88 protein-coding genes and 3 pseudogenes (2 of these 91 cut by a window edge) are annotated in these 115,343 nt (G+C 49.3%); 31 read left to right on the top strand and 60 right to left on the bottom strand.

Features of this window, described 5'->3' with window-relative positions; translation table 11 throughout:
• Positions 1-609, top strand: the 3' portion of a protein-coding gene (locus ACX1DY_RS15235) for an MFS transporter (protein WP_458965033.1). 597 nt of this gene lie to the left of the window's left edge; the window shows 609 of its 1,206 coding nt (coding positions 598-1,206); its start codon lies beyond the left edge, outside the window; it ends in the stop codon at positions 607-609.
• Positions 610-755: 146 nt separating this feature from the next.
• Here ACX1DY_RS15235 and ACX1DY_RS15230 read toward each other — a convergent pair whose 3' ends face one another.
• From ACX1DY_RS15230 to ACX1DY_RS15215, 4 genes are all read right to left on the bottom strand, one after another.
• Positions 756-1,145: a tetratricopeptide repeat protein gene (locus tag ACX1DY_RS15230; protein WP_458965032.1), complete on the bottom strand. Its 390-nt coding sequence runs from the start codon at positions 1,143-1,145 to the stop codon at positions 756-758.
• 204 nt (positions 1,146-1,349) lie between these two features.
• Positions 1,350-1,634, bottom strand: coding sequence for a DUF4183 domain-containing protein (locus tag ACX1DY_RS15225; protein ID WP_458965031.1), 285 nt, complete (start codon positions 1,632-1,634; stop codon positions 1,350-1,352).
• A gap of 67 nt (positions 1,635-1,701) precedes the next feature.
• Positions 1,702-2,652, bottom strand: a complete 951-nt coding sequence (locus tag ACX1DY_RS15220) for a DUF4183 domain-containing protein (RefSeq protein ID WP_458965030.1) — start codon at positions 2,650-2,652, stop codon at positions 1,702-1,704.
• Positions 2,653-2,998: 346 nt separating this feature from the next.
• Positions 2,999-4,237 (bottom strand): ATP-binding protein, encoded by a 1,239-nt coding sequence (locus tag ACX1DY_RS15215; RefSeq protein WP_458965029.1) that lies wholly within the window; start codon positions 4,235-4,237, stop codon positions 2,999-3,001.
• Positions 4,238-4,443: 206 nt separating this feature from the next.
• Between ACX1DY_RS15215 and ACX1DY_RS15210 the strand changes: the two genes are divergently transcribed.
• Positions 4,444-5,211 carry a DODA-type extradiol aromatic ring-opening family dioxygenase gene (locus tag ACX1DY_RS15210; protein WP_458965028.1) on the top strand — a complete coding sequence of 256 codons (768 nt, stop codon included), beginning with the start codon at positions 4,444-4,446 and terminating at the stop codon, positions 5,209-5,211.
• Positions 5,212-5,290: 79 nt separating this feature from the next.
• Here the strand turns inward: ACX1DY_RS15210 and ACX1DY_RS15205 are convergent, their stop codons facing one another.
• Both ACX1DY_RS15205 and ACX1DY_RS15200 read right to left on the bottom strand, forming a co-directional pair.
• Positions 5,291-5,776, bottom strand: a complete 486-nt coding sequence (locus tag ACX1DY_RS15205; RefSeq protein ID WP_458965027.1) for a GyrI-like domain-containing protein — start codon at positions 5,774-5,776, stop codon at positions 5,291-5,293.
• Between the two features lie 100 nt (positions 5,777-5,876).
• Positions 5,877-6,161: an alpha/beta-type small acid-soluble spore protein gene (locus ACX1DY_RS15200; RefSeq protein ID WP_458965026.1), complete on the bottom strand. Its 285-nt coding sequence runs from the start codon at positions 6,159-6,161 to the stop codon at positions 5,877-5,879.
• A gap of 328 nt (positions 6,162-6,489) precedes the next feature.
• On the opposite strand from ACX1DY_RS15200, the gene ACX1DY_RS15195 reads away from it, so the two are divergent.
• The gene (locus ACX1DY_RS15195; protein ID WP_458965025.1) at positions 6,490-7,029 is read left to right on the top strand and encodes a hypothetical protein; all 540 of its coding nucleotides are present in this window, start codon (positions 6,490-6,492) and stop codon (positions 7,027-7,029) included.
• 68 nt (positions 7,030-7,097) lie between these two features.
• Here the strand turns inward: ACX1DY_RS15195 and ACX1DY_RS15190 are convergent, their stop codons facing one another.
• Complete coding sequence (locus tag ACX1DY_RS15190) at positions 7,098-8,069, bottom strand: hypothetical protein (RefSeq protein ID WP_458965024.1); 972 nt, start codon at positions 8,067-8,069, stop codon at positions 7,098-7,100.
• Positions 8,059-8,637 (bottom strand): sigma-70 family RNA polymerase sigma factor, encoded by a 579-nt coding sequence (locus ACX1DY_RS15185; protein WP_458965023.1) that lies wholly within the window; start codon positions 8,635-8,637, stop codon positions 8,059-8,061. The genes ACX1DY_RS15190 and ACX1DY_RS15185 overlap by 11 nt, the downstream gene beginning before the upstream one ends.
• Positions 8,638-8,842: 205 nt before the next feature.
• Between ACX1DY_RS15185 and ACX1DY_RS15180 the strand changes: the two genes are divergently transcribed.
• From ACX1DY_RS15180 to ACX1DY_RS15155, 6 genes are all read left to right on the top strand, one after another.
• The gene (locus ACX1DY_RS15180; RefSeq protein ID WP_458965022.1) at positions 8,843-11,407 is read left to right on the top strand and encodes a hypothetical protein; all 2,565 of its coding nucleotides are present in this window, start codon (positions 8,843-8,845) and stop codon (positions 11,405-11,407) included.
• On the top strand, positions 11,404-12,579 hold the full coding sequence (locus ACX1DY_RS15175; protein ID WP_458965021.1) for an efflux RND transporter periplasmic adaptor subunit: 1,176 nt from the start codon (positions 11,404-11,406) through the stop codon (positions 12,577-12,579). Before ACX1DY_RS15180 ends, ACX1DY_RS15175 begins: the two co-directional genes overlap by 4 nt.
• Positions 12,576-13,271, top strand: a complete 696-nt coding sequence (locus ACX1DY_RS15170) for an ABC transporter ATP-binding protein (RefSeq protein WP_458965020.1) — start codon at positions 12,576-12,578, stop codon at positions 13,269-13,271. Before ACX1DY_RS15175 ends, ACX1DY_RS15170 begins: the two co-directional genes overlap by 4 nt.
• Positions 13,268-14,440 (top strand): ABC transporter permease, encoded by a 1,173-nt coding sequence (locus tag ACX1DY_RS15165; RefSeq protein WP_458965019.1) that lies wholly within the window; start codon positions 13,268-13,270, stop codon positions 14,438-14,440. Before ACX1DY_RS15170 ends, ACX1DY_RS15165 begins: the two co-directional genes overlap by 4 nt.
• A gap of 66 nt (positions 14,441-14,506) precedes the next feature.
• Complete coding sequence (locus ACX1DY_RS15160) at positions 14,507-15,955, top strand: sensor histidine kinase (protein ID WP_458965018.1); 1,449 nt, start codon at positions 14,507-14,509, stop codon at positions 15,953-15,955.
• On the top strand, positions 15,952-16,647 hold the full coding sequence (locus ACX1DY_RS15155; RefSeq protein WP_458965017.1) for a response regulator transcription factor: 696 nt from the start codon (positions 15,952-15,954) through the stop codon (positions 16,645-16,647). The genes ACX1DY_RS15160 and ACX1DY_RS15155 overlap by 4 nt, the downstream gene beginning before the upstream one ends.
• Positions 16,648-17,002: 355 nt before the next feature.
• On the opposite strand, the gene ACX1DY_RS15150 is transcribed toward ACX1DY_RS15155, so the two are convergent.
• The 4 genes from ACX1DY_RS15150 to ACX1DY_RS15135 form a co-directional block, all read right to left on the bottom strand.
• Positions 17,003-17,704 (bottom strand): hypothetical protein, encoded by a 702-nt coding sequence (locus tag ACX1DY_RS15150; protein ID WP_458965016.1) that lies wholly within the window; start codon positions 17,702-17,704, stop codon positions 17,003-17,005.
• A 73-nt stretch (positions 17,705-17,777) separates the two neighbouring features.
• Complete coding sequence (locus ACX1DY_RS15145) at positions 17,778-18,320, bottom strand: hypothetical protein (RefSeq protein WP_458965015.1); 543 nt, start codon at positions 18,318-18,320, stop codon at positions 17,778-17,780.
• Positions 18,321-18,573: 253 nt separating this feature from the next.
• Positions 18,574-20,334 carry a dihydroxyacetone kinase subunit DhaK gene (gene dhaK / locus ACX1DY_RS15140; protein WP_458965014.1) on the bottom strand — a complete coding sequence of 587 codons (1,761 nt, stop codon included), beginning with the start codon at positions 20,332-20,334 and terminating at the stop codon, positions 18,574-18,576.
• A 1-nt stretch (position 20,335) separates the two neighbouring features.
• Positions 20,336-21,472: a glycerol dehydrogenase gene (locus ACX1DY_RS15135; RefSeq protein ID WP_458965013.1), complete on the bottom strand. Its 1,137-nt coding sequence runs from the start codon at positions 21,470-21,472 to the stop codon at positions 20,336-20,338.
• Between the two features lie 171 nt (positions 21,473-21,643).
• Between ACX1DY_RS15135 and ACX1DY_RS15130 the strand changes: the two genes are divergently transcribed.
• Positions 21,644-22,654 (top strand): PocR ligand-binding domain-containing protein, encoded by a 1,011-nt coding sequence (locus ACX1DY_RS15130; protein WP_458965012.1) that lies wholly within the window; start codon positions 21,644-21,646, stop codon positions 22,652-22,654.
• A 177-nt stretch (positions 22,655-22,831) separates the two neighbouring features.
• Here ACX1DY_RS15130 and ACX1DY_RS15125 read toward each other — a convergent pair whose 3' ends face one another.
• Positions 22,832-24,106 (bottom strand): glycosyltransferase family 8 protein, encoded by a 1,275-nt coding sequence (locus ACX1DY_RS15125; protein WP_458965011.1) that lies wholly within the window; start codon positions 24,104-24,106, stop codon positions 22,832-22,834.
• Positions 24,107-24,230: 124 nt separating this feature from the next.
• Positions 24,231-25,268, bottom strand: coding sequence for a sugar phosphate nucleotidyltransferase (locus ACX1DY_RS15120; RefSeq protein ID WP_458965010.1), 1,038 nt, complete (start codon positions 25,266-25,268; stop codon positions 24,231-24,233).
• A 174-nt stretch (positions 25,269-25,442) separates the two neighbouring features.
• Here ACX1DY_RS15120 and ACX1DY_RS15115 point away from each other — a divergent pair, with 174 nt between their 5' ends.
• Positions 25,443-26,810: an erythromycin esterase family protein gene (locus ACX1DY_RS15115; protein ID WP_458965009.1), complete on the top strand. Its 1,368-nt coding sequence runs from the start codon at positions 25,443-25,445 to the stop codon at positions 26,808-26,810.
• 93 nt (positions 26,811-26,903) lie between these two features.
• Here ACX1DY_RS15115 and ACX1DY_RS15110 read toward each other — a convergent pair whose 3' ends face one another.
• The 6 genes from ACX1DY_RS15110 to hprK form a co-directional block, all read right to left on the bottom strand.
• Positions 26,904-36,563, bottom strand: a complete 9,660-nt coding sequence (locus ACX1DY_RS15110; RefSeq protein WP_458965008.1) for an S-layer homology domain-containing protein — start codon at positions 36,561-36,563, stop codon at positions 26,904-26,906.
• Between the two features lie 46 nt (positions 36,564-36,609).
• Positions 36,610-44,289 carry an S-layer homology domain-containing protein gene (locus tag ACX1DY_RS15105; protein WP_458965007.1) on the bottom strand — a complete coding sequence of 2,560 codons (7,680 nt, stop codon included), beginning with the start codon at positions 44,287-44,289 and terminating at the stop codon, positions 36,610-36,612.
• Positions 44,290-44,404: 115 nt separating this feature from the next.
• Positions 44,405-49,675: a hypothetical protein gene (locus ACX1DY_RS15100; RefSeq protein WP_458965006.1), complete on the bottom strand. Its 5,271-nt coding sequence runs from the start codon at positions 49,673-49,675 to the stop codon at positions 44,405-44,407.
• A gap of 105 nt (positions 49,676-49,780) precedes the next feature.
• A complete protein-coding gene (locus ACX1DY_RS15095) occupies positions 49,781-50,455 on the bottom strand; it encodes a S1 family peptidase (RefSeq protein WP_458965005.1) in 675 nt (224 codons plus the stop codon).
• A gap of 348 nt (positions 50,456-50,803) precedes the next feature.
• Entirely contained in the window at positions 50,804-54,154 is a 3,351-nt protein-coding gene (locus tag ACX1DY_RS15090) for a glycosyl hydrolase 53 family protein (protein WP_458965004.1), read from the bottom strand.
• Between the two features lie 427 nt (positions 54,155-54,581).
• Entirely contained in the window at positions 54,582-55,511 is a 930-nt protein-coding gene (gene hprK, locus ACX1DY_RS15085; protein WP_458965003.1) for an HPr(Ser) kinase/phosphatase, read from the bottom strand.
• Positions 55,512-55,767: 256 nt separating this feature from the next.
• On the opposite strand from hprK, the gene ACX1DY_RS15080 reads away from it, so the two are divergent.
• Positions 55,768-56,265: a DinB family protein gene (locus tag ACX1DY_RS15080; protein ID WP_458965002.1), complete on the top strand. Its 498-nt coding sequence runs from the start codon at positions 55,768-55,770 to the stop codon at positions 56,263-56,265.
• A 39-nt stretch (positions 56,266-56,304) separates the two neighbouring features.
• Positions 56,305-56,673 (top strand): DUF1304 domain-containing protein, encoded by a 369-nt coding sequence (locus ACX1DY_RS15075; RefSeq protein WP_458965001.1) that lies wholly within the window; start codon positions 56,305-56,307, stop codon positions 56,671-56,673.
• 188 nt (positions 56,674-56,861) lie between these two features.
• Here ACX1DY_RS15075 and ACX1DY_RS15070 read toward each other — a convergent pair whose 3' ends face one another.
• Positions 56,862-57,659 (bottom strand): SDR family NAD(P)-dependent oxidoreductase, encoded by a 798-nt coding sequence (locus ACX1DY_RS15070; RefSeq protein WP_458965000.1) that lies wholly within the window; start codon positions 57,657-57,659, stop codon positions 56,862-56,864.
• A 216-nt stretch (positions 57,660-57,875) separates the two neighbouring features.
• Between ACX1DY_RS15070 and ACX1DY_RS15065 the strand changes: the two genes are divergently transcribed.
• From ACX1DY_RS15065 to ACX1DY_RS15055, 3 genes and pseudogenes are all read left to right on the top strand, one after another.
• Positions 57,876-58,715: a helix-turn-helix transcriptional regulator gene (locus ACX1DY_RS15065; protein ID WP_458964999.1), complete on the top strand. Its 840-nt coding sequence runs from the start codon at positions 57,876-57,878 to the stop codon at positions 58,713-58,715.
• A gap of 153 nt (positions 58,716-58,868) precedes the next feature.
• Positions 58,869-59,237, top strand: a complete 369-nt coding sequence (locus ACX1DY_RS15060; protein ID WP_458964998.1) for a VOC family protein — start codon at positions 58,869-58,871, stop codon at positions 59,235-59,237.
• Between the two features lie 71 nt (positions 59,238-59,308).
• Positions 59,309-59,578, top strand: a pseudogene (locus ACX1DY_RS15055) (DUF1304 domain-containing protein); the annotation flags it as partial.
• Positions 59,579-59,757: 179 nt separating this feature from the next.
• On the opposite strand, the gene ACX1DY_RS15050 reads toward ACX1DY_RS15055, so the two are convergent.
• Genes ACX1DY_RS15050 through ACX1DY_RS15040 form a run of 3 tightly spaced genes read right to left on the bottom strand, consistent with a single transcriptional unit; the run spans position 59,758 to position 61,143 of the window.
• Complete coding sequence (locus ACX1DY_RS15050) at positions 59,758-60,195, bottom strand: SRPBCC family protein (RefSeq protein WP_458964997.1); 438 nt, start codon at positions 60,193-60,195, stop codon at positions 59,758-59,760.
• Between the two features lie 13 nt (positions 60,196-60,208).
• Positions 60,209-60,640: an SRPBCC family protein gene (locus ACX1DY_RS15045; RefSeq protein WP_458964996.1), complete on the bottom strand. Its 432-nt coding sequence runs from the start codon at positions 60,638-60,640 to the stop codon at positions 60,209-60,211.
• Positions 60,637-61,143 (bottom strand): MerR family transcriptional regulator, encoded by a 507-nt coding sequence (locus ACX1DY_RS15040; protein ID WP_458964995.1) that lies wholly within the window; start codon positions 61,141-61,143, stop codon positions 60,637-60,639. Before ACX1DY_RS15040 ends, ACX1DY_RS15045 begins: the two co-directional genes overlap by 4 nt.
• A 208-nt stretch (positions 61,144-61,351) precedes the next feature.
• Here ACX1DY_RS15040 and ACX1DY_RS15035 point away from each other — a divergent pair, with 208 nt between their 5' ends.
• Positions 61,352-62,071, top strand: a complete 720-nt coding sequence (locus ACX1DY_RS15035) for a DUF4386 domain-containing protein (RefSeq protein WP_458964994.1) — start codon at positions 61,352-61,354, stop codon at positions 62,069-62,071.
• On the opposite strand, the gene ACX1DY_RS15030 is transcribed toward ACX1DY_RS15035, so the two are convergent.
• The 5 genes from ACX1DY_RS15030 to ACX1DY_RS15010 form a co-directional block, all read right to left on the bottom strand.
• Positions 62,052-62,636, bottom strand: a complete 585-nt coding sequence (locus ACX1DY_RS15030; RefSeq protein WP_458964993.1) for a Crp/Fnr family transcriptional regulator — start codon at positions 62,634-62,636, stop codon at positions 62,052-62,054. The genes ACX1DY_RS15035 and ACX1DY_RS15030 overlap by 20 nt on opposite strands.
• A 147-nt stretch (positions 62,637-62,783) precedes the next feature.
• Positions 62,784-64,310 (bottom strand): malate dehydrogenase (quinone), encoded by a 1,527-nt coding sequence (mqo, locus tag ACX1DY_RS15025; protein WP_458964992.1) that lies wholly within the window; start codon positions 64,308-64,310, stop codon positions 62,784-62,786.
• A 217-nt stretch (positions 64,311-64,527) separates the two neighbouring features.
• A complete protein-coding gene (locus ACX1DY_RS15020) occupies positions 64,528-65,919 on the bottom strand; it encodes an aldehyde dehydrogenase (RefSeq protein WP_458964991.1) in 1,392 nt (463 codons plus the stop codon).
• 28 nt (positions 65,920-65,947) lie between these two features.
• The gene (locus ACX1DY_RS15015) at positions 65,948-66,250 is read right to left on the bottom strand and encodes an ArsR/SmtB family transcription factor (protein WP_458964990.1); all 303 of its coding nucleotides are present in this window, start codon (positions 66,248-66,250) and stop codon (positions 65,948-65,950) included.
• 233 nt (positions 66,251-66,483) lie between these two features.
• Complete coding sequence (locus tag ACX1DY_RS15010) at positions 66,484-67,089, bottom strand: TetR/AcrR family transcriptional regulator (protein ID WP_458964989.1); 606 nt, start codon at positions 67,087-67,089, stop codon at positions 66,484-66,486.
• 160 nt (positions 67,090-67,249) lie between these two features.
• Here ACX1DY_RS15010 and ACX1DY_RS15005 point away from each other — a divergent pair, with 160 nt between their 5' ends.
• On the top strand, positions 67,250-67,819 hold the full coding sequence (locus ACX1DY_RS15005) for a hypothetical protein (protein WP_458964988.1): 570 nt from the start codon (positions 67,250-67,252) through the stop codon (positions 67,817-67,819).
• Positions 67,816-68,445 (top strand): GNAT family N-acetyltransferase, encoded by a 630-nt coding sequence (locus tag ACX1DY_RS15000; protein ID WP_458964987.1) that lies wholly within the window; start codon positions 67,816-67,818, stop codon positions 68,443-68,445. The genes ACX1DY_RS15005 and ACX1DY_RS15000 overlap by 4 nt, the downstream gene beginning before the upstream one ends.
• A gap of 77 nt (positions 68,446-68,522) precedes the next feature.
• Here ACX1DY_RS15000 and ACX1DY_RS14995 read toward each other — a convergent pair whose 3' ends face one another.
• Entirely contained in the window at positions 68,523-69,281 is a 759-nt protein-coding gene (locus ACX1DY_RS14995; protein ID WP_458964986.1) for a leucine-rich repeat domain-containing protein, read from the bottom strand.
• A gap of 154 nt (positions 69,282-69,435) precedes the next feature.
• Here ACX1DY_RS14995 and ACX1DY_RS14990 point away from each other — a divergent pair, with 154 nt between their 5' ends.
• Entirely contained in the window at positions 69,436-69,675 is a 240-nt protein-coding gene (locus ACX1DY_RS14990; protein ID WP_458964985.1) for a hypothetical protein, read from the top strand.
• Positions 69,676-69,969: 294 nt separating this feature from the next.
• On the top strand, positions 69,970-71,403 hold the full coding sequence (locus tag ACX1DY_RS14985) for an MDR family MFS transporter (RefSeq protein ID WP_458964984.1): 1,434 nt from the start codon (positions 69,970-69,972) through the stop codon (positions 71,401-71,403).
• 218 nt (positions 71,404-71,621) lie between these two features.
• Here ACX1DY_RS14985 and ACX1DY_RS14980 read toward each other — a convergent pair whose 3' ends face one another.
• The 3 genes from ACX1DY_RS14980 to ACX1DY_RS14970 form a co-directional block, all read right to left on the bottom strand.
• Entirely contained in the window at positions 71,622-72,716 is a 1,095-nt protein-coding gene (locus ACX1DY_RS14980; RefSeq protein WP_458965188.1) for a phosphotransferase enzyme family protein, read from the bottom strand.
• Positions 72,717-72,799: 83 nt separating this feature from the next.
• Positions 72,800-73,294, bottom strand: coding sequence for a GNAT family N-acetyltransferase (locus ACX1DY_RS14975; protein WP_458964983.1), 495 nt, complete (start codon positions 73,292-73,294; stop codon positions 72,800-72,802).
• 22 nt (positions 73,295-73,316) lie between these two features.
• On the bottom strand, positions 73,317-74,390 hold the full coding sequence (locus ACX1DY_RS14970) for a CHAP domain-containing protein (RefSeq protein ID WP_458964982.1): 1,074 nt from the start codon (positions 74,388-74,390) through the stop codon (positions 73,317-73,319).
• Positions 74,391-74,400: 10 nt separating this feature from the next.
• Here ACX1DY_RS14970 and ACX1DY_RS14965 point away from each other — a divergent pair.
• Positions 74,401-74,726: pseudogene (locus tag ACX1DY_RS14965) on the top strand (kanamycin nucleotidyltransferase C-terminal domain-containing protein); the annotation flags it as partial.
• Positions 74,727-74,771: 45 nt separating this feature from the next.
• Here ACX1DY_RS14965 and ACX1DY_RS14960 read toward each other — a convergent pair.
• Positions 74,772-74,963 carry a hypothetical protein gene (locus tag ACX1DY_RS14960; protein WP_458965197.1) on the bottom strand — a complete coding sequence of 64 codons (192 nt, stop codon included), beginning with the start codon at positions 74,961-74,963 and terminating at the stop codon, positions 74,772-74,774.
• On the opposite strand from ACX1DY_RS14960, the pseudogene ACX1DY_RS14955 reads away from it, so the two are divergent.
• A pseudogene (locus tag ACX1DY_RS14955) lies at positions 74,916-75,243 on the top strand (IS5/IS1182 family transposase); the annotation flags it as partial. The gene ACX1DY_RS14960 and the pseudogene ACX1DY_RS14955 overlap by 48 nt on opposite strands.
• A 135-nt stretch (positions 75,244-75,378) precedes the next feature.
• Here ACX1DY_RS14955 and ACX1DY_RS14950 read toward each other — a convergent pair.
• From ACX1DY_RS14950 to ACX1DY_RS14920, 7 genes are all read right to left on the bottom strand, one after another.
• Entirely contained in the window at positions 75,379-76,254 is an 876-nt protein-coding gene (locus tag ACX1DY_RS14950; protein ID WP_458964981.1) for an SDR family oxidoreductase, read from the bottom strand.
• Between the two features lie 680 nt (positions 76,255-76,934).
• Positions 76,935-77,462: a MarR family winged helix-turn-helix transcriptional regulator gene (locus ACX1DY_RS14945; protein WP_458964980.1), complete on the bottom strand. Its 528-nt coding sequence runs from the start codon at positions 77,460-77,462 to the stop codon at positions 76,935-76,937.
• A gap of 256 nt (positions 77,463-77,718) precedes the next feature.
• A complete protein-coding gene (locus ACX1DY_RS14940) occupies positions 77,719-78,546 on the bottom strand; it encodes a hypothetical protein (RefSeq protein WP_458964979.1) in 828 nt (275 codons plus the stop codon).
• A 218-nt stretch (positions 78,547-78,764) separates the two neighbouring features.
• Positions 78,765-79,742, bottom strand: a complete 978-nt coding sequence (locus tag ACX1DY_RS14935) for a diaminopimelate dehydrogenase (RefSeq protein ID WP_458964978.1) — start codon at positions 79,740-79,742, stop codon at positions 78,765-78,767.
• Positions 79,743-79,776: 34 nt separating this feature from the next.
• Positions 79,777-81,048 carry a Glu/Leu/Phe/Val family dehydrogenase gene (locus tag ACX1DY_RS14930; RefSeq protein ID WP_458964977.1) on the bottom strand — a complete coding sequence of 424 codons (1,272 nt, stop codon included), beginning with the start codon at positions 81,046-81,048 and terminating at the stop codon, positions 79,777-79,779.
• Positions 81,049-81,388: 340 nt separating this feature from the next.
• Positions 81,389-84,520: a hybrid sensor histidine kinase/response regulator gene (locus ACX1DY_RS14925; RefSeq protein WP_458964976.1), complete on the bottom strand. Its 3,132-nt coding sequence runs from the start codon at positions 84,518-84,520 to the stop codon at positions 81,389-81,391.
• Between the two features lie 282 nt (positions 84,521-84,802).
• Positions 84,803-87,922 (bottom strand): S-layer homology domain-containing protein, encoded by a 3,120-nt coding sequence (locus tag ACX1DY_RS14920; protein ID WP_458964975.1) that lies wholly within the window; start codon positions 87,920-87,922, stop codon positions 84,803-84,805.
• Positions 87,923-88,296: 374 nt separating this feature from the next.
• Here ACX1DY_RS14920 and ACX1DY_RS14915 point away from each other — a divergent pair, with 374 nt between their 5' ends.
• Positions 88,297-89,460, top strand: coding sequence for a response regulator (locus tag ACX1DY_RS14915; protein WP_458964974.1), 1,164 nt, complete (start codon positions 88,297-88,299; stop codon positions 89,458-89,460).
• 73 nt (positions 89,461-89,533) lie between these two features.
• Here the strand turns inward: ACX1DY_RS14915 and ACX1DY_RS14910 are convergent, their stop codons facing one another.
• Together ACX1DY_RS14910 and ACX1DY_RS14905 are read right to left on the bottom strand one after the other, a co-directional pair.
• Positions 89,534-89,626, bottom strand: coding sequence for a BBE domain-containing protein (locus tag ACX1DY_RS14910; RefSeq protein ID WP_458965187.1), 93 nt, complete (start codon positions 89,624-89,626; stop codon positions 89,534-89,536).
• Positions 89,623-90,141: a DUF4303 domain-containing protein gene (locus tag ACX1DY_RS14905; RefSeq protein ID WP_458964973.1), complete on the bottom strand. Its 519-nt coding sequence runs from the start codon at positions 90,139-90,141 to the stop codon at positions 89,623-89,625. The genes ACX1DY_RS14910 and ACX1DY_RS14905 overlap by 4 nt, the downstream gene beginning before the upstream one ends.
• 570 nt (positions 90,142-90,711) lie before the next feature.
• On the opposite strand from ACX1DY_RS14905, the gene ACX1DY_RS14900 reads away from it, so the two are divergent.
• Positions 90,712-91,476: an SDR family oxidoreductase gene (locus tag ACX1DY_RS14900; RefSeq protein ID WP_458964972.1), complete on the top strand. Its 765-nt coding sequence runs from the start codon at positions 90,712-90,714 to the stop codon at positions 91,474-91,476.
• A gap of 103 nt (positions 91,477-91,579) precedes the next feature.
• Here the strand turns inward: ACX1DY_RS14900 and ACX1DY_RS14895 are convergent, their stop codons facing one another.
• A complete protein-coding gene (locus tag ACX1DY_RS14895) occupies positions 91,580-92,950 on the bottom strand; it encodes an FAD-binding oxidoreductase (protein ID WP_458964971.1) in 1,371 nt (456 codons plus the stop codon).
• 498 nt (positions 92,951-93,448) lie between these two features.
• Between ACX1DY_RS14895 and ACX1DY_RS14890 the strand changes: the two genes are divergently transcribed.
• Positions 93,449-94,114, top strand: coding sequence for a phosphatase PAP2 family protein (locus ACX1DY_RS14890; RefSeq protein ID WP_458964970.1), 666 nt, complete (start codon positions 93,449-93,451; stop codon positions 94,112-94,114).
• Positions 94,115-94,440: 326 nt separating this feature from the next.
• On the opposite strand, the gene ACX1DY_RS14885 is transcribed toward ACX1DY_RS14890, so the two are convergent.
• Entirely contained in the window at positions 94,441-95,241 is an 801-nt protein-coding gene (locus ACX1DY_RS14885) for a DNA-binding protein (protein WP_458964969.1), read from the bottom strand.
• A gap of 228 nt (positions 95,242-95,469) precedes the next feature.
• On the opposite strand from ACX1DY_RS14885, the gene ACX1DY_RS14880 reads away from it, so the two are divergent.
• A complete protein-coding gene (locus tag ACX1DY_RS14880) occupies positions 95,470-95,715 on the top strand; it encodes a helix-turn-helix domain-containing protein (RefSeq protein WP_458964968.1) in 246 nt (81 codons plus the stop codon).
• 119 nt (positions 95,716-95,834) lie between these two features.
• Here the strand turns inward: ACX1DY_RS14880 and ACX1DY_RS14875 are convergent, their stop codons facing one another.
• Positions 95,835-95,960, bottom strand: coding sequence for a hypothetical protein (locus ACX1DY_RS14875; RefSeq protein ID WP_458964967.1), 126 nt, complete (start codon positions 95,958-95,960; stop codon positions 95,835-95,837).
• 248 nt (positions 95,961-96,208) lie between these two features.
• Here ACX1DY_RS14875 and ACX1DY_RS14870 point away from each other — a divergent pair, with 248 nt between their 5' ends.
• Positions 96,209-96,367: a helix-turn-helix domain-containing protein gene (locus ACX1DY_RS14870; protein WP_458965186.1), complete on the top strand. Its 159-nt coding sequence runs from the start codon at positions 96,209-96,211 to the stop codon at positions 96,365-96,367.
• Positions 96,368-96,770: 403 nt separating this feature from the next.
• Here ACX1DY_RS14870 and ACX1DY_RS14865 read toward each other — a convergent pair whose 3' ends face one another.
• From ACX1DY_RS14865 to ACX1DY_RS14855, 3 genes are all read right to left on the bottom strand, one after another.
• Entirely contained in the window at positions 96,771-97,475 is a 705-nt protein-coding gene (locus ACX1DY_RS14865) for a hypothetical protein (RefSeq protein ID WP_458964966.1), read from the bottom strand.
• A 632-nt stretch (positions 97,476-98,107) separates the two neighbouring features.
• A complete protein-coding gene (locus tag ACX1DY_RS14860) occupies positions 98,108-98,572 on the bottom strand; it encodes a hypothetical protein (RefSeq protein WP_458964965.1) in 465 nt (154 codons plus the stop codon).
• A 149-nt stretch (positions 98,573-98,721) separates the two neighbouring features.
• On the bottom strand, positions 98,722-100,464 hold the full coding sequence (locus ACX1DY_RS14855) for an ABC-F family ATP-binding cassette domain-containing protein (protein WP_458964964.1): 1,743 nt from the start codon (positions 100,462-100,464) through the stop codon (positions 98,722-98,724).
• A 467-nt stretch (positions 100,465-100,931) separates the two neighbouring features.
• Between ACX1DY_RS14855 and ACX1DY_RS14850 the strand changes: the two genes are divergently transcribed.
• Positions 100,932-102,956 (top strand): right-handed parallel beta-helix repeat-containing protein, encoded by a 2,025-nt coding sequence (locus ACX1DY_RS14850; RefSeq protein WP_458964963.1) that lies wholly within the window; start codon positions 100,932-100,934, stop codon positions 102,954-102,956.
• Between the two features lie 160 nt (positions 102,957-103,116).
• On the opposite strand, the gene ACX1DY_RS14845 is transcribed toward ACX1DY_RS14850, so the two are convergent.
• The 5 genes from ACX1DY_RS14845 to rlmH all read right to left on the bottom strand — a co-directional run bounded on the left by ACX1DY_RS14845 (position 103,117) and on the right by rlmH (position 107,226).
• Complete coding sequence (locus ACX1DY_RS14845) at positions 103,117-103,527, bottom strand: VOC family protein (protein ID WP_458964962.1); 411 nt, start codon at positions 103,525-103,527, stop codon at positions 103,117-103,119.
• A gap of 227 nt (positions 103,528-103,754) precedes the next feature.
• Positions 103,755-103,940 (bottom strand): hypothetical protein, encoded by a 186-nt coding sequence (locus tag ACX1DY_RS14840; RefSeq protein WP_458964961.1) that lies wholly within the window; start codon positions 103,938-103,940, stop codon positions 103,755-103,757.
• 50 nt (positions 103,941-103,990) lie between these two features.
• Positions 103,991-104,401 carry a hypothetical protein gene (locus ACX1DY_RS14835; protein WP_458964960.1) on the bottom strand — a complete coding sequence of 137 codons (411 nt, stop codon included), beginning with the start codon at positions 104,399-104,401 and terminating at the stop codon, positions 103,991-103,993.
• Positions 104,402-104,461: 60 nt separating this feature from the next.
• Positions 104,462-106,705, bottom strand: coding sequence for a U32 family peptidase (locus tag ACX1DY_RS14830; RefSeq protein ID WP_458964959.1), 2,244 nt, complete (start codon positions 106,703-106,705; stop codon positions 104,462-104,464).
• Positions 106,706-106,746: 41 nt separating this feature from the next.
• Complete coding sequence (gene rlmH / locus ACX1DY_RS14825; protein WP_458965185.1) at positions 106,747-107,226, bottom strand: 23S rRNA (pseudouridine(1915)-N(3))-methyltransferase RlmH; 480 nt, start codon at positions 107,224-107,226, stop codon at positions 106,747-106,749.
• Positions 107,227-107,485: 259 nt separating this feature from the next.
• Between rlmH and infC the strand changes: the two genes are divergently transcribed.
• A complete protein-coding gene (gene infC, locus ACX1DY_RS14820) occupies positions 107,486-108,007 on the top strand; it encodes a translation initiation factor IF-3 (protein WP_458964958.1) in 522 nt (173 codons plus the stop codon).
• Positions 108,008-108,298: 291 nt separating this feature from the next.
• On the opposite strand, the gene ACX1DY_RS14815 is transcribed toward infC, so the two are convergent.
• Positions 108,299-108,631: an ArsR/SmtB family transcription factor gene (locus ACX1DY_RS14815; RefSeq protein WP_458964957.1), complete on the bottom strand. Its 333-nt coding sequence runs from the start codon at positions 108,629-108,631 to the stop codon at positions 108,299-108,301.
• Between the two features lie 136 nt (positions 108,632-108,767).
• Here ACX1DY_RS14815 and ACX1DY_RS14810 point away from each other — a divergent pair, with 136 nt between their 5' ends.
• On the top strand, positions 108,768-110,162 hold the full coding sequence (locus tag ACX1DY_RS14810) for an MFS transporter (protein WP_458964956.1): 1,395 nt from the start codon (positions 108,768-108,770) through the stop codon (positions 110,160-110,162).
• Positions 110,163-110,328: 166 nt separating this feature from the next.
• Here the strand turns inward: ACX1DY_RS14810 and ACX1DY_RS14805 are convergent, their stop codons facing one another.
• The 5 genes from ACX1DY_RS14805 to ACX1DY_RS14785 form a co-directional block, all read right to left on the bottom strand.
• On the bottom strand, positions 110,329-110,496 hold the full coding sequence (locus tag ACX1DY_RS14805) for a CxxH/CxxC protein (RefSeq protein WP_458964955.1): 168 nt from the start codon (positions 110,494-110,496) through the stop codon (positions 110,329-110,331).
• 182 nt (positions 110,497-110,678) lie between these two features.
• Positions 110,679-112,478: a thiol reductant ABC exporter subunit CydC gene (cydC, locus tag ACX1DY_RS14800; RefSeq protein WP_458964954.1), complete on the bottom strand. Its 1,800-nt coding sequence runs from the start codon at positions 112,476-112,478 to the stop codon at positions 110,679-110,681.
• A complete protein-coding gene (cydD, locus tag ACX1DY_RS14795; RefSeq protein ID WP_458964953.1) occupies positions 112,475-114,238 on the bottom strand; it encodes a thiol reductant ABC exporter subunit CydD in 1,764 nt (587 codons plus the stop codon). The genes cydC and cydD overlap by 4 nt, the downstream gene beginning before the upstream one ends.
• Positions 114,238-115,254 (bottom strand): cytochrome d ubiquinol oxidase subunit II, encoded by a 1,017-nt coding sequence (cydB, locus tag ACX1DY_RS14790; RefSeq protein WP_458964952.1) that lies wholly within the window; start codon positions 115,252-115,254, stop codon positions 114,238-114,240. Before cydB ends, cydD begins: the two co-directional genes overlap by 1 nt.
• Positions 115,241-115,343: the 3' end of a cytochrome ubiquinol oxidase subunit I gene (locus ACX1DY_RS14785; protein ID WP_458964951.1), read on the bottom strand. The gene runs 1,301 nt beyond the window's last position; only the last 103 of its 1,404 coding nucleotides appear in the window; its start codon lies off the right edge, out of view; it ends in the stop codon at positions 115,241-115,243. Before ACX1DY_RS14785 ends, cydB begins: the two co-directional genes overlap by 14 nt.

The raw sequence follows: 115,343 nt of genomic DNA, 5'->3' as shown, positions 1-115,343 counted from the left end.
CCGGACTATCCGGGAGAGGCCGCAGACAAGCGGCTCCCTCTCCACAGGATTTTCACTGCCCCAGGAGTACGGCCGATATTGTTTGTCGTGCTGGCCTGGGTCCTGGCCCACAATATCCTGTATACCTATATAGCTCCTTACCTTACTCAGGCCCGGCTTACCGGGCAGGTAGACTTGGTGCTGCTTATTTTCGGCATTACAGCGCTTCTTGGCATCTGGATGACCGGGATCTGGATCGACCGCCACCTGAGACTGCTGGTTCTGGTCAGCATCGCTGCATTTGCCTTGGCGTCTATCCTGCTTGGTATGGGCGGCAGCCAGCCTCTCGTGATCTATTTGGCGGTTGCCGTATGGGGGTTAACATTTGGGGGAGCAGCGACGCTGCTGCAGACAGCAATTGCTATAGCTGGCGGGAAAAGTGCAGATGTGGCTCAATCAATGCTCGTGACAGCATGGAATCTGGCCATTGGAGGCGGGGGTGTGGCCGGTGGTATTCTGCTCGAAACAACGGGAGTTACTTCTTTCCCATGGGCGTTGTTTGTCCTGCTGACCCTTGCACTTCTGGTTGCCTGGCGCAGCAGAGCATACGGATTTCCTTCCGGAAGGTGAACATGACAAGAAGAAGCGGCTTTGTCGCTCTCTGAAAGAGGGGGCGTCCCATTGATGGGACAGCCCCACATTTGAGTTCCGGGAGCGGCCGGACCGCCTGTCCCGCAAACCCTGGCACTCGCCCCGCCCCTATTATTCCCCTCAATCTATTCCTCTTCCTCAGCATCATCGGAGTTCGCTGCAGCGGCCGCTTCGTTTCGGCTCCATTCGAGAAACTGTATGGTATCCTCATCCTCAGGGTCCAGCTTATGCGCAATCTCAAATTCTCGGATCGCATCCTGAAGCTGATCCAAATAATAGTGGGCATAACCTACGCGGAAATGCCATAGCGGGTCCTTTTTCCCCTGTTCGGCAGTCTTCATGAACCACTTCAGCGCTTCTTTATAGCGTCCCAGATTATTCAGCGCTCTCCCCAAATGAGTGGCCAGCTCGTCATCAATCAATATCGTAGGGGTTTCTTTGATACGGTCTACGATTTCTTGATACTTGTCCTCCTCATGCCAAGCATTTAGTTGCGCGATAAGTTCATCTCTCATTGCTATGCCTCCTGGTAAGATTTCCTGATAATTTTCTGTTCAAGAAATACTTTACCATTTCCTTAGGGACTTTCCCATTGCAGTCCTTCAAACGGAGCAGCCTCCTTATAACCAAAAGGCTATCCCCCTTGGCATCTTGCGATGCTTGCGAGGGATAGCCTTAAGAAATTTAAAGATTTTTGAAGATAGCAATGCAGTTAGTGATTAGTTGATAGTGAACTCAATAAGCACGGGAGTCGCTGCATTGAGTGTATCACCATTTGGAATGGTGATTGCAGTAGTGGTAACTGTTGAAGTATCACCCGTTTGAAGCACTCCATTGAGATACAGATTGTAAAACGCTGGTGCTGTCGGGAATGCAGTCGCAGCCGCGCCGGCATCATTCGTTGTGGCAGTAGCAAGAATGTTGAACGTAGCGCCTGTACCTGTACCATCTCCGATAGTGGCAGAGAATCTACTAACTGTTAAAAATGGTTTTACGAAAGCCATGTTCTTCACCTCCTCTACTCTATCTTATGGTAGTAGAAGAGAAAAGTGAGGGCGAAGCAGCGTCCAATTACGAAACCAGCGCAAGGAACCGCAGAAATTGCAAAGTAATTGGCGTACCTGCATAGATCACGCCACTACCCGGGTTAAAATTTAAGGCAGTTGTATTCACGCTGTATGTGCCGCCTTCTTGTAATATCCCATTGACGAAAAGATCGTTATATCCATTTACACCTACAGCAGGAAAAGAAACAACCGGATTACCATTATCATCAGTAAACTGATTAGCTGGAATAACTACAGGATCAGTCAGTACTAAATCCGCGCTTGGTATAAATAGGTATCTATTTACAGAAGGTACGATAGTGACCCCGGGGAGGGGGCCAAGCGGTCCTTGGGGACCTTGAGCTCCCGCTGTCCCCTGCGGGCCTTGGGTTCCGGACGCTCCCGCTGTTCCTTGCGGGCCTTGAGCTCCGGGCGCTCCCGCTGTCCCTTGCGGGCCTTGGGTCCCGGCCGCTCCCGTTGCCCCTTGCGGGCCTTGAGCTCCGGGCGCTCCCGCTGTCCCTTGCGGGCCCTGGGTTCCGGGCGCTCCCGCTGTCCCCTGCGGGCCTTGGGTTCCGGGCGCTCCCGCTGTCCCTTGCGGACCTTGAGCTCCGGGCGCTCCCGCTGTCCCTTGCGGGCCTTGGGTTCCGGGCGCTCCCGCTGTTCCTTGCGGGCCTTGAGCTCCGGGCGCTCCCGCTGTCCCTTGCGGGCCTTGGGTTCCGGGCGCTCCCGCTGGTCCTTGCGGGCCTTGGGCTCCGTATTCTCCCGATGCTCCCCGCTCTCCCTGCGGGCCCTGAGCTCCAGGCGCTCCCGCTGGTCCTCGCTCTCCCTGCCTACCTTGAGCTCCGGGCGCTCCCGCTGCTCCTTGCTCTCCCTGCGGGCCCTGAGCCCCGGGCGCTCCCGCTGTCCCTTGCGGGCCTTGGGTTCCGGGCGCTCCCGCTAGCCCCCGTTCACCTTGATACCCCCGTGGCCCTCGCAAACGCCGGGGGACATAAACATGAATTTTCGTTCGTCCACATCTCTTCCTTCGGATTAATTTCCTTTTCGGAGTACAGTGCTTTGATTTTTTTCTGTTGATGATTAGTTTTTTTCTTTTATATTGGAGAGATTTTTTCCGTACGGTCTTATGAAGCTTGGAGCACTTCACATAGAAACACCTCCGATTTATTTGGCGTTCTACTCAAAGAATCACATTGAGGTACAAAAAACCATTCGTCTTATGCCTATACTATGTCATCGACCAGTTCCAGGAATGGACTTCTGTCCAATCAGCAGTAGGCTGAAATCCAATTCTTAGTAAATAGGCCCTGAGCGCCCGGTCATCTTTAGGTCGGGATTGTAATGAGGAAGGTCGTGCCTTTGCCTTTCTCACTCTCAACCTCAATGACCCCTTTAACTTTATCAATTGTACTGTAGACCATGAGCATGCCCAGACCCGTTCCTTCTTCCTTGGTAGAATAATATGGCTTGCCCAGACGCGATATTTCCTCCTTCGTCATCCCGATTCCGGTGTCACGGATACTGATGATAATATTGTGCTTTTTTTCGGATATATCAATGAAAAGCGTGCCGCCTTCCTTCTCTTTCATCGCTTCAATTCCATTTTTATATAAGTTGATCAAGCATTGCTGAATCTGGTTCCTGTCGTAGCTTTTAATTAACGTATTATTGAAACTGAACTGGACGTCCACTTTGTGTATGGTGGCATAGGGCATAATGATATTTTTGGTATACTCCGCCTCCGCTTTCATGTTGGAATGAATCATGTTCTCCGATTGCGGCTTGGCAAAAGAGAGGTAGTCGCTGACGATTTTTTCCGCGCGGTTCAGCTCCTGCAGAGATAGCTCCACATAACCTTGCTGCTCATGGGTCAGGTTTGTTGATTTATTTAGTAGCTGCAAAAACCCGCTCGTAACTGTAAGCGGATTCCTTATTTCATGTGAAACACTGGCCGCCAGCTCACTGACGACATTCAGTCTTTCCGACTGCAGAATCCGGTCACGGTTCTTAAGATTGGTAATGATCTGCTCCAGTAAAATCATCAGGATGCACATCACCACAACATGAGTTGCTACCGCATCAAGAGTAAGGACCCAGAATTGATGGTCTAAGGTCTCCACAAGCATACTTAATACAACCAGGTAACATCCCATTGTAAAAAAAGAAATGACGGTTGCCCAAATAATCCGGGCTTTAGAGCTTAGCTTGAGGAACTTCTCACTGAATGCAGGCACCAGAATCAGTACAACTGTTGAAAACAGAAAGGAATGAATCGTTCCCTCTCCGCCTATATAGAACCGGTAAATGTTTAATATCAGATATAACGGGAGAACATTCCTGTATCCGCCAAACAGAGCCACTATAATAAACGGAATGTACCGCAGATCAAAAATAAACCCCATTTCCAGTTGAATCGGCTTAGCAATACATAGAAGCATCGTCACTGCTGACAGCAAAACAATAATCTTTCGACTATAGGAATAGGGTCTATTTTCAAAGAAAATCAGAACAAACAATACCGGAAACAGCAAAAACAAGAAATTCAACAGCAGGGTCTCTAACAAGGGGTAACTTCCTTTCGGCTGGTGTTAACACTTATTCATTATTATAAGTAAATTTTCTGTTATTCCCAATATAATCTATGGAAAATTATTCTTCATATAAATAAATCACTTTACGAAATCAAGTAAGTATTATATATTATATTACATATAGTAAGTAAGTGAATATAACGAAAGTAACCACACTTTAATCTAAAGGAGAGTTTACAATGATATCCCCGCTCTTTGTAGGACACGGTTCACCGATGATGGCGATACAGAACACACCTTGCACGGATTTTCTTCTCTCGTACGGCCAGTCGCTGAAGCCCAAAGCTATTGTTATTTTCACTGCCCACTGGGAAACCGAGGTGCTTACCATTTCATCCACGGATGATGTGTATGAGATGATCTATGATTTTGGCGGCTTCCCGAATCAATTGTATCAGATCAAATACCCTGCCAAAGGCTCAACTGCCCTGGCCCATTCCCTTGCTGAACGCTTCAGCGCGAAAGACATCCCGGTTCAGTTCGATACCAAGCGGGGACTGGATCACGGGTCCTGGGTTCCGCTCTCCCGGATGTTCCCGGTCCCTGATTGCCCGGTGGTTCAAATATCTGTGAATCCCTACTTGCCGCCTGCTCAGCAGTACCTTATTGGCGAAGCCCTTCGCGGATTGGATGAAGAAGACATCCTGATTGTTGGCAGCGGCGCAACCGTGCATAATTTCCGCACCATGAACCCGGATGCCACGGCCCCCGACCCTCAGGCTGTCGCCTTCGATGATTGGCTGATCGAGCATATGCGCAAGCAGGATTTGGACAGCTTGTTCAACTATATGTCGTTAGCTCCAAATGCCCGACTGGCCGTGCCTAGACCTGAGCATTTCGTTCCCCTCTACATCGTGATGGGCAGCGGGAATCCGGACCGTCAGCCCCAAGAGGTTCACCGGAGCTATGAAATGGGCTCGCTGAGCTATTTCTCCGTTGCATTTTAAGTGAAGGCAGCACATAGAAAAAGCAAAAAAAAGACACTGGGATGAAATTCACCCTAGTGTCTTTTTGTATGGATCAAGCTTATTTTACCGCAATATAAATCTGCACTTCGATAGCGCCGGGGTCAAGATTCCGGGACGGATAGAGTTCAAAATCGCCTGTGTACGTTCTTAGTTCCGGCGATTTCTCGAAATATGCCCAAATCTCTCTCCACGCCTCAGGAACCACTTCATTCATCGGACCTTTTCCCGCCGTAAATACGAGATACTTGCTTGCCGGAATCACTGCATAACTGAACTTATCGTCCGGCTGAAACGCTGCTTCTTCACTAACTTCATGTCCAATAACCACTGTATAAGCACCGCTTGCGTCACTTTCATAATCCGTATATAAGGAATAGAGAGGTTCGGAGCTGCCCATCCCCGCCCGTGATGCCAGGCTGCTGGTAAAATAGGTGTCCCATAGTCCCGGTAACAGCCCATTCGGCCCTAATTCCACCTGATTTGTAGTGCGTGCGCTAACGCCAACCAGTCTGATTTCCGGCTTTTCAACTGTATAAATAGACATCGTTCATCCCCTTATCCTTGTTATATGGCCATTATAGCGCGGAGAAGTGGACAACATTATGTCATATTCTTGGTTATCGGGCTTCGATTATTAACGATTTTTATGATTTCTCCTTGTTCGCCAGCTGCTCTTGGGCGAGCCGGATCATTTCCCGAACCATGGACCCGCCGATTTTGCCGCCAATCTGGCCCGCTGATTCTGTAGTCAGACTGCCATTATTGCCTGGCTGCAGCGGTACACCCAGCTCTTTTGCCACCTCGTATTTCACATCGTCCGGCCGGCTCAGGTCAACATTGTAGCCTTCCTGCTTCATCACATTTGCTTTAAATGTCTGCATCCCCTGTGCTGCCCCCGGCACCACATATCTCCTGTTTCTTCGGGCCATGCTAACCACTCCCTTTGAGCTCTTTTTCCTTAACTTGCCCCGGAGCAGAAGTTTTCATCCCGCTTCCTCCGCGGAACTTTATAGTTCATGTAAGTTGTAAATACAAAGTAATTTTTACTTTTATAGTGCTGCCTCAGTCATCACTGAGAAATATAAGCTTAGCTAAGCCGTGGGCATGGATATCCTGCCCCCGGCTTTCTTTACCTATAAAAATGCTCGTAATAGCACTTTGTTTAGCGAATGAGCACTTCCTTTGTCACCCGTGCAGGTAGCCGCTGCCAAAGAGCGAATTACTCATACCAACACTACCTGAACTGGAGGAATCGAAATGGAAATTCTGAAAACAAAGGATGCTGCAGAGCTGCTGTCCGTTAGCCAGACAACGATCAAACGCTGGGCTGCCATGTTCCCTAATTCCTTTCCAAAGGACCGGTTTGGACATTACATTTTCTCGAAGCATGAAATCAGCCTGCTAGAGTCTATTAAAGACCGCATTACTCACGGGGAAGCCCTGGAAAGCATCCATCTAACCCCCGTGAATGACGGGCAGCAGCCCAAGCTGCTGCAAGAGAGCCGGGTCTCGTACACGCAGGATAAGCCAATGGAGGATATGCTGTCCCGGATCAATGATATCGAACGCTCACTCGACCATAAAGCCGATGAAGTCGTGTCGTTCCAACTACTCCAGCAGCGCGAAGAGCTTGAGGACCTGCGGCAAATGATCAAGCAATTGGCGGTATCCCTGGAAACGATTCAGAACGGCCAATCCCCCACTCCGTATTCAGAGCTCCACCCCGTTGCAGCCGTGAAGCTCTCGACCCCGCCAAGGAAGCGCGGCTTGCTGCGTTCCTTTTTCTCATTTCTGTAGTCCCGGATTCGTAGCAAAGAACGGTTGACCCCATTATTCATGGAATCAACCGTTCTATTTTTGCCTATTTAGAACAAGCTCTTAGCCGCTTCAATCAATTGTTCTTTGGTCATCGCCTGGGAACCGGTCTGCACATGATAGGCCACGGTTTTGCCGCCGGCTTCACTCAGCCACGTTACATCCTGATGCTTAGAACTCTCCCCGAGCAGGGATTGATCGTCCATCAGATAATGTGCGGTTAGATCTCCTATTTTGATCTCCTCGTACACTGTATTGGGAGGAACCAATTGAAGCGCCTTGGCTCCGGGAGCACCGTCTGCAATTTGCCAGGTCAGATAGAGTGACTCATTGGCCGCATTGCGGTATACAGAAGTGTAGGTCTTAATAATATCTTGGGCCGCATCAGTCTTACGCCACAGCATCCCGCTCCCCGACTTCTTGCTTTCAGCCTTCATCTCATCCAGAAGCTTATAGGCATCCATGCCGAAACTGAATTGGTATGGCGAATTCTCCATGCCTTCCACGAGCTTAAAGGTTCCCAGAAATGTGTCAGGAAGCTTCTCCCCGATACTGCGCTCCTGCAAAGCTGCCTTCCATGAGTCTAATGGAAGAACGGCTGGTTGATTAGTGCCTAAGACAATGGGTGTTCCTTGAATCTCACGGTCATAATCCTTAAGATATACAACCGCTGTTTCCCCGGGGTTTAATTGGGCCTTAACCTCCGCAAGCGAACCGCGAATCTTTGCCACATCCTCTTGCTTGAACTGCAGCTGCTGCTCTGTTTGATAGCTGACAGATAGCTTCTCCTTATTATCCGTGAACAGGAGCTTACTGCCTGCATAGGCAAAGCCACACAGCATGACAAAAATTACCCCAAGCAAGACGAATTTAGGCATTTTTCTTTTGGTGGACATGAATGGTTCTCCCCTTTGCTGCATCACCTGCTGCCTGTATTCCGCCATAATCCGGTCATCCAGGTCGGAAGGACACACCCGGGAATCCTGCTCGAACGCCTCTACCAGTTGCTGTTCAATAGACAAAGCCATCCCCCTCCTTTCGCAACCCCTGACCATCAAATTGGCGGCGCAACTGCTTAAGCGCATGATGATGTCTGGATTTTACTGTGCCTAACGGTATCTTCAGCAATTCGGAAATCTCCTCCAGCGAGCAATCCTGATAGTAGCGAAGAACGATAACCTCCCTGAATTTGAGGGACAACGTCTGCAGAATCGGAAGCAGTTCGAGCTGATCATTCAGAACAAGGAGCTGTAGCTCAGCAGCGGGATCGGATGATTTGGAGGTGGTGAGCTTCAGCTTTTCCGCGATGCGAAAAAGGCGCCACTCCTTCCGTTTCCAGTTTCGTACTTGTCTGACAATCAGGCCATTGAACCATGAAGTGAAATTTTGCTCCACATCATAATTCTTCAGGCTTCTGAACAGCTCCAAATAGACTTCGCTCATAATATCCGGAACGTCTTGCTTGCTCGGAGCGAGATAGCTGATTAACCGGTAAGCATGATCGCGTGTTGCTTCGTATACGACTTGAAATGCTTGTTCATCACCCTGGCTCATCCGGATAAGCCACGGGTTCAAGTCTAAGTCCTTCATAGGGCCGGCCTCCATTCGGGTCTTACAACGGATATTGGCTCATTATTCCAAAAAGGTTCAATCCGTCTGCGAAAAATTTCCAATCGTTCAATTTATAAAAAGTTTAACTTCTGTTTAAGTTTGTGTCGAACTCTCCGCTTCTTTATTTATCCCTATTTTAAAACTGCCTTTTATGATAGGGCTATGAATATTAGGAGGGAAGAATATGAAGAATTACCGTGCCTACGCCGTTCTGCTGGCAGGAGCGATTGCTGTTAGTCAGCAGCCCGCCATACCGGCATTTGCGGCGCCCGCCAGCGTTCCTATAAACAAAGCCAATCCGCAGAATACCGATGCTCTGGCTAAGCTGGCCTCTATCTCTATTCAGGCTGGCGTCAGCGTGAAACTGACCGATTTGCAGCTTGCGAAGGAGGAAACCGGGAATAGTCTGACCTATACACTGACTTATACCAATACAAGCGGCAGTCCCTATAAGCTTTTCAATGGATTCTCAAAAGTTACAACCCCTGAAGGCGTAGAGATCAAAAGCAACGCTGTGCCCGAGGATAAAAACAAAGTCGAAGTAGCCCCCAAGGACCAACTATCCGTTACATACTACGTGAATGTCCGCAAGACGAACAAGCTCAGCGGGATCAAAATTTCGATGTTCGGCTGGGACTTCAGCGGTTCCGACTACCAGAAGAAGCTGGGCACCTTTGCCATCCCGGCAACATATTCCTCATACGTCCAGCGGGGCCAGAGCAAGAAAATCACCATGAACAGCTTACCGGTATCCCTCAAGCCGGATACTCTGCAAATCTACCATTTCAACAGCAAGGCATATGCCAAAATCGCCTTAAGCCTGACGAATCTTGGCTCCAAGGTATTGAGTGTTCCCGGCTACAGGGTATACCTGGAGTCTTCCGGCGGCTCCATGTTCGAGCTTGCGCTAAGCGACACCAGCCGCGACTATAAAGTGCAACCCGGGGAGAAGAAGACCGTCTACTACCTTACTGAAATCCCTTCTTATACAAATACCAATAATATGTCTCTGTCCATCACCAAGGAAAATACGGAGCTTAAAGTGAACCTGCCTGTGGCCTCCTTCGTGCTGCCTGCTGCAACATCTCCAAACCTCAGCGTAGCTTCGTATGCCACGAAGAAGCTCAGTATCAACAGCAACACCGTGGAGACACAACTGAAAAAAGCCTCCGTCACGGTTAAGGGCGACAAGGCATTATGGAATCTGCAGTTCTGGGTAAAAAATGCCGGCAACAAAGCAGTAACCCTGCCGAACTATGATTTATCTGTCAAAGCCGCAGAGGGTTATACCCTCCCGGTAAATACCAAAGCTTTCAGCAGCCTTACACTGAAGCCGCTTGAGGAGCGGATTCTCCAGTTCTCCGCAGAAGTGCCGCTTGAGCTAAGTCAGGGTGCCCTTCAGCTTCAGTTGGTAGAGCCGGCAGCCGAAGGCAAAATCATCTTCCCTACGGCCTTTTACCAGATTCCTTATAAGCTGGAACAGGACCGTTACGTAAATTCAGAATATATACTCGATAACAGCTACGGAACCTTCGGCATTAATCTGGAATCTATCGAGCGCATGCCTTGGTCCGCTGAAGATGTGGTCGTAGCCAAAGTCCGCATCCGCAACACCAAAGCTTCCACGGTTACAATGCCTTCGCTCACCGGGGCGATGAAAGCCGGAACCCATGATCTGGGCAGCTCGGTTCAGGTTGTTGCAGCCGATTCAGACCCTACGCTGGCTTCAGGGGAGAGCGCCAGTTATTATGTGATCGGCAAGATCCCTTATGAGCTTAGCTTCGAGCAAATCAAAATCGAGCTTACCAGCGGTTCCGGCGATACGGCGGAGTCCTTCCTCTCATTGAACACAAGACAGGTGGCTGCTGCGGCCCCTGCGGTAGAACAGGGCAAATCGTTCCACATTGAAACGCCGGGCAAACGGGCGGAGATCAAGGAACGCCGGACCACTGTATATCCCGGAACGAGCAAGAACATCGTGTACACAGAGCTGGAAATGAACAGCGAGGAGACCCGTAAATCGGATCAGGCTAAGCTCGTTGCATACTATAAGACGCCTAGCGATGATTATTACGAAGCGGAAATCAGCCAATCGGAGCTGGGGACCGGGCCTAAAGGCAAAAATCTGTTAACCGTGTGGAGCAAGCTGCCGGTGTCGGTAGACACCTCCAAGCTGACTCTCTATGTCGGGGAAGGCGTGAGCGAAGGCAAGCTTACGCTGCCGGGCGGAACGCCGACGGCTTACATCAACACGGTAGCACTCGCACTGAACAAGCAAACGCCCGCACCTCTAACCGCTCTTAGCGGCGGTGTAGAACTGTTCCCGTATAGTCTCACGATAACCAATGCTACAGGAACATTGAATGAGGGCCAAGACACCCTCTCAACCAACCTGACCTACAGCCTGGGCAAGAGCAGCATCTATGATATGGGAGCCTATGGACATAAGCTGGTTGTGCAGCTAATGGACCCTTACGGCCAAAGCCAGGAAAGAACACTGACACTCGGTACGGATCTTACACCAGGACAATTCATGACCTATTCCACAACCTTCACCAGCAGCTTATATAAGACGCTGAAAGGCGGAAATTTCATTCTTAACCTGTACGACGAGTTCCAGGGCGAGCGAATCAAGCTTGGAAGCCAAACCTACAATTTGACCTACGTCCCGACACCAAAGACTCCCGAGCCTACAAGCACCCCTGCCCCTAAGGACAGCACTAACACGAACGGTGGAGGATCATTATGAAGATAAAAAAAGGGGTCTGGATATCGGCTGTAATCATTGCGCTTGTGGCAACAGGTACGGCGGTATATACCTTATCGCCAGACAAAAGCAAGCAAGAAGCTAAAGTAACCGTCAAAACAACCGCGGTGCAGAAAGGAGACATCTCTGTCATTGTCAAAGGCTCCGGCTCTGTCAAAGCTACACACTCAGAAACTGTCTTCGCCAAGGATCAGGGGAACGTAGCAAGGGTATTTGTCAACACAAATGCTCTGGTTAAGAAAGGCCAGGTCTTGATGACATATAAAGCGACAAATGTAGACAGCAGTCTGAGGCAGCAGCTTAACACGCTAAGGCAGAATCAAAACGCGCTGCAGGACAAACAAGACCAGTATAAGAAGCTTGTAATGGACGGCGCGGCGCAGGGTGAAGTGGACACGGCGAAACTGGCCATTGAAAGATCCAAGGAAGATATCGCGGCGACCGAGGCTGAAATTGCAGCGCTGCACAAGGATCAGACCCCTCGCGCCCCATTGACCTCACCGATGGATGGAACGATTACCAAGATTAGCGTATCTTCAGGCGGAGCAGTTGTTAACGGCGCGGAAGCCTTCAAGATTACCGATTACCAGAATCTGAGCGCAACCATCCGGGTTGACGAGCTGGATATCCCAAAGATCAAGCTGGGAATGACTGCAACGGTTAAACTGGATGCTCTGGCAAATAAGATCTACTCCGGCAAAGTGGTCGCCATTGCAAATGAAGGCAAGATTACAAACGGCGTATCCTTATTTGATGTCACGATCCGCCTCACCGATCCCGGTGAGGTAAAGGCCGGAATGTCAGCGCAGGGGACAGTCCAAATCGAAGAGAAGAAGGGGATTCTGGTGCTTCCTATTGAATCCGTAACCCAGAAGGGCGAAAAGTATTTCGTTCAGGTATTGAACACTACGGCGAAGACAACGAGCCCGGACATAGCCCCTGTACCTGAAGAAAAGGCCGTTACCGTCGGCGTTCACGATGAGAGCCAGATTGAGATCACCAGCGGGCTGAAGCTCGGGGATCAGGTGGTTATTCCGACCGTTATCGCGCCTAGCGGCGCAAGCTCGGGCTCCCAGGATCAGGGCTTCTTCGGCGGAGGCGGGGAAGACATCGGAAACGGCGGAGACGCTCCAGCCGGAGGGGGTGGACTATGAGCGCTGAACCCTTGATCCGGATTGAAAATATGGTCCACGGCTATACGATGGCAGGCGAACGGATGACGGTATTAAAAGGAATCTCGTTTACGATCACCCACGGGGAATTTGTGGCAATCATCGGCCCGTCAGGGTCAGGCAAATCAACGCTCATGAATATGATCGGCTGCCTGGACCTTTCCAATGAAGGAAGCTATTCTCTTGACGGGCAGGATGTCAGGAAGCTGTCAGATAACCGCATGGCGAAAATCCGCAACGAGAAAATCGGATTTATCTTTCAGAGCTTTAACCTGTTGCCGAAGTTCTCTGCTGTAGAAAATGTAGAGCTGCCTCTGATTTATCGGGGCATGGCCCACAGGGAAAGAAGAAAACTGGCCGAGGTGGCGCTGGAAAAGGTAGGGCTTCACGAACGGATGCATCACCGGCCCAGCGAGCTGTCCGGGGGGCAGCAGCAGCGGGTAGCCATCGCCAGGGCGCTCGCGGGCAATCCCCCCATGCTTCTCGCGGATGAACCTACCGGGGCGCTGGATACGAAGACAGGGCAAGAGGTGATGCAGATGATCAAGATGCTGAATGAACAGGGGCATACAATTATTCTGATTACGCATGATTTGGAGATTGCCAAGCAGGCGAAACGGGTCATTCGGATTCAGGATGGAAATCTGGTAGAGGATCGGAGAAATGACGAATGATCTTTTTTCAAAGCATACGCATGGCGCTCATGAGCATCATCGGCAACAAGGTTCGTTCGTTTCTTACAATGCTGGGAATCATCATCGGGGTGTCATCGGTTATTCTGCTTGTATCCGTCGGACAGGGCGTTACCGGACAGATTTCAGGTCAGCTCAGTGATCTCGGCACCAACCAGATGGCGGTAATGATCACAGGACGGGGAGCGGTCAACTCACTGGAATATGACGAGGTGATGGCCTATGCCAAGCTCCCGGGTGTAGATCTCGTGTCCCCCAGCATCAGCAGCAACATTACAGCCAAATACCGTACCAAGAATAAAACTGTCCCGCTTGAAGGGGTAACACCAAGCTACGAGAAGGTGAAGGATTTCCATGTCCAGTCCGGCAGATTCCTGCTCGATATAGATAACCAGTACCGGCAAAAGGTAGCGCTGATCGGTTCGTCTACCGCCAAGAAGCTATACGGTACGGAGAATCCTGTGGGGCAAGATATACAGCTCAATGGCAGCACCTTCAAGATCGTTGGATTATTGCAAGCAAAAGGCACATCACTGGCCGGATCGAATGATGACAAAATCCTCATCCCCTTAGCTTCGGCAGAACGGCTGCTTCAGAGTAAAGGCGTTCAAAATTTTACTGTCAAGGTACTGACCGATAAAGACGTTAAGCCTGTCAAGAGCAGGATCGAAAGTATCCTTGACAAGAAGTTCCTTAAAGCTAAAGATGCTTACTTTATTTACGACTCCAAGGAAATCATGGATACTGTCAAAAAAACCACCAATACCCTTTCGATCGGACTCGCAGGGATTGCCGGAATTTCCCTGATTGTGGGCGGAATCGGGATCATGAATATCATGATTGTCTCGGTCAACGAACGAACAAGGGAAATCGGCATCCGCAAAGCCATTGGCGCTAAAAAGCGGGATGTGTTATTGCAGTTCATGATTGAGTCCATCTTCTTAAGCACCCTTGGCGGAGTGATAGGGATTGGTGCTGGATTAGGATTCACTTGGTTAGTCGGCAAGTTCACTTCATTACAGGTGGGCTATGCCTGGAATATGGTCACGATTTCGTTCTTGTTCTCCCTCTTTATCGGTGTGTTCTTCGGACTATTGCCGGCCAACAAAGCAGCAAGGCTCCGGCCGATTTATGCACTGCGCACGGACTAATAATCCAGGGTATTATGATATGATTGAACAAGTAGAAACGGCTACAGGAAGGGACTGGGAAATGGTATGACCATTAAACGGCGCTTGTTCATTTCAAATATCCTGATGATTGTAATCCCTGTACTCATTTCCCTGCTTATCATCTTTGTCGGCGGGGAAATTATTTTTCGGGCCACGCAGGATAGCGTTCAAAAAGATAATCAATTCTATGACTCGCGCGGTGATCTGATTCAGCGGGCTAAGCAATTTCTTGAGAACGGAAACGAACAGGAACGGGACAAAAACAAGGCAGCGCTGGAGAAGATATTGGAAAAAAATGAGCTGCGTCTGGATATTTACTCTTCCGAAAAGAGTCTATTCAGCTTCGGCACTCTTAACAGTCAGTATACCGGGGAGCTTACCAGGGCAATTTGGGCATTGCAGGGGGAAGGCTCCGCCTCCCTCAAAAACGAAGAAGCATACGCAGAGAAGATGAACGTTAACGGCAAAACGTATACAGTGATCATTTTCAACATCATATCTGATTTCAACTATAAGGAAGTCCCGCCTGAGATCATTACGTTCGGCATTTTATTTTTGCTGGGCACCATAGCCGCGATTGTCTTAACGAACCGTTTTCTTACCCGGTTTGTGTTCAAGCGGATTAAGCAGCCCTTGGATACTTTGGTGGACGGCGTTCACCAGCTCAGGGACGGCAATCTGGATGTTAGAATCCGTTACGAGAACAAGGATGAATTCGCCTCCGTCTGCGAGGATTTTAATGATATGGCCGTACGCCTGAAAGAATCTCTGCAGCTTATACAGAAACAGGAGGAGAACCGGAAAGAGCTTCTTGCCGGAATATCGCATGATCTCCGCTCTCCGCTAACCTCTGTCCGGGCCTATTCAGAAGGTTTATTGGATGGTGTGGCCCAGACACGGGAATCTCAAATCAACTATATCCGCATGATTAAGACCAAAGCCGAGGACATCGACCGGATGGTGGCCAAAATCTTTTTATTTTCAAAAATGGACCTGGGGGATTATCCGTACGATCCGGAAGCCCTGGAAGTCAATCAGGAGATATTATCATTGGTTAAAGCTACGTCCGAAGAATACAGAGAAAATGGGCTCGAAGTGAGTATAACTGCTCTAGCGGACAATGTGCTCATCTTCGCAGATCCGGTACAGCTTAACAGTATTTTTACTAACATTCTGGAAAATAGCCTGAAATATAAAAATAAAGAGCAAGGTCATGTGAGCATACGTACTGAAGTCAGGGGCAGCGAAGTCTATATCTTTGTGTCCGATGATGGGCCCGGTGTGCCGGTGGAGGCCCTGGATAAATTGTTTGACGTATTCTACCGCAGCGATCCCTCTCGCAAAAATCCCAATAAAGGCAGCGGATTAGGACTTGCGATAACGGCAAAGGCAGTGGACCGCATGGGAGGAAGTATTCATGCTGAGCCCTCTTCGGCAGGCGGTTTATGTATGGTGATCAAGCTGCCACTTCTAAGCAAAGGGGCTATAGCATGAAGAAAATATTAATTATTGAAGATGACAGTGCCATCGCTTCGATCGAGCGGGATTATTTGGAGATTAACCAGTTTGCGGTGGAGATTGCGGAAGATGGGATAACCGGGGTGGAAAAGGCGCTTTCGGGACAATTTCAACTCGTTCTGCTCGATCTGATGCTGCCGGGCGAAGATGGATTCTCCGTGTGCCGCAAGCTCAGAGACAAGCTCGACATTCCGATCCTGATGGTTACAGCCAAGCAAGAGGATATTGATAAAATCCGCGGTCTCGGACTCGGAGCCGATGATTACATCATCAAGCCTTTTTCCCCAAGTGAGCTGGTCGCCCGGGTCAAATCAAACCTGGCGCAATATGAGCGCCTCAAAGGCGGAAATGTAACAATGGCCCAGAGCAGCAGCATCGAAATGGGTCCGTTCGTCATCAATACCCAGTCGCATAGAGCTTATCTTAAAGGCCGGGAGCTGGATTTGAAGAAAAAGGAATTTGATCTTTTGTATTTTCTTGTAGTCAATGCAGACATCGTGTTTAGCAAAGATTCATTGTACGAGCGGATTTGGGGCTATGACGCAGTAGGAGATAATGCCACAGTTGCTGTACATATCAACAGACTCCGCGACAAAATCGAAGAGGACCCAGGTAATCCGAAGTATATTCAGACTGTCTGGGGAGCGGGGTATCGGTTCAAGCCTTGAGGCAATGGGTTAACAACGTGCGTTCAAAGTCAAACTAAAACCAAACAGATCACAGTAATTATTCGAGAAATGCCGGGAAGTATGACGAGGTTATAGCTGCAGTGAATGCGCTCTTCAGTCCTCGCAGAGCTGGGGGATTGTGAGTAAATGAATTACAAAAAAATGACGCCGATAAAGTGTCGGCGTCAAAATATGAACAAGTGTAACTTAGTTACAAACCTACACTCGTTCCTGTTATCTGATAACAATTTATGAAGTATCCGGAAAATGAACAGGTTAGTAGGCCGGCAATATGTATTATTCATTCTCCAATACAGAAATTCTTTATGTGAAGGAATGCAATACTTAACTTAAGTTAGTCAATAACATATGTGCCTTGTTTATAGTAATATTGATAGTAATTCGAAGAATACGTAAATGTAAGAGTAACATTATATCTTTGAGCTCCTACCTCCAGGCCGCCACTAATAGCCGTTTCACCTTTATCAAAAAAATCTCCATTTACTAACCAAAAAATTGTAGTAGAATTTAAAATTTTCCCCTCAAGATTTCCACCAAAAACCTTTGAGCCAACAAAAATGCTACCGGTATTTGTACGATCTAATTGAACACTTATCATATCAGTGAATGCTCTGAACGATCCTGAACTATAATACCATGCATATATCTTCAAAGTTGGAATATAAAAAGGAGTAACATTTTGCGGAATTGATATTTCTTTAACCCATTTATCAGTAGTGGCAGTTGAGATGCCCCCTTTTAAAGTTTGAGAAGTTTTATCAGGATGTTGAGCTTTAGCCTCCTCAATTGTAATACCACTATCTTTTGCAATAGAACTCATTGCTTCATCATAACTAACATCCCTCACGATTACGCCATCACCTAATTTGTCCAGATTATTCAAGTCAACAATTCCTTGGTTTTCAACTCCATTAGGTACTTCTATAGCTGTTTGAGCACTTTGAGCATAAGACGGTTGGGAAAGTGGAAAGAGCAAACCGGTAGTTAAAGCTAGTGTTGCAACAAGAGTTGACGTTAAACTTTTAAATTTTTTCATTTCATTTCTCCTTTTAGTAGAATATATTCATAATATTGCATTGGATAAAATTTGTAAGTATTAAAAAATGTCTCTAATATATATTTAATTTAAAAGATTGAATTATTTTTGAAATCCTTAAAATCATATTATGATTTTTGTCTGTTTCGGTTGGATTATCTGGTAAAAATAACCCCCACTCTTGAATCCTACCTTCGGTTAGAACAAATCCAGATACATTTGCTCCAAAACCGCCTATTTTTACAGATTCAAGAGTAAGCCTATCATCGTGAAATACATTCGTCAGTAGATTTTCAGTTCCAATGAAGAATACTGGATAGGGTATGTTACGAAAAAAATCTTTATTTTCTTGTTTTGCTGCTTCTACGAAATGTTCTTTTGTAATGATTAGTCCATCAAAGTCTATACTCTTGTCAGCAATAATATCTTTGAGATTTTTTTGTACATAGTTTATATTTTTAACTTTATCAAATGGATTTTTACCTACTACTGCAATATTCAACTGAATTGAAGGAATTTCATAAAGGTCGGTTCGAGACTCAATTTCTTTGTTGTTGTCACAACCTACAAACAATATTGATAGCGTTGTAAGAATTAAAAGAATCATTTTTTTCATTAACATATCTCCTTTTTGATTTTATGGGTAAAAATAGATTTATGTGCTTTTGGTTCCATAAATATTATAATATAGCACTACTTTAAAGTATACAATTTACATTTTTGAAAAGGAAAGTATATCGTTAAAAGACTAGTATATCAAATCGCTCTTGAATACATGCGTATATTTTTATGTTCTCAACTATCGCAGCTCAAATCTCCAAACAAAAAAAGCCCGTATCAGCTAAGCTGATCGGGCTCCATTATTTTCCCTACTGCATCGCTTCCGCAAGCCCGGTGAAAATAACGCCCAGTGCAAAAGCGCCTGCGTCGGGATAACCGAGGCTTCTCTCCCCTACTGTACCGGCTCTGCCCATTCGGGCCACGATGTTCCCGGTCTTCTCCGCTCCTTCTACAGCAGCATTTGCTGCCTTGGTCGAAGCAGACGGGAAGTCATCGCCTTGATGCGCGCTGCGCTGCCACGATTCCGCGTAAGGAACCAGCGCGTCGATAAGCGTCTTGTCGCCGACAACCGCCCCTCTGCCGAAGGCTCTCTCCCCTGTGTCTTGAATGCCCTTAACCGCAGCGCCCATCATATCGGCGAACTCCTGCATGGATAGCTCTGTCTTGGTCCCGGCATATTTGCCGGCAGCCCGAAAGCCCGATCCCCAGATCGGACCGGACGCCCCGCCGCAATACTCCATAATAACCAGCGAGCAGGCATCCAGGAAGCTCCCGATATCCGAAGCATGGTTTTGGACGATATCCGGCCATTCTGTCTTGAGTTGCTTGAACCCTTTGGCTACGCTCATTCCAAAATCCCCGTCTCCGGCATGGGCATCCAGCTCACAGAACGGAACCTCATTCTCAATAACGATTTCACTCATTTTATCCATACCGTAAATCAGATTGTTTAGAGATAGCTTATCCCCGGTAATCTTTGCGTAATCGGCATTCGTCTCGCATTTGAAGGATACCGCCTGCTTCTGTTCCGGCTCCTTAACGGTCTCAATGTAGCTAACCGGCTCGAAGGGTCCCTGCAGGAATAAGGCGGGCGTGTGGCACTCGTCGGCGAGCAGCTCCTTCAATTGATCGTCCAGTTGCATGAGCGACAAAGATGCCCCTGCCATATCTATGCTCGTCATAAAGTTGCCGGCTAGAACGTTATAGACGGTTACTTGTCTGGCCTGCAGCTCACGCATCACCGAATTAGCCAGCAGATACAATTCCTGAAGCGGGGTAGCCCCGAAACCGTTAACCAATACGGTAACCTCCCGGACCGGATCACCGGCGGCACTTAAGTTTTCCAGCAGGGCAGACACCATTCGCTGAGCCAATTCATCGGCTGACACCATAGGCTCCTTGCGGATACCCGGCTCACCGTGAATGCCGACCCCGTACTCCATTTCACCCTCCCCAAGCTGGAAGGTTGGTGTCCCCTTCGCCGGAACCGTACAAGAGGTGAACGCGAAGCCGATGCTTCGGGTATGTTCAATGGCCTTTTGGGCCGCAGCTTTTACCTCGCTCAAGGACATTCCCCGCTCAGCTGCCGCACCGGCGATCTTGTGCACCAGAACCGTTCCGGCCACGCCTCTTTTACCTACAGTGTAGAGGCTGTCTTCAACGGCAATATCATCATCGACCTTCACATAATCGACCTCAATGCCGTCTTCGCCAGCAAGAAATGCGGCATTTTTGAAGTTCATCATATCGCCGCTGTAATTTTTGATGATTAGCAAGGTTCCCTTCCGGCCTGCCGTAGCGCGGATAGCCTGATACACTTGAATTTGTGAAGGGGAGGCAAAAATATCACCGCAAACGGCGGCATCCAGCATCCCTTTTCCGACAAATCCGGCATGGGCCGGCTCATGGCCGCTTCCGCCGCCGCTGATTAACGTTACTTTCTCCTGATTCAGGTTTTTCTTCTGGATAATTTTATACTTGCTGTTGAACTCCAAGCTTGGATGGGCCAGCACCAGCCCGCTGCACATTTCTCTGACCAAGGTTTCCGGCGTATTTATTATTTTTTTCATCTCATACCCCTTTTTCCTTCTTGTAATTTTGTCCGAGCTGGTCGGCGACCCGAATGACTGCGGCAACCGCTTCTGCTGTAACGGGGAAAGGCATCGAGTGAATCGACTCTTCCGGGATACAGGCTTTTTGGGCTACATTCAGCAGCTCTTCCTGCGATACGCTGTCCACTCCAATGTCGGCAAGGCAGACCGGAAGGCCAACGGCTGTGCAGAATTCCAGCACCTCGTTCAACTCGCTCTGGGGGGCATTCTCCAGCACCAATTGGGCGATGGTACTGAACGCCACCTTCTCGCCATGATAATAGTGATGGGTTCCTTCAAGCGAGGTCAACCCATTATGAATGGCATGGGCTGCCGCCAAGCCGCCGCTTTCGAACCCAAGGCCCGACAAAAGAATATTGGCTTCAATAATATTCTCCAGCGCAGGTGTAACCAGATTGCAGTCACACGCTACCTTCGCATGTATTCCATCCTTCAACAACGTTTCGTAGCAGAACTTAGCCAGCGCCAGCGCCGTATTCGTTCCCCTCGCATCTCCGCACACGCCTTCACGAACGCCGCAAGGCAGGCCGGCATTGACCTTCGAGTAGGAGCTTGAAGTCGCTCTGGCCTCAAAATAAGTGGACAGCGCATCCCCCATGCCAGCCACCAGAAATCTTGTCGGAGCATTAGCAATTACCGTTGTATCAATCATGACCACGCTTGGGCTTTGCTTGAAATAGGCGTAGTCATCAAACTGCCCTTCGGGTGTATACAGGACGGCTGAATGGCTTGTCGGCGCATCCGTCGCTGCTATTGTCGGCACGATAATCAAAGCCTCGCCTTCGGCTACGCATTTAGCAGTATCAATTGCTTTTCCGCCGCCCAGTCCAATCGTACAGGAGCAGGAATTCGCCCGGGCAAGCTCCTGAAGCCGCGCTACCTCCTCCCGTGAGCATTCCCCACGGAAATTACTTTCAACCAGCGTGATCTTAAATTTATCTGCGGTGTGGTCCAGTTTGGCTTGTACCCGCTTCACATCATCCGGGTGGGCGATCAGCAGCGCTGAATTTCCGAAGGTCTGAACGAAGTACCCCAAGTTGAACAGCTCATCTTCACCTTGCACATATTTGGTTGGGCTGATAAAGGCTTTTCTCATCGTAACTCCTCCTCATAATTCTGCTTTAGGTCAAGTATAGTCTACCCATTGTCGGCAAGCATTGTACTTTGCGAACTAATAAAAGCGTTTTCAGATTGTGTTTTCTTGTTATATACTCAATCAATAGTAGAATCTTGCACTTGATCCATGAAGACAAAGGAGCGTACACTCATGAGCAATCCGCTGTTCAACCTGGAGAACATTATTGATATCGAGAAATGGCATATGCTTCAGGACTCCCTTGCACTGGTCACCAAAATGGCGATTATTACCGTCAATTATAAAGGCGTTCCCGTAACCAAGCACAGCTACTGCCAGCCCTTTTGCCAGGGAGTGAGGAAGGATGATATGCTGTCGCCTTATTGCCAGAAATGTGACGCAAGAGGCGGACTTGAAGCTGTGCGGCTAAACGCTCCGTATATCTACAAATGCCATTTTGACATCATTGATATCGCCATCCCGATCATTATTGACAATCAATATATCGGCGCAATCATGGCCGGCCAGATCAAGCTGCGCGATTCGGATGAACAGCTTGAGCGATTGGTCTCGCGGCCGCCGAACATTGGGGCAGAGAGCAAGTTCAAGGCGCTGGAAGAAGCATATGCGTCCCTGCCGACCTTGTCGTATACAGAAGTCTCGACCATCGCAGATATGTTATTTCACCTTTGCAATTACATTGTTGAAGAGGCTATAACTAAGAATACAACAATACAAATGTATAAAAAAATGGACCTTGTCACCCCTTCCGGCCAAGTCTATAGCAATCTTCAAGCGATTCAAAGCGAGCTGTCCCATACGCTGGTTGAACATTCGCTTAAGGGGCTGACCCTCAAGCAATTCCACCCATCCAACCCGCTGCTGCAGCCGGCCTTTGATTATTTCTATGAGCATAAGAATAAAAATTTCACCTTGCAGGAGATGGCCAAGCAATGCCACATTAGCCCCAGCTATTTCAGCCGGATATTCGCGAAGGAAACCGGGGAAAATTTCTCTACCTTTGCGCCGCGGCTGAAAATCGAGTGGGCCAAGCAACTGCTGGAGACTACCGACCAGCCCGTGAATCAAATCAGCGATGCGCTCGGCTTCTGCGATGCGGGTTATTTTATTAAAACATTCAAGAAGTTCGAGCATCTCACCCCTGCCGTGTACCGGAATATGCACCGGAATCAACAGCAATAAGTATAGGTCAGGCTGAAATGGAGAAACATGTGCTATGATTATGGAATTGAAATTTGCATTTATAGCTTCAATTATAGCTTCAACGCTTTAATTAATGCCTTGGCGGCCTTACGTACAGCACAAAAAAAAGAAACCACTCCTAATAAGAAGTGATTTCTTTGTTCGCTTGCATATCTCTTACGAGGTGCGTTTTAACGTGCGGGTTGTGCGATGTGAGCTTTTTTTCAGCAGAACCTTCTTTACTGCATGTTTGCTCTTCTTGCGGACTGACCGCAGCTTCTTCGTTGCTGAGCGTTGTGTTTTTTTCTTCATTGCCAATTTACGTTTGAGCAGCTTCCGCCGCTTTATGGAACGGTATTTGGCGCGAAGCATTTTTTTCTTTTTAAATTTCAGTCTTAGTCTTAGCCGCACCCGTCTTAATTTCAGCCGTCTCAGCCGTAGTAATCTGCGGCGGCTCCGTCTGCGGGGCTTCACGGAAATAATCTCCGGGGCTGCTAACGGGACTGGATCTGCTGCCGGAACCAGAACTGCCTCGGGAACGTGAACTACCGCTTCAGGGGCCGGATTTACCGGAGCAGGCAGCTCCGGCGGCGCAACTGGAGGTTCTCCCTGCGGCATTGGGGCGGGATCAAGCGGGATGTTAACCGGCTCCGGCTCATATACCGTCTCACGTGCCGGCTCTCTGCCCCACGGGGTCATGGCCAGATATTTAGCGTATATCGGCGCTGCGGGTGAATCACTATCCCACCATTTTTCTTCCCCGGCGAAGTGAACGATTTTTTGAACCATGTCGAGTTCAGGTTTAGCGAACGTATTGAACCGCTGGTCCAGTTGCAAATAGTTAGAGCTGTAAATGGCATTCAGCACATCCTGATCCGGCATGGTCATCATTGGATGGACGCGCAGGAAATTGAGCATCTCTTCATACCAGGTCGGTTTATTGCGGATATTATTCAGATCAAACAGAATGACCCCTGAGTTGAAATACAAGTCCGCACGAAGACCAAGTGAATTAAAGTACTCAAGCAAATTTTCACCCTGATCCAGCACTGCGCCCAAATAACGGTCTCCAAGGTCGATGCTCCACAAATCGTTAATATCCATATTGACCAGGATGTCGCAGTCCAGATAAATAACCCTGTCTGCCTGAATAAATAACGGAAGCAACAAACGGTACATACTGGCTATGGTCCAATAGTCTATTTTATGCACACCGGAAGCAACTTCCTGCAAATCCCCAGGTACGGAAACATGGTAAAAATTAATGTTGTGATGAAAAATATCAACCATCTGAGTAAGCTTTGCCTTGTTCTCTTCACTTAAGGTATCATCGTGTACAATGTGCACATTGATCGTCTGCTGGGTATTGCAAAAGATTGATGCCAGAACAACACCCGCATGCTCGGTATACTTGCCGTCTTTGTCGTTAATCGTCAATAATAATTCAACCATCTTCAAGAATCACCTACCCCTAAAGTATTTTCTCCGCATAGTTGCCTGATGCATTAGACTACTTTAAGTGTATGTGTCCACCTGGATGAATGGATTGGACTAATCCCCAGTAAACATTTGATTATTATGAATCGTTTTGCGGGTCAGGATTTATTCTTATAACTGTAGCGCGATCGCCCAGGATATGACTGGCAGGCTGCTCCTGAGTTTCCTGTTCCGCGAGATGAACACGTGATCCAAATACGCTGCCCTCCGCATGAACATGGAACAACGACACCCGATCCGTCAAAATGCTGTTGATCAGAATGCAATCCTCAACGACGCTATTCGGACCAATATACACATGCGGTCCAATGACACTGTTCTTTACGCGGGCGGTCGGATCAACTCTAACCGGAGGAATCCACTGCACCGAGCTGTCCTGCCCGGATGGCACTGCAAAGTTGTCAGGATCACGATCCATCTGGTACCGGTTCGCCCCAAGCCACCGTTCATGGGTCCCTATATCAAAAAAGGGTGCGGTCGTTACACTGTACGCAACATGCCTGCCTTCAGAAATCAACATTTGAATGGCATCCGTCAACTCGTATTCGCCGCGCGGAGAAGGTGTAAGTCTCTCAATCGCCGGCCAGATCGCCCCAGTGAATACATATACACCAACAATAGCCAAATTGGATTTGGGCTGACGCGGCTTCTCTTCCAGACTGACAATCTGTCCATCTTCAATCGAGGCGACTCCAAAGTGCTCCGGCTCCTTGACCTGCTGGAGCAGGATCGAAGCCGCAGATTTATCCTTGTCCAGTGATTGGATCAATGGCTCTAAATCCCCTTCATACAAGTTATCGCCAAGCATTAATAGAAAAGGGGAATCCGCCATAAAAGACTGCGCGCTGCGGACTGCATCCGCCAGCCCCTTGGCTTCTTTTTGCAGCAGGTAGGTTAAAGAGGCATTCCACCGCCCCCCATCCCCGATCGTTTCCTGGATCTCTCCTTGCGAAGGGCTCACTACGATTCCTATTTCGGTAATTCCGGCAGCAACAAGCTTGTTAATAATAGAGACAAGAATATATTCTCCGTTAACGGGTAACATGCACTTCGGTTTGGTATACGTCGAAGGCTGCAGTCTCGTTCCTCGGCCAGCACACAAGATTAACCCTTTCATACACATGCCCCCTAACCTTAATTGAGTTCTTTACATTTTATGCACAAGCTATAAGAGTGCTTGGATGTATATCTAGCAATTGAAACCTATTAATCTATCCTTTATCAAATCTTTATTTACTCCTTCTATAATGGGGGCGAAAGTTGTACATAACCCATTTGAGGAGGAGCATCAATGTCTATGAAATTAAACTGGAACCGGAGGGTAATCGTTATCTTATCCCTACTTCTGGTGCTGCTGTCCGGCCAGAGCGCTTTTGCAGGGAATGCACCGAAGTCCACTTCGAAGCCGCTAGACTATGCGCATGAGATTAAGTCACTCAGCGGAGAGGACTATAGCGATCTGGCTTTTTTAAAGCCGCTGCTGGCTGGCAAAACGGTGGTCAGTCTGGGCGAAAATTTTCACCGGGTAGCCGAATATGCAAGTATGAAGACGAAAATGATTAAATATTTGCATGAAGAGCTGGGCTTTGATGTCATTGCCTTTGAGTCGGGTCTCGGCGATGCTGAATTTATCAACAAACAGGCCGATCAAATGACCGCTACGAAGATGATGCAGTATTCCGTCCTGCCGGTCTGGCATTCCAAGGAGACACTGGAGCTGTTCAACTATATCAAGAAGTCGCGCAAGACAAACAAGCCGCTGGAGCTGGCCGGTTTCGACAACCAGTTCACTTCGCCTTTGCTAACTTATGGAGTGAGCGACTTTATCTCCACACAGGACAAAGAGTATGGCAAAGCTTTTCAACAGTTTGATCTGCAGGCGGTCACCGATTTCTATGAGATTATGAATAAATATGGTTTGGCTCCTGAGAACAAAGAGTATATACAGGGCATGGAACAAGTGGTCCAGCGTAATGTGCCGGAATACGAAAAGTATATCCAGTACATCAAAGAACACCGGAAGCAGCTCGCAGCGGCGTATCCAAAAGATCCTTATATCGTCGATGTTGTTCTGAAATCGCTGGAGGACCGGGTGCAATTTTTGCAAAATGGCTTAATTACCAATGTTCAGGAATCCTACGAGGCGCGCGACCGGGCTATGGCTGAGCATGTAGAATGGCTGATGAAGGTCAGATATCCGGGTAAGAAGGTTATTTTGTGGGCGCACAACGACCACCTTGCCAAGAACACCTCGGACATCCGGGTGCTGGAGAACGGCAAATGGGTTAACAGCTTCAAGAGCATGGGAGAGCTGCTGCACCAGAAGCTCAAGGATAAAATGTATGTTGTCGGCTTCTTTATGAACAGAGGCAAGACCGACTCGATCACAACCATGAAGCCATTCTCCGTTGGCCCGATGCCAAAGGGCAGCCTGGAGCAGACAGTTATGCAGTCAGGTTATAAAAATACTTTTGTCGACCTCTCCCGCCACACCAAGGCGAAAGCGGCCAATAGCTGGATGTTCAAGCCGATCTATGCCGCTGAAGACGGGATGACCAGCGAGGTCATTGCTCCGATGTCGATGAGGTTTGTCCCGAAGGAGCAGTTCGACGGCCTGATGGTTATAGACCGGATCAGCACTCCGACCCCCGCGTATTAGGAGCTGGAATGGATCATTAAAAATAACAGCCGCGCCATATACCCTACGGTACATGACGCGGCTGTTTTGTCTGCCTATGGCAGATGGCAGATGTTAGATCAAGCCTGCCTGCTTCAGCAGCTTCTCTATAATTGAGGCCGCTTCAGCTCTGGTTGTAAGATCGGTTGGCGCGAGCAGCTTGGCGCTTCTTCCAGATATCAATCCCGCGCTGATGCCTGCGGCAAAGTCGCTCTTAGCATATTCCGCAATGCTGCCGGTATCGGCAAAAGGCTTCAGCAGCCGCTGCTTCTCGGCTTCTGCCAGCTCAGTCTGCAAGCCTGCGAGCTTCATTGCTCTGGAGAGAATAGCCATCATTTGCTGGCGGCTGATCGGCTCCTGCGCTCCAAAGCTGCCATCCGGGTAACCGGACACCAGACCGTATGCAGATGCAGTCTGAACAGAAGAAGCATACCAGGCTCCGGCACTTACATCGCGGAAGGTGGTGCTCTCTGCCGCAGCAGCTCCTCCGAGACCAAGCGCCTTCACGATCATAGCCGAAAATTCCGCCCGGGTAACCTTGCGCTCCGGCTCGAAGCTGCCTTCACCATTGCCGCCCACAATCCACCGGCCTGCAAGGTCCGTGATGGCTTCCCGGGCCCAATGAGTCTGGACATCGCGGAAAGAGGTTTCCGTCCGGGCAGCGACTACGGCGAATATGCCGCTTGCTGACAAGCTTTTGATCACTGCCGTCAAGCTTCCGGCGTTCTCAGCGATACGGGTTGGCAGCGGGCTGACGCTTCCGTCTGCTGCAACTCTGACTCCGATTGCGTTCAAGGTATCGGCAGATTTGGGTAAAGTGATCGTCCGTTCCACGTAAGCACTGAAACGTTCGATCTCCTTCGTCTGGTCCCCGGCCGTATACAAGGCCCGGAATACGGACGGCTTCACCAGGAAGGAATACGTTCCCGCTGCCGCCGCTTGCTCCAGCAGCTTCGCCTTCGACTCATCCGGCGATGCGATCTCAAGCTGCACCGCGGCCTGATCGCCCGCTGACACTTCCAGCAACACCGCTGGGACGCGGAAGGCTTCGGCACCGGTATCCACCCGGATCACAGCTTTGCGTTCAGCCATCAGCTTGACCAGCTTTCCGCTCAGCTCCACTTTATTCAAATCGGTCTTTTTACTGAAGACGATGGAAATGTCGGCTTGGCTGTCTGTGTCCTGCAGCAGCTTCATCAGAGCCGCTTCATCGACGTGGACAGTGGTCGTTGCTCTGCCGTTCTCGGTTGTATTCTTCTCCTGCGCAACCGCCTGGGATTTGCCATTCACCAGGATTTCGAACGCGGTATTCGCCGCTGGCAAAATACCGCCACCGCCGGCGATTCCACCTGCTCCGCCACCCGGGCTTCCTTCACCGCCGGTGCCTCCATTGCCTCCATTGCCGTTCCCGCCGTTATCGCCAGGCTCTGGCAATTTCTTGAACTCTCCAGTGAACAGTTCACTGTCGTTCTTGCCGTCCACCACCGTCACCGCTTTGATTACAGCGGAATTGCTTAACGGAACAGACTTTGTATACACCGGCGAGTCCTCGGAAGGAATCGAGCCATCGACAGTGTAATGAATTACCCCGGCAGCTTCACTGCTCTTAAGCACCACCTCAGTTTTGTCCTTGAACTCAAGAGCAGTGGCGCTTGTAGGCGCAGCCGCAGTTTCGCTGTAAGCGAACGGCTTTTTGTTAATCACGATCAGACGGCTCTGGCCGCTCTTCGATGCTGTCAAATAAATGAGACCCGCTTCTGTCTTAGCCTTCCAATCTATTGCTGCGTCAGGTGTAGGCGTATAGCTGCCTCTCACCTTGTAGGCCGTGTCGCCATCCCCCAGCACAACTGCCACAGTGGACAGTTCGCTGTCCAGCGATCCTGAGAAATGGGCAAGCTGCGGATAAAATCCCGGAACAGCCTTCCACTCGGAAGCCTTCAGCCCTTCAGGGAGCACGCCCCCTGTCAGCCGGGTGGTTTTCAAGCCTTCGGCCTGCCCTGCTGCTCCTTTGGTTTTGCTTCCCTGGAAGGTGTAATACGCTACAGGGAACTGAAGCATCTGAACGTCAAAGAAGTTATTGGCCAGATTCGTGTCTTTGCCTGTCTGTCCGGCAATACCGCCGGTAAAGGTTCTGTCTTTGACCAACTGTCCATTAACACTGGCTACAGCCTGTCCGCCGTTCACATTGGCAGAGAGTGTTCCCGCCGCAGCTGTACCTGCGATTCCACCCGCCCAGGCATGCTCCTTGCCGACGGCCTCTATGCTTCCTGTGTTATAGCTGGCGGCAATGGTCCCCGTGCTTGTTCCGGCGATGCCGCCTGCACGTGAATCCTTGGCTGTCGCGGTAACATCGGAGTAAGAGAAGCTCCCGCTAATGGAGCCTTCATCGCCGTTCAGTCCGGCAATGCCGCCGGCTGCACTGCTTCCGTCAGCGGCGGAAGCAGTGATCACAGCTTTTGTATACGATGTCGTAATGCTTCCTCCGTTGAAGCCCGCAATACCTCCCGCCGTGGCCGGGGAACTGATGGTCAGACCACTCACAGCGATTTTTTCCATCTGGCCGGTATTGCTGCCTGCTGCTCCCCCGGCATTCTCTTTGCCGGCAAGCTTCAGGTTCTCTACAATAATCCCGCTCATCCGGCCCTGATTGTCACCGGCAACGCCGCCAGCCGTCGTGCCTGACACACTGCCGCCGCTCACGGTCACATTCTCGATAATCCCCTTAGGATGGTTCACCCCGGCAACCGTGCCGGTGCTAACTGCCCCGGGCACCACCGCGTCTTGCAGCTTCACGTTGGTGATAGTCCCGTTATTATTGGCAATCAGTCCATACCGCTCAAATTGCTCATAAGGATAATTCAATCCGGCGATGATATGCTGTTTGCCATCCAGTACACCATTGAAGCTTTGTACAGGTATCCATGTTTTGCCGGCCAGTGAAATATCGGCGGTCAGCACGATGCTGGCTATATTCAGTGGTGCAGTTGCAGCCGGATTGAACAACGCATGCACTGATGCCCCGTTATCATTCAGAAGCGCCAGCCCTGCCAATTCTTCCCCGGTGCCTGCCGCAAACTCGGTCTGATTCTTGGCAGCCCGGGTAATGAAGCCCAGATCAGGCGAGAACCGCCAGTTAGTTATGCCCACCAGCACCGGAGCATAAGGCTGCTCTCCATCGGCGAAGCTCCAGACCGGATTATCGCCCGAGAACTTCCAGCCGTCTGGCTTATTGTAGCTGGTAAGGGACAATGGCTTCAGATTTGCGCTTTGTCCGCTGCTGTTAATATCATGCTTGATTGGCGTCAAATTCCCCGCATACAAGGAGTTCTCTACCAGACCATTACGGAAGTTGTAGCCGATAAAATCGCCCATGTACGAGTTGGAGCCGCCGGCCACAGCCGAAACCTCCGACACCCGCTCATAGACCCGGGACAGGCTGCCGTCATTGTATCCGGCGAAGCCGCCGGCATAAGAACGGGTTGCCCCGTTGCTTCCGGCAACCTTCACCTGTTCCTGGGCGGCATACGAATCTTCAATGGTGCTTCCTTGGTAGATGACCCCGGCGAAACCGCCGCCTCTGGCATCAAAAGCCGTGTTCGACACATTCCCCGAAGCGTAGGCCTGCTCAATACGGTATTTATTAACCGTGCCGGCGAAGCCGCCCGCGTAGACTCCCGCTGCGCCATCAGCCGTAATCTGGCCCGCCGCATACGCCACTGAGATTGTGCCGCTTTGGGCCTCTCCCAAAAGACCGGCGAAGCCGCCTGCATAGACGGTGAAATACGGATTGGCACTGTCTATCTGGATGGCTGGTGTGGCCGAGGAAGTCTGAATGTCCGTTCCGTCCGCCAGACCAACGAACCCGCCGGCATGAGCGTAGGATGCCGTTCTACCAGCGGCGACGCTCTCTCCGATAACAATCGGCAGATTGTTCGCCGCTTGCGCCCGGGCGTAAGAGATGCTGCCGCCGGACGATTGCCCTACCAGACCGCCCACATTGTAGTTCGTGCTGGCTTCGGTCTGAATGCGGCTTGCCGTGTCGACTCCAACCATCCGGCTGTCTTTGGCATAACCTGCTGCTCCCCCGGCCGTCGCTGTTTTCCCGCCGCTCAGCTCAAGTGAGACCGCTGAAGTGGAATTATACAGAGAGACGGAATCCAGCTTGCCGGCAATGCCTCCGGCGTACAGCTCCGCCGCCTGACCGGCTGCGTTAATGGAGATAGATCCTGCCGGAAGCTTCGCTTCATACACGCCCGGGTATAGCGGAACGAGCAGTCCGAAGTCCAGCGGAGTGTCTCTTTTGGCAGATTTCAGCGTTCCGGCTACCCCGCCTGCCGTAAGTACGCCGGTCGACGCACTAACCTTAATCTGCGGAGTCGATTCCAAACTATACAGAATGGAGTCCGTAGCCTGGCCGGCGATGCCGCCAACTGTGGCATTGCTGCCTGTTGCCGAAAGACTGCCGCTAAATACAGCCTTCTTCAGTGCGGTATTGGTCAGCTTGCCGGCAATACCGCCCTGCAAAGCTCCATCGCCTGTTGCGGCAACAGTCACATCCCGGACCTCCGCCGCTTCGATGTCAAATGTACTGCTGCCAAGGCCGGCTTTGACGCCGACAATGCCGCCGACAGCCGCGCTGCCGGTGATCGCCGCCGCAGGTGTATGGTTCCCCTGCACCTTGGCGTCGCGGATAACGTGCCTCGCTGCCGAACGGCCGAACATTCCTCCGGCAACAGAGCCTGCGCCCGAGGCCTGTATGCCTCCCCCGGACAAGCTGACGCTGAGGCCATCGGCTGTTCCCGACTCTGCCACACCGACCAGACCGCCGGCTGCACTGTCCGTACCTGCGGCAACTATTCCGCCGCCATCCTGAAGCAGAAGGGACGCTGCTCCGAGATTGCCGTCCAGTCTTCCGGCCAGACCGCCCACAGCGGCATTGCTGCCTGTCGCTTCTACTGTTCCGGCTCCCACAGTCACGCTGCCTTCGTTAAGGCCGGATAAGCTGTCGCCGATCAGGCCGCCCACATACGCCCCGTCGGCGGCGCTGGTTACTCCGCCCCCGCCGCTGACGGACATGGACAGGCCGGAGACCTGGCCTTCATTGCGGCCGATCAGGCCGCCCACGGCCTTCCCGCCGGCAACCTTGGCGCTGCCGGACAAGCTTCCTGCTGCCTGCTCAACCTTGCCCAGATTCAATCCCGCCAAGGCTCCGGCGTAGCTGCTGCCGGTTACCGCCAACGGCGCTACTGTAACTTGCTGGACAACAGCATCGCTTCCAAGGACGCCGAACAGCCCCGCATACTCAGCTTCATTTACTTTGAAATCGCTGATCAAATAATGATTGCCGATAAAGGTTCCTTCAAAAGCATGCTGCACATCCGCCCCGATAGGAGTCCACTGCGAAGCGCTCACACGGATTGGGCCTGTCAGTTCCACCGTTCTGCCGAGGAAGTTGAACGGAGCGACATCCGCCGCCGTACCGTTTACGATTGCCGCCAGACCTGTAAGCTCTTCTTCGGTCTTGATCGTAAAACGCAGCGCCGCCGGATTTCGCGTATACCAGTTCAAATTCAAGCTTGGCGTCTCACTGCCCCCATCTCCGCCGTCGGCACTAAGGTTCAGCTCAGGGTACTTGTATCCCGCACCATCCGAGCTATACCGCCAAGGCGAGCCGCCAAATGTCCAGCCGGACAATGCCGGAAATGCCTTGCGGTCAGCCAGGGCAGAAGAGAGAAGTGGACTCAGACGGGCGTAATTGTTCAATTCATTATAGGTTCCCCCGCCAAAATCCAGGACTCCGCTGTTGATTCCCAGGCTCTCATCCTTGACATAATACGCATCATCAATGAGATTCTTGCTTGCGTTCGCATAGTACCCTGCGAAGCCGCCAGGATATGCGCCTTTATCTCCGGTGATCCGGCCGGCTGAATAGCTGCTTGCCACCGTTCCCGCCGTTATCCGTCCGATCAGGCCGCCGCTGTACGAGCCCTTTCCGCTGGCGGACACATCCTTGCCTGCGTAAGAGTTGCTAATCGAACCGGAATGGTCGCCGATCAGACCGCCCACATACGTATAGGCACCGCCCGCTGTTATTTTTGACAATGTATAGCTCTTATCTACACTACCGCTGTTTCTGCCGATTAGTCCGCCGAAAATAGCGTAGCTTCCCGCAGTGCCCGAAAGGCTGCTCTTCAGATCGTTTTCGATATAGGAGGAGACAACCCGTCCGGTGTTCTCTCCCGCAATTCCTCCGATGACCGAAGACACTCCGCCCGCAGACAGAGCCGCATTGGAATACATGTAATATATCGTTCCTGTATTTCTGCCGATGAGACCGCCGACCAGACCCTTGTCGCCGTCAGACAGAACAGGTAGTGATTCGCTAATACTGTTCTTAGCAACGACGCTCCGGTTCTCGCCGATGAGGCCACCGGTTACCGCAGAAGCTCCGTGTACCGTGATGCTCCCGAGCATCTTACTGCCCTGAATGGAGCTTATGGCTGAAGGAGCCGCCACAGCAGGAGCTTCATCGCTTCTGGCATCATTCAGGCCGACCACTCCGCCGGTAATCGAAGCAGCGGCAGAGGCTGGCAGGAGAATCGTCAGTGATGCCATCACATTATCCTTCAGAACTCTTGAAGCGGCTGGCTGACCATATCCGGCCACGCCACGGTTATAGCCGGCCACTCCGCCCGCAGTAGCTCCGCTGCCCTTCAGCGTAAGCTTGACAGTAGAACCGGACATCTGTCCAATCGAGCTGTCCACGTTGTAGCCTACGATGCCGCCCGCATAAAGCCCGGTCGCCGATTCAGCGCCGGTAAGCAGCAAGTTCTCTACTCCAGGCTCAGCCGCGCCACCGCCGGTGATGACTGCATTTTCCGTCCGCCCGGCCAAGCCTCCGGCTTTAACTCCGCTGCCGGACACATTCAGCATGGCATAGTCCGGGAGAACTCCTCTGACAACAGAGCGTTCTACGTCCGCGCCGATTATCTGGCCGGCCAGCCCTCCGATCATGCTGTCCGCACCCGCTGCGCTAAGCACCGGACTCTCTACAATCACACGCCGGATCGCAGAGGCGCTGCTGTCCCCTACGATACCGCCGATTCGTGCACCGCTTGCCGCTGCCGTAGAGGTTACCGTCAGCCCGGACACATTGCTGTCCGTTCCGTTGCCGCTCACAGCAGCTCCAGCATCGGCTCCTCCGGCCACGCCGCCCACAGCGATGTCCGGCCCTTCTGCGGCAAGCCGCAACTTACCGTCTCCCGGAGCAACAACAGGATTACTGATAGCACCTGTTGTAAATCCGGCTACCCCACCCATTCGGCTAGAAGCGCCAGCGGCCTTGATGATTACATCCGTCGCTGTCAGTGCCGTCAACTGGCCGCTGTTTCTGCCCACGATTCCGCCCAGGTCGGAATGATCGCCCTTGGCGTCAATGGAAATCCCGGATACCGCCAGCAGGTTCTCTGAATCCAGATCGAGGCTGTTGTCCCCGATTATCCCCCCGGCTGCATTGTTAGCTGCCGCCGATGCAATCGTTACATTCCGGATGTCGAAGGGTTTGCCCTGCACACTTACCGCAGCGCCGGCAGAGAGCTTACCCGCCAGACCGCCCAGACTGGAACGAATGGCTTCCGGTCCTGCCGACAGGCTGATTCTGTGGGCGACAGCCGGTCCCAGCACCAAGGTGCTGCGCCCTTCGCCAACAACACCGCCCGCCGCTGAATCGGTTGCATCCGTGAAGAGTTGCAGACTGTCATTGCTGTCAGCACCCGCATCGCCTATCACCGCATCCGCAATCCGTCCGCCAGCCGAACCCGCGATACCGCCAGCCGAGCCGCCGGACCCCGAGGTGCGAATTTCTGTATATTTTACCGCAGCAGACTGAATGGTGCCGTCTGCATAACCCGCTACGCCGCCTGCATCCCCACTCGACTGAATGAGGGCTGGCTTCTCGGCTGTGCGGCCGATTACTGCATTAACAATGGTGCTGCCGCCCGTGATATAACCGGCCACGCCGCCCGTATGAACGCCGCTGCCGCCGGATACCTTGATCTCACCGTCAAAAATGGGGTTTTCGATCACGCCGCCAATACCGTAATACCCTACGATACCGCCGGTATACACCTGGCTATCAGTGCTGGAAGCGGCGGAGGTCACCGTAATTTTGCCGCTGTAGGATTCGTCCGTTATCCCGGAGTCGCCATCGGATACACGCCCGGCAAAACCGCCGGTATACAGTCTTTCAGCTCCCGTAACTGCAATATCCCCCTTGCTGGAGACATTGCCCGCCGCCTTGAGGTAGTTCCGATTGGAGATAATGCCGCCGGTATACATCTCGGAAGCCGTTCCGGTTACGGTAATACCGCCGGTATTGCCATACGCTTCAGCCGTATTGCTGTGAAGCAGCAGGCGCTGGCCCGCGAAGCCGACCAGTCCTCCTGTGTACACGCCAATACCTGAAGCGTCAACTTGAATCTCCGCCTGATTCTTCGCGGCTGCTTGGAACGCAGCCGTTCCCACAACCTTGCCGGCTACGCCCCCGGTGTATACCTCCGACGTACCGCCCGCCGTCAGAGGCGAGCTGTTGACCACGCTCTGTCCCCAGGTGAAATCGCCGTCCACACTGCCGACGATGCTGCCGGTGTACGCCCCGGCGCCTGCCTTATTAACAATGGCAGGAGCGGTCTGTACAAAGGGAATGGATAGATTCAGTCCCCCGGTATTTTCATACGCGCCGACCAGACCGCCCGCAGATACGCCCGCAGTAGCGGTCCCGGAATTTACAAGGATCTCCCCGGAATTCGAGGTCTGGGCGGAGAAGGTGACATCGGTATCCGCCGCCACCCGGCCCATGATCCCGCCGATAGACCCGCTCCCTACGCTCAGGAGAGCAATCTTTCCGCTGTTACGCATGAAGGTATCTTCATCCGCCATGAACAGCGGCGCGGAAGCCAGGCCGACAATGCCGCCCGCATCCGCCTTGTAGACACTGCCCGATACACTTACCGGGCCGGTATTCTCGCTCTTCTTCAGAGTCAAGACGCCATTGGTTGAAGCCACAACACCCCCGGCCATGCCCCAATAAGAACCGCCAAGCGCGATACTGCCATGATTGGCCACATTGGACAGCAGCCCCGAGCCGCTGCCGACGATCCCGCCGGCATATACATTGCCCGTGACCGTTCCCGTCACTTGAATGGATACCTCGCTGGTGACATCCAGGATGGTACTGTCCTCATCCATGTAACCCGCAATCCCGCCTACAGCCGCATTTCCGGCAACAGCAGTCTGAATGCTCCCCGATAGCGTAAACCGGCCGACTGTGGCCCCGCTCATGCGGCCGATCAGCCCTCCGTATACGCTGTCCGAAACGCTCAGGCCGGTCAGCGCCGGGTTAAGCCCGGCCTGGCCGATAAGAATTCCCCTGAACGGATGCTCGCCGTTGCCAATGGGCACCCAATCATAGTCAGCCAATGACAGGGCACCCGAGGCTGCGATTTGAAGTGTTTTACCGCTGAAATCAGTAGTGCCGTCATTGACCAGCTTGGCGACTCCCGCCAGCTTGGCCGCCGAATCAATAATATACGTAGAATAATTCGTATCATACCAGCTTGTATCCGCGTGATCCCCCCAGCTTCCGCCGCTGGCATCCGCCGGATTACCGGCGGGCAGCAGTGGAACCAGCAGCAGCACGCAGCATAGCAGCTTGATCCATTTTTTTGCAAATAGCATAGGTCACCTTCTCACTCTCTGAATAGATTCGCCGCTTCCGCGCTCCTTATGGATTGCCTACGGGCACGAGATCACCCAATCTGATCGCAATGGCCGCGGCCTGGGCGCGGGTGAGCGCACCGTCAAGGAGAAGGAAGCCGTCCTGGCCCGAAATCAGATTCTGCTTCACGCTCAGCACAACTGCATCTCTGGCCCAAGCAGGGATGGTTTCCGCATCCTTGAACTTCGACAGAATGGCGTCCGCTTCAGCCTTGGCGACTGGCTTGTCCACTCCCAGCAGCTTCACCGCCCGGCCAGCCATTACCATTGCTGACAAACGGGAAATCTCCTCATTCGGGTGGAATGTGCCATCCTTGAAGCCGGTAACCAAACCGTTCTTAACGGCAATGGATAAGCTGCGGCTATACCAGCTATCCGCCTTCACATCGGCAAAAGCAACCTGTTCCTGCTGATTCATCAGCCCCAGTACCCGCAGCAGCACCGCCGGATACTCCGCCCGGGTGATCCGGCTGTTCGGATCGAACCGATTTTCGGAGCGGCCCTGCATGAACAGCTTGGCTGCCGCCTCCTGAATCGTTGACTTGGCCCAGTGGGTGTCCTTCACATCGGCGAATGCCGCATTCTTGCTGATGAAGCCAATGCTTCCGTTCCCTGTCAGAGTCAGGTTGATGTACACCTTGTTGCTGACAACATCCAGGGACCAAGGCACAGTGGTCCAGTTGCCGCTGCTGTCCTGAAGCACGACTGCAGTAATGTCTTTTGCCGCAATGGTCTCAGGCAATGCCACCTTCGCCGCTACCGAACGGTTCTTGTAAATGCCGTTCTCCTGAATATCGAAGGTAACGCCCTCGCCGCCACCTAGCAGTGTAGAGCCCTGTGCTTTGGCGACTTTCGCCAGCTCTGCCTTCCGGCTGCTGCTGTTTTTGTCGATGGCGATCTGCAGATCCTCTCCGGTTGCCGCCGCCGCGCTGGCAGGGAAGGTTAGCTCTGCGAATGGCAGAACCATGCGGAGCCATTGCCCGCGATCCGCTGCCTGTGCCAGCGTTTTGCGGTCAACCGCAAATGCATATCCGCTGACCGCCCCATCCTTGCCTTCAATCAGTAATGTCTTGGAGGAATCGTCGCCCGCACCTGTGATTTTGGCCGTCAGACGGTCATCCTGCTTCTGCGCCTGAACAGGGGAGCCTCCAACAAAAATACCGGAATCATTACCGTTTTTCGTGCCGCCGCTGCCGGCACCACCGCCAATACCCGCACCGCCACCGGCGCCGCCTGTGCCGCCACCAGTATTGCCACCTCCTGTGCCGCTCTCGCTCCACAGCACCGCCGGCATAAGCACCGATACCGCCAGCGCCTGCTTGCCGCCGTCCGGCCGCTTGGCTACAGCAATCCGGTCGCCGCTGACGGCAGAAATCACGCCGCCATCCGGGAGAAGCGCCCAATTGCTAACATCATCTTTGTAGCGGGGCGCAGGTGAAGCAGTATCCGCTGCAGGATACACCTTGTAGACCAGCTTGGCATTGCTTGTGTCGCCTGCCGACACTATGTTAACCTTCGTAGCCGCCGCATTGCCGGAGACAGCGGAGGTATAGGCCTTGATGTCAGTAACTACATTTACTGCCGTCATGCCTTGAAGCGTTGCACCGCCGGACAGCTTGTAGTCTGCGGACACAATCGCCGAGCCTTCGGCGAGGCCAGTCACCTTGCCGTCTTCGGATACTGCTGCAGCTTCACCCGCATACAAGGAATAGGTCAGCTTCTCCAGATCGCTGTCTGCAACCGGCACTTCCTTGTACTTGGCTTTGCCGTTGCCATCCTTGCCGTCAGGTACCCGCAGGAAGGCTTCGAGCTGCCGCTCGTCTTTCACACCGAGGTCGGTCACCTTGCGCAGAACCAGGCCAACCGGCACTTGGTAGCCGCCATTGGTCAGAACGACCGAGGCGCTGTTGCTGTTGCCGACACGGTCGACTGCCTCAAAGGCCAAATCCAGCGTTGGCTGGCTGCCGGTGACGGATACTTCGCCGTCAAAGCGGCCGTTTTTACCCACAGTAACAGGCTGGCCGTTAACCTTGAGAACAGCGTCATTGCTGGTCTGTCCGGATACCTTGATCTTGCCGCCGGCTGTCCGCGTGCCCGGAAGCGGAGTGTCAATGTACAGAACCGGCGCAATAGTATCCACAGTCAGATACAGCATAGTAATAGTGAAATCGCCGGTCGTCTTGTTTCTTGTCCGCAGTTCTATCGCATATGTGCCATCCACCGTGAAGGTGGAGAAATCCAGCGTTCCGGCGCTTCCTGCCGCATTATCTGCAAGTCCCACTTTAGCGAGTGACTTGCCGTCGTAGATCGCCTCTACCTCTACATTTTTCTGATCGGATACTACCCGGACGCTCTGCTTCTTAGAGCTGCTTAGCGCCTCCGCGTAAGCGGAGGTTGCCGTCCCGATCCGGGTTGAATCCACGCCCTGTATACTCAGTACGGGCTTGGCCGGAGCCGGAAGCAGCGTATTTGCCGTATCCACCCGTTTGGAATAATGCAGATTCTCATTCTGGTCTGCAGCCTTATCAGGCTTCACCGCCGCAGATACGCCAATAACATACTTCTCTCCGACTTTCAGACCCTTATACTTGATCGAATCGCCGTCCACTGCCTTGCCCGCAAGGCTGGAATGATCCACCTTGCTGGACGTAGAAGCCCCCGTCCAGCCGCCAAGGCGGATGCCTTCATATTTGCCGCTCTGCTCATTCCAGTACGGCTGCAATTCCTCTTCCGTGAACAGAAGGGAGCTGAAATTCTCGTATTCCGCCAGCTTTCCATCCTTCTGCTGAAGCGCTTCGATGCTGTAGCTGTGCTCGTAATTGGTCTGTCCCGGCTTCTTCGCCGCAGGCTTGAAGCTCAGCTCGAAATACCCGTTGCCCGCAGGCTTGACCGCTACATCGCTAACCTCGGCAGGAGCAAGCGGGTCCACCAGCTTGAACTTGTCCGCGCTTGTCTTCGTTCCGAAGCTTGTGGACGAGTGCAGCTCTGCCCGCAAATAATAATCCCCCTGGGCCATCAGGCCTCTGATGTCTTCCGTAGCTCCCAGCATGGAAACCTGGATAGCGTCAATCCGGGTGCTGCCCGATGTGATGCTGCCAGCCACTCCGCCGCCTTGATCTGCTTTCAGATCCTTCGCAATCAGTACACCCGCATCCCCAGGAGCCTGAATAGCTCCATTTGCAGAAGCGGGAAGCACTGCATCCTTTGTCAGATACAGGCTGATGGTATCATCCGGCTTGGCATTTGATACCTTCCAGGAAGCCGAGAACGCATTCGCGTCTGTGCTGATCTGATCCAGTCTGACCTCATCCAGCTTGGATACCTCAGGGATGTTGAACAGCCGTGTGTCCACGCTCTGATCCGCATACAGCTTCCAAGTGCCGCTTCCGGCCCGGCTGGCCGGAATAGCGATATACGCCTTGCGGATAGTTCCGTTCTTCCCGGAAATTTCCTGGGTAAAGGCATTGGCGTTCGGATCATTGATTTTGCGTTCATCGAATACAAGCTTGTAATCGCGGCCGTTATTGTCCTTCAGTGCAAGCTGCGGCAAGGAATCTTCGTAATATTGCACTTCAAGCAAAGCATTCCCGCTAACTGCCGACATTGGAATTTCATGAAGCTTGCCGTCGCCGGACACCTTGATGCCCCCGATACCGACATCCAAGGAGCCGTTATCCAGCAGGCTGACACCGTCAGCTACGCTGTGGTACTCAATTTCATGCTGCGTTTCTTCCTTTGATACCCACGAAGTGGCTACCGCTTCCGCGCCCTCGCCGAATACGACCAGCTTAGGCCCGGTTTCCGGGTCCTGAACCTGCAGATACAGCAGTCCGTCCGGAAGCTTCTCGCCGGAAGTACCGAATTCAATATCTCCGTCAAAATAATAGGTAACGCCCAGACTGAGGAACAGAACAGCGAAGCTGCCCCACATCTTGTCGTTGTTGACACCCAGCGATACACCTGCCAGCGGCATGCCGCCAACGACCGGCACATCGGAAGGAATCTGCAGCTTCGCACTCACGAAGCCTTCAAAATCAATCCGATTCTTGATCAGATTTTCCCCCACGAACAGGGACGCCTTGCCGACAATCACATCCCAGCCCAGAACGTCTACCGTTGCAGAGGCACTGACGAACCACGGCGTCATCCATTGAGCCGCAATCTTGGCCTCGGTCAGCATAGCCAGCTTCTCCGATTCAGGTGAAGGGCTGTAATCCATTTTGCCGACCAGCTTGATTCCCGACTTCTTGAGCGTCATGTCGATGCTGCCATAGAACGTAGCCGGCTGTACGCCAAAGGTGATATCCGCACCGGCCTCAAGGGTCAGCGGCACATCGCCTTCCCCGGCAATCGTATCCGCCAGCTCGCGGATCGCTCCACGGATGCCGGTCAAATAGGTCGCGCCGGTAATGAGTACGCCCGGATCGCCAAGCTCGGCTTCAAAGCCGATGGCATCAGGCAAAATACGCTTGTCCGCAACCTGCTTGAACGCAATTTCCACGCCTACACCCACGCTGCTCACAGTCGCGTTGAATTTGAGGCCATAGGTATTGGACACATCCTCTACTTCCTGCACATAATGGACAATCGTGATCTCGCCGGACGGCTTATCGCCTTCTTCCGCATCACCCTCCTTGGGCTTCGAGATCAATCCAATCTCCTCATTCAGATCAAATTTGAGGTTGGCGTCTATACCTACAAATCCTTGATCATTGAAAATTACATTTTTGATTTCCGAATTTACAATTTTCAAATTGATGCCGCCTGAGAACGAGATACCTCCCGGACGCAGAATATAGTCGTTAAATTTCATGCCAAAGCCCTTAACCGAAAAGCTTGGCGCGGCGAACAGGCTCTGCCGGTTGAAATACACATCAGGAATCATGAGCTGCCGCAGCGGGTTTAGCCGCTCTCCCACAGCACCGGCCGCCCAGGTCAGTGCTCCGTTAAGCGTATCATCCTCCTTGCCTCCGCCCTGATCCTCCTTCTTCTGCTCCGCTTCCGGGTCCTTTTCTCCGTCATCCCCGCCGTCATCGCCTCCAGCATCCTCTTTATCCTGCTGGATTAACGATTTGCTGAAGCCGTTGAAGAAATCGAGTGTCCATTCTCCCTCGAAGAAGACAAAACCGCTGCCCGCCATGCTCAGCTCGCCGTCCCCTTTTACACTCAGGGTATCGAAGAGCGGCGTATCATCTGTATTAATAGCTTTTTTAATGCTCAATACATCCAGCTTACCGCTGGCAAATACCATATCCTTGCCTTGATAAGCTACCGCGTTGTTGATAATAGCCGGCTCGCTTTTGGTGTCCACCACATATTCAGCGTCGTCACCGCTGCCGATCTGGTTGATCATCCCGCGAATCTCCACCAGCACCTCGTCGCCGGGTGCTCCCTCTTCCTCATCGCTGCCTGTGCCGCTATCCTCTTCGGCCAGGCTCTTCTTGAAGGCCTCCAGCTCCTCCTCGCTCTCGAAGGCCTGGAGATGGTAGGCTGGAACCTCCTCCGCCTGCTGCAGATATTCCCCGCCGAATTCGGGGTCCGTTACTTTGGCGCTCAAGACCATCGCATTCATGGCCGTAGTAAAAGCTGTCTTCATCCCGGCATATTCAGCCTGTCCGGGGAAGGTGTAACCCGGGAACGCGTCTTCATACGCTTCCTTCAGTTCTTCCTTGTTGGTATTGTCATATGGAGTCGTCATGTCAAAGCTTCTCTTGACGACCGCCAGAATACCCGCCTTCTTAATCCGCGCCTTCTCATTATCACTGACCACGAACCGCTGGGAGGTAGTCAGATCGTAGAGACCGCCAGTATCGCCAGAGTCTTTATAGTCAATCTCCACCTGATATTCGCCCAGGGGCAGGTCCGGCCCCAGGTCCTTAAGCTCCTTGCCGTCACCATCCTTCAGGATATTGCCGGCCTTATCCACCAGATCCCCGGTCCGATAGGTGATCCGCATATCTCCCACCTGCCCGTCATTAGCGGGCTGGAGAAGCACCGAGTTCTTCACCGGCACCTTGTACCGGTTGCCGGTGGCGACTTCTTTTAGATAAAGGTCGAAATTGGGGTCCGTTGTAGCGTTCCCGGTGTTGTACGCCTCAATATTGGACAGGTTGAGGGTAATATACTTCACATCCGAGCGGTACACTTCTTCCGGTGACATTGCGTATACATAAGTCCGGGTGGCCGTGCCGACAGGCGGCAGCAGCACGAAATTGGCTTTGCTCGACTTGTACTGCGCCTTGACCGTTTCATCCTGAATGCTCTCCAGCTTGGCCTCCGTCTCCGGGCTGCTGACGCTCAGCAAATATTCCGGCGTTGTCGGCCAGGCCCGGCCTGTAGCCATAACCTTGAAGGAAGCCGTAACAGTCTCGCCGGGCTTGAACTTCGGCTGTATGCCCTGTTCCGCCTGCTCCGGGGTCGCTTCCTTACGGAAGATGGCGGTCTGTGAATTGCCGGTCCGGGTCAGAATCTTCCCGTTCGCATCCCGCTTGATCTTTCCGCTTGTATCCACATCAACGAATTTGAGCGCGTTATCCAGCTGCAGACTGACATTGATGCTAGATTGCTCCGTGTTGAAGGCCTCCAGATTTTCCACCTCAGCGGTAATATCAAAAACGCCCTCATTCTCATAGCCGCTGTTATCATCCAGAGTCGCCAGCTGGTTCACCGGATCAATATAGCGGATGGAGAACGCCTTGTCCGGCTGCACAATTTCTCCCAGCCCATATACGGTTTCATAGCTGTGCACAGCACCTGCAGGAATAGCATCAGGGTTCCAGTACAACGCAACCGCTGAATCCGCCGTGCCATAATCGTTGGTATCCGTAGTGAAATCCAGGTTGGGATTCACTTCATAGTCCCACTTGGTGTTAGCCATTTTGCTCCAGTGGCCCACAACCATTTCATCCACAATATTGATGTCATTCTCGGAAAAATTGTTGAAGCCATACGCCACAGCGTTGGTAGCCAGAGGGTCTGTGCTGTCATACTTGTCTTTCATGACCCAATAGGCTGGCAGCGTATAAAGCGCCTTTTCATCTTCACCGATGCCGGGAGGAAGCTTGTCCTCGTCCACCAGTCTCCGCTCCACCTGCAGGGGAGTCTTATAGACCTTGCCTACTTGAAAAGCCGGTCCGTCGTTGCTGCCTACCATCGTATCCAGCAAAATCCGCGAGCCTACCTGTACCGTAGACTTCGTATTGTTGTTAACCAGATAGCTTACATTCACATTGCCGGCATTTATTTTGTCAGAGGTATTCATATACAGCTTGATGATCTGCTTGATCTGGATGCCCTTGATCGTCCATACCGTTTCAATCTGCTTCGTTCCGTCCGTATTCTGTACAATCTGGGGAGTGGTGATCTCGGAAAACAGCTCCGCACCGAACTTGTACGGATTGCCGAAGATATAGTCCGTTCCGTCAATACGGAAGGTCGTAAAGGAGGTCTCTGGGTCATCTCCCTTGAACATCATGTCAATATTCTGATCCTTCTTGCGGATCGGCTGACCTTCGACGGTACGGATAGCGAAGCGGCCCGTAGCATTATTAATCGTTATTTTGACAAGACCGTTGCTCAGAACCGTTGTATCCGCCTTACCGGCCTCTTCGGCCAATACCGAGACAGGGGTAGCAAAGGCGAGGAGCATTACCAGTAGAACCGTAATCGTCTGCTTAATTCCTCTCATCAATTCTGACTCCTTCATTCTTGAAATTTGGAAGAAAGCCGGCAAGCGGCAGAGACCTTCCCGCCTCTGTCATTTGCCCGGCTTTCTCCTTCGGCATTGCCGCTTGCTGAACTGCTTATGATTCCATGCCGCCGATAAAGAAGGAGACGATCTCCCGCTCTCTTTCCTGTGTTCTGATAATAATGGTGTACCAGCCTGTCTTAGGGAAGACGACCTGGTACTTATTCGCCGTCAGCTCCTTGAGCGGTATTTCCTCAGCGATGTATTTCATCTGGCCTTCCCGGTATAACCCGGAGTGATAGAGAAGAGTGTACGTCGCCTGCTCATTGACGAGTTCCTTCCCGCTCACATTCATCTTGTCGTAACCAAGCACGCTGAAGGTGATCTTGTTCGTGTCGAACAGCACAGTCTCTGATAGGCTGGAGGACAGCACCTGTCCGTTGCCGGTGATCAGCAGCCCCGCGTCTTTCATGACTACAACCTCTTGCTTCGCACTTGCGGTATTGCCTACCTGGTCCGTTACAGTGTAGGTAACAGTCTGCTTGCCGGTCTTGCTTAGATCCAGACTGCTGACCGTAACCTTCAGCTTATCTGCGTCAGACACATTATCCGTGACGACGTAGCCGCCAAGATCACGCAGAGCATCAAAATCCTTCTGCCCCCGGATGACCGAAGCCACAGGACGTTTCAGTTTGATCTCCGGCGCCGTATTATCCAGGCCATCTATTTGGATGGCGGAAACGATGCTTCTGCCCAGAAGATCGCTGAGTACCAAATGGCTATTGCCGTTCGCCTTATAGGTGGCTGAATGTGTGTAGCTGCCATCTGCGCCGCTGATCTTGTTGGCATAGCCGCTTCCCTGAACTACGGGCACAGCGCCCGTGAACATCTGGTTAGGGGCATCAATCTGGCCGCTCAAGGTGGCCTTCACTGCACCCTTGGCATAGGTCTTGCCGTTGATGGTAACAAGCTTGCTTGGAGAAAGCGCATGTCCATCGCCATCTACAAATTCGTAGCTAATCTTAGGCTGCTCCAGCGCGGGAGCAATGCTCTTGATGTTCTCCTCCAGAGCCGCTGTATTTCCCTGCGGGTCCTGTACGATGATTCGGACCGGATTGTTCTGAAGAAGAACGGTCGGATTCTTGCCCTGCACCACCAGGAAATTCTCGCTTCCGGGGAAGCTTTTTTCAGCCGTCAGCACAACTCCTGTAGCCAGCAGCACATTGCCCTGAGCGTCCAGAAGAGTCTTGAAGGACTTGGAGCCGCCCGTTCCATAGTTGTAGGTTTTGACCAGAGATACCTCTGGAGGTGTTCTGTCAATATTGGCTGCCTTCGCAATTGCCGAGCCCGTATTCCCCGCTTCATCCTCGAATTCGAACGTAAATGATCCATTCTCTTTGAAAATATAGCTGTCTCTTCCGCCATTGTTCAGGATGCGAACCGGCTCGGAGGTGATCAGCTTGGCCGTAACATTCCCCCGGGTTGGACCTGTGATATTGTATTCAATGACACCCTCCGGCGAAGTCATGTCGATGTTGCTTACCACCGCCAGCAGCGTAGCCTTGCGTTCCGAATCTGTCAGGTCGACCAGATCAAAGGTGTAGAGGCCATTCTGCGAAATCTTGAAGCTGTTCCCCTTGACCCGCTCTGGCGGAGCCGGGTTATCCGCCGAAGGAGTTACCTTGGTTCCCGTCGGCACGGTGATGCTCAGTGTAACGCCACCGCTCTTTGTAGGCCTCACTGTGCTGTAAGATACCAGTCCGTGCAGCGGATCGGCCGCTGCATCGAATTGGCTCGTATCAATAGATACGGGAGTGCTCACCACCCCTGAAGGGGAGCGGAATTTAGCCATCAGCTTGAGCTGATCGGGAGAAGTCTGCGTCACGCCGACCTGCACAAAGTTCGTGTACGGTCTCCACACGCTCCATGTAACCCCGTTGTCGCGGGAGATGGAGTAGTCGAAGCCATCCTTGGAGATGCTCTTCAGCTCCAGTTGCAGTGTCGCTTTGTTCCCTTCTTCCGTTCCGCGTTCAAAGGCAATCAGATCGGATTGCAGCACTTCCACCGGGGAATTATCCGCCCGGAACAATTGGAATGTCCCAGTACGGGTAACGGCGCCATTGCCCAGTCCGTCCTTGGCGTACACATACAGGACATAACCTGCGGATGTGCCCGGAGCCAGCAGCTCGCTGTCAATGACCGCCTTGCCATCTTCCGGCAGCGGCAGCCAGCCGGCAGAGGAGGCATCCGGTGGAGCGGCCTTCTCCGGGAGCCACTGGTACTGAACCAATGTGCCATCCGGGTTGTACATATCCGTTGCCGTCACAAGCACTTTATAAGAAGAACGGGGATAGCTTACGCCGTTCAGACTGAACGTTACGACCGGAGCGGCATTGTCGAACCGGTACAGCGAGCTGTAATCATAGTAGCGGTCAGCATCGTCTCCCTTGACCCGAACATGCAGGTACTGATCTCCGTTCAGGCCGTACACGGCTGCAACAACGCTGCTATAGACTGATTTCGTCACGCTCTCGCCTTCGTAGACATTCTTCACCACCGTTGACTTGTAGAGATTGTCCGCTGGCCGGGCGGCTGATGGACTGAAGGCGTACAGCAGCTCCTGTACCCCTGTTCCGCTAACGGTTACCCCAATGTCATGGCTCTGAACATAACCTTCCGATGCTTCCGGCGTGAAGGCGATGCTGATCTTGTTCGTGGAGTCAACCACGACAGTCTCACCCATCTGATACCCCGTTGTATTTCCTGCCTTGTCGGAAGTTCGTAAATAGAGAAGGTACTCTCCATCTTCAATCACATGATTCAGGGTCGTCACGATCCGGTCTGCAGGCACAACCTGCCAGTCCAGATCACTTGGCGATTCGCCCTTCTTGACCCATTGGAATTGCAAGGAGCCCGGATCAATGCCGCTATGCTCATCCGATGCCTCGACGGTTGCCTTAACTACCGCCGTATGGTTGACACCGGAGACGGAGGCACTAAGAACAGGCACCTTGTTGTCCAGCAGCATAGCGGTCTTGCCATAAATCCAGTTGGAATCGTCATGCTTGAAATCCGCCTCCGTCCACAGCGACAGATCGCTGTAGTCGCCTACAGCCTGGAGGGCTTTGCCGTTTGCATAGGTTTCCGCGTCCGCATCGGATGCACCCGCATGGCTAGCCTTATACTCATTAACCCATCCGTTATAGACGGTGGAATTGCCGGTCTTGTAGGCTTTCATTTTGTCGTACTGCATCAGTTCGCGGGCCGTATCCCAGGTCATATCCGCTGTCCAGGTATGAAGATACCAGGTTCCGCTGCCCTGAACGGTCTGCGCCTGAGCAGGCGGCGACAAGAGATTGGTGCTGTTGTTGGCCACCATCAGATTGAAGTCCGCCAGCTTGCCGGGATACAGACCCTCGCGGGGCTGCTGCCCTGTAAGCGAATAGCGCTTGACCGCTGCGAACTCGTCAGCTTCCAGCCCTTCCAGCGGATCTTTCGGACTCTGGCTCCAGTAATAGTAGACCAGACCCAGGCCCGGCGAATCCCCTGAACCGCCCGTCATGCTCAGCGGACGATAGATACCGCGGCTTGGCCGCTTCTGTCCGGCTTCGTCCGGGTCGAGTGCAGGAGCGACTACTTCAGGATCAAGGGCATCAATAGTGACCTTGCCCGTTTTGCCCCACACATTACCAGTTGCACCTGTCTGGTCATAGATGAACTTAAAGCTCGGGTCCGTGTTGTCGATTGACAGCTTGGCCCAGTCGATCTTGGTGTTCGGAACCTGCTTGGACGGATCAGGATTAGCCGACTTGCTGGTATTGACCGGGTCCATCAGCAGATTGCCGGCGTAATCCTGAATTACGCCCTTGTCCGCGTAAGCAGGAGTGCTGCCGGACCTGGAGGAATGAGTCAGGGCAATGACCTTGAGCAGCGCCACATCCAGATCATCCTCGGTCACGGTCGCCCGGAAGGTCCACAGTGAAGTGTTTTCCCCTCCCACGTAGTAAGCCTTCATCCCGTTGTTGAAGTAGAGGAACAGACCGTCAGCCGATAAGCCCTTCTTGGCGATCACGTCCTCCGTTAGCCTGACCTTGAAATCAAGGGTGTCCCCCTTGTTCAGCGTGCTTCCCGTCACAATGTCCGGCTGAATGCCGTTGGCCGCGAAGCTGTATTTGGGCGGCACCGCGTCAACAATTACCCGGAAGCCGTCGCTGGCACTGCCCGCATCAACCGTTGTATCAAACGGATTGATCGCTTTGCCGCGAATGAACGGGTCCCCTGCATCTGCGGCAGCCTTCTGGCCGAAATTGCTGACAACCAGCGGATTGCCGGCGGCATCGTGGAAATCGGCATCGATAAGCTTCTGCTTCAAGGATTTTTCATTCAAATTGATCCCGGACGGAAGGCTGCTCAGCTCACCGCCGTTCGCAATCGGCAGATTTCCGCTATGCTGGTAGTTGGCCGCCTCATAGGTGTAGCTCAGCTTATCAGTGTACTTGCTCCAATCCGTTGCAGCCGGTAGCTGCATTCCCTGATTCTCGCCGGCAGCTGGCAGGCCCGTTCCGGCAGGGTTGGTGAACAGACTGTGCTTGTTAAGATCCACCGCTTCCCCGGAACCGGCCTTTACCGGTTCGCTGAACGGATAGGTCAGATCCACTTTGTCGCCCCATTTGAGCAGCAATTCCTTCTCATCAATGGTGGTATTGTCGCGCTGGGTGCCCGTGGTATCAAAGATGTAGTCCTTGACGGTGGGAGCGACAATATCCCGGAAGTTCAAGTGAATACCAGTGACTGTACCGGAGCCCCAGCTCTCCAGATGAATGGTGATCACATCATCCGGCTCCAGATCAATCCAGCCGGTAGTTTGATCATCACGGTTCGGCCCGGCTCCAACATAATCTTCGCGGTACCAGGTCCCCAGTTTTTTACTCTTAACCTCTACCTCTGCTCTATCATCATCTGATTCATAGAGGCTTCGCACATAGAAGCGGAACTGTCCCTCTCCTTCAGCCAACTGCTTCAGTTGGGGATTGTCCGCGACCCGAATGGTCGCATCGAGCACATCCGCATCCCCCAGATGCGGCCCTCCGTCCAGATCGCCGTCAACGTCATCAATCGTAACCCCTGGAATGTTGTTGCCGTTCTGCACCTTGGCAAACCATCCAAAAGCGTTGACAAGCAAAGCATCTGAATCTGTGTCAGCATCATAATCGGCTGTTGTTACCGGATACCAGTCGCCAATGTGCAGCAGCTTCGTTCCATATACATATACATCCTGATATTCGCCTGCTGCCTGCGCCCGATCTCCGCCCAGCCACGGCATTCCCGTCGTCAGCAGCACTGTAGCCAGTGTGACGGACAGGCATTTTTTTGCCCATTTCCTCATGTATGCACCCTCCCTAGCGGATTTTGACTGCAAATCTTTTCTATGTAAAAACGCTACCGGAGCCGCCTGCTGCAACACAGACAAACCCGGGTCGCGGCCTTTCCTCTAATTGTCTGCCTTCGCGATCACCCGCTTGACCGACTCTGCGTCCACCGCCAGATGAATGCCATTCATGGTGCGCAGAGAGCCGGACAACAGTCCCGCCGCATATCCATACTGATCCACCAGCGGCCCTCCCGACATGCCGTTGACCAGCGCCGCCGACATCAAGATCCGTTCCCTGCCGTTAATTGGAGCGCCGGGCGCATTCACAATGCCTTCGGTGATGATCTTCGTCTCTTTCATGGGATACCCGATGGCGAACACCTTCTCGCCATGCTTAACCGGGCTTGTCCGCAAGGGTAAATATGGGTAAGACATGTTCTTATCCAAGGATGGAAACTTCAGTACGGCTGTATCCGCCGCCTCGTCCTGAGCCACAATCCGGCAAGCCGCCGCAGCGCCATCATCGCGCACACAGCTTAGCCGCGCCGCCCCTTCCACCACATGATAGGCCGTCAACGCCGTACCGTCGGGCTGAATCAGGAACCCGCTGCCCACATCCTTTAACGTGCCGTCTGCACGAAACGCCCGTACATAGAACACTGCTTCCTCTGCATGGGCATACACACCTTCGGCATCATATTCGGCCAGTGTCTCTGCCTGGGAGACGGACCTGCCATCCTGCAACAGCAGCAAGGCAAAAACCGCTAGAATGACCGCTCCTATCTTGCCGCGCATTAGGCCACCATCCTTTCCTTCGTGACTTTAGTCACACGTTACCAATCATTATAAAAAGGCATTCTCTCAAATTTCTCTCAAAAGTGAGCCGGACTGTCGAAAAATATCAAAACGTGTGGATCTCTCTTTAGTCAAAAAAAGGCGCCACCCGGGATAACTTCCCTGGTGACGCCTTTCCTAATTATTACTTCTGTCGTCGACTCTTACGTCCAGTAGCCATATCTTAAAGAAAAAATCCAAAATCAAGTTTGGGAAAATACGCTTTTAAAGTGACTGTTATTTTGTGTGCCGTTTTTCTGGTTCTAGCTGTTTTTTCGTCAATTATCTTATTTTCAGATTGTTATGATTTTATTCAATAGATTCTAATAGTGTTTTAATTTCCAAGTTCGTTTGAAGTGCATGTAAAACAATTGTTAAAGCTTCTGCACGAGAAGAGGATCTGTCTGGCGAAAATTCTCCATTGCCTTCTCCACTAATTATGCCAATCTTTGCAGCCTTCTCAATTTGATCCTTGTTCCATGCACCATCAATATCTGAGAACGCAGATGCTGCAGCAACCTTTACATTATTAAGGTTAACAATTTTAGAGATGATAGAAATAATTTCAGCACGACTGATTTCTTTATTTGGATTAAATGTACCATCTGGATATCCTGAAACAATTCCATTCTCAGTCAAAGCATCAATTGAGCCTTCCGCCCAATGACCGGAGATATCAGATAATGTATTCCCAGTACCCGTACTAGAAATATCAAATACTTTTGCAATAATCGTAGCAAACTCGGCACGAGTAATTTTTGCGTTAGGATGGAAGGTACCATCTGCATATCCATTAATAACTCCCAATCTAACGAAGATGTTCACTGTTGCACCGGCCCAGTGGGAGGCAGTGTCCTTAAATTGAACCTTAGTAAGATTAGCGTTGGTTTCCTCTAACTTCTTATTAAGGCTGGATAATACTTTTTCAGCATTGACAACCTTGTCATCAAACGTCACTTCCGGTGCTGGTGCAGGTTTTGGTTCAGGCTTCACTTCTGGCGTTGCTGTTGGTGTTGCTGCCGGAATTGATACTGTCGGTACTTGTGCTGGTACTGGTGTTGGTGTTGGTACTGGTGTTGGTGTTGGTGGAGTCTCAGGGGTTCCTGGAGTTCCCGGTGTTCCCGGTGTTCCCGGCGTTCCCGGCGTTCCCGGCGTTCCCGGCGTTCCCGGAGTCCCCGGATTTTCCGTCCCTGGGTCAGGCTTCGGCCCCTCGGCATCTTTTACAAAGCTTAAATAGAAATCATCAATAGTTCCCCATGCACCGCCGGACGCTTTGATATTTGCCCCAATCGTAAGGGTTCCGTTGGTAACGAGAATATTCTGGAGCTCAGGATTATTCCACTGCACCCACCCGTTAACGCCGGTGCTTACTTTCACTTCCTTACCGCCTGTTACGGCAAAGAGGTTCATATCAGAGCTGGCAGCATCTCCCCCTTGGATAAACATGGAGAGGTTATAGTATCCCGGCTTCAGACCGTAAACGTTCTGCGTAACACTGAAATCGACTCCTTTTGCAGAGTAAAAGTGCAGCGAATACTTTCCAGTCTTGGCATCCGACACCTTGTTCTGATAGCTCGTATGCGGTTCACTTCCGTCACCATAGGTGATCTCCCACATTGTTCTGTCGCTATTCTCAAAGCTTCCGTTCAAGACGAAATTCTCTTTCTTAATGACCAGAGCTGCTTTTACCGTATGACCACCTTCCACAGCTCCTTGGATCACATAATTGCCGGCCCCCTGGCTAATGGCTTGGTCAAGCGCGGCTTGATCCCATACGACCGGTATAATTCCGGCGCTTCCATCATTGTAGGTAACATTCACGACGCTCGGCAAAACGATCTTCTCCCCGGCAATCGCAGTCACCGACACATCCTTAATTTCATCAATGGCAAGAGGAGCAACGGCCCCTGTATTCACATATTTGAACACGTTCAGCGAGGCAAGCGGATGGCCGCTGAAATCAAACAATGCCTGGTTGTCAACGGCGCTGCCGCCATACCATACCCCTGCATCCTTAGGGTCATATTCCTTCGCGTAGCTGGACGCCCAGCCTGAACCGTATTTTTCCCAAATGCTCTTATTCTGCTCCAGATTCTCTTTCGGACCTACCGGAAGCCACGCAGGCTCCCAATAAAATACGCCGATCCCCGCAGCGCCCACATTCGCAACCGCCTCAATTACGTTTCTGACCGAATTCGCCTGACCTTGGACGCTAACAGGGTAGTCGAGCGTTTGGCCGGAGCTCTGCGGAGCGGTATTTCCGTGTCCATCGCCGTCTTCAGCGGTATACGTGTAAGAGGTTTCGGCCACCATTACTTTTTTGCCATAAGTATCAGCTACCTGCTTCAAAACAGACGTCAAATTGCTTAATGTGCCATGCCAGAACGGATAATATGAGCTTGCGAACACATCATAATCTACATTATTATCCTGCAATTTTTGCGCATAGGAAGCATATCTGCCCGCCGACTCCGGGTTCGTAAAATGCAGCGCGACCAGAATATTCGGATTAACCTCTCTAACCGCTTTGCTTCCTGCATTAAACAACGCGCTCATCTTCGACCAGTCGGATTCCCCGACAAATTGTCCGTTGGTTTCATTGCCTACCTGAACCATACCAACATCAATACCTTGATCAATCAGAGCTTGCAGGCTTTCTTTGGTATAGTTGTACAGTGCGGTCTTCTTGTCTTCAAAACTCAGATTAGCCCAGGCCTTTGGCGTATGCTGCTTGCCCGGATCTGCCCAGAAATCGGAATAATGGAAGTCAACCAGCAGCTTCATTCCGTTAGCCGTCGCTCTTTTGCCGATTTGAATTGCAGTAGCCAGATCATTATTTCCTCCACCATAGCCATTGCCTGCTGCATCAAACGGATTATTCCATACACGCACCCGAACATAATTGACTCCGGCTTCATGTACGGTTGTAAAAATATCCTGCACTTCTCCGGCCTCATTATAAAACTTCACACCGCTATGCTCTAAAGAAATGATACTGGAAATATCCACGCCTTTTATAAAATCAGACCGCAGCCCTTCAACCTTCTTCACAAAAATATCTGCCGCTATCGGCTGATTCGTATCCGTGCTCACCTGCTTCAGCTCAAAGCCGTCCAAGTATCCCCATGCGGCTGGAGCGCCGTTTATGTTCGCCCCGATGACAAGGTTAGAGGTTGCTTCCTTTAAGACAAATTTGAGGCTAACCGTCCCCCAAGCATTATAGCCCGTGGTTGCCACAGCACCGCTCTTCTCTGCCCCTGCGAATAATTCCACATTACCCGCTGCGTTTCCATCTCCGCCCATCGAATGAACCGACAGCTCATAGCTTCCCGCAGGGAGAGCCAGAATCGTCTGCTTCACCGTAACCGCCTGCTTCCCAGCCGCAGTATCCTTGATCCAATACTTGAAGGCGTGAGTCCCTTCATTTGGGGTGATCCAGGTATCATTCGCGTATGCAAATTGCTGAATATCCACCTGATCCCAATTCGCCGTCTCCACACTCCATGAATGATCTGTCCAGAAATCGGTTTCAAAACCACCATTCACAATATACTTACTGTTCACATCTGTAGCCAAAGCAGTCCCCATGTTGAATGAAAATGAACTTAACGCAAGCAACAATGCTGCACACACAGCGACAATCTTTTTTGCAATTCTCATGTTCTGATCACCTTTCTCCCATAATCTCATCTCAATATATCAATAGATAAAATATTAGGTAACGTATGAAAGGAAACATTTTGTATGCTTAAGCAAGCATTTTCGCCCTGCACCCTTCCACTTCATGATGAACCCCCTTGCCGAACAAAAAAAGCCGCTCCCCGGATTTAACAGGAAACGGCTTGCATGTAGTTGAACTTTAGTTTTTCATATTTGGGCCTAGTCGTAACTGCGGGGAATGTTTGGATTTCCGGCCGCTGTTATGTTTGGATTTCCTGATTTAAACTGCTGGTCGCAGTAGAAATCCAAACATAAAGGCGGACGCATTCGCTCCTCCAATTCCAAACTTCCCCTCCGTCACTTCTGCCCTTTTTATTTTTTCTTTAGTTCAACATATATAGATTATTCCGGGCGGCTGAATCTCTCCTCAGCAATCCCCTTGAGATTGCATCCCGTCTTCGATCCGCTTCATGAAGTCTTCAGCGGCGCTGTAGCCGAGCTGCTTGAGATACCAGTTGTTGGCGGCTGCCTCGATCAGACCGGCTACATCTCGTCCCGGCTGAAGCTGGACCACAATATGCGGAATTTGCACACCCAGGTAATTCGTGAACTGGGGCACCAGCTCCAGCTCATTGTTCAGCGAATTCTCCTGCCACGGAGCCAGCTCAATGTCGAGCACAATCCGCGTTTCATCCTGAAAGGCCCTGCGTCCGTATTGGCGCACGACATTGATGAGGCCGATGCTGCGCAGCGCAAGGAACTCGCGTGTGGTCTCGTTATGGGTCCCGAGCAGCGTCGCCGGTCCCAGCTTCTTGAGCACCACCACGTCGTCCGCCACGAACCGGTGGCCTCTGCGGATGAGCGTGTGCGCTGTCTCGCTTTTGCCAATCCCGGACTTGCCCCTGAGCAGGATGCCGATACCCGATACGTTCACGCATACCCCATGAATCGACAGCTCCGGCGCCAGTGTCTTCACCAGGAAGCTGTCCAGCTTGGCAATGAACTCCGTTGTCGTCTCCGCCGTCCGCAGCAGCGGTATGCCCTCCTGATCGCAGAACAGGGTCAGATAAGGAATCTCCTGCTGGCCTGACGTTACAATAAAACATGGCGGATGATATTTAACGATATTTCCGATATGCAATTTGCGCTCTTCTACGCTCAGCGTCAATAAATAGTTGATCTCCTTGCGGCCAAGCACCTGTACCCGTTCCATCGGAAAAAAATCAAAATAACCGACAAACTCCAGCCCCGGTCTGTGCGTCCGTGGACGGGTAATCACACGGTCCATGCGGCCCCCTCCCGCAAGTACTTCCAGGTGGAACGTTTTCGTAAGACTTAGAACGGTGATGGATTTCATGTTGTTCTCCTCCTGCAGCTAAGGCATATCCTGAATACGCCTCTATTTCGGATAGTATGCTTTCGGATATATTCAACGATACAAAAGAATATTCCTGCAATTTCCTCCGATTTACAAGTACCACGCATCCAATCTGAGCAAGGAATGGTATGATTGACAAAAAAGCTGAATTCAGGTATATTTAGTTTTGTTAAATTAAATTTTGCAAAATATAATTTTGTTTACTAATACATAAATAAAGAGGAGGAGCTTACGAATGTCCGAAGCCAATCTTGCTTTTGGTCAAGCTCTTGTGAAATCGTTAGTTGGAGAACGCGGGCATATTCCGATTGCCAGAGCCTTGCCGGATATTACACTGGAGCTTGCCGGACAACGCACGGAAGGGGTTCCGTATACGATTTACCAATTGGTGAAGCATATGGGCTACTGGCAGGATTTCATGCTGACTCACCTTGAGGGCGGCAAGCCGCAAATGCCTGGAAGTGTACAGGAAAGCTGGCCTGATGAGGACGCCCCGGCGGACGAGGTACAATTGAAAGACGCCATTGAGCATCTGCTGCAAGGAATTGAGAAGGCCGTCGCCATTGCTCAGACCGCCCAGCTCGACGAGCCGCTCGCTTATTTTCCGGGAGAGACCAAGGGAGGAATCCTACGCAATATAGCCTCACACAACTCCTACCATTTAGGAGAAATTGTGCTGCTGCGCCGTCTGCATGGAGCCTGGCCACCGCCTGGAGGAGGCTATCCGGCTTAAGCATCCGAAATTACATTTTGAGAAAAAGAGGGGATTGCGATGATGATTTTGAGTACGATACTCGTAGCGCTTGTTGCGCTTGAGCATCTCTATATTTTAGCGTTGGAAATGTTTATGTGGACTACCCCAAGAGCGCAGAAGGCGTTCGGGACGACCAAGCAGTTTGCACAGGAAACCAAATCGCTTGCAGCCAACCAGGGGCTATATAATGGCTTCCTGGCCGCCGGTCTAATCTGGGGCTTGTTCCATCCGAATGACACGTTCGCATTTCAGCTTCAGTTGTTTTTCCTGATCTGTGTCGCAGTTGCCGCGATCTATGGCAGCCTCACAGCCAAGAAATCCATTCTATTCGTTCAAGGCTTGCCGGCCTTCGTGGCTATTCTCGCCGTAGTTCTGGCGAACCTGTAGGTGTACAAGCCCCCGCTAAGCCCGAGGTCCTCCATCCAAATAACTTGCCGTTACTTGTGATACGGTTCTCCGTATCATCTATAGAGCGAAAACCAAAGGCACCCAATCGGGTGCCTTCGCTATACTCCCTCGCCTCTTGCTTGATCTTGGACTACTACAATACTCCACCTGGAGCCGACTCGCCGTTATCAATGCCTTTTGGAGTTTGACATTTGTTCCATGATCAAGGCCACCCTACGCCTGCTAAAAAATCGGATCATTTGAGCCATAAAATAATTGGTACGACCATCGATGATATAGCTGCGCCCTTGGTCAATCCCGCGAAATCCGGCCTGTACAACCTTTTCCGGGGTCGAGAGCTTTTGGCCTGCAGCCATGTCTTTGCTGCCAACCGCATCGAAAAACCCCGTCTCGGTTGCACCAGGGCACAGTGCGAGAACGCGAATGCTCCGCCCGCGCACCTCCGCCCATAGCGCCTCAGAGAAGGACAATACAAAGGCTTTGGTAGCCCCATAAACGGCCGAATAAGCACAAGGCATAAACGCTGCCATCGAAGCCACGTTAACGATGATTCCGTCCTCACGCTTCAACATATTGGGCAGAAAACAATGCGCAAGGTCAACTAGCGCAGACGTGTTCAGCATAATCTCTTCCTGCTCGCGCTCCGGAGCTATTTCCTCGAAACGGCCGTAAGTGCCAAAGCCTGCGTTATTGATGAGAATATCGACCGACAAGCCAAGTTCGGAAATTTGATCAGCCAGTAGACGCGGGGCGCCCGCTTCGGACAAATCGCAGGCCAACGCATAGGCCTGCACGCCATACTGGCGGGTGATTCCCCCAGTCATTGCATCCAGTTTGTCTTTGGAGCGTGCTACCAGCACTACATGACAGCCTCGTGCCGCTAGTTCTTGGGCATAAACCTTCCCAATTCCGGATGAAGCACCAGTGACTACAGCCAGCTTATTTCTATATGCATACTTTTTCAAGAACAAAACCTCCAATCGATCGCACTGCTCTGACGTAAATTGTCTTAATCATACCGTCAGTAGGAGGGGTTAACCACACCATGTTTATACTATTAACAGGAGTAACAGTATCAGTTCGCGGTTATGGATCTGCTGTGTAGCAACGACGCTTAACAGCGATTATAATGATCGTATACGAATTTGAATACTCTCGTAGGAGTTATTGGAGGTGATCACGTGAAAACAAATCGTTCCTTATCCGCATTAGGCGAATTCATTAAATCACGTAGAGAACGTTTACAGCCTTCTGAAGTGGGGATAACGCCGCTTCCTGGTCGAAGACGCACCCCAGGGCTTCGAAGAGAAGAGGTCTCGTATCTCGCTAATTTAAGCGTGACTTACTATACTTGGCTGGAGCAAGGCAGAGAGGCAAATCCTTCACCGGAAGTGTTGCTGAATATTAGCACCGCGTTGATGTTGGACGAAGACGAACGGAAGCATCTGTTTGATCTGGCCAATGTAGGCCCAGCAAGCTCAGGTGTAGTACTAAATAGCAAAAGATCCGATACCCGTTTTTTGCAAACGATCGTAGATCAATTGCATTATCCTTCTTTCGTCACAGACGAGGGTACGGATGTAATCGCCTGGAATCGGGCAGCCGAACTGATCATAGCCGATTTCGGCAGTCTGCCGAAAAGTGAACGGTATATGATGAACATTATGTTCTGCAATTCGGAATACCGCCAAAGACTGGTGAATTGGGAAGCGTACGCCCGATACACCACGGCGATGCTGCGGGCAAACTTGGACCGTTATAAGGATAATCCATTGTATATGGAACGCATTGAACGTTTGAGGCTGGAAAGTAAGGAGTTTGTACATTTCTGGGAGTTCTATGAAATCAAGCAAAGACGGGTCGCAACCGCTTTATTCCGTCTTCCGGACGCGCAGGAGATGGAGTTTGTAATCCACTCCGCTTCTGTTGTCGATAACGACCCAGACCTGCACTGGTGTTTCTACGTTCCGGTACCCGGGTCAGGCACCGAAGAGAGCTTGTTGCGTCTACTAAAGACATAGAGAACTGTTAAGCTTAATATATGAGCTTTTGCTTTCTTTAATATTTACCTTGAACTTCTGAGGTGTGGACATGAACCAAATCAAAAAGTGTTCGCCAAATCGCTCAAAGCTTATCAGCGTTTCGGCTGACATGATTAAGGGAGGATGCGCAGCTTGATTGATGTTGGTCTATTTGTAGGAAATATGGAAAAGATGGTCACCTTCTATCGCGACGTTTTGAACTTTGAAACCAATTGGGACGGTGGTCTGTATGCGACTTTTAAGAAGGACACGGATCAGTTGTTTATGTTTGACCGCAAGCATTTTGCCGAGTCCATAGGCGAAACCTATGTACCACCAAGCGGCATCAACCTGACCATGGAAATGTACATGCGTTTTGCCACAGCTGAGGTAGATCAGGAATATGAGCGGCTGAAAGCGCTGAATGTGAGAATCATTGAAAAATTATCTACCAAGCCATGGGGTCAGCGGAACTTCTTCATTGCGGACCCAGAGGGAAACATTATTGAAATTGGCGATTAGTCCTCCTCTGAATCAAGGCCCCGTCTAATCAATCAGCCCCATAACCATCATCCTTCCTAAATGTGACCAATAAGGCGTTCGAGACGACCAAGCAGTTTGCACAGGAAACCAAATCGCTTGCAGCAAACCAGGGGTTATATAATGGCTTCCTGGCTGCCGGTCTAATCTGGGGTTTGTTCCATCCGAATGACACGTTCGCGTTTCAGCTTCAGTTGTTTTTCCTGATCTGTGTCGCAGTTGCCGCGATCTACGGCAGCCTCACTGCCAAGAAATCCATTCTAATCGTTCAAGGCTTACCGGCCTTTGTGGCTATTCTCGCCGTAGTTCTGGCGAACCTGTAAGTGTACTACTACCCAGCCTTCAACAATGCAAACTGGCCCCGCAGCTTCACGCGGGGTCAGTTTTTTTGATGGTTTAGCGTATTCATAATGGAACGTTCAAGGGCTTGTAGCACAAGTTTAAAGGGATACCTGTTGGTACCCCTTTGTCATGTCTATCCATTCACTTCATACTATGATGATCATTCGGCAAGCAGTTCATGCAACCTGTCGAAGTTCTGTTCGTTGCCTTCGATGCAGTACTTCTTGGCTTGCTCGAACTCTTCCGCTTTCTCAAATCGTTGCCGGAATGTCAGTTTAGTACGCCCATCCTTCTCCTCGAAGGTAGCCGTCACCTGAAACTCAGGGGTGGACAGATGCTTGAGTACGATCCGCTCATCCGGCACGATCTCAACAAATTCGCTGTGATTGGGATAGTCCACCCCATTCGGCCCGTGCATAATAAATCGCCAGGTACCGCCCGGGCGCAAGTCGAATTCTTGGAACGTATTGGTGAAGCCCTTCGGTCCCCACCAGCGGACTAACTGTTCGGGGTTAGTCCAAGCTTGAAAGACCACCTTCTTCGGAAAGTCAAACTCCCGCCAGGAAATAACTTCATTCTCGCCTAAGATAGCTGTCATAGTGATCCCCCCATTAGAGTGTCTTGCCAAGTGCACTGAGCATTTCATTCGTGCCATGCTCGCGTACTTCCGGCGTGTCATGCCCGTCAAAAAACGCCCCTTGCTCGGTGAAGATCAATTTTGTGCCGCCTTCGACCGGGATAAGCTCGACCGTTGTAATCGAAACGGATATGCGTGTATCGCCTGAATCCAAAGAGTACGTGTAGACGATACGCTGTTCCGGAATAATCTCTTGGTAGCAGGCTTCGAAGGTAAAGACCGGTCCCTCGGGCGGACCTCCGCTGCTGTATTCGCGTCCTCCAACACGGAAATCGAAGATATCGGCCTTGGAGAACCATTTTGCTTTTGCAGCCGGGTCTGCCCAAGCGTTGTAGACCCTAGCAGGCGGTGCGGAATAGGTACGCTCCACGACGAAGGTGGCGTGTCTGACGAATCGTTCGGTCACGGTTTATCCTCCTTTGAATTCGTTCGTTCATTATCTTCGGCAAGAAAATCACCCAGCAGATCCAAACGGTGCTCCCAGCTCATCCGCCGCTCGATGACCAGCTTCTCGTGGCTCTTTTTCATCGCTTGCAAGAGTCGCGTGAAGTCTTCAACGGTTAACGGCGCCTTCCATTGCATCAGCTTAGATACATGCTGGAGCTGCTCAAGAAGCTTTTGCTGCAGCTTGATCTGCTCCTTGATCCGGTCTATTTGCAGGCCCACGATCTCAAGCGGGCTGATCTGCTCGCCGGCCAGGACGGACTTGACCTCGTCAAGAGATAAGCCCATCTCCTTAAGCGATACAATCTGCTGCAGACGCGACAGGTCGGATTCATTGTACAGCCTGTGGCCTGAATCCGTCTGGCCGGATGGCGAGAACAAACCGATTTGATCGTAAAATCGCAAGGTTCGTACAGTGAGTCCCGTTAATTTGGCTAGGTCCCCGACCTTCCAATGTCGTTCCATAGCAACTCCCTCGTTAGCGCTAACTGATTACCGGTATCTATACTATAAAACATGACGTTACGTAAGGTGCAAGCCAAATATTGCTTGATTCAAAAATTCCCCTGTCTGGTTCAACGTCTTTTAAATCTATCTTAACTTAAATCAATGCCCCGTCGTCAGCCTCCTTATATAATGAGCATCAACAACGTTATATAGGGGGTTACATCTTATGGCTACAGCAGCAAAAGAACTATCATATCAGCGAAAATCAGCTTTAACCGCCGGCATTTCACTTCTCATCATGACGCTTGCCTCATTTTTTTCCTATGGCTTTGTTCATGGGAGCCTTGTTGTACAGGGTGATGCCGGCGCCACATATAACAACATCATGTCGTCCACTAACCTTTTCAAAGGTGAAATCCTGGGCTGGGTTATCATCATGATTGCCGATATTCTCGTTGCCTGGGCGTTCTATGTGTTCCTTCAGCCGCTAAACAAAAGCCTGTCATTACTCGGCGCCTGGCTTCGTCTCACTTACACTGCCATATTGGGGATTGCCATACTGGACCTGATCTTTGTGCTGCTTCTCTCAACACATTCAGAGTATTTATCCTCATTTACAGTTGAACAAACCCAAGCGCTTATGATGTTATTCCTTGAAGCGTTCGAATCCATTTGGTCTGTTGGTTTGGTTGTTTTTGGGGGGCATCTATTAATTGTGGGCTACGTGGCGATTAAGTCGGACAGCATTCCTAAGATCATCGGTATTTTACTGCTGCTTGCTTCTATAGGCTATATGGTCATTCACTTATGCAAAATATTTCTTCCGCAATATGATGGGCTCATTTCCATAATTAATGTTGTGTTCATTGTCCCGATGATTGCAGGGGAGCTGGGCTTTGGAATCTGGCTGCTGTTCAGAGGCGGGACTAAACATCATTTGAACTGATTCGTTTTTTAATTCTGCTTAACGACTCCGGGGTTATACCAAGATAACTCGCCAACTGATGCTGAGGCACACGATTAACCAGATCAGGTCTTTTGCGCAGCAATACTTTGTAGCGTTCTTCAGGGGTAGATGCAATAAATGAAGACCACTCCTCTTGCACCTCACCCAGGTTGGCTTCCACCATCTTGCGTGTCATGGTTTCCAGTTGTGAGTATTTGTGGAACATATCCTTTTCGGCATCAAGATCACCAACAACCAGCACACAGTCTTCCAGACAAGTTAAGGTGTACGCAGATGACCTGTTTTGTTTATGATAATTGAAGATCGAAACGGCTTGCTCTTCTGTGTAAAAGCCCGACGTAACTTCTTTTCCCGTTTCATCTATGGAATACTGCCTTACGCATCCCTTCAATACGAAATAACATTTAGCGGGAACATCTCCTTGTCTAAGGAGCACTGTTCCTTTTTGATATTCCTCCACCAGTATATCTTCAACAACCGCCTGCTGCTCATCATCGCTAAGTGTTGTGTACCTGGCTAAATACTTCAATAATATGCTTTTCATTTGGCCTTCCTTTCGAGAATATTTGGACTCCTTGATTTTACTGCGGATTGTGAGAGAAATCCAAAATAAAATATACATCTTCCCAAAAAAAGAACCTTCCTCAATAGGAAAGTTCTCACCTGTTCTATACCTTGCTCCTGATTATATTTATGAATTAATTGCAGCCGTCTGCTGCCCATGCTTATGCTCCCCTGCTCCAATAGTCAGACCGAGCGACTGCGCTGCTGAAGCATAAATTTCGTTCAAAAGCTCTGTGTTTGCCGATAGGGACAGGCCGTAGGAAGGAATCATTTGTTTGATTTTCGGTTCCCAGGCTTTGAGATGCTGCGGGAAGCATTTGCTGATAACCTCCAGCATAACGGAAACGGCGGTAGAAGCCCCCGGAGAAGCGCCAAGCAATGCAGCTATCGAGCCGTCCGCGCTGCTGATCACCTCGGTGCCAAATTGCAGTGTACCTTTGCCCGCAGCCGTATCTTTTATAATCTGCACACGCTGGCCCGCCACCACCAGCTCCCAGTCCTCGCTTTTGGCATCTGGGACAAAATCCCGTAAAGCTTCCATGCGCTGTTCCTTCGACAACATGACTTGCCCGATCAAATATTTGGTCAGTTGAAAGTTTTTTGCGCCTGCCGCGAGCATCGTGACGAGATTATCCGGTTTGACGGAGGTTATCAAATCGAACATGGAGCCGAACTTCAGAAACTTTGGCGAGAAGCCGGCAAACGGTCCAAAGAACAGCGATTCTTTCTTGTCGATAACTCTTGTGTCCAGATGCGGAACAGACATTGGAGGCGCACCAACCGCAGCTTTGCCGTATACTTTGGCATGATGCTGCGCTACGATATCCGGCTTCTGACACACCATAAATAGTCCGCTTACCGGAAACCCGCCAATTCCTCTGCCCTCCGGAATACCGGATTTCTGCAGCAAATGCAGGCTTCCTCCCCCGCCCCCGATGAAGACGAATTTGGCCGTATGGCGCTCAGCAGCGCCGCTGCCATTTCGCACCTGCAGCTCCCACGAGCCGTCCTTAGTGCGTTTAAGATCCTCAACCTGATGGTTGAATTTGATATCGACGTTGTTGCTCTTTAAGTGGTCGAACAGTATGCGTGTTAAAGCGCCAAAATTAACATCCGTTCCCGACTCGATTTTTGTTGCCGCTATCGGCTGGGTTAGTGTCCGGTTCTTCATCATCAGCGGAATCCACTCTTCAAGTTGCCCGGGATCATCGGAAAATTCCATGCCTTGAAACAACGGATTTTTTGAAAGCGCTTCAAATCTTTTTTGTAAAAACATTACGTCTTTTTGCCCCTGCACAAAGCTCATATGCGGTACGGGTACAATAAATTCCTGCGGATCTTGTATTCGTTTGCTGTTTACCAGATAAGACCAGAATTGCTTGGAGAACTGATACTCCTCATTCACTTTTATAGCCTTGCTAATGTCGATAGATCCATCCGGCCGCTCAGTGGTGTAGTTAAGCTCGCATAATGAAGAATGCCCCGTTCCCGCATTATTCCATTCGTTGGAGCTTTCCTCCCCTGCGCCCGCGCGCCGCTCAAACACGGTTATTTCCCATTCAGGCACTAATTCCTTCAGCATTGAACCGAGTGTTGCACTCATGATTCCAGCACCGATTAAAATAACGTCTGTTTTTGTTTGTTGGTTGCTCATTTTTTACCGTCCTTCTACCCTACGATTTGCAGGAAGGATGCAGGCGCTCCTGCTTAGGCGCCACAGCAAGCCAGCGCGCGACCTAGTCACACACCTGTTTTGGATCAGTCCTGACCCTAGTGTATCACTATTGGATATAAATTTTAAGATTTATCTAATTTTTTTATAAAAACAAAAGAGCAGCTTCACAAGCTGCCCTTAAGTAAGCTGTCTATCATCAACGCAATACTTTTCTAATCCACTTTACCTTGTCGCCGTAAGGCGGAAACAGGAGCTTCACGTCCAGCCTGGTGCCTTTGGTCATCACGCTTTTGGCATGGGAGAACAGGTCAAAGCTGTATTTCCCATGATACGCCCCGATCCCGGCATTCCCCACACCTCCGAACGGCAGATGGTGATTGGCTACATGGGTAATGGTGTCATTAATGCAGCCGCCGCCGAAGGATACCCGGGTAAGCACTTCATTTTCAACTTGATGATGTTCGGTAAATAAATATAGGGCGAGCGGCTTGGGGCGGCTGTTAACCGTCTGAATCGCATCCTCTAATTGCTGGAAGCCCATAATCGGTAATATTGGGCCGAATATTTCATCCAGCATAGCAGCATCCGACCAGGAAGCCGCAGCAAGAAGGGTTGGCTCAATATAAAGCTCCTCCCTATTGGTCTTGCCGCCATACAGCACATTCGCCTGATCCTTGTCCAGTATAGAGGCTAACCGGTCAAATTGGCGTTCATTGACGATTCGGCCATAGTCGCTGCTGTGTCTGGCATCCGGTCCGTAGAAGCTTGCAAGAACCTCTTTCATTGAAGCAATCAGTTCCTCTTTAATATCCTCGTGGGCAAGCACATAATCCGGGGCAATGCACGTCTGGCCGGTGTTCATCATTTTTCCCCAAATAATCCGCTTGGCCGCCATAGCGATGTTCGCTGTCTTGTCTACAATGGCGGGGCTTTTGCCTCCGAGCTCAAGCGTGACGGGAACGAGATTTTTGGAGGCAGCCTCCATGACAATTTTACCGACAGGTACACTGCCTGTAAAAAAAATATAGTCAAAAGGAGCGTGAATCAGCGCCGAGGTTGTCTCCTTCTCGCCTTCAATCACACGGATGTAGGTCTCGTCGAAGGTTTCCTGAATCAGCTTCTTAACAGCAGCAGCAACGGTAGGTGTATTCTCGGAAGGCTTCAGAACAACGCTATTTCCAGCCGCAATCGCGCCGATAAGCGGTTCAATCAGCAATTGAAACGGATAATTGAACGGTCCAACAATCAGCACGGTGCCATAGGGCTCCTTATAAATGTAGCTTTTCGATGAAACATGATAGAACGGTGTTTTTACCTTTTTCGGTTCCGCCCATCGCTTCAAGTGTTTTCTCATGTATCGGATACTGTCCAGCGTATAACCAATCTCGGTCGCGTAGGCTTCAAATTCGTTCTTACGCAGATCCTGATATAGTGCAGACAAAAGACTTTGCTCATTTCGTTTGATCGCATCCGCCAGCTTCTTAAGCTGCTCCAGACGGAAATCCACACTTTGCGTATAACCGCTGTGGAATTTCTTGCGGTGCTCCTGCAGGAGCTGATCGACCTGCTCCGATGTCAAATGATTCATATATATCCCCCCCTAAAATGAGATCAGCCTAGAGACAATCCCGCTCCAGCGCGACCAACAGTTTTTTTAACAATTGTATGGATTCCTGCATGGACAAATAATAGTAACGCTGAGTGCCGGACTGTTCGACTTTGACGACTCCCGCATTTTTGAGCAGCTTCAGATGATGTGAGACGGCTGGACGTGACAATGACAACCCATCCGTGATTTCATTTACCGTCATCTTACCGTTCTCCGAAAGCAACAGCAGAATATCCTGACGGTGCACTTCGCTTAAGGTTTGAAGAATCGGGAGGCTTTCCCGAAAAATCTCCAGTGCCTGCTTGCCCATTCTGGTAACCACCTTCTCCGTGAGATTAAATGTTTAAACATTTAAACCAATACTCTTATATGTATACTACATAACTTTTAACGGACAATCAAGTACTGGGAGCTGAGCAAGTATCTATATATTTCATAAGTTCTGCTATTACTTTAAACTGTGCCGCGAGTTTATTGTTTAATCTTTCAAGTGCAAACTGGAACAAGCCCCTCCTCAACCATTCTTCGAGGAGGGGCTTGAAATCATTCCGGTTGCAGCATCCCGCTCCCGCCCAGACCATAGAAAAACAACTTCAGCCATTGATCCATATTTATTGTTGTTCCTTCTTCGCTCGCTGCCGCCCAATGCCGGCCCAGCTCATTCTTGTACATCGTGAAGTACATGATCATCATCTCATCTGTTTGCTCCGGCTGAATATAACCCTCTTGCTTTCCAAGCGCGACAAATTTCATGAAGAAATGCATGACCTTTCCCTCACTGTACTGCTCCATCATTCGCTCCAATCCAACCTGCTCTGAGGACGGAGCCTTCAGAAACTCATCCGATATCATTTTTAAGTTTTTGACCTCCAGCAGCATAATCTCCTTGGTCTTCTCAGGAAATGAGAGGCCGGAATCCAAAATATGCTCATACTGCCCGAGCTGCTTGTCCATCCAATCCATTAGCATATCGGCATAAAGCTGTTCTTTGGTTCCAAAATAATTATAAATGGTAGCCGGAGAAACCCTCGCCTCTTGCGCGATCTCGTTGACGCTGACCTTCTGAAAGCCGTATTTGGAAAATAATTTGAATGCGACGCTGAATATTTGCTCCATCTTCTTCTGTTTCCGTCGTTCGAAGCCGTTCATCTTCTCCACCTCATAGGTAGTGTAACTTAAGTTTTAGAGTGATTCAACAAACCCAGTATAAATCTTTATTGAAATTTGGATTTCACGAACTTATAATAGTTTTATATCAAATAACTACATTAAGTACAAAACTATTAATCAATGATGGGAGCGTAATGAAATGAAACCTGTTAGGATACCTTCGTTTTTGCATGATATTTTTGGTGAAAAGCAGTCTATTGCAACTATTGCAGCTATACTGCTATTCGGCGCATCGCTGACTGCCGTATTATATTTGGTATTCCCTGAGATGACCGCCAATTTGCCAGTGTGGCGCACCATTTTGGCATTGGTCCTGCTGTTCGACATATTCTCCGGCTGCATTGCCAACTTTACGGCTTCAACCAGCAATTTCTATGCGGTGCGGAGAACAAATCGTATCGTATTCATCGCGATTCATTTTCATATCGTGCTTGTAGCCATTTTGTTGAATACGAATATTTGGCATTCAATAGCGGTGTGGGCATATACCATCGCGGGAGCATTTATCGTGAATGCTGTTATCGGGAGACCTTCGCAAGTATTTGTTGCTGGTCTGCTCTTGTCCTTAGGTATGGGCTGCTTGCCTATGCTGCCAGATATCCAGCCCTATATGCTGACCGCCTGCTTATTATTTATGCTGAAAGTATTATTTAGCTTCGCAGTTGATCATTATCGCACAGCTATCCGCAACGCCGGTGAACAATCATGAGCCCCTCGTATCGGATATCCAAACTGACAAAGCCAGACAGACCTTTATTCACAGCTCTCATGAGCAGCGCATTTGCCCGAGATCCCTTATTCCTGCATTTATTTGGCGATTCAGAGCTCGACAGCGAAGCAAGAAGCCGCATGACCGCATTTTCTAACTTTATGTTTGACAAAAGCTTCTTACTCCATGAAGAGGTTTGGGGTTATTTTGAAGATGAACGGTTGCTTGGCGCTTATGTCGTTGAGAGGCCGCACGCAGGTTTACTTCAGACGATGAAAGGAGTGCTGCTGCTGGGGAGGTTGATTCCTTTGTTATTTCAGGTTTCCGGAAAAACCTTGCATCTTCTAAATTCCTATATGAGAGTCACAAGATCCGCCGCTCCTCCATTTCCGCATCATTATCTCATCATGTTTGGAGTACTGCCGGAAGAGCAGGGCAAGGGAATCGGAAGAGCGCTGCTGGATCACCTTTTGGAGACGGTAAATACGGACACACAATCACAGGGACTGGCCCTGGATACGGAAAATAAAAGAAATATAGAGCTGTATCGAAATTTCGGATTTACTTTAAGCAAAGACACCCAAGTCGGCCAGCTCCCTGTGTATTGTATGTTGTATCGAAAATAGTACGGTTTCCGTGCGCTGACTGAACAGTAATATTTAAGGCCATCCTTTGCGGGATGGCCATTTTTATGATCTACGTATCAATTGTTCCCATCAGCACTATTTTCCAAATTTACAGTGATGCCGTTATTCTCTAGTACCTCGACAATCTGCTTTGCCTGCTCGTTCAGCGGGTTGTTTGCCAACGACACTTCTTTTAGATTCGGTATCGTCGTGAGCACTTCAATATCCCGGATGAGGTTATCGTCCAAATAAAGATTTTCCAAGGTTGGATGATTTTTTAACGGCGTCAAATCCTGAATTTTATTTCCGCTCAGCAAGAGCCATTTTAACTTTAATTTCTGAACGGGACGGAGATCTGCCACCTGATTGTTGCTGGCAAGAAGATCGGTCAGCTTATGTAAATTTTCCAGCGGCGCTAGGCTTGTTATCTTGTTACTATCAACAACCAGATTTTTCAAATTGCTTAACCCGGAAAGGGGGGTAAGGTCTGTAATCTGATTCCCGTCAACAGCTAAAAACGTCAGTTTTTTCAGCTTGCCGAGCGGTGTAATATTCTTTATATTTTGACCGGGCAGAAATAAGCTCTGCATGTTAACGGCAAATTCAAGTCCTTGCAAGCTTCTAATCTTATTCTTTGATTCCATAGGATATAATGATTCCAGCTTCTTCAAATCCCCCGTCTTCACCTCTTTATTAGCCGGCAGCTTTAATTCCGCTCGAATGGCTTTCGCCAGAACCGGGTCTGTAATGACAGATGCAGCCCAAGCGGATGTTGCCGGCAAGAGCAGGAGAACCAAACAAAACACGATGATATTTTTTACTAATTTACTGGACATATACTCTCTCCTTATAAGGAACTCGAATTGGTGTCATCCTTACTTGTATCGGATTTTTTTCCAAAACTGTTCACTTTCACAATTTTGTTGACATTTTGTGGTGGATGCTGTATAAATTCAACGCCAATACGATAGTCAGAGAAGGAGGATCTGCATGCACAAAGTGATCAAAATCAGATTTACGCTCTTGAACGGTGAAACGCCCGAAACAAAATGTTACGGGTACATGGAGTTGAATGAAGGTGGCAATATGATCGCGCTCTACAATAAGTATGGCGAGGAAATAAACATGTATGGCGGACATGAATTTATCAAGGTACGGATGCTTGGCAAATTTGATAATGAGGACCGTGATAATTTTTATTCCTTGCTGGAAACTGATGGTGTAGGATAATCTGCACTTCAGGCTGACGATTCCGGTGCCAGGGCACTGCGAAAAGTCGGCCTTTTCGGATGCATTTACCTTGTTGAGTTGACCGGCACGTTATATTAATCCCCAAATCCCATCTTGTCAAGAGATAATGGGCGAATGAGCGACATAATGGGGGAGCCCCCCTTAGACTTTCGAAATATGAATGAATTTCCGAATAAGAAGCGCAATTCCGCTTTTTCCAATTCAGCCGGGTTCACGTAAAATGTTCTTCAGGCTGATAATGACGGAACGCAATGAATATTCGGGAGGTAGAAGATGAACACTCAGGTTCAAGCTGCAATTGGAATAAAAAGAGGGGCGATGTTAACCGCGCTACTCGTCGGTGCATTTGTTGCGTTTCTTAATGAAAATCTGCTTACCAATGCGCTCCCCGGATTAATGAGGGAATTCAATGTTACTGCTACGACCATACAGTGGCTATCGACGGGGTATATGCTCGTGATCGGCGTACTGGTGCCAGTAACCGCATTGCTGCAGCAATGGTTCACGACCCGCCAGATGTTTATGTCTGCGATGGTTTTATTTTTGGCGGGTACCTGCTTGTGTGCAGTATCCCCGGGATTCGCAGTCTTGCTGATAGGCAGGGTTGTTCAGGCCTCTGGGACAGGATTATTGATCCCATTGATGATGAGCACGATTCTCGCCCTCTATCCTCCAGAACGCCGGGGTGCCGCCATGGGTCTCATGGGGCTGGTCATCATGGTCGCGCCTGTTATCGGGCCAGCTCTGTCGGGTCTGATCATCGATACCTTTCACTGGCGGTGGCTGTTCTATATGGTGATTCCTGTTGCACTTTTTGCGATTGTTTATGCATTCATGTACTTGAAGAATGTGACTGAACTGACTAAGCCAAGAGTCGATTTTGCATCCATTGTGATGTCAACCGCCGGTTTCGGCGGCCTCACTTACGGCTTCAGCCAAACCAATACCTGGACCCAGCCTGAGGGTTACGTGTCGATTGCCATAGGTATCCTCTTCTTGTTATTGCTTGTATGGCGGCAGCTCACCATCAAAGAGCCCTTGATCGATCTGTCCGTATTCCGGCATCCCACTTTTTCTCTGGTTGCGGTATTGATTATAATCCTAATGATGGTTCTATTCGCCACAACGACATTGCTGCCGATCTATATGCAGGATGTAATGCAATTGACAGCATTCGCGACAGGCTTGCTTCTGATGCCAGGTTGCATTTTGAACGGGATAATGATGCCGGTGTCAGGGAAATTATTCGATAAATTCGGGCCGAGATTCGTAATTGTGCCCGGGCTGTTATTGATTACCATAGCATTGTGGCTGTTTACCGGCATCGACAGTGATACTACGCGAGGTTCCGTTCTGTTCAACCATATCCTCTTATTCTTAGGCATGTCGTTCGTCGTCATGCCGGCTCAGACAGCAGGATTGAATCAACTTCCACGTCACCTGGTCCCTCATGGCACAGCCATATACAATACGCTCCAGCAGATCGCGGGGGGAATTGGTATCGCATTGTTCGTCGGCGTCATGTCCTCTCGCGCCAATCGTTATCTTCAACATTCGCCCGATCCCACTGGGATGCATGAGAAGACACAAAGCATGGTTGCCGGTCTACAGACGGTTTTTTGGATTGAATGTATTCTCGCAATACTTTTATTGGTGCTGGGCTGGTTTATAAAAAAAAGACCTGATTCATTACCAGGTACGAATTGAATCATACGTTCAAAACCGCGCAAGAAGATAAGGCCGTCTCATAAGGTGCGGCCTTTGGTTTCGTTGTACTCTCACTTAAGTATTGCCATAATAATTCCAGCCTCCAAATTTCCTTTGATCAAGTCCCACTCCAGCGGCAAGTTTAAAGGCCATCCGTATGTGGGATGGCCCTTTCTTTGATATCACTTTCAAATGTCGCAATCCGATTTTACAAAACATTATTTGGTCAAATCTCGTTTCTCATACTCAAAGGGTTCTTCACACGAGTAGATATCATGGAAAAATCCCATATACGGGATATCGTCTTCCAGACATTTAATGCGATATGACAACTCCTCATCACACTCCAGCTCCTCGCCGTTGTGCTGCATAACCTCGAATGCATCCACAATACCTTCTATGAGGTTTAGTTGAATAAATAGTGGTAATTTATCCAATATTGAATCTTCGATCCGAGTCTCGGATCTGTACCCCTCGAGGGCTTTTTCATAATAATCATCCATGAACTTCTTGCGTTTGCCCGCGTCTGGTTCAAATTGTATCCAGCCCATTCCGTTAGTCCAGAGACTCGCCAGGTCAAACATATACCAACAGAAACATGAATTATCAAAGTCGTATACAGTGATTTGCCCGCTGTTAAAATCAATCGAATAATTCCCATCGTTATAATCAAAATGGACCATACCGAAAGACTCTTGGTTCCTGTCCAGTTCTGTTACTGTATTAAGGAGCTCTACCATCTTCTCCTTAAGCAGAAAAAAGGAACCGGGGATCAGTGTATCAATATATTCGGCATTGTATTTGTCAAAAAAACTATACCGGGGATGGACAGGAGTGTACCCTTTCGATATCTGGTGTAGCTTCCCCAGAACTTTACCGCAATTATAATAATATTCGGTAATTGGAGCCCCTTCCCGGTACTGATAATTATTTTCTACAAGCATTCTTCCCTTGGCCTTTTTAAATAAGCAGATAAAAAAGGTGTGATTATTATGAGTGACCTCTTCCAGTAGATTGCCCTTCCTGGAGCTCACTACATCCGAGACAGCTCCTCCATGCTCGAATAAATACCTGACATACTCAAGTTCCCCCAGAAAATCTTCCCGGCTTCTGTCATTTAAGAAAGCGATTCTTAGTATTGTTGCTTCGGCGCCCGCTTTCTCACAGGTATAAACCACATTACGCCCTCCGTCATGCGCCTTAACCGGTTTGATTTCATAGCCCTCTAATCCGTACAACGCTGATATTAATGGAAGTAAATGGGCGTCACCGATTTTAACAACCTCGTTATGATTTATAATATCTCCTCCAATAAACTAAAAAATGGATGCACTATATTATATCTAAAAATTCCTTTTAAACTCCAGGGAGACTTTCTGTATAATAAAACTTTCCTTTAGAGCCTAGGACACGAATATACATAATCTATGTGTCCACCAACACCATCTGCGATGTTTTGATTCTTCCTTTTTTGATATATTGTGAACCCAACACTCTCATACATTCTTTGAGCAGGGATTAGGTCACCATTCGTGGTTACAATGATTTTGTCCACCTCATTCCGGGTGATTCTATTGACCGCTTCTTGAAGCTGTATTTTGCCATACCCATTGCTTTTGTGTTTTGAGGCAATGCAGTTATGGCCAATTTCCGCATACTCAGGCATGTTTCTCGGGTCCCAAGAAACAAATCCGATGACTTCATCGTTTAATGTTGTGATAAACCCATATTTATCTGCAATTTGCAAATTGTCAAAGAAAAACTTATCAAAATCTTGCCAATCAGAATTACAACTTTGTTTATATCTGCAATCAAATGAATACGCATCTGTCAATAATTCAAAGAGTATTCCTCGATTAAAGTCGCTCACTTTTTTGAATTCAATACTCATGTTTTAATCCCCCCCCATTTCATTAAGGTTTATATTCCCCATCAAAATTAAAAAAATAATTGTTGTCTATACGGATATATCCGAAAATGCAATGGCCTCTTTCCCTATATAAAACGCCGGAGCAATTTTTATTGTCTTTGTTACCTTCTGCGACCATAATTTTGTTGTCATCACAACCTATAACAATTCCGATATGATCATGAGGGTGATCGCTTAAAAGCTTCTCGTAAATAACAATATCCCCACGTTCCGGATTAAATCCATCTTGTCTATCGCGATAGAAAAACCCCGTTTCAGGCAGTTGGGCCCAATCCAACCATGCGCCAACTCCAGCTAATCGATACGTGCGATTCGGATATCGAATTGGCAGTAGTATTCCCACCTCCATACAGCAGTAGTAGACGAATGCAGCGCACCAATTGCCTTCTAGCACTTTATAGATATCAGTGTCCGGCCAATACTTGCAGATTTTCCGGTAGCGCTCATCTTCCGGGATGCCAACAATATTTTGCCCTGCAAAAATTTCTGAAAATCCTGCCAGCTTAAGGCGTCTGTCTTCAGCATTAATCTCTATCATTTCCGTATCAACGTTAGATTCCGCCCCTGCGTACTCCTCAGGGATCCCCAATTCATTAAACACATTTTGTAGTCTATTTATAACCGCCTTGGATGAATAGTTACCTGTATTCTGAAAGTACATCTGCAATAAAATAGCATCTTTAATAATTTCCTCGTATGGGCCCTGCGTTCGATTTATATTTTCTTGATAAAAGATCGATCGAAGAATGACATGCTGCTCTTCGTCAGAAAAGAGTTGTGTGCTGCGCAGAATAGGTCTTACCGCATCTGCACTGTTTGGACCAGGGAAGTCTTTAATTCCGGTTCTATAGAAATAATAACCTTGAAGCAACCCGGCGATCCCGGCAATTTCCGGATCTTGCCCTCTTCTCATAGCAAGCATCGAAGCGAAATTTGATACCCCGTAAAGATGTACCCCAGTTTTCTTTTTATAGCCGGTCTCCCCTGTATTTAAAAGCATTTCTTGAACAAGACCACGAACATTTTCAATCCGCTTAACCTTCTTCTCCAAAATCAAAATCTCGCCCCCTGCCTTTCAACCATGCTTATTCAAGAATGATAATCAAAAAACTATAATAAGGCTCACCGCCGAATCACCAACAAATGAAGACTTCAGACGTGCAATTAATGAAGTCCTTGTAAGCTTTACTCGACTGGTTCAATGGTTCTGGCTGAGGCATTGGAACTTTCAAATCGTCCTGAAGGATTCGACGCCGTTGTTCAAATGGTTATGTCTGGAGAGTTAGCAGAGCCTTCAAAGATCGTTTCAGCTTGTGAAAACTTCTGGAGTGGTCTAGTAAATTGGGCAGCCGAGCACGATTACACGATCAGTACAAAAAGAATCCCTTTTTGATCCGTAAATGTGACACCTTCAATAATATATCATGATTTTGCTAGGTCAAAGACCTCTTTCGCGCGGGGTCTTTGACCTAGCACGTCTGTTCGCGCCGGACTCTCCCTTTTGCGCCAGACGGTAGGCCGCGCAGGCATAGGCGACCAGCACGCTGGCGGTAAATTCGGGATTGCTGCCCAGCTTCAGAATTATGTGAATGAGCTCAATGCAGCCGTGGCTGAGAATCGAAAGGCACATGAAAAAAAGCCTTAAAACCTAGAGAGGAAATGAACGAAGACAAAGAAATAGAAGTGAGTAAGACGGATCCCGACAGCGGTTATATGATTCGTGACGGCGAACCCGAAGGCTTCTTTTACCTGGGCCACCGTACTGTGGATGCCAAATACAATCTCATTACCGATGTGCATGCTACACCCGGAATGACTCCGTGCCGTATTTGTCGCATTTAGATCGCCAGCAAGAACGTTTTGACTTTAGAGTGGAAGCCGTTACGCTCGACTCCGGTTATTTCTCCTCTGCCGATACCATCACCAATGAGTGGAGAAGCTTCAGCCATATGGGGACCAAGGATATTTGAGTATTCCTTGGTCCAAAAGATAAGATAAAGCGTAGAACCCCCTAACCTAGAAAGGGGTTCTTGTGTATGGGCGTGTTATCGTCTTGGTTGAAAATGGACAGCATGTTCCTTAAGAAAAGCTTCTAGCGTCCGCGGCGCTCGACCTAATATACGTTCAACGGTATCTGTCGGCTGCTCTCTGATCACGGTCGACATCGTTTGAATTTCCACGACATGGTCCGCAAGCCAAGATGGCATATGCCCGTGTTCGATTAAATCAGAGCGCAGTTGTTCGGGCGGTAAATGGATGAATTGAATCGGGCGCCCGAGCAGAGACGATAATTGTTCGGCAATCTCAGGATAGGTGAACGTCCGAGCGCCGGTCAATGTATAGATACGGCCGGCCATTTCGGGATTCGTCAGTGCTGCGGACGCGACATCGGCGATATCGCGGCAGTCGATGAAGTTGCAGGGTGCGTCGCCTATGCAGCCGAAGAACAGATCTTGGGCAGAAATCGTTGGTGTTAGCCGCAGCAGATTCTGCATGAATGCATAAGGCCGCAGGACGGTATAGGCCATACCGGACTCCGCTAGCGCAAGCTCGATTTCGCCATGCCAACTGGCAACTGCGACAGGCGAGCGAGGGTCATAGATGGGACTTGAGATTTTGACGATATGCTCGATGCCTGCTTGAACGGCGGTTCGGATGATAGAAGTCTCGAGAGCAACTTGGTTCGGGCTATTGGACAACGCGAGGAATAGCTGCTTGGCACCCTGCAAGGCGCTAAGCATAGATGCCGAGTCGTTCGCATCTGCAGTGCGGATCTCGATGCTGGTCAAATCGAGGTCCGAGAGTCGTCCCCGAAGCTTGCCGGGCTCCCGGCTTAATGCCCGGACGGGCAGTCCAAGGGCTGAAAGCCGTCTTACAAGTGCGTTCCCAATCGTTCCTGTTGCTCCTAAAATTGCGATCATATGATATTCGCTCCTTTTCAATATGTGAATGAATTATTTCATTTCGAGAGGGTACCTCGCCATCGCCACGACATCGTCGTACAAGCGATCGCGCTGGATATTGGGAAATCAAACCCGATGTGGCCGAGCCAGAGGTAGGGGCTGTTCGGTAGAAAGGAGGGCAGCAAGGTTGTAATTCCCCAAGCCGCCAGCAGTCCGAACAGAGCGCCGCCGAGAGCAAACGCCAAGGTAACGAGCAGGCGCGGTGCACGCACGAACCATTGATTACGGGGACGGCGGGTGCGAAGCCAGAGACCCATGCAGAATGCAATTAGCAACGATGATCCTCCAATTGTTGTGAGTGCCCGGATCTGCAGCACTTTATCAGCGGTGATGATCCCTCCAATCCCAGCCATGATGGCAGGGGCGAGATACGCAGGAATCAATTCGCGCCATAGGACGAAGGATTGCTTCCTCGACCTACTGGACTGAGCACCATAAATTTCCCCTGACGGGGTAGGGGTATTCCTGTTGTACATACGCAACACCTTTCTTTCTCAAGACGCATCGTAGAGATTTATAATTAGCCACCTAACTATCAGGCAAAAAACGGCCCAACAAAAAATGATTAGGGACCTAATTATAAGGTGAAATAAATGGGCTAGCCGCACTAGCCCGTTCTCCTTTTCTGCGATGCGCGTTTATGGTTTGGATTTTGTTGATGCCAAGGATTCGTCTGTTAGCGCCGAGATGCCTTGGGTTACACGTCCCAACAAATCGAGGAACAAGGTACGCTCCTCAATGCTCAGCGAGCCGACCATCGCTTCTAGTCTGGCATAATGTTCCGAAGCCATGTCGCGCAGCTTCTTCGCACCGAGCTCTGTTAAGAGGACGGACTTCTGACGGCCATCAAGGGAGCTGGGTCGTCGAGATACAAGCCTATCTCGCTCTAGTATGTCAATTAATCCTGTGACAGTGGCGCGTGTTACGCCGAGATTCTCCGCAAGCTGCGAAGGCAGCTCTTCACCTTCATTATCTTCGAGGTCTGCTAGCAGCCGATATCGTCCTGTCGATAATCCGAATCGGGCGAAGTGGATGTCTGCGGCATGTCCTAGCTTGGCACCTGCGGTCATCAATCTTGCGGCAACGAGCACAGCTTGCGCGTCAACGTCGAGTCCGTAACGGTCAACCTGACGCTTCGTCTGTGCAAGGGTAGGGATAAGTTGCATGTCAGCTGATTCATGAAATGGATTGGCCATGAATATAGTATGGTGCCTAACTATATATTTGTCAACTCTATTTCTTTTACGAAAGTGCGGTGAATGAATTGTCTGAGAAGTATCCAGAACCGTGTCGGGCCAAAATTCGTGCATGGGTTAAAGAAGGACGGGCTACCGCAGGTCCTATTCGCCGTGATCGTGGCGTTTTGAACTCGCCGCTACTTATGCTACGGCTCCCCGCGATTGTGGAGCATCCTTATCTTTTTTACAAAAAGATCCACCATTGCCGGTCAAAACCGGGAATAAAAATCTCTTCGCAACCCTGAATCCCATTCAACCAGCGTCTGGTCAGGGGGATGATATTCTCAAACAAATCTGCCGGGTAGCCCCAGTCAAGGTCCAATTGGAACATATAATGATTCATTGCGATAATGCCATCTGTCCGCAGAGATTTCAATAAAGTGTGGATCAAGGTGATAAAAGGCTGCATGGTATGAACTTCGAGTGTACCTGAGGCAACCTCCTGCTGGAGAAGTTTGATCATGGCCGGCAAAGTTTCCATCCAATCCGTATGAATGGTGTCGATTCCAGCCTGTCCGCACAAAATCGCCTGGATGATATCATTGACCGCATGCTGAAAAACGATAATATCCACTGACCCGGAAGGCAGATGTTTGTCGAGATAAGCCGCATCTTCCTCTATGATTTTCATATGCAGGGGAAGGCCCAGCGTTTTCTGCTGCAAACTGGTGGTGAGGCTTTTATTCATATTGGCCGTTATGTATGTACTGTTCGGATGGGTTCGTGCCATGACCTGGGGAACCATATCTGCATCGCCTGAAGCCACCTCCAATAATGTCAGGTCATCTCCTAACTGCAGCGCTTCAAAAACCTCTGCCCAACGCGCTCTGAAGTAGACTTCATTTACAACGGTAAAGTGGGCAATCGGACTTTCCAGCAACAGCTTAAGCTGGTGTTCAACCTCGTTTTGAGGGAGGGAGCGATATTGCTTCAGTTCTTGCTCGCTCAAAAAACGTTGTGCTCGCTCATTTATTAATGAGTAGCATTTGTTTACGTCGTCTAATGGAATCATACTAAGCTTCCCCTCCTGGCTATTTCCGGGGTAGTCCTAATTAAGCAAAAGAGAACAACTCACAGTAAACCTGATGTCCTCGCTCATACAATCACAAAAAGAAGAAGCTCAAGCTACAGCTAGCTTAAGCTTCTTCTTTTTTTAACTCATGCACGTCCTGCTGATTCTGCGATTTTTCCTGCACGGACTTCTTTCCTCCACTAGGATCTCCACTAATGCTACAGCAGTTCCTTGCGAAGCTGCTCCGGTGATTTCGGCGAGAGCAGGCCGAACGGGATATCGAAGACGGTGTGCGCGCCGGACTCTCCCTTTTGCGCCAGACGGTAGGCCGCGCGGGCATAGGCGACCAGCACGCTGGCGGTAAATTCAGGATTGCTGTCCAGCTTCAGACTGAACTCGACGATCTGCGTATTCCCCGCCCCAGTCCGCCCGCTTCGGATAACATGGCCGCCATGCGGCATTGCGCCATGCTCTGCAGCCAGCGTCTCTTCGCTCACGAAATGAACCACAGTCTCGTAATCGGCGAAATAATTCGGCATGCTGCGGATCGTCTCCGCAATCGCCTCGCGGTCTGCGCCTTCCTCAGCCACTACATAACACTCGCGCAGATGCTTGTCGCGGGTAGCCAGCACCGGGTTCTCCCCGCTGCGTACACGCGCCACCGCTTCTTCACGCGGAATGGTGTACTGGATGCCGTTCTTGACGCCGGGAACACGGCGGATGGCGTCGGAATGGCCCTGGCTCACGCCTTTGCCCCAGAAGGTGAACTCACTGCCTTCCGGCAGCACAGCCTCTGCCAGCAGACGGTTCAGCGAGAACAGTCCCGGGTCCCAGCCGGTAGAAATGACGCTGACAGTTCCAGCCGTGCGGGAGTTGGCATCCACTTCCGCATAATACTCCGGAATTCGCGCATGGGTATCGAAGCTGTCGACCGTATGGAACAGCTTCGCCAGAGCCGGGCCTTGTTCCGGCAGATCGGTTGCGGAGCCGCCGCATAGGATCAGCACATCAATTTTTCCCCGATAAGCCTCAATATCGTTAATGGACACCATCTGTGTGCCCGTCTCTAACGTGTGGGGATCGCGGCGCGTAAAAATCGCTTCCAGCCGAAGATCAGGATTTTGCCGGATTGCCGCCTCGACGCCACGTCCGAGATTGCCGTAGCCGACGATGCCGATGGAAATAGGTTGGGTCATGGTTATTGTGTCCTCCAATTCATAATATGCCGGATCAGATCCAGCCGCGGGCGCTCATCGCTTCGCTGATCCGTTTAATGGAGATCATGAAAGCGGCGGTGCGCAGATTGGTGCCGTGCTCACGGGATAAGGCGCGGACCGCATCATAGGAAGCGTACATCCGCTGTGACAGACGCTCCAGCACCTCTTCTTCCGTCCAGTAGAAGTTGGCCAGATTTTGCACCCATTCGAAATACGAAACGGTGACGCCGCCGGCATTGGCCAGAATATCGGGAATGACGAGCACGCCATTTTCCTGCAAAATTTTGTCCGCCTCCGGAGTGGTCGGGCCGTTGGCCGCTTCGGCGATGATACGGGCCCGGACGTTAACCGCATTGGCGGCGGTAATCACATTCTCGAGTGCCGCGGGGACAAGGATATCGACATCCAGCTCCAGCAACTCTTCGTTCGTAATCACGCAAGACTCGCCGTAGTCGGCCAGCTTGGCATGATCTTTGAGCGCAAAAACTCTAGGCAAGTCAAGACCTTCCGCCTGATACAATCCGCCCCTCGAATCGCTGACCGCAACAACCTTACAGCCTTGTTCGGCCAGCAGTCTGGCCGCAATGCGTCCGGCGTTGCCGAAGCCCTGTACCGCAACCGTTGCACCTTCCGGAGATACGTCCAGCTCCTTGAGCGCAGCAAGCACTGTGTACACGCAGCCTTGCGCCGTCGCTTCATTCCGGCCTTTGGAGCCGCCGAGGATGAGCGGTTTGCCTGTGATCACGCCCGGCGTGTTGACGCCCTTCAGACGGCTGTATGTATCCATCATCCAGCCCATAATCTCCGGTGTCGTGTAGACATCCGGTGCTGGAATATCTTTATCGGGACCGATGAAATCAGCGATAGCCTCCATAAAACCTCGGCTGACGCGTTCCAGCTCGCCTTTGCTCAGCTTGTGCGGGTCACAGATAACCCCGCCCTTGCCGCCGCCGTAAGGCAGACCCACAACGCCGCATTTGAAGGACATCCACATCGACAATGCTTTGACCTCGTCCAGCGTAACGTCGGGATGGAAACGAATGCCCCCTTTTCCCGGACCAACCGCATCGTTATGCTGGGAACGGTAACCTTCGAAGACGGTCACGCTGCCGTCGTCCATCTTGACGGGAAAGTTGACGGTCAGCACACGTTTCGGTTTTTTCAGAATATCGGTAACATGCTGCGGAAGCTGCAAATAGGCAGCCGCTTCATCAATCTGTTTTTGCACAATTTCAAAGGGGTTTAAGGTCTCTTGTGCCGGTGCTACATTCTCTGTAATACTCATGTACTTCAGCCCTTTCTCCATCTGATTTTGCGATTCACCGCATTAAAGAAGGTTAAGATACATCTTACATCATACGTTAGTTTTGTAAAAGACTTTTTACGGAAAATCAATGATATTTTTTCATCAGATACGAAAATGTGCCAATTATTCGCTTACATTTATGCTTATAGATTCGATTCAGGCGGTTGATTTTATGCGTTTTGAGCAGAATTCTTCTGCCGAACCGGCGAAGGGGCTTTTGCTGTGAATCCGCAAAAGCCCCCTTCGAGGTACATAACATCCCTCAACGCTAAAGATATTCTTTGCTCAGATTTATATCGCTTTTGTCTTCCGGCAGCCGCTAAATCAGGCGGTTCACCGCATTATTCGGCACGGCAAAGACGACTATCGTCCCTTGACCCGGATCACTCTGAATGTGTAGCCCCTTCCCATATAATTGTTTCAACCGTTGATTAATATTGAACAAACCGACTCCCTGCCTTTGGTTCGAACGTTTGTCGAATATATGCTGCAGCGTTTTTGTATCCATCCCCACGCCGTTATCGGCAACGGTTACTTCTGTACGATCCTCATATTCGGCGATATTAATATGAATCATTCCGCCAGACGAACGACTCATGATGCCGTGCCGCACTGCGTTTTCGACAAGCGGTTGAATGGAAAGCGGGGGAAGCCTTAGCTCCATGTCCGCTTCGACTTCCCAAACCGTATTCAGCCTGCCTTCGAAACGTTCATTCTCGATATATAAATAAGAACGTACGAGATCAAGCTCCTGTTCAAGCGGAACAAGCGGCCCGGAATTTTGAAAGTTGAAACTGGCCCGTAGATAATTGCCGAACTCGTCGAGCAGTAGGCGCATTCTATTCAGATTGACGTCGCTAAGCGCAGCTATCGCATTGAGGGCGTTGAACAAAAAGTGCGGTTGTATTTGCGCCTGCAGCCATGCTGCTTCCATACGCAGGCGTTCGCGCACGGAACGGTTCAGATCCGTTAATGCCCGCACCCGAACCTTTAACTCCATCGCATCCGCAGGCTTCACAATGTAATCGTTAGCCCCAGCCAAAAAACCGGCGGTGATATCCTCAGGCTTGTTGCGCGCGGTCAGAAGCAGAATGGGCAGTTCAGAACTCGAATAGCGCTCACGTATAGCTCTCGTTAACTCATACCCCGACATATGAGGCATCATAACGTCAGTAATAACAAGATCCCATACTCTCGTGTTCAGATGAGACAAGGCATCAGTGCCGCTCGTAACCGTAATGATGTCGAAAGCTTCCCCACCTAGAATGTTCTCCAGTATTCTCAAGTTAAGCGGATCATCGTCCACAGCCAATACCGAAGGACGCACCGATCTCTCCGGAGCGGCAGAATCGTCATCCGTACCGTAACGGATGTTCGAGTCGGCAGCGGCGGCGGTTTCTGCATAGACAGGCGGCAGACCTGCTGCAAAATCTGCTTCCCGTTGAACGGGCGAATCGGACAGCGCCAAAGCAAAGGAGAATGCCGAACCTTGGCCAGAGGCAGATGTCACTTCCAACGTTTCGCCGTGCAGCTCCACTAACTGCTTGCAAATGCTGAGGCCCAGTCCGATACCACCCCCGGGCGCCGCCGTTATGCCGGAGTCGCCTTGCTCGTAAGGGTTAAAGATTCGTTGCAGCGTTTCCTCATCCATGCCGACGCCCGTATCCGTAACGCTAATGTACGCCTTCCCGTCTTGTGCGGCCACCCGGATGGCGACAGTTCCTTCGTTGGTAAATTTGATTGCATTGTGAACGAGATTAAACAAAATTTGAATGAGCCGGTTCTCGTCGGCCATCACAGGAGGAAACTCGTTCGGAATCTCATTGACCAGCCGGATCGGTTTACTAACGGTCATGAAGCGGAGCATGTCGAATACGCCGGAAGCGATCGCCTGCACCTGAACGGTCTGCACGTGCAGGCCGATGTTCCCCTCCTTGAGACGAGTCAAATCAAGCAGGTCATTTAACATAAACGACATGCGCCGGCCGACCGTCATCGCCAATTCCAAATTTTGGACACTCTCGCCGCTCAACGAATGTTTTTCGCTGTCAACGACGGTTTGCACCATATTCAGCATCCCGTGCAGGGGATTTCGCAATTCATGGGATGTGTTCGCCAGAAAATCATCCTTCTGCTTGTCTGCTATTCTTAATTGCTCGTTTAGTTTGGCGTTTTCTTGGGAATTGCGGAAGTACTGCTTAAACCAGTAAGCGGAAAAGCTGATGATAGCCACCAGCACGTCAAACGGGAAGTAAATGTTTATTACTTCTAAGTGAGCATTAATCACTCCCCATGCGGAGCTGGATAATATGCTCATGGTGGCAAGCAGCAGGAAGGTTGCACCGGGCTGATTTTTGGCTATAAGCTTGCCAATCAGATAGATAACCCAGGCCATTGGAAACCAATAAAGCAGTCTGAATAATTTAAATTCGATCAGATAGTAAATGAGCGGAGACGGCATGACCAGCACAAATCCTGAATACAAAGCCAGAACAACGGCGTACGCACGGAACAAAACCGTATTTGTCCGGAGCTTGGCAAATATTCCGGTAATCAGCAGGAAGAAAAAGGGGACCAACGTGTACGAGAGCATCTTAATTTTCAGTGCCCATGCATAGTTAATGAAAGGCATACATACCAGCAGCAGGCTGTCGTTATCAGACACAATCGTAAGCCCGGCGGTCATAAGCAGCAGGAAAAAGGCAATCAACCCTTTTTGCCAACTGAACAAGTATAACATCACGGCGTACAAGCCAAGAAACATCAGTACCACGAAGGTCATAATCTGAAAGCCAATGGAGATCCATCGTTCGGTATTGATGGCAGTATCCGACCCGAAGCGGATGGCTTTGACAATGCCGCCATTAAACGGATTATCAAAATTGGCCACGCGTACGAGCAGCTCGATCTCATTCACTCCGTCTGCCTTATAAAGCGGGGTATAAGAAATCCGGCGGGGCTTATACGTATTCGCTTGCTCCGTCGGTTGGCCGACTCGTGCTATCTGACCGTTGAATTCAACAACTGAAGAGGCTTGAATTTCCTGAATCCAGAATTTGAACGACTGTTGCGGTAGAGGATCGACCAGAATGCGCAGACGGTACGTACCGTATCCGAACGACGACTTTGAATCTGCCGGTAAAGCACTTCGCCAATCTCCAGGAACCATGATATTACGCTTGTCCAGCGATTTCCAATCCTTGTTTTTATGCGTGATGAATGCTTCCGGATAAAAATCCCACTCGCCGTTCAGCGTAATAGAACGGGAGCTCGCGAAGTCCCAGCCGCGCAGATCGAGCACGCCTTGAACCGCACGAGGATGTTCAGGCGTAAGGAAAAACCCGGACCAAAGCCATCGGACTCCGAGAAGTATAGAGAGAAACAGGATGAACGTTACAGCATATTTCAGGGTGGTTTTGTTTTTTAAAATATAAGAACTTATATGTTTCACACTATAAATTATCCTTCTATTTCTCGCTGAAACGGATACCGTCTTTTTAAGGACGGTGTAGCCGTTTCCACTTGTCCAAATCATACAGAGCTCACTCCCAACGTTTCGCCGTACAGTTCTGCCAAGTGCTTGAAAATGCTATGGCCCAATCCGGTAGCCTTCATACTTCGACAAGAACAGCGGGAATCCCTTGTTCCCTAAATCGGGTGATTAGGCACATTAGCCAGTGTTGTGAGGGATAAAAAAAAGAGGAGGCAGTTAGCCCCCTCTTAATCATTAATACTAGTCGATCAGCTTCGTAGCTTTCAGTAATCTTTCAACCATAGCCGCTGTTTCCGCGCGCGTCAGCGCCGCTTTCGGGTTCAACTTCTGTCCGCCGGTCCCTTGCAGGATACCAGCCTTAATCAGTTGGGCTGCGGACTCCCGGGCATACCCGGAGATTTGGTCCATATCGCTGTAAGGAGCCAGAATCTGATTGATTTGTAGTGCGCTCAGCGTCTCTTGCGGCTGAACGATATGCAGGGAGCGGGCGATCATAGCGATGCCTTGCTCTCTTGTAATCTGTTCGCTGCCGTGGAAACCACCGTCTTCAAAGCCTTTGATAATACCAAACTCACTGGCAATCGTTACGGCATCGTGGTACCAAATCGACGGTGCTACGTCGCTATACGGCGTGCCGGATACACCTTGGCGCATTAAGCCCAGTCCGCTTGCCACAATCGTGGCAAACTCAGAACGGTCAATACTGCGATTCGGGGAGAAGGTATTGTTGCCGATACCTGCAAGCTGCAGTCTGGCTGCAATGTTGTTGATGCTCGCTTGTGCCCAGTGGCTCTTCACGTCATCGAAATTTTGCGGATTCCAGATGACCGAGTAGCTGCCCTGGCTGCGCAGGTCGTTGATCATTGCAAAGTAACGATTGTTGATTTTCGTTACAACTGTCGGCACATGGAACACGGTACCGTCCGGATTAACAATGACGCCGGTCGTAATTTTGTTCGGATCAATGCCTTCAGGCAATGCGATATAGCGGGGCGCGTAGCCCGTCAGTTGATCCGGCTTAGCAGATTGACCTTTGTAAGTGAAGTTAAGCGATAGATCGACCGGATCGACGAGCAGATCATAGCCGCCTTTGGTCGCCTGAGCTTTTGCTGCGGCTTTTAATGCATCAGACGATTTCTTAATATCAATATCAACTGCAATTTCGCCAAGCGGCGCGCCGTTCCATTGTTTGATGATTGAACCCAGATCCAGTTGTTTGCTTGGAATCGGATAAATAGCAAGCAGGTTCTCGATGTTCAGCGTGGAGCCGGTATCGGACAACTGCTTCAGTGTTGCTGCGGTCAAACCCACAACCTTGACCTCACCGTCGCCAGGCACAAGCACATTCAATTGCTGTCCGTTGCCTTTGGTGAGATGAGCCGATAGTTTATCTTGATCAATCACAACGGTCGTTACGTTGTTTTCCGTTGTGCCAGTAGCGAAACCACTGTTCTCATTGTTTACGGTTGTTTTCACGCCCGATGCCGGAGCAGGAGCTGAAGTAGGTGCTGATGTAGGTGCAGGATTTCCGTTCGTGCCGGAGCCACCGCTAGGGGCGCGCGTCACCGTTACGATGTACGTCTGCGTCGTGCCATCCTGCGCCGTTACGACCACCTTGATCGTATTGGTGCCTACGCTCAGCGGCAGCGAATCGGAAGCGACACCACTTGTCAGGTTAATCGGGCCTTTTACCAATATGCCTTCGCTATTGTACACGCTCGCCGTCACCGTAGAATAAACAGCATCATATACCGTTGCCGTCACTGTAGTGTCGCTCACGCTGTTCGGCACACTTGTCGTGTAATTTGTGGTACCTGCCGCAAATGCCGGATTTAACTTGCCGCCCGACAGCGTCAAATAGCCCGCATTGTTAGCCACTGTACGAATCACTGTTCCTGCGCTGATAGCAGACGCGAGCTGAGTCGCTGTCGCTTTCACACGGGTTACAATCGTATAATCCGTTCCTGGCAGCAGTCCGGCGAACGTCGAACTATCTTGCCAAGTCACGCCGCCGTCTATGCTGTATTCCTGACCAGGGACGGCTTGCAGTGTAATGCTCTTTGTTGTTTTGCTTACTTCTACTGGTGCTGCCGGAGCCGCAGCGCCGTCCGCAGCCGTTACCGCCCCCGTTGCCGCGCTCGTCACGCTCCCTGTCGCATGCGTACCGTCAGCGGTTACCACCACGGTGATATCTGCCCCGAAGTCGTCAGCGGTTAACGTATAGTTTGAACCCGTCGCATTCGTGATGGCGACTCCGTTCCGGTACCATTGGTAAGTCAGCACATTGGCCGACGTGTCAGGCGAATAGGTGATTCCCGATAGGTCCGCAGTCAACGTTTCACCAACTTTGGCAACACCGCTGATTCCCACGCTGCCTCGCAATTCTGAAACCCCAATATCTTTTGTGGCAGTGATATTGTTGCTGATGACACCGGAATTATACTCGACAATAACTCCCGGATCGAAATATCCGCTGCTGCTGCCGTGTGTATTATTTACAGCTAAGTAGCCTATTTTATTACTAGTCGTGTCTAGCAGAAGTGTAAGATGGTCATATGCTCCATTAGGCACAAATTCATTCGATGTATCAAGACCGGTGGGCTGACCGTTTGATACATACCTTGTAGCGCTATAAGTAGAAGTGTCCCAATTAGGTGCTGTAGTTTTAGTAGCGCTTATAAAGGTTAAAAAGCTCCAATTTCCCATAAAGGCACTTTTAAATTCTTTAAACATACTAGCAATCGCAAAAATTTCTTGAGGATTATTTGATTTTGGCTCTACAAGATGTCCACTATTGTTCGTTGCAATCGTCACAGCATCTTTGAAAGTCATGGTAGAAGCCTGTCTCTGCACATATACAAAATGGCGCCCATTGTAGGTACGCACAGATGTTTTACCATCGGTTAATGGTGCCCCTGGCGCTACATTTACTGTTACACTTTGGATTTGCCCCACAGTTTTTGTGAATGTCAAATTTTGAATAACAGCCAGAATATCTTCATAGGTATTACCATTTGAAAAATTGAATACTCGATTTACAGCTGTAGATTGATCAGTCACAATGCCACTGATTTTTATGCCATTAATCAACTCGGTGATACCACTTGGAAGAGCTCCAACAGCAATAGAGCCATTATTTACTGCCACAGTAAAGTATCCGCCTGCTCCATTCACGACACCTGATCTTCCAAATGTAGCATTGGATAGCTGATAGGTTGTTTTCGTTACACTAACAGGAGTACCAAGATCAATTGTAGGTGTTGGAGCAGCTTTCACTTCTAACGGATGAAAAGGCATCATCGTCAATACCATAACAATTGCTAGTAGAACAGATAACATTCTTCGATTTTTAAATTTCATATTTTGTGTATACCTGCTAGCGAAAGCATTCTTTCAGTTAAGCAGGATTCTCCTTTCTTCTTGATAAATTTGTCTATTCCTTCTAACTCAGGCGCTTCTGCTCACGCTGGAGTGAAACAATCGTTCTTGTTCTATTCCGCTTTTATCCTCCCCCCTGTCCCATAGGGACTCCAAGCCCCTTAATCCTATATCTTGATATAATTCACTTTCTTTCGACAGGTGTGATCATAACAAAAGGAACTTTACAAAATCTTTACAACTGCTTTACAAGCTGTTTTCGCCTCAACACCCATTGCCAAAATTCCGATAGTATTAGTGTAACAAGTCGAATCTTGCCAAAAAACAATGCATACATGTTATGGAGCGTGAAATACATGAAAATCATGCTGGTGGATGACGAAGCGCTGGTGTTAAGCCAGATTCGGCGGATGCTATCGGGATATCCCGGTATTTCAGTGGTCGGCTCGTTTGGGAATGCGCGAGAGGCTATTATGCAAATGCCGGAACTTCAGCCGGACGTCGTATTTTTCGATATTCACTTGCCGGAAATATCGGGAATCCAAGCGGTAGAGCTGGTACAGGAGGCTTGTCCGGGGGCCGATATTGTATTTGTAACGGCATATAGCGAGTATGCTGTCCAAGCTTTTGCGCTGAATGCGGTCGATTATTTGCTTAAACCGTTGCATCAGGCACGTTTGGATCAAACGATAAAGCGGCTGATGCAAAAAAGAATGCAAAAAGAAGATATGCGCTCAACAGCGCCTTCCCGCATTCTTTGTTTTCGGTCCCTCCGTTTTCAGAGCAGCGGCGGGTCTCCGGAAATACCGAAATGGCGCACAGCAAAAACGCAGACTCTGTTTGCTTACCTGCTGCACCATCGCGGCAATATCGTCCTCAAGGAGACACTTTTGGAGCTACTGTGGCCTGGGATTGATGTGAAACAGGCGGCGAATCAATTGTACACATCGATTTATCACATTAGAAAGTGCTTGAAGCAAATGGGCATTGATGCTCCCATCCAAAATATTACTATTCAAGAAGGCTACATACTCGACACAAGCCGCATCCGGATTGACGTGGATGAATGGGAAAACGGCTTGCGGCAGGTGAACGGTGTAAATTTAACCGATAGCCACTCCGAGCTGCGGCGGTTGCTTTCGCTATATGAAGGGGACTATTTACCAGAAATCGGATATGGGTGGGTAGAGGACGAACGCGAAAGACTACGGAAGCTATGGTATCAGAATGCACGTTCGTTAGCCCGATTCTATGAGAAAGCCATGATGCAGGAGGAAGCGCTGGCGCTGTATGAACGGATTCAGGATATGGACCCGTATAACGAAGAAGACGGACTTGCGCTGATGAAGCTGTATACGGCAAGCGGAAGGCACAAAGAAGCGGAGAGGCATTACCATAAGCTGGATCATCTGTTTTCAAACGAGTTGCGGATCGGCTTGACCGATAAGCTGGTAGAGTGGTTCGAACAAGCGAGAAAGAAATTGCCCCTCGCGTACAGAACTGAGGCAGACCTTCCATGATGTAATCTGCGAAATTGCTAAAGGAGCTGCCGCCGGCAGCTCCTTGTTTTAATTCGATCTGGTGTGCGTATTGTCATTTTCTGACCTGTTTACCCACCGGAATACTCTGAGCAAAACGAAACACATTATGAGGATCGTACCCGCACTTGGAAAATCCAACTTTCAACTGCCAATCCAATTCTGAAATTCTTGAGCAAGTTCATTTCGGTTCAATCGGGTAATCCAATCACATTCCAGTGCATTTGTGTCATCCGATACAGTAAAGACCAATACTCCCGATTCGTTCATATCAGAGAAAAAACCTTCCTTATTCAGTGCATCAAGCGCAGCAACGCAACACTCATATACATTCTCTGCATAGTCCCTGCGTCTTTCCGCCGACTGCATACTCATCACTTCTTTATATAATAGATTGGATATATCTTTAAAGCATTCAGCACCTTCAAATTCATGATCCCATTCCCCTGGACTCCAGCGATAATAAATCGCATCATCAGGGTCGCCGGCAATCATTTTGTTCAAGTGATCGGTTGAGTTTACCGCCGGACATACGGTGATTGCATCCGAGTCGGAATACAAGGCATAACCGCAAAAGCTTTGCCCTGAATATTTGTTTCTTACTTGCTCAAATGCAGCCTTCGCAGCCGCCTCGATTTTTAATTGCAGAATTTGAAAATCCATGTTTTCTCCTTTGTCCTACTTTAGTCGAGCCTGCAACGGCAGGATCGGAGGAGGCGACAGATCGCTCTGGACCCCTCGGCCCTTAATGGCCTCCAAATATTATTCCATGGGCTTTCCCATGCCCAAATGTATTTTGGCTGCAATTGCCTATGGCCTAAATCATATGTCAAAGCCATCATCCATTCCGTACCGATCGGTTGTCCATTGGAGCGGAGGGTACCGGATAACCCGACGGTCGAAAATCTCGCCACATCGCTCACTGCTGGAGAATAATAGATTTCCACGTTGACCGTTTTTCCGCAAACACGCTCCCTCTTTGCTTCATGATCCGTTGGAAGATCACTCAGTATTGTTTAGTATAGCCGCATATCTGCATCACTCATTATTATAAAATGATCACCTCACGCAAAAGCAACCCCTTTTGTGCAACACATCTTGAAAAGGAAAAGGCTTGCTTGTATTCACTCAAAAACTTGCCGCTACTTATCCCAAAGCAATAGGGTAGCAACATTACAACAGCACTCCTATGTTATAACTATGGAGGAACAGAGGATAAGGAGCTGAGAATTGATGAGCAAATTAACAGGAAAAATAGCGTTAGTAACGGGGGCCAGCCGGGGAATCGGGCGCAGCGTCGCGTTGCGTCTTGCACAGGAGGGCGCTTTTGTCGCCGTACATTACGGCCAACGCCGCCATGAAGCGGAAGCCGTCGTGCAACAAATCGTCCAAAATGGAGGAAACGCCCGTGCGATTGGCGCCAATTTGAGCACACCTGACGGCATTCGTGAGTTGATCGCGGCGCTAGACGAAGCAATTCGAGAGCACGGGGACGGCGGCGGATTCGATATTTTGGTCAACAACGCGGGAATCGGGCAAATTCTTACTTTTGAAGAAACGACGGAAGCTACTTTTGACGAAGTGATGACGATTAACGTCAAAGCGCCGTTTTTTGTCACGCAGCAAGCTTTGCCGCGGTTGAAGGACGGCGGGCGCATCATTAACATTTCTTCCTTCGTGACGCGGGTAGCTTCCCCAGGTGTCTTCACTTACAGCATGACAAAAGGAGCGATCAATACCTTTACGCTGCTGCTGGCCAAGCAATTGGGGAGCAGAAATATTACGGTCAACTCCATCCTACCCGGCATCATCAACACCGAGATGAATGAAGGAACTTTGAGCGATCCAGACGGACAAAAATATGCGGCAGGCCTGTCCGTTTTCAACCGTTGGGGAGAACCCGGAGACATTGCGGATATCGCCGCCTTACTCGCTTCTCCGGACAGCCGCTGGGTAACCGGTCAGTTGATCGACGCAAGTGGCGGTTCGCATCTTTAAAAGCCGGGCAAGCCTATCTAGCAACAACATATATGATATTAAAACACGGAAAGCAACACGAGTGCATGTCACACAACGTGTTGTTTTCTTCGTTTGCATTGGACTATTGTTTACCCACTGGAATACTCTGAGCAAAACGAAACACATTATGAGGATCGTACTTTCGTTTCACCTGCTTCAATCTGCCAAAGTTCACGCCATAATACGCCTTGGGCCAGTTCTTAATCTGCAGATCGGGAAAATTCACATAATCCCCTTTAACAAAGGGACGCAACGCTCTACGGAACCTTTCCACCCATTGAATATTGCGCTCCTGCTCCCTGTTGTTTCTCCACCGGGCTGACAGTTCGTAGATTGTCTCAGCCTTCCGATGAGGATAGGCCGTTTCAGTAGGCGATACCTGGCTCACCGCGCTTCCTGCACCACCTAAACTCTGGCTCCACACGCTAGAATGCCTGTTGGGTGCTTTAGATAAAAAGTCGCGTATCATTCGTACTCCTTCAGGCGGCAAAGGTTGGAACCCGTAGGCCCCGGTTATTTTAAACTTTGGTTCCAAATTCAGGTCGGATTCGGCAAAAAATTTGGTTGCTTCAATAAAAGGCACTGTCTTCACCATCAACTTCACCGGAGTGCCTGCCCGCAAGAGTGGTCTAATCAATCGACGCAGCTCCTCTGAGCCGCCAAGCAATTGCCCGGTAGATACAATGGTTCCCACCTGCTTGGCAGCTACTTCAATTGTTGAGGTTAAGCGGTTTGTGACAGATGGAGCCCAGCGCTGCCAAGCCGGTAACACCTTCTCAAGATCACTCCATTTCCACGTAATACTGTATATAGAAACCGTTGAAATCGGTCTAACCCGAAATGTATATTCTGTAGCAACACCAAAGTTCCCTCCCCCTCCGCCTCGTGATGCCCACAACAGATCGGAATGTTTCCTTCTGTTTGCTACAATTGTCTTTGCCCCATATCGCCCCGAAGCTACGACCATCTTCACTTGTTTCAAGTTATCGCACGTAAGTCCATATTTGCGGGAAAGTAGTCCAATGCCTCCTCCCAGGGTAAGCCCAGCTACGCCTACATCGGGTGCAGTCCCCGCCGGAATTGCCACGCGCTTATTCCATAGCTTTTTGTACACACGGGCAAGTGGATTTCCCGTTTGGACAATGGCCACTCTATTTTTTCGGTCAACTTTAACCTTATTCATCTCGCTCACATCGATAATAATACCGCCATTTACAGCCGAGAAGCCTTCATAGCTATGCCGTCCGCTGCGTACTCGCAGCCGTATGCCCCGCTCACGAGCCCATTTTACTGCGTTGATCACATCTTGAGTTCGTTGACAAAAAACAATGACCCTTGGAAATTTAGAAAAGCGCCTATTGAACTCCATTCTGGCCGTATTGTATGACGGATTGCCCGGAATTACGATCCTTCCGGTTAACCGCGTACTGTTCTTTTTCAACTTTTGTGCCATCTACTTTCACCATCCCTGCTCATGACATAAGCCTTTCTCATCAGCTTATGTCTATGTAGGGACATCTGTCCTAGTAACGGCAAACGCCCAGTTTGAATCGTAAAATAGTTCAAACCACTATGAACTAAGATATGGCCATTTATCGTAGGTCCTTAGATTTCATTGGAATCCGCCTTTACCACTATTTATGATACGGCTCACCGCGATAGCTGTAACGGCAAGTTTTAAGGCTCCCCTTGGCGACGGCCCATATATTCTCATAAATCCTCTTCTTATCCGGACCACCTCCCTCTTCATATACATTTTCTAGTCGATGGTTTAGGCTAAGCTTTAATCACGCTTTTGCGCCAAGCGGTCGAAATTTCCGCAAGAAAAAAAGGGCGCCAGCGAAGTTAACCCGGAAGGCGAGAGTACGGAGACGAAATGGTTATTTTTATTCCTGCTTAAATCAACTATAATGGGGGGTAACTTTATCATTCGTTGGAAGAAGGTTGAGAAGTGTCGCTACGCAATTGGAAATATACACCGCTGCTGTTGATGCTGATTTTCCCGGTGCTCGGGAAGATGTATGCATGGGTCAACAAGCCGAGAGGCAAAGTCTATCATTTGATGACCTCATGGGATAACGCCATCCCTTTCGTCAAATATTTTGCACTGCCTTATTCCGTTTGGATCTTTTATATTTATCTATGTCTTTTCTATTTCTTCAAGAACGATTTGCGTGTGTATTACCGTGCTTTGTTGATTTATACCGTATGCGCCTGCATTTGTTACGGGATTTACTCTGTAGTTCAAACAACAGTGCCACGCCCCGAGTTGGTGGGCCATGACGTCTTTACCTTGATCGTGCGTTTTGTGTACCACCGGGACCAGCCGTTCAATTGTTTCCCCAGTATCCATGTGTTCTCCAGCTACATGGTGTTCCGCCTAACCGCCAGCAGCGGCTTCCGGAACAAATGGAACATGCTCCTGATCGGGGGGATGTCCGGGATGATTATATTGTCCACGCTGTTCATCAAGCAGCATGCGATTCTCGACGGCCTTGCCGGTATTATGCTGGTTGAAATTGTATTGGCCGCCGTTCTGCTGGTGGAGCACTTCTTCACCCGCAGCAGCAGCACTCCCCAAGAGCGTTCTTTCGAAGATAGTCCTCGAAGCACCTGAAGCTCCTTCCGCAGATAAGCGAAGGGGCTTGATCACCAGGGCAGAAGTGCTCTAACTGATTCGGTTCTAATCACCCTTGGGTAACCAGACCAAACTCCGATGCAATCGCTGGTTCAAGGCTACACTCATGCGTATAAAACGGGCGGTCTTTCTGCTTTGCAAATGAATTATTCACCAGGTGCGCTTTTCTTTTTCAACTTTTGTGCCATATACATTACACCATCCCTGCGCCTGAAGCATGCGGTTACGCCAATGAAAGGGAGTTTAATGAAATTACCAAAGGTAAAGGCATCATATTCATGAACGGAACGGCGAACCGCCTTGGATCACCGTTCCTTAATCATATCATGGACCTCCAGCACCTGCTCTGCCGTCGCCCAATCCCGCAGCAATTCGAAGAGCGCCAGACTTCTTGTAAAATAACTGTCATTCCTCGACCGACGGGCAAGCCTTAAGGCTTGCAATACCTGCTCCAGTGCCTCCTCCGTTCTTCCCGCCCGCTTCTGATACAACGCCAGATGATGGCTGAAGCGGTAATAGTACGCCAGATTGCCCTCATCCTCATATGTACCGAATTCAGCCGTCTGCTCCGCAAACGCACCCAGCAGCTCATCCACATTCAGTCCATGCCGCAGCGCGGCCCGCAGAATTGTATCTAGCCCCGGCAGCACTTCCTCAGGATTCTCCCTCAAAAAATCGGTATAGGCAGCCAGCACCTCCACACGACCAGACAACAGCTCCAGCGCATACTCGTTCGCCTCAGCCAGGAATCGGAACTCCTCCACAACCTCCAGCCCATCCTCACCCAGATCCTCCAGCCATCCCAGCTCGGCATACTTATCAATGTACGCCCGCGATTCAGAATACTGTCCCTTCTCCTGACAAGCCATTCCCCGCATCAGATGACTGAACCCGTAGTAATAGACCAGCGGATGCTCCAGCTCGAAGACCAGCAGCGGCATAGCCTTGGCCTTCCGGTACTGCTGCTCCTGGTACAAGTACTGCACGCATTCGTACAAAATCCCCGCCGTCTCGATCACCTTATTCCACTTCTCCAGACGGCAAGCCATCTCTAGCATCTCCACAATAACATCCGGGTTGATTGATTTTAGGAAGGATGGGCGCACGGGTAGAGCCTCCTTTGTGGTAAAAGAATATTTTGAGAGCCTGCTATAGGGCTTTTCATAAACAGCTTCATAAATTGTATATATAAGTGCTGCACTTAACTACAGTACTCGTTTCATATATTTCCCTGTAATACTAACACAACTTCACATTTGTAGGCAATAGCCTACAGAAATTCAGTTACTTAACCTCTACCATTTAGTTAATCGTACATGGTAGGGGTTGTTTATTTGGATAAACGTACAGAGTTGATTGCTTTTGGAAAGGTTCTTAAACGTATTCGGAAAGATAAAAAATATACACAAGATGAACTATCCCTTTATAGTCGAGTGGACAGGTCTTTCATTTCCGAGTTAGAAAATGGAGAGAAGTCTGCTACGTTTTTGACTATTGTTGCATTGACAAAAGCTTTACACATTCCTGTATCTGAGTTTATGGTGGAGTATGAACGGGAGATTAGTAAGCTTGAAGATTAACATATGAATGTCCTTAACGATTTATACTGCGATTATTTCGAAGTGCAGCACGTCCTCAACAAATTCTTTGAGAATATAATGAATAAAAGAGGGGTGCGCATCCCCTCTTCCTCTCAAGCTTACTGAAACAGCCTATGAACAAGGGCAATGATTAATTCAGCAGTTACGCTGATCAATACACCCGTCATTAGTTGCTCCAATAAGCTATTCTTTTTGTTTTTGTGCTTCTTCTTACCTTTTTTCATCCGCTACCTCCAGATAATGAAGGCACTTCATTTCGTCTTCCGGTTACACAGGAGCTGGAGTTTGTAATCTACTCCGCTTCTGTTGTCGATAACGACCCAAACCTGCACTGGTGTTTCTACGTACCGGTACCCGGGTCAGGCACCGAAGAGAGATTGTTGCGTCTACTAAAGACATAGAGATCTGTTAAAAAGGGTAAATTTCCTTGAGCGATCCGTCCAATATCATCAAGCAAATTATCGGTAAAACCGTGAAAGCGATACGCATCAAACAAGGCTTAAGCCAAGAAGATCTAGCGCATGAATGCAATGTCGACCGATCCTATATTTCCATGATTGAGGTTGGCAGAAACGAACCCTCCGTCACAAATGTTAGAATTCACCTAAAAGATGCTCCTCTCTTTGGGTAATTTTGTTCTCGCAAACACCAATCTACCAAAGGTTTGGGCCCTTTTTGTTTTTTTATAGAAGATTACTTTCGAAATTCAGGTTTATATAATATGTAGTATGATATAATGAAAAAAATGAGTGTTGAGGGAATTAATTCCATAGGGGGTGACTCTACTGCGCTTATTACGTACATTGAGGTTAATTTTTGCTGGAATTACAATAGTAATAGTAGTTTGGCTTCTCATTAACGCCGACAAGAATCAAAATAATAACATTCTTCAGTGGGTTTGGATTTTTATGTTTTTAACTCTTGCAACAGATGTTCTAAGAATGTATTTAAAAAGAAGGAAATGATTTTAGAAAAGTAAATTTGTAACATGAAAATAGCCCTAGCAATCGCGGGGGCTATTAAATTTGTTGAGATTACCAAATCATTACGTAGTAAACATCTCTACTGATCTGATGTTTATATTCTGGATCTGAATATGTTTTAAATATCTCAAACCAATAATTCGATGGATTACTAGTGAAATAAAGCTGCTCTCGATAATAAACTGTAGCGCTTGGATAGGCTCCAATTATAACACTTAATGCAGCCAATACAGCACTGTATGGTGCCTTCACAAGAGTAGATAATGCAGCCGCAACTGCAGACATTGTAATTTTTGTATAGGTTGAATTTGATTCTGTATACTTAGTTAATTGCCCTGTTTCTCCATTTGGTCCAATTGCAGTTCTACCCACATCGGGTGGGATATCTGTTGCTGCCTGAGTTGTAAAACTTGGAGTAGACTGTACCAAGTTATCTGTAGATCCAAGCAATGATGAGATATCAGTCAATTTTCCATCCACATATAACTCTTTTTTGGATTGATTATAAGTTATTGTCTGTTCAACGCCATTATTAACAAGATTATAGGAAATGACATCGCCTTTTATGTCCACATCGTAGGTAATTTTTACTCCGTCAGCCTCAAAAACCCCACTCTCTTCAATAACCCCCGTTGATGGAATCGTTGAGGCTAAATCATTGAGGTTCTCAGCGGCAGTGGCAACTTTTCCTAAAGGAAGTGCAACTAAAGACAGCATAGTAAGAATGGTGACAAGCTTCAAAAATACCTTTTTCAAATAAATTTGCCTCCAAATTATAGATTTAATAATTAATACTCCATCCTCCATATTGTGGAATATTACTACCATATTAATCCTTAAAAAGAGATTAATCAACAAAAGAAGTAAAATATTATCAAAAATCATTACTGGACAGTCAAAAGTTCTACATCTTTAAAAGCCAGTTTGGTAGGCTCAAAAAGACTGACACAACAGATTTCGGTTCTGTATATTCCAACTGGAAGGAAAGCCAACTCACTGTTCGGATGGCCATGGAGATTCAAGGATTCTCAAGTTGAACATTTTTTCGACTGGTTTGCGAGTATGAGGGTCCGTTACTTGAACATTTTGAAACTTCTTTAGTCTGTGTCATAGTTGAATACTGTGGGTAACCCCATCAAGTAACCACAAGGGAAATATTATATCAAAGAGCCCCCACAAGGCTAACCTGGACGGCTCTTTTGCTGTTTAACATTACTCGGATGAATATATAAATGAGGTTGGAGCATTGGCAAAATGAATAATAATAGAAACTGGACAGTTTTATTTATTGGTGGAGCATCGGGAATAAGTAAATCAAGTGTTGCAGTTTCCAAACTCCGGTGTAACACATCTCATCCTCATTAGCACACTTGACTTTGTTACATAATTCATTGGTTCCCTGGGTCATCTCGAATGGTCATCTTCATATCTACAAGGGTATCCAAGTTGATTTCAATCGTCATATCTTCATGTTCATTAATAGCAATTAATGTTTTATCTTCGATACTCAATTTTTTGATAGGATTTGTTTCATCAAAAAAAATACCCCAAACCAAACTGTCGTTTGCATCTGTGCAAGCAATGAAACCTTCATTCCCCATCTGCCCATCGCCGCCATAGATTTTACCGCCCCGATAGTCAATACTCGTCCATGCATCAACTATTGTCCAATAGTCATTGTTGTATTTTTCAATGCTTTCTATAGTTGTATCACACAGGGGAGAACAGCTAATGGTACGCTCATTGTTGTTAGGGTTGTAATATGTCCCGATGTTTAGAATGATTATGTTGCCATTTGCAAAAGCAATGCAGTTGATCCCAGGCAGCTCACGCTTAGCAGACCAATGCTTCATTATTAAGTTATCCATTTCTACAATGATAACATTATGACCAGCTCATCTTTTACTTTGAGCACATCCATAAGCGCTCTCTGTGTACTCATGCAAAAAACCGCATCCCCTTGGGATACGGCTCCTTTACTCAATCTACAGCTTGAATGCATTCAAATCAGGGCTTTAATCAGCTCTTCTAGCTCATCTACCAATACTTTTGCAAGTTCAAAATCAGTATCTTTTAAAGCCAATTCTATTTTCATTTCAACTGATTTTTTCTTTTGTTCAGCTTCTAAATAGTCTCTATCAAAATGACTAGCATAAATCATCTGTCTAAATTTTCGCATACTCATTTTTCTAATCGTTTTATCGTCAATGATTAGCACATAATCCATACCATTCACAACCGAATAGAAATCATGAGAAATCATGAGAATCGCACCTTTATAGTCTTCAATGGCTTTCTCCAGTGCAATTTGTGTATAGGTGTCCAAATGGCTTGTCGGTTCATCAAGAAGCAATACGTTTGCTTTACTGGCAGAAACTTTAGCCAATTGAAGCATATTTTTTTCTCCACCCGATAAAGATTCTATCTTTTGATTAACGATTTCTCCTTCAAAGCCATAGTTTGAAATATACGATCTAATCTCATCATAAGTTTTAAACCCCGCGTCAATGAATTCCTCTAGTATTGTATTAGAATCCTTTAACATTTCACCTTGAAGCTGGGATAAATAGGCCACTTTAGCATCAGCATTTATTTCAATTGAAACATGATTATTTTTAAAGATATCTCGGAGTAAAGTCGTTTTGCCGGTACCGTTTGGACCAATAATGGCGACTTTATCCGTAGATTTTATCTCAAAGTTAACATTGTCTAAAAGCAACTCATCAAAGGCAACACTATAATTATTGACATTCACAACAATGGTGTCTTCAATTTCATTATCCATACCAAAGCTAATATTCGGTTGCTTAATATCAACAAATGGCGCTTTAATTCTACGCGCTTCCAATCTTTCTTGAAACTTAACTCTAGCTTTTAACGCTCTACCTCTCGATGCTTCTGCATTATAGGTTGCGATAGCTCTAAGATTATTGACGATGTTCTCGTTTCTCGCAATTTCTTCCTCTTCAGCGATTGTGAGTTCTTGTAACTCAATTTTAGTCTGAAGTAATGAGAAGTTATAATCAATATATCGCCCATCAAACTCTTGGATCTCCATGTTTTCAAGATGTATAATTTTGTTGAAGCAATGATTGAGTAGATAACGGTTATGAGTAACAACCAGCAGCATTCCCTTGTGGGAATTAATAAGATTTTTAAGCGCATTTAGGTTTTCAAAGTCTAAAAATACATCGGGTTCGTCCATAATCATTAAGTCTGGACACTCAAGCATTTCCCTCATCACTTGAATAAGTTTAAATTCCCCGCCACTCAGGTCGGATACCCTAAGATCCTTTAGCTTCATGAGGTTTGCTAGATTTAGTTTCTTATTAATGTTGCTTTCAAAATCATTTCCGTCCATTGCATCAAAAGCGTCTAAAGCGGATTGATACTTTTCTAGCAGCAAATCAATATCAGAAGATGTTTCCATTTCAGCCAAAATGGTATTAATTTCATTCTGTATCTTAATAAATTCTTCTCCTATATATTCAAAAACGGTTGTTTCTTTAGTTTTGGCTACTTGTGAGAACTGACTTACATACCCAATTGTGCAAGCTGGGTCTATCTCTAGCTTACCCTCGAACATATACCTTTCTGGGTCCATCAGTATATCTATCAGTGTACTTTTCCCACTGCCACTTGTTCCTATAAAAGCGCAATGTTGTGCCTCTTCAAACGTAAATGAAATGTTTTTATATAGTTCTTTTTGCGGATATGAGAAGGAGAAGTTATCAACTTTTATCATTGTGTTACCTTTCTTTATAACTAAAATGGTGACTATTATAAGATGTATTGCAGAACATAAATTTTGAGTTTACCGTTGTTAGAGTAACACTGTTTACCAACAAGTTCAATCCATTTGTAGCCCATCCCTTGGAGAATAGTCTCCCATTTAATTCCCATGCGTGAACGTAGCAGATTGGAAAAGCCGAAGTCTAAATCGCGTTGATAAACAGCCAATAAGCACCATACTTACGCTACAGCAAAACGCACAAGCGATTTACCCTGTTGAATTAACTATGAACAGCGTGGACAAAATCAGATTTTTACTCGACCGAGTGCTTGCGCATAAAACATTCATCTTCCGATCTATCCCATTGTATTTATTTTCTAGTATAATAACTTAATACAACAATAATTTTAAAATTATCCTGCTTTCAGCTTGTAAGGAACTCTTACGACTTTTTTAAGGTAGGAAGAAGGAGAGTTGTTATGGAATATCATGTATCCATACATGGGAATGATCAACTAAAAGGAACAGCTGATCAACCCCTTCGTACAATATCACGCGCTGCGGCTCATGCCATGGCTGGTGATACGGTTATTGTTCATGCCGGAGTATACAGGGAATGGGTTAACCCGGTTAATGGAGGAACACCGGAGCATAGAATAATATATCGATCCGCAGGAGACGGGGAAGTAGTAATTACAGGAGCTGAACGGATTACCAACTGGAAGTCTGAAGGAAACAATGTTTGGAGCACAGAAGTGCTCAATTCCATCTTTTCCGTTCGTAATCCCTTTGAGGTGGAGCTCGGTGGAGACTGGTTGTTTGACGGGCCCTTCCCGATTCATCTCGGCGATGTATATTTGGATGGCAAATCATTGTATGAATGCGATAGTGTTGAAAACGTTCACAAGCCCGAAATTTGGCCCGAAGCCAAGTATCCCAAGGATTCACTGTTAAAATGGTATGCGGAAGTTGGTTCTACAACAACAAAAATCTGGGCCATATTTGGCGGAAAGGATCCTCGAAAGGAAAATGTAGAAATTAATGTACGTCCTTATTGCTTCTGGCCTGAGAAACCAGGACTTAACTATATAACCGTAAGTGGCTTCACACTTCGTCAAGCCTCTCCTCAATGGGCACCGCCTACTGACTACCAGGAAGGTTTGATTGGACCTCACTGGAGCAAGGGCTGGATTATTGAAAACAATAAGATCAGTGAATCCAAATGCGTTGGTATTAGCCTGGGTACCGAAATCGGTACAGGTCACACCAAGTCTTTGGAGAAGCATATTAAAGGCGGTACTCAGCGTGAGCAGGAGGTTATTTTACGAGCATTACGCTCCGGCTGGCATAAGGATAGCGTCGGCAGTCACATCATTCGTGGCAATGTGATTCATGATTGTGAACAAGCTGGTATTGTGGGTCATATGGGAGGGGCCTTCAGCCGCATTTATCAGAACCGTATTTACAATATTCACCACAAACGACTCAGACACGGTGCCGAAGTAGCGGGAATTAAACTACATGCTTCCCTGGATACTCAGATTAGCGAAAATATAATCTATAGCTGTTACCGTGCGCTTTGGCTTGACTGGCAGGCACAGGGTACCCGCATCAGCCGCAATGCATTTTTTGACAACATTTCTGAAGACCTCTTCGTTGAGGTTTGCCATGGTCCGTATATGGTCGATCATAATCTATTCCTCTCTCCCATGAATTTCAGAAATATGGCACAGGGCGGGGCATTTGCTCATAATTTATTTGCAGGCAGATTTGTAGTTCGTTCCGAGATTACCCGTATTACGCCATATCACTTCCCTCACGAGACGGCAATGGCAGGATACTCCAATATCACTGGAGGCGATGATAGATATTACAATAATATCTTTTTGGGTGATAATGACGCTAATAAGGAACCTGTTCCTATCACCTTTTTTGAGCATCTTCCACTTAAATCAAGGGATGAAGCTGGAGAGGATGGGAAAAGTGTCATGGATGGTGTTCCGGACAATTCCATTTGCTTTCTGCATGCTGTGGGACTTGGCGGCTACGATAAACATCCTGATGTAAAAGATAAGAAATGGTGGGAATATACCAAAGAGGAGCTTACCCAGCTTGGCGATGCCGCGAAGGATTTCTTTATAGGAAATGCAGTTCTTCCGGTAGCTATGGGTGGAAATTTATTTCTTAACCATGCGGTTCCAAGTAGTCACGAATCCAATGCGAAGATATATACACAGAAGGGTTTAAAAATTGAGATCAATCCTGCGCAAGGTAGGGTGCAAATTCAGATCAATGAGCCCGAATTGCTTCGGGCAACCTCTGCAATGTTGATTACCACTGACCTGCTTGGAAGGACTTATCACGCCGATATGAAGTATGAGGAACCAGACAGCACTCCATATCATTTGGACTCCGACTTTTTCGGAATAAAGAGACCCGATGCAGAGGTCACACCTGGTCCGTTTGAATTAACCGAAAATGGTACCATCGATTTTGAAATCTAGTTTATTACTCAGGATCCAGTCATTCTAGGTGATTGGATCTTTTTCGTGTGTAGAGCCTCTACTCTGCTAATCAGGATAGAGGCCTGACACACCGAATACTCGTATTATTTAGAACAGAATGCGCAGAAATGGAGCCTTTGTGATGGCTAGAACTGCCAAACTACGTTTCGCTCATGCTGCCGACTTCAAGCAGGTTACCCTCCGGGTCGGCGACATAAAAGTTGCGGATGCCGAAGGAATAGGTTATGGGTTCTCCAGTCGGAAATCGCACGCCCAACTTCGATAGTCGCTCATATTCCGCATCAACATCGGCAAAGCAGGGTAACCAGAGGGCGATTTCAAACGTTTGATTGATTCCCTTTGGAGGTACGTAGCTCTCCCCAATGGCCTGCGCGAATGCTTTCCTGCTGTACATGAATAAGGATAGCGCACCGCTTGCCGTCTCAAACTCCGCGAAATTTCCGCCATTCCATTGAGTATGAAAGCCCAATGTATCCCTGTAAAATTGAACCATACTGTCCATGTCGTCGGCGTATAGGCACGCACCCACCCTTACATCTCGTCCGATCAATGTCATCAATCTCCTCTATGTAACAATGTTTATTACAATATTCGCATTCGTGTTCGTATCCTTATATCACCGCGTCTTAAGTCGGGCTTTTGTATAATTACCGCGAGCATACGATCAATTCCCTCTGCCATCCATTCTTTCTTAAAATAGATTGCACCACAAGCATTAACAAGCACATGCAATTGATCATATTTCCGTTTTGACTTAGATGAGGATTCTCTAATTTGTTACGTTTGATTATATTTCGCCGCAAATTCTGCTGCGTATTCTTTCAATTTTGTTGTTCCTAAAGTTGGGCGGTTCTTGTAATAATCTTCATACACGTAACCTGTCCGGGCCGCCACGCCCATCTCCACAAACCCTTTTGCCATTTGCTCGTTCATACCACTTTTCAGCATGGTATTGGCGAGCATTTTATCGGATATTCTCCCATGTTTCAAATAGGGTTTACCAATGGCTTCACCTAGTATTTTAGCAATCTCATTACAGGTAAGCCCTCACTTGCTATGTAGCGAAAGGTTCTGCCTTCAAAAGGTTTAGCCATTTCCTCAGCAATAACAGCAGCAATATCATTAGCCGAGACCAACAGGTATTTGATTTCACCACCATAGTTGGCCAGAATCACTCCTCTTTTGCCAGTCAGTAAACCTCCGATCCCATAATGCTGCAAAGACAATAATCCACCTAAAAACCCTTCGCTTGTTGATTTTATTACATCAATATTAGCCAATAAATTACTGTAAAAGCCAACTGGCCGCATAAATTTGATTGCCACATCATTAGGTAGTTGTTTCAAAATAGTCTCGGCAATGTTGTGAATTTTTAAAAAACCAGTACCTTTGTCCGTGTGAGCTCCGATACTGCTCAGATGCACGACTTTTTTTACCCCTGATTGCTCAACCGCTTTTTTTATAAGCAGCTACTATTTCATTCACTACACAATCTCTTTATTAAAATGTCCTCTTGTGTCTGTTTCCTGATTAAAGACAGCATTATTCATTGAGCCATTTAATTTGCCTGAGGCCATATTAATGACTTTCACAACCTGCTCTTTAGATTCAACTGTGAAGCTTAATCTGAGCGCCTCGATTCCTTTGATGTTTTGTAGCTCATCTAAAAGATTAAGCGTCTTCCCATTAAGGAGAGTCGTTGTACAATCATTATGAGAAATGATAGGGAACGTTCCGTGCTCATCTTTTAACTCATAGCTCTTCGTTTTGCAAATTCTGCATTGATCCATTTTTTTCATCGGACAATATTTTGTAAACATCAAAGGAGCCTTACCATATACGATCATTTCCAGTGCAGGATAGCCGTCATTTTCTTCATAATAGGCATTCATTAAATCTTCAATTTGGCTCTTATTCAACTCATAAGATAAAGTGACTCGTTTTGCACCTAATTTATATAATTCATAGCAACTAGTAGCATTAACGACATTTAGCGAATAGTCCGTAACAAACGGATTCGTTTCTCTGTAGTGATAAATCCCACCATATCCTCCGATTAGCAGCTGCCCTTCTTTGTCCTTATACTTATTCTGATTTCTTCTAACCACATTTTCATAATAGATTTCCTGAATTCCACGGCTCACGCAAGCATCATACTGCTCCTTAGTCGTTACAGAGGCCGTAAGGTATGGTTTTGCAGGGGCAAAACTTATTTTTTCTTTTGCTTCCACAGCCTTGGTTCTTTTCTCTTGGCTGTTAAGCTTTAAGTCATACAAGCCCAGTACAATATCTCTTCTTGCTGCATTTAACAGTTTAGCTGGAATAAACGCATTGCATTCCTCGTAATCCACATGATTAAGCTCGAATATCGTATCATTTAATCTTGAGAACTGCTTGATTACCTGGTCTTTTGTTGTTGGATTATTAATGGCTTCGCCTAGTATTTCCTCGCTTTCATATGAATAATGATGGCCCAAGCCCTCCGCATCTATGTGAAGCTTTGAATCTGGACATGCATATACTCTAATATCTAGGCTAAACCGCTTAAATTCTTTTTCCAGTGATGCTTCTAATTCTTTGGTATAGAAATAATCCTTCGTTTTATATACTACATCTCCTGTAGACAACTTTTCTTTGACTTTGATGTAGCAGACATGATCTGCTTTGTTGATTAATTCGCCATTTTTATCGTACAGTTTTGCAACTGTTAAATTAACATCCTCATGGTTGTGACTTATTCTGATGGTATCGTTTTGGTTTAAAGCACGTGTAAGGGTTATTTCATACATGTCTTTAATAACCTTGCTAATGGTTCCAATTTCATAACCAAAGTTATTAGGTCTTAAGATGTTTGTAATATTTCTCTTATCTTCGCGAAATAAATATCCTTTCGTAAAGGTTCTATTGAATGTTTTTTTCAGATTTTCTTTATCTTCTTCGGTTATTTTATGATCTAAGGCCATGCGATATTTGGATACAACATTCGCAACATACGTAGGCACTTTCATTCGACCTTCGATTTTTAAAGAATCGATTTCTTTTAAATCCTCGATATAGTCGATTGTGTTTAAGTCCTTGGTAGATAGAATATGGTTTTTCCCTAAAGATGTACCTGTTGTCTTATCCACGAGTTCATACTCCTTACGGCATGAACCCACACATCTTCCGCGGTTTGCGCTTCGATTGCCCATTAATCCTGACATTAGACAGTTTCCAGAATAAGATACACATAAAGCACCGTGAACGAAAATTTCTAAAGGTATTTCAGCTGTTCTTTTTACCTCTTTTACTTTTTCCATCTCAACCTCACGGGACAGAACAACTCTCTTAGCACCAAGCTCTTTAAATAATAAAGTTCCGTCTACATCGTCTATTCCCATTTGAGTTGAACAATGTGCTTCCATATCAAGAAAGTTTTTAACGATATAATCGAAAGCAGTCAGGTCCTGAACGATAATGCCATCTACACCGATTTCATTTAATTCGTGGATCTGCTCTTTCATCTCTTCAACTTCGTTTTCGAAAACGATGGTATTCATCGTAACATAGACTTTAACGTCCCTCAGGTGCGCATACGTAACAGCCTCTTTTAACGATTCTAAATCAAAATTAGATGAGTATGCGCGTGCACCAAATTTTTGCATTCCTAAGTATACTGCATCACAACCATTAGAAATGGCAGCTTTTAAAGCTTCCATATTTCCTGCTGGAGCTAATAATTCAGTCATTGTTTCCTCCTTATGACCCATAAATTATAAAAAATTTGTAGTTACTTATGATACGGCTCCCCCCGATTTATCTTCACCGCGCGATAAATCTGCTCTACCAGCACCAGCCGCATGAGCTGATGGGGCAGCGTCATGCGGCCGAAGCTCATGCGCTGCTGGGCGCGGCGCATGACGTCATCGGAGAGCCCGTGGCTCCCTCCGATGACGAAGACGACATGGCTCGTCCCGTAGGTGCCGAGCCGGTCGATCTCTGCGGCAAGCTCTTCCGAGCTCCAGAGCTTGCCGTCGATCGCGAGCGCAATCACATGCGCCTCGCTCTTGATGTGCGCGAGGATGCGCTCCCCCTCGCGCGCCTTCACCTGGACAACCTCGGCTTCGCTGAGGTTGTCCGGTGCTTTCTCATCCGCCACCTCAATAATCTGAAATTTGAGGTATGGCGTCAGCCGTTTGGCATATTCTGCGATGCCAAGGGTCAAATACTTTTCCTTCAATTTGCCCACGCCAATAATTTGTATGAACATAAATCCTCCATTGATATGCATGTGTAATAAACTACCATCGTCTTCTACAATCTGCCCGAACTCCAGCCCATATAAGCCTGGCAAACGGTTATACTCCGAATTATAACACCAATGAATGGCCCTCTGCGCTCAACCCGGAACTGAATTTGAACCACCGGCAGCTTCCGTATATGATAACCATATGATGATACATAGGCTGAACTTAAGGATGGCGTTGTCATTCTTATATTCACCTGATACAGCAGGAGGTTGGGTTACAGTGGCAGTCTTAATTAATGAACAAATTAGAGCATCCGAGGTCGTGCTTACCGGACTGAATGGTGAGGCAATCGGCATTGTCTCCAGGGAGGAGGCGCTGGCTATGGCCCGGTCCAAAGGAGCCGATCTGGTCTGCACCTCACTGATGAGCAGCCCCCCACCCTGCAGCCTGATGGCCAAAGGCAAAGCCAAAGCGGCCGCGCTGAAGGAGGCAGCGGCTACACGCAAATCAGGCAAGGGCCCGCAAGCTGGCGGTAACGGCAGACAAGAAAAGGTCAAGGAGCTGCGCTTCACCGCTCACATCGAGGAGCATGATTACGACACGAAGCTGCGGCAAGCGGACAAGCATCTGCGCTCCGGCAAGCCGGTGCAGCTTGTAGTTAAGGCCTCCGGTGCGAAGGAGGCAGCCGCAGCCAAGGCGGTACTGGAGCGTCTCTTGGCTGACCTGAAGGAAGCTGGAACCAAGGAAACAGGCATTCAGACCAGCAGCAAAGGCGCACAGGTGAAGGTCAACCCGCGCTAATTGATCAACGAAGGATTGATTCTATATTAGCAATTAGGATTGATCTCGCTGTCCTCTACAGGAGCATCCCCCCCACAGCAGCGATACTCTGCATCGCTTTCAGATACCCGTTCATCGAAAATATGGGGCGTCCCAGCTGCCACCGATATGGCTTTGGGGCGCCCCCTCCTTTTACACCTTATCCTCTTCGATTCCTTATCCTATCATTCCGCCATTAATGAAACCGCTCTCCAAAATAAACCCGATTACCTTTCTCCAAGCTCTTCGTCAGACGCCCTGAGCGAATATCCTTCATTCTTCGAGTGCTTCAGGCTGCTCCCCAGCCTCATAGGCACTCAGTACGGAATCAAGCACCCCGGGAAAACGGGCATTCAAATCCTCGGTGCGCAGCGACACAATGCGCTGCGTACCATGGGTACGCGTATGAACAACTCCTGCCTCGCGAAGTGTCCGAAGATGGTGGGACATGGTCGACTTGGCAATTGGCACAATGAAGCTGTTGCAGGCCTGTTCGCCATTTTTATGAATATCCGAAACGATAGATAAGCGAATCGGATCGCTGAGTGCATACAGTACAGAGGCAAGCTGGATATCCTTGCGATCCGGATGAAAAAGTATCTTCATGAATAAAATCCCCTTTGCGGTACAAATGGATGCCGAATTTTTCATGTTCCTAATTGCATTTTATATCAACGCATGCTATATTTCAAATGTTCGAATATAATCGAATTATAAAACAAATAAAAGGAGTGGCCATCACATGGACTCAACAAATCAAATTTCTGCTACTGCGGAAAATGAAGGCTCTTCCGTGGAAGCCACTCTTCCAAAGGAAGGGCTGCTGACCTTTCTATTCAGTATTGCAGTTGTTCTCGTCATTATGAACACTGCCATGTTCAACCTGGCACTGCCCGATGTGACCGAGACATTCGGCATTTCCCCTGCCGCCGCATCCTGGATCGTAACCGGGTACTCCATTATGTTCTCCATCGCTTCAATTACTTATAGCAGGCTCTCCGACTTCCTGCCGATCCGCAGGCTGCTAGCGCTTGGTATGCTGACGCTTGGTATTGCCGCAGTTGCCGGCTTCTTCAGCACCAACTTTATCTTCCTGCTGATTGTGCGTATTGTGCAGGCTTCCGGCGCAGGGGCGGTCATGTCACTATCGCTGGTGCTGTTCACCCGGTATGTTCCGGTAAAGCGCCGCGGAAAAGCGATGGCGACCATTATGTCCGCAGTTTCGCTTGGCCTTGGCCTCGGTCCTGTTGCGGGTGGAGCTATCACCCAATATCTCGGCTGGAACTGGCTATTTGCCGTCACTGCCTTCATTTTACTGCTCGTACCGCTGTTTCTGATTTTGCTGCCAAAAGAAGTGCCTAGCCGGGGTTCGTTTGATGCCCTTGGCGGCGTATTCCTTGGAGTTGGCACCACCGGTCTCCTGCTGTTCCTGACAAGCGGGCTTTGGATTGCGCTTGTCGCAGGGCTTGCCGCTATTCTATTGTTCGTGAGTCGTATCCGCACCACCCGCGATCCGTTTGTCCTGCCGTCCCTTTTCCAAAATCGTTCGTATCTGGTGCTGTCTCTGGTTGGGATTGCCTCTTACTTGTGCAGCTTTGCAACGCTGTTCCTGCTGCCGCAAATTCTAACCCACCGCTTCGGCTTCAGCGCAAGCCATGCCGGGCTTGTGATTTTCCCCGGTTCGTTGCTCGCGATTTTCGTCTCGCGTTCGGTTGGGCGGATCATTGATCGCTATGGCAACGGAGGAATTCTGCGTTATGTGCCGCTGCTTGTACTTACCGCTACCGTGCTGTTTGCTATATTCGCCGGACATTCATGGGTGGCTGTAATGCTCGTATATATGATTATGAGTCTTGCCTTCACAACGCTGTCGAGTGGTGTATCCAATGAAATCTCCCGTATTCTCCCTGCCTCCCAGATAGGCTCCGGGATGGGATTGTTTCAGCTCATGCAGTTCTTCAGCGGAGCGTTCGGCGTAGCCCTGGCGGCCAGTGCTTTACAATGGCAAAGCCGCTTGTCACTGGCTGCGGCATACTCCAACATTTATTGGGGACTTTCAATTGCCGCACTGATCGCCGTTGCCTCAGCCTTTGCCTACCGCCGTAGCAGCATGGGCGGGAATTTGGCGGATGCATAAGGTTCCTCAAGCACACAGTCTGTATCACGCAAAAATACCCTGCAGCTCATTTTACAGCCGCAGGGTAAGCCTGATCAAAAGTGACCCCATTCATGGATGTATGCACACCACGTCTGCGGTCATCTTTTAAAATAGTTGATCCAAGTTATGGTGAAGTACTGCAGCCCTAAACTACCAGGACCTCTGCATTCTTATCGCATTCCGCACATTTCGCCGGCGGGTCCCAGTCCGAGAACTCTGTCTCCTTCAGATCCACAATATCCGGTGCATCCTCGTACTCGTCCACAAATTTCTCAATGGCCAGCTCCACGTGTTCCTTACACACTACATACATTCAATCAAGCATCCCTTTCTGTGCTGCTACGGTATATACTCCTTCTATTGTTCTACCACACTTCCCCGCAAAAAGGAACTCCCGGAGCGTAATTTGCACACTACTCTGCAAACTCCTGAATATGCATAAAAAAGCTCCCCCGCCCAAACCAGGCGAAGGAGCCTCTTAGCATCTCCAAATATCTATTCTCCGGCAAGCTCCCCCAGGAACCCGCTGGGCCGGTCCAGCTCATACAGCCTGCAGTAACGGGGTTCGCGGGCCATTAGCTCCGCATGGGTACCGCGCATTTCCACAATCCCGTTCTCCATAAAAATCACTTCGTCCATCTGTTCCGCACCCACCAGATGATGCGTAACCCAGATTACGGTCTTATCTTCCATCACCTCGAACATCGTGGCCAGCAGCTCGCGCTCTGTCCGTGGATCAAGACCGACAGTCGGCTCGTCGAGCACAACCACCGGCGTGTTCTGCAGCAGGATACGGGCCAGTGCAATCCGCTGGCGCTCTCCGCCGGAGAAGCGCTGCCCTGCCTCACGCACCGGAGTATTGTAGCCCTCAGGCAGCGAAGTGATCAGGGCATCCAGCTTGGCCAGCTCCCCGGCCCGCTTGATGTCTTCATCTGATGCATCCGGGCCGCCAAGCCGAATGTTGTTTGCCACTGTGGTGTCGAACAGATGCGGGCTCTGGTTAAGTACGGCAATGATCTTCGGGATCATCTCGCCGTATGCCGAGGCATCAACCCCGTTGATTACAGCCGAGCCAATGGAAGGGGTTATTACGCCTTGAATCACCTTCAGCAGCGTGGACTTGCCCGCTCCGCTGCGGCCAATGATCGCAATCTTCCGTCCCTGCGGAATGTCGAGATTCAAATCGCGTATCGACCAGTCATCTCCGGCAGCATAGCGGTATCCGGCATTCCGCAGCTCGATATGCGCCTGCTGATTTTCCTGGATTCTCTTCGTGGAGTTTTCCGCAAGAGCAGCCGTATCCGCACTTCTAGCTTCTGCCTCCACTCCCGGGATACTATCCTTCGCTTCTTCCACACCGGACAGGCGCTCCAGCGAATTGCGGTACTGTGGTATCTTCTCCACAGCATCCGATACCGGCAGAAAAGCATCCGCCACCGGGAACACCACCAGCACGAACGCTGCGATCAGCGTTCCGGCGATGGCGCCGCTCTGGTACTCGCCCGCTGCCCAGTAAATCACCGACAGCACAGCAAGGCCAACAACGGCCTGGCCGATGAACATCCGCAGGCGCGCCCATTGCCGCAGCGCCCCGTCCGTGCGGGCGACCAACTTCTCGTCCTCTTCATAGGTCGCGACGAACTGGCTCTGCCGTCCGCTGATCACCCAATCGCCCATGCCCAGTACGGCATCGGTCAGCTTCTGGTAAAGCCGGTTGCGCTCCTGCTTCACCTGCCGCTGGCGCGAGCGCGTCAGCAGCAGGGAAACCAGCGGCAGCACAACAACCAGCACCAGCATGTACATCCCCATCAGCAAGGCAAACGCCACATCAAACGTCCCCAGCGAAATAATCGCGGCGGCATAGATCAGAAGGGCGATGATGCTGGGGAATACGGTGCGCAGGTACACATTCTGCAGGTATTCTATGTCATCGGCCAGCATGCCGAGAATATCCCCGGTACGGAAGCGCGAGGAGAGAAACAACGCCTGCGGTTCCAGAATATTGTACAGCCGGATGCGCATCCTGGAGAGAATCCGCAGGATCGTATCATGAGAGACGAGGCGCTCCACATAGTGGATTACCGCCCGGCTCGTTCCGAAGGTACGTACGCCAACAATCGGCACATAGATCATCAGAATATTTTCCGGCGGTATGGATGCCTTCGAGATCAGAAACCCCGAGGTGTACATTAGGGAGGAGGCTGAGAAAACCGTCAACGCACCCAAGGCAATAATCAGCAGGAACCGCCAGAAGTAAGTATGAAAATAGGGAGCAAACCATCCTTCACGTTTCAATGGATTCCCTCCAATTGGCTTTGAATAAGGTCATAATAGACCCCTTTGCGGGCCACAAGCTCGTGGTGTGTGCCAACCTCGGCGACCTGCCCCTGCTGCATAACGACAATGAGATCCATATCGACCATCCAGTGCAGCCGGTGGGTAGCGAGAAACACCAGCTTCCCTTCAAAAAGCGGCAGCATCGTTTCCTTCAGCTCATATTCCGTCTCAATATCGAGATGGGCGGTCGGCTCATCCAGCAGCATTACCGGACGGCTGCTCAGCAGTGCGCGGGCCAGCGCCACACGCTGCTCCTGTCCGCCGCTTAGCGAACGGCCGCCGCCGCCGATCATTTCATCCAGCCCATTCGGCAGGGAGTCAACCAGCTTCGATAGTCCTGCGGCAGCAATAACCCCTGCAACAGCTTCATTCGTCGCTTCAGGGTAATAAAAGCGTACATTATCCGCCAGCGTACCGCTGAAAATATAAGGCCGCTGCGGAATGTAAGAGGTCATCTTGCGCCATTCCTCATCTGTAAGCGAACTGACCCGGTTACCGTTCACCTCAATCGTGCCGGAGGTAGGGTGCAAGAAGCCGCCCAGGATGTCTACCAGTGTAGACTTGCCGGCTCCACTCTCTCCGATAATGCCAATTTTGGCATAACCTTTGAACTCCAGATTCACTCCGTTCAGCGAAGCAACGCCGTCTTCTTCATATTTCACGCCCACCTGATGAAGCGCAAGCGTGCTGTCCTTGTGCCAATTGAATACGGCAGCTCTGGATGCAGCAGTCTTGGAGCCTTCAGCACCATCCGCCTCCAGCAGCTCAGCCTGGACAGCCTTCCGGTCAATAATGCCCCTCATCGCTTCTCCCGCTTCCTTGCCGTCCAGTGTAGCGTGGAAGTCCGCCCCGACCAGCCGGACCGGCAGGAAATATTCCGGTGCGAGAATCAGAATCGTCAATCCCGTGACCAGCGTCATTTGTTCGTTAACAAGACGCAGCCCCAGGCTCACTGCTACCGATGCGACGGACAGCATGGTGAAGAAATCCATCGCGAATGAAGACAAAAAAGCTACACGCAGCGTGCGCATGGTGGCCGAGCGGTAGCGGTCGCTGACAGCGGCAATACTCTCGCTGTGGCTGCGGCTGCGCCCGAGAAACTTGAGCGTCTCCAGGCCGCGCAGTGAATCCACAAAATGATTGGACAGCGTGCGGTACGACTTCAATTGGCGGTCCATCTGCTTGCGCGCCGTCATCCCGATCAGAATCATAAAGACAATAATGATCGGCATCGTCAAGGTGAGAATAACACCGCTTGATGTATCCAGGGTATAGACGTACACCAGCAGCAGGGCCGGCGTTACCGCCATTCCTACCATTCGCGGGATGATCAGCTCCATGTACGTCCTGAACTTCGCAACTCCTTCAAGCACAAGCGTAACCAAATCTCCGGTTCCCCGGTCGCCCGCCAGCCTCGGCCCCAGCTGGAACAGCTTATCCATCGTTTGTCTCCGCATGCTGCTGCCGGTGGCTTCCGCGAAACGGTAAGACACCCGGCTCATCAGCAGCGCACAGGCGTGGCGCACCAGAAACGCAAGAAGGAACAAGAGCGCTTTAGCCCCTTGTTCCTTCAGCGGTTCTCCCGCAAACAGCGCAGAGACAACTTCTGCCAGCGATTTCGCCAGCAGAAGGATGGACAGGCTTTGCACCAGGGTAAGGAAGCCTACGATCAGAAAGACCGGCTTAACTCCTGCAACCCTAAGCAAATTTTTATCCATTAGTATTCAAGATGCTCCTTCTCGTGAACCCGTTTGTGGAAGATAAAATAACTCCAGATCTGATAACCTAGCACGAACGGCAGCAGCGACAGCGCTACAATCGTCATTACCTTCAGTGAATAATGGCCCGACGCAGCATTGGTGATCGTCAAGCTAAATGCCGCATCAATCGAGCTGATCATTACACGCGGGAACAATCCGACGAAGATGGAGAGCACCGACAAGGCCATGACCGCTCCGGTCATTCCAAACGCCCAGCCGTCTCTCTTCTTGCTCATGAAATAGCCGGACAGCACATAAGCGGCAATTCCAAGAATGACAACTACGAGCAAAAGTCCCCCGCGTTGTTCAAATACATCAGTCATGTAATATGTCATAGCTACAAAGGCAACCAGCAGAGCCGCCAGCGGGAACAGCAATTTCTGTGCCAGCTTGCGCGCCCGTTCTTGAAGATCGCCTACCGTACGAAGTGTCGTGAACATTAGGCCATGCACAAGACAGAGCAGCACAACCGTAAGTCCTGCCACTACCGTATAGACGTTGACGATATCGAAGAAGCCGGCATGCATTTGCATGTCGCCGTCAATCGGCAGCCCTTTGATGAAGCTGGCGAACACTACGGCGAGCAGGAATGGCGGAAGGAAGCTGCCGAAGAAAATGCAGGCATCCCAGGTTCTTTTCCAAGCCAGCGAATCCCGTTTGCCCCTGAATTCAAAAGCAACACCACGGGCAATTAGCGCAAGCAGAGCGAAGACGAACGGAATGTAGAAGCCGCTGAACAATGTTGCATACCAGTTAGGGAAGGCCGCGAACATCGCGCCCGCACCCGTAAGCAGCCACACCTCATTCGCATCCCAGAAGGGGCCAATCGAGTTGATTAGCACCCGGCGCTCCGTATCATTTTTGGCCAAAAACTGGGTTTCCATCCCTACGCCGAAATCAAAGCCTTCCAAAAAGAAGAATCCGATAAATAATACCGCAATCAGCACAAACCATAATTCATTAAGAGAAAGCATGCGATCCCTCCTTCGTGTATGGATCATGCGAGTCACCGTGATCGTTATCCATGGCATAAGGGCCTTTTTTGATCACTTTGATGAACAGG

Source organism: Paenibacillus sp. BAC0078, from assembly GCF_054483875.1.
This window is presented reverse-complemented; position numbering and strand designations above follow the sequence as displayed.

What these genes read in the sequence shown, in the direction of transcription:
- ACX1DY_RS15230 (WP_458965032.1), bottom strand. Translation starts at nt 1,145, where the DNA reads ATGAGAGATGAACTTATCGCGCAACTAAATGCTTGGCATGAGGAGGAC.
- ACX1DY_RS15225 (WP_458965031.1), bottom strand. Translation starts at nt 1,634, where the DNA reads ATGGCTTTCGTAAAACCATTTTTAACAGTTAGTAGATTCTCTGCCACT.
- ACX1DY_RS15210 (WP_458965028.1), top strand. Translation starts at nt 4,444, where the DNA reads ATGATATCCCCGCTCTTTGTAGGACACGGTTCACCGATGATGGCGATA.
- ACX1DY_RS15205 (WP_458965027.1), bottom strand. Translation starts at nt 5,776, where the DNA reads ATGTCTATTTATACAGTTGAAAAGCCGGAAATCAGACTGGTTGGCGTT.
- ACX1DY_RS15200 (WP_458965026.1), bottom strand. Translation starts at nt 6,161, where the DNA reads ATGGCCCGAAGAAACAGGAGATATGTGGTGCCGGGGGCAGCACAGGGG.
- ACX1DY_RS15195 (WP_458965025.1), top strand. Translation starts at nt 6,490, where the DNA reads ATGGAAATTCTGAAAACAAAGGATGCTGCAGAGCTGCTGTCCGTTAGC.
- ACX1DY_RS15185 (WP_458965023.1), bottom strand. Translation starts at nt 8,637, where the DNA reads ATGAAGGACTTAGACTTGAACCCGTGGCTTATCCGGATGAGCCAGGGT.
- ACX1DY_RS15180 (WP_458965022.1), top strand. Translation starts at nt 8,843, where the DNA reads ATGAAGAATTACCGTGCCTACGCCGTTCTGCTGGCAGGAGCGATTGCT.
- ACX1DY_RS15175 (WP_458965021.1), top strand. Translation starts at nt 11,404, where the DNA reads ATGAAGATAAAAAAAGGGGTCTGGATATCGGCTGTAATCATTGCGCTT.
- ACX1DY_RS15170 (WP_458965020.1), top strand. Translation starts at nt 12,576, where the DNA reads ATGAGCGCTGAACCCTTGATCCGGATTGAAAATATGGTCCACGGCTAT.
- ACX1DY_RS15165 (WP_458965019.1), top strand. Translation starts at nt 13,268, where the DNA reads ATGATCTTTTTTCAAAGCATACGCATGGCGCTCATGAGCATCATCGGC.
- ACX1DY_RS15160 (WP_458965018.1), top strand. Translation starts at nt 14,507, where the DNA reads ATGACCATTAAACGGCGCTTGTTCATTTCAAATATCCTGATGATTGTA.
- ACX1DY_RS15155 (WP_458965017.1), top strand. Translation starts at nt 15,952, where the DNA reads ATGAAGAAAATATTAATTATTGAAGATGACAGTGCCATCGCTTCGATC.
- ACX1DY_RS15150 (WP_458965016.1), bottom strand. Translation starts at nt 17,704, where the DNA reads ATGAAAAAATTTAAAAGTTTAACGTCAACTCTTGTTGCAACACTAGCT.
- ACX1DY_RS15145 (WP_458965015.1), bottom strand. Translation starts at nt 18,320, where the DNA reads ATGAAAAAAATGATTCTTTTAATTCTTACAACGCTATCAATATTGTTT.
- dhaK (WP_458965014.1), bottom strand. Translation starts at nt 20,334, where the DNA reads ATGAAAAAAATAATAAATACGCCGGAAACCTTGGTCAGAGAAATGTGC.
- ACX1DY_RS15135 (WP_458965013.1), bottom strand. Translation starts at nt 21,472, where the DNA reads ATGAGAAAAGCCTTTATCAGCCCAACCAAATATGTGCAAGGTGAAGAT.
- ACX1DY_RS15130 (WP_458965012.1), top strand. Translation starts at nt 21,644, where the DNA reads ATGAGCAATCCGCTGTTCAACCTGGAGAACATTATTGATATCGAGAAA.
- ACX1DY_RS15125 (WP_458965011.1), bottom strand. Translation starts at nt 24,106, where the DNA reads ATGGTTGAATTATTATTGACGATTAACGACAAAGACGGCAAGTATACC.
- ACX1DY_RS15120 (WP_458965010.1), bottom strand. Translation starts at nt 25,268, where the DNA reads ATGAAAGGGTTAATCTTGTGTGCTGGCCGAGGAACGAGACTGCAGCCT.
- ACX1DY_RS15115 (WP_458965009.1), top strand. Translation starts at nt 25,443, where the DNA reads ATGTCTATGAAATTAAACTGGAACCGGAGGGTAATCGTTATCTTATCC.
- ACX1DY_RS15110 (WP_458965008.1), bottom strand. Translation starts at nt 36,563, where the DNA reads ATGCTATTTGCAAAAAAATGGATCAAGCTGCTATGCTGCGTGCTGCTG.
- ACX1DY_RS15105 (WP_458965007.1), bottom strand. Translation starts at nt 44,289, where the DNA reads ATGAGAGGAATTAAGCAGACGATTACGGTTCTACTGGTAATGCTCCTC.
- ACX1DY_RS15100 (WP_458965006.1), bottom strand. Translation starts at nt 49,675, where the DNA reads ATGAGGAAATGGGCAAAAAAATGCCTGTCCGTCACACTGGCTACAGTG.
- ACX1DY_RS15095 (WP_458965005.1), bottom strand. Translation starts at nt 50,455, where the DNA reads ATGCGCGGCAAGATAGGAGCGGTCATTCTAGCGGTTTTTGCCTTGCTG.
- ACX1DY_RS15090 (WP_458965004.1), bottom strand. Translation starts at nt 54,154, where the DNA reads ATGAGAATTGCAAAAAAGATTGTCGCTGTGTGTGCAGCATTGTTGCTT.
- hprK (WP_458965003.1), bottom strand. Translation starts at nt 55,511, where the DNA reads ATGAAATCCATCACCGTTCTAAGTCTTACGAAAACGTTCCACCTGGAA.
- ACX1DY_RS15080 (WP_458965002.1), top strand. Translation starts at nt 55,768, where the DNA reads ATGTCCGAAGCCAATCTTGCTTTTGGTCAAGCTCTTGTGAAATCGTTA.
- ACX1DY_RS15075 (WP_458965001.1), top strand. Translation starts at nt 56,305, where the DNA reads ATGATGATTTTGAGTACGATACTCGTAGCGCTTGTTGCGCTTGAGCAT.
- ACX1DY_RS15050 (WP_458964997.1), bottom strand. Translation starts at nt 60,195, where the DNA reads ATGACAGCTATCTTAGGCGAGAATGAAGTTATTTCCTGGCGGGAGTTT.
- ACX1DY_RS15040 (WP_458964995.1), bottom strand. Translation starts at nt 61,143, where the DNA reads ATGGAACGACATTGGAAGGTCGGGGACCTAGCCAAATTAACGGGACTC.
- ACX1DY_RS15035 (WP_458964994.1), top strand. Translation starts at nt 61,352, where the DNA reads ATGGCTACAGCAGCAAAAGAACTATCATATCAGCGAAAATCAGCTTTA.
- ACX1DY_RS15030 (WP_458964993.1), bottom strand. Translation starts at nt 62,636, where the DNA reads ATGAAAAGCATATTATTGAAGTATTTAGCCAGGTACACAACACTTAGC.
- mqo (WP_458964992.1), bottom strand. Translation starts at nt 64,310, where the DNA reads ATGAGCAACCAACAAACAAAAACAGACGTTATTTTAATCGGTGCTGGA.
- ACX1DY_RS15020 (WP_458964991.1), bottom strand. Translation starts at nt 65,919, where the DNA reads ATGAATCATTTGACATCGGAGCAGGTCGATCAGCTCCTGCAGGAGCAC.
- ACX1DY_RS15015 (WP_458964990.1), bottom strand. Translation starts at nt 66,250, where the DNA reads ATGGGCAAGCAGGCACTGGAGATTTTTCGGGAAAGCCTCCCGATTCTT.
- ACX1DY_RS15010 (WP_458964989.1), bottom strand. Translation starts at nt 67,089, where the DNA reads ATGAACGGCTTCGAACGACGGAAACAGAAGAAGATGGAGCAAATATTC.
- ACX1DY_RS15005 (WP_458964988.1), top strand. Translation starts at nt 67,250, where the DNA reads ATGAAACCTGTTAGGATACCTTCGTTTTTGCATGATATTTTTGGTGAA.
- ACX1DY_RS15000 (WP_458964987.1), top strand. Translation starts at nt 67,816, where the DNA reads ATGAGCCCCTCGTATCGGATATCCAAACTGACAAAGCCAGACAGACCT.
- ACX1DY_RS14995 (WP_458964986.1), bottom strand. Translation starts at nt 69,281, where the DNA reads ATGTCCAGTAAATTAGTAAAAAATATCATCGTGTTTTGTTTGGTTCTC.
- ACX1DY_RS14990 (WP_458964985.1), top strand. Translation starts at nt 69,436, where the DNA reads ATGCACAAAGTGATCAAAATCAGATTTACGCTCTTGAACGGTGAAACG.
- ACX1DY_RS14985 (WP_458964984.1), top strand. Translation starts at nt 69,970, where the DNA reads ATGAACACTCAGGTTCAAGCTGCAATTGGAATAAAAAGAGGGGCGATG.
- ACX1DY_RS14975 (WP_458964983.1), bottom strand. Translation starts at nt 73,294, where the DNA reads ATGAGTATTGAATTCAAAAAAGTGAGCGACTTTAATCGAGGAATACTC.
- ACX1DY_RS14960 (WP_458965197.1), bottom strand. Translation starts at nt 74,963, where the DNA reads ATGTGCCTTTCGATTCTCAGCCACGGCTGCATTGAGCTCATTCACATA.
- ACX1DY_RS14950 (WP_458964981.1), bottom strand. Translation starts at nt 76,254, where the DNA reads ATGATCGCAATTTTAGGAGCAACAGGAACGATTGGGAACGCACTTGTA.
- ACX1DY_RS14945 (WP_458964980.1), bottom strand. Translation starts at nt 77,462, where the DNA reads ATGCAACTTATCCCTACCCTTGCACAGACGAAGCGTCAGGTTGACCGT.
- ACX1DY_RS14940 (WP_458964979.1), bottom strand. Translation starts at nt 78,546, where the DNA reads ATGATTCCATTAGACGACGTAAACAAATGCTACTCATTAATAAATGAG.
- ACX1DY_RS14935 (WP_458964978.1), bottom strand. Translation starts at nt 79,742, where the DNA reads ATGACCCAACCTATTTCCATCGGCATCGTCGGCTACGGCAATCTCGGA.
- ACX1DY_RS14930 (WP_458964977.1), bottom strand. Translation starts at nt 81,048, where the DNA reads ATGAGTATTACAGAGAATGTAGCACCGGCACAAGAGACCTTAAACCCC.
- ACX1DY_RS14920 (WP_458964975.1), bottom strand. Translation starts at nt 87,922, where the DNA reads ATGAAATTTAAAAATCGAAGAATGTTATCTGTTCTACTAGCAATTGTT.
- ACX1DY_RS14915 (WP_458964974.1), top strand. Translation starts at nt 88,297, where the DNA reads ATGAAAATCATGCTGGTGGATGACGAAGCGCTGGTGTTAAGCCAGATT.
- ACX1DY_RS14905 (WP_458964973.1), bottom strand. Translation starts at nt 90,141, where the DNA reads ATGGATTTTCAAATTCTGCAATTAAAAATCGAGGCGGCTGCGAAGGCT.
- ACX1DY_RS14900 (WP_458964972.1), top strand. Translation starts at nt 90,712, where the DNA reads ATGAGCAAATTAACAGGAAAAATAGCGTTAGTAACGGGGGCCAGCCGG.
- ACX1DY_RS14895 (WP_458964971.1), bottom strand. Translation starts at nt 92,950, where the DNA reads ATGGCACAAAAGTTGAAAAAGAACAGTACGCGGTTAACCGGAAGGATC.
- ACX1DY_RS14875 (WP_458964967.1), bottom strand. Translation starts at nt 95,960, where the DNA reads ATGAAAAAAGGTAAGAAGAAGCACAAAAACAAAAAGAATAGCTTATTG.
- ACX1DY_RS14860 (WP_458964965.1), bottom strand. Translation starts at nt 98,572, where the DNA reads ATGAAGCATTGGTCTGCTAAGCGTGAGCTGCCTGGGATCAACTGCATT.
- ACX1DY_RS14855 (WP_458964964.1), bottom strand. Translation starts at nt 100,464, where the DNA reads ATGATAAAAGTTGATAACTTCTCCTTCTCATATCCGCAAAAAGAACTA.
- ACX1DY_RS14850 (WP_458964963.1), top strand. Translation starts at nt 100,932, where the DNA reads ATGGAATATCATGTATCCATACATGGGAATGATCAACTAAAAGGAACA.
- ACX1DY_RS14840 (WP_458964961.1), bottom strand. Translation starts at nt 103,940, where the DNA reads ATGCTCGCCAATACCATGCTGAAAAGTGGTATGAACGAGCAAATGGCA.
- ACX1DY_RS14830 (WP_458964959.1), bottom strand. Translation starts at nt 106,705, where the DNA reads ATGACTGAATTATTAGCTCCAGCAGGAAATATGGAAGCTTTAAAAGCT.
- rlmH (WP_458965185.1), bottom strand. Translation starts at nt 107,226, where the DNA reads ATGTTCATACAAATTATTGGCGTGGGCAAATTGAAGGAAAAGTATTTG.
- ACX1DY_RS14815 (WP_458964957.1), bottom strand. Translation starts at nt 108,631, where the DNA reads ATGAAGATACTTTTTCATCCGGATCGCAAGGATATCCAGCTTGCCTCT.
- ACX1DY_RS14810 (WP_458964956.1), top strand. Translation starts at nt 108,768, where the DNA reads ATGGACTCAACAAATCAAATTTCTGCTACTGCGGAAAATGAAGGCTCT.
- ACX1DY_RS14805 (WP_458964955.1), bottom strand. Translation starts at nt 110,496, where the DNA reads ATGTATGTAGTGTGTAAGGAACACGTGGAGCTGGCCATTGAGAAATTT.
- cydD (WP_458964953.1), bottom strand. Translation starts at nt 114,238, where the DNA reads ATGGATAAAAATTTGCTTAGGGTTGCAGGAGTTAAGCCGGTCTTTCTG.
- cydB (WP_458964952.1), bottom strand. Translation starts at nt 115,254, where the DNA reads ATGCTTTCTCTTAATGAATTATGGTTTGTGCTGATTGCGGTATTATTT.